The following is a 111,512-nucleotide window of genomic DNA, read 5'->3' as shown; positions in this document are numbered from 1 at the left end:
GCCGCGGTAACGCCGTGCTCAGCATCGGTTATCAGCAGGCCGATCCGGTCTATTTCGGCGGCGAGCGTCCGCGTTCCGACCTGACCGTCGATTCGTTCGACGGCTCGGGCGCAGGTGCTTCGGGCACCGCATCGCCGTCGCGCTTCTCGATTCCCGGAACGGGCAACCTCCAGATCGATCCGGCGACGGGCAATCTGGTGCCGCAGTTCGCGCTGTTCAACTTCAACCCGTACAACATCTTCCAGACGCCGTTCGAACGCTACAACATGTTCTCGTCGGCCCGGTATGAAGTCAGCGATTCGGTCGAAGTGTTCGCGCGCGGCCTGTTCTCGCAGAACACCGTCAAGACGATCATCGCACCGTCGGGTTCGTTCAGCGATCCGGTGTTCATTCCGCTCAGCAACCCCTATATGACGGCGGGCGCGCGGAACACCTTCTGCGCCAACAACGACTTCGACAATAACACGGCCGGTATCCAGACGCTGACCGCTGCGCAATGCGCCGCCGCGGCGACCGCGACCAATCCCAACGATCCGAACTATCGCGAAGTCTCCACCAACCTGGGCCGCCGCCTGATCGAGGCCGGTCCGCGTATCAGCAGCTACAAGACGCAGATTTTCGACGTCATGGCCGGTGTTCGTGGTGCGATCACCGACAGCCTGCGTTACGAAGTGTCGGGTAACTATGGCGAGAGCGAAAATACGCAGACCATCCTGAACTATATGTCGCTGTCGCGGGCGCAGCAGGCGTTGCGCGCGACGAACGCGACCACATGTATCGATCCGTCGGGCGGTTGTGTTCCCATGAACGTGTTCGGCGCGAGTGGTTCGATCACGCCCGACCAGCTCAAGTTCCTGCTCGTTCCGGCCACGTCGGGCAACCGCACGTCGCTGGCGCAGGTTCGCGGTATCATCTCGGGTGACCTCGTGGCGGTCTCCGAAAATGCCGAGCCGATCTCTTTCGCGGCCGGTGTCGAATATCGCAAATATACCGCCGAGGTTTTTGCCGATCAGCTCGCCCAGGATCCGGGCGAACTCGGCGGCGCGGGCGGTGCGACCACGCCGGTCAAGGGTGGCTATGACGTTCGTGAAGTTTTCGGCGAAATCATCGCGCCGCTCTTCGCGGGCCTGACGCTCGAAGCCGGCGTACGCTATTCGGACTACAAGGTCGACGATGCTACCAAGCAGAAATACAGCACTTGGACCTACAAGGCCGGTGCGACGTGGGAAGCGTTCGACGGCTTCAAGCTTCGCGGCAACTACCAGCGCGCAGTTCGCGCCCCGAACATCGGCGAAATTTTCCAGCCGAATGCAGTCGGTCTCGTCAACCTGAAGCGCGACCCCTGTCAGAGCAACGGTGCCACCATCCGCGCGAACTCGGACCTCGGTCGGATTTGTTCGGGGCAGGGTGCTCTGGTGAACGGAGCGGGCTTCATTGCCGCGTTCGACCCGCCGTCGGCCGGGCAGATCAACGCCTCGTTCAACTATGACGCGCCCCTGAAGCCCGAAAAGGCCGACACCTTCACCGTCGGTGCGATCTTCCAGCCCAGCTTCATTCCGAACCTGACGCTGTCGGTCGACTATTATAACATCATCATCAACGATGCGATTTCGTTCCCGACGGTCGGCGACATTCTCACCGACTGCTTCGGCAACATCACCGCATCGAGCGCGACCTCGGTGGCTTGTACGTCGATCCGCCGCGATCCGGCGATCGGTGGTCTCGACGGCTCGGCATCGACCGTTCCGGGCGTTCCGCTGGCGCTCACCAACAGTGGGCGTCTTGCAACCGACGGTATCGACGTTGCCGCGAACTGGAAGACCGGCCTCAGCGAAGACATCTCGCTGTCGCTGGGCATCACCGCTAACTACACCTTCAGTTCGAAGTTCCGTTCCAAGCCGGGCGGCCTGAACCGCGAATGCGTGGGCTATTACAGCATCAACTGCACGCCCACCGGTTCGGACCTTTCGGGTGGTTCGATCCTGCCGCAGTTCTCGTTCAACCAGCGCACCACGCTGTCGTTCGGCGACATCGACCTGTCGCTGCTGTGGCGCCACATCTCGGCCGTCAAGCAGGAACCCTATGATGCCAACGTAGCGAATTTCGGGACCAACGGCCCGGCGTTCCCGGCGTTCCGCAAGATCAAAGCCCACGACTGGTTCGATCTGACGGCGCGCGCCAGCGTCAGCGAGAATTTCGAACTGACGCTGTCGGTCATCAACCTGCTCGACAAGGATCCGCCGACGGTGGGTTCGAACATCGGTTCGACGACCTTCAACAGCGGCAACACCTATCCGTCGACCTACGACGCGATCGGTCGCCGCTATGCGGTCGGTGCACGTTTGAAGTTCTAATCGACGTTCTTCACGAAAAAAGGAAAGGCGGGCCGCGTGCCCGCCTTTTTTTTTGCGTCAAATTCCGGCGTCGGTTATCGCGGTGCGATGAGCAAATCGGATGTACTGAACCTTCTCACAGCTGCGGCGCAGGCACGGCGCGATGGCGATATCCGACGGGCGGCCGATCATTTGCAGGCGGCCCTTTCGCGCGCGCCGGCCGATCCGGTGGTGCTCAACAGTCTTGGGATGATGCGGTTGGACGAGGGGAAGCTACCCGAAGCCGTCGGTTATTTCGAACAAGCGATCACGGCAGACCCATCGGCGCCCGATCTCTGGATGAATCTGGCCAAGACGCACCGCCTCGCTGGCGACGACGGGTCGGAGGCCAGCAGCCTCGATCAGGCACTGGCGATCGACCAGCGCCACTTCATGGCGAATGTGCGCCGCGCGGAACTGCACGAGAAGCGCGGCGAGACGGCGAGCGCGATGCACCGTTGGTCGGGCGTCATCGCGCTGGCGGAAGCCAATGGTCCGGCGAACGAATCGCTCGATCAGGTGCTGGCGCACGCGCGGCGCTATATAGCGGACGTAGCTCAGGGTTTCGAAAAAAGCTTTTCACCGCGGTTGGCGACGTTTCGTGACGGCAAAACCAATCCGCTGGCGCTGCGGCGTTTTGAAGCCTGCGTTGACGGCGTGCTCGGTCGGCGGCGTGTCTATGCCAATGAGTGTCACGGGCTCCATTATCCCTTTCTCCCCGCCGACGAATATTTCGATCGGGATCATTTCCCTTGGATCGAACGGCTCGAGGCGCAGACGGATATCATCCGCGGCGAGCTGTTGGCCTTGCTCGCAAGCGATGGCGAACATTTGGAACCCTATGTTCGCCAGGAACCGGGGACGTCGCCGAACAAGTGGACCGCGCTGGACAATTCGCCCGACTGGAGCGCCTGGTTCCTTTGGAAGCACGGCGTGCGGCAGGACGAGGCCTGCGCGCGCTGCCCGCAAACCGCAGCGTTGCTCGAAACATTGCCCATGTCGGATATTCCGGGACGCTCGCCGAGTGTTTTCTTTTCGATTTTGCGTCCGGGTGCCCATATTCCACCGCACACCGGGGTCACCAATGTGCGCGGCATCGTCCATTTGCCCCTCGTCGTGCCGCCCGGGTGCGGATTCCGCGTCGGCGGCGAAACCCGTCAGTGGGAAGAGGGATGCGCGTTCGTTTTCGATGATACGATTGAGCATGAGGCCTGGAACAACAGCGACGCATTGCGCGCGGTTCTGATCTTTGATGTCTGGAATCCGCATCTTGGCGAATCGGAACACGACATGTTGCGCGGTCTATTTCAGGAAATGTCCGACTATGGTCTTGATGAGGGCGGCAGTGTCGATGATCGATAGACTGGACCGGCGCGATACTGTAGCTTCGGCCAACACTAACAAAGAGAGCTGATCGATGTCACATTTCATCATGGCATTTCTTCTTCTTGGTTCTGGCGCCGAGGCTCCTCCTCCGCCGCCCCCGGCTGCAGATCCGGTGATCTGCAAGCGCTACGAAGAAACGGGATCGCTGGTAAAAAAGCGCAAGGTTTGCCGGACCAAATCGGAGTGGGCCAAGTCGTCGTCTGAAATGCAAGAGACGTTAAATCGTTTTGTCGAAGACCGCCGCACCCGCCCAGCCGGAAACTGACGCAGGCCCACGCTTGGCTGCTTCGTAGCGGTCCGTCCGCACCACGCTCCTGATTGCGCGGTGCGGAACGCCAGCCAAGCGCGGAGAGGCGTTTACGCGGCGGTGAGAACGAGCGCCCCGTCGCCTTCGTCGACCCCGATCGTCGAGCCGTCCTTGACCTCGCCCTTCAGGATCAGGTCGGCGAGCGGATCCTGCAGATATTTCTGCACCGCGCGTTTCAGCGGCCGCGCGCCATAGACCGGATCATAGCCGACGCGGCCGAGCCAGGCCCGCGCCGCATCGGTGAGGTCGAGCGTGACCTTGCGATCGGCGAGCAGTTTCTGGACGCGCGCGACCTGGATGTCGACGATGCCGCCCATATGCTGCTGCGCCAGGCGGTTGAAGAGCACGATCTCGTCGAGCCGGTTGAGGAACTCGGGCCGGAAATGCGCGCGCACGACTTCCATGACAGCGGGTTCGGCCTGTTCGACCGGCGCGTCGTCGGGGAGCGCGGCGATCGCCTGGCTGCCGAGGTTCGACGTCAGGATGATCAGTGTGTTGGTGAAATCGACGGTGCGGCCCTGCCCGTCGGTGAGGCGCCCGTCGTCGAGCACCTGCAGCAGGATGTTGAAGACGTCGGGGTGCGCTTTCTCGACCTCGTCGAACAGCACGACCTGATAGGGCCGGCGGCGCACCGCTTCGGTCAGCGTGCCGCCCTCTTCATAGCCGACATAGCCCGGGGGGGCGCCGACGAGCCGCGCGACGCTGTGCTTTTCCATGAATTCGGACATGTCGATGCGGACCATCGCATTGTCGTCGTCGAACAGGAAGCGCGCGAGCGCCTTGGTGAGCTCGGTCTTGCCGACGCCCGTGGGGCCGAGGAAGAGGAAGCTGCCGAGCGGGCGGTTCGGGTCCTGCAGCCCGGCGCGGGCGCGGCGAACCGCGGTCGAGACGGCGCGGACGGCTTCGTCCTGGCCGATCACGCGCTGTGTCAGCGTGGCTTCCATGCCGAGCAATTTCTCGCGCTCACCCTCCATCATCCGGTCGACGGGGATGCCGGTCCATTTGCTGACGACCGCTGCGATATCGTCGGCGGTGACTTCCTCGCGCAGCATCGCGTTGCCCGCGGCGGCTTCGGCATCGGCGAGCTGCTTTTCGAGGCCGGGGATAGTGCCGTAAGATAGCTCGCCCGCTTTTGCGAGGTCGCCCGCGCGCTGTGCCTGATCGAGCGCCGAGCGCGCGGCGTCGAGCTCTTCCTTGATCTTCGCCTCGGCGTGGATCTTGTCCTTCTCGGCCTTCCACTTTTGCGTGAGGCCCGCCGACTGCTGTTCCTGATTGGCGAGTTCGGCGCGCAAGGCCGCCAGCCGGTCCTTCGACGCGGCGTCGGTTTCTTTCGACAGCGCCGATTCCTCGATCTTCATCTGGATGATGCGGCGGTCGAGCGTCTCGATCTCCTCGGGTTTCGATTCGACTTCCATGCGGATGCGGCTTGCGGCCTCGTCCATCAGGTCGATCGCCTTGTCGGGCAGGAAGCGGTCCGAGATATAGCGGTTCGACAGCGTCGCCGCGGCGACGATCGCGGCGTCGGTGATCCGCACGCCGTGGTGCAGCTCGTATTTCTCCTTGAGCCCGCGCAGGATCGAGATCGAATCCTCGACCGTCGGTTCGCCGACGAACACCGGCTGGAACCGCCGCTGGAGCGCGGGGTCCTTTTCGACATGCTTGCGATATTCGTCGAGCGTCGTCGCGCCAATGCAGTGGAGCTCGCCGCGCGCGAGCGCGGGTTTGAGCAGGTTCGACGCGTCCATCGCGCCCTCGCCCTTGCCCGCGCCGACCAGCGTGTGCATTTCGTCGATGAACAGGATGATCTCGCCCTCGGCCGCCTTCACATCGTCGAGCACGCCCTTGAGGCGTTCCTCGAACTCGCCGCGGTACTTGGCGCCCGCGATCAGCGCGCCCATGTCGAGCGATAACAGGCGGCGGTCCTTCAGGCTGTCGGGGACGTCGCCATTGGTGATGCGCAGCGCGAGCCCCTCGGCGATCGCGGTCTTGCCGACCCCGGGTTCGCCGATCAGCACCGGATTATTCTTGGTCCGGCGCGCGAGGATCTGGATCGTGCGGCGGATTTCCTCGTCGCGGCCGATGACCGGGTCGAGCTTGCCCTCGCGCGCGACTTCGGTGAGGTCACGGGCGAATTTCTTGAGCGCTTCGTAGCGGTCCTCGCTGCTCGCGGTGTCGGCGGTGCGCCCGCCGCGCAAGTCGTTGATCGCGCTGTTGAGCGCGTCGGCCTTGACCCCCGCATCGGCGAAGGCCTTGCCGACCGGCGTGGTGGTCGAAAGCACCATTGCGAGCAGCAGCCGCTCGACGGTGACATAGCCGTCGCCCGCCTTGGTCGCGAGCTGTTCGGCCTGATCGAGCAGCCGCACCGCATCATTGTCGAGCCCCGGCGTCGATTGCGCGCCCGAACCCGATACGGCAGGAACCTTGGCGAGCAGCGCGTCGATTCCGGCGACCGCGCGCTTCGCGTCGCCGCCGCTCTTCGCGATCAGGCCCGCGGCCATGCCTTCATTGTCTTCGAGCAGCGCCTTGGCGATATGCTCGGGGCCGATCCGCTGATGGTTCATGCGGATCGCAATTGTCTGCGCCGATTGCAGGAAGCCCTTGGCGCGGTCGGTAAATTTTTCGAGGTTCATTCTTGTTTCCCTGTCGACGTAGGGGAAAGATAGTGTTGCAAATGGGCAACACAAGAGCAAGCCTTTCCCCACCCCGATATTTGCGCCATGACGCGTCCAACGAGGCCCGAGCGGCCGCAGAGGACCAGCGACGATGCGCAAATTTCTGATCGGTTTGATAGTGGTTTTGGCGCTGATCACCACCGGGCTCGCGCTCTGGGAACCGCTGACCGCCGAAGCGCCTGCTGCACCCGTCTTCAAGCCCGCCGATGTCCGCATCGCGCGCGACAAGTTCGGGGTGCCGCATATTTTCGGCAAGACCGACGCCGACGTTGCCTATGGCGTCGCCTATGCACATGCCGAGGATGATTTTGCGACGCTGCAGGAAGTGCTCGCGATGACGCGCGGCCGCGCCGGCGCGATGCTGGGTCAGGATGGCGCGAAGATCGATTATGCCGAGGCGTTGCTCGATGTCCGCACGACGACCGAGCGCGACTGGCCGCGGCTGCCCGAGGATGTGAAAAAGCTCTTCACCGCCTATGCCGTGGGGCTCAACCATTATGCCGACAAGCATCCGGACGAGGTTCGGCTGTCGGGGCTGTTCCCGGTGACGGGCGAGGATGTCGTCGCGGGTTTCGTGCTGCGTTCGCCCTTTTTCTTCGGGCTCGATTCGGTGCTCGGCTCGCTGGTCGAGGACAAGCCGATCGGGCGTGAGGGCGGTCCGGCGCTCGATGCCACGGGCAAGATCATCCCGCGCCGCGATACGCCGCTCGGCAGCGACCCGGCGAGCAACGGATCGAACGGCATGGCGGTTGCGCCCGCGCGGTCGACCGACGGCGCGACGCGGCTGGTTTCCAATTCGCACCAGCCGTGGACCGGCGGCGTCGCCTGGTACGAACTGGTCGTCCATTCGGAAGAGGGTTGGGATTTCGCGGGCGCGAACTTCCCCGGATCGCCATACCCCTTCCTCGGTCACAACAAATATCTCGGCTGGACGAACACGGTGAACCGGCCCGACCTGATCGACGTCTACAAGCTGGTGCTCGACGACAGCGGCGAGAAATATCGCTTCGACGGCCAGTGGCGACCGCTCGAGGAAAAGCGCATCTGGTTGAAGGTCAAGGTCGGCCCGTTCGTGCTGCCGGTGCCGCGCACCATCTATCGTTCGGTCCACGGGCCGGTGGTGAAGAATGACAAGGGCGCCTTCGCGATCCGCTATGCCGGGATCGACCAGGCGAATATGGTCACCCAATATTACCGGCTGAACAAGGCGAAGAATTTCGCCGAATGGCGCGCCGCGATGGCGGCGCAGGGCGTGCCCGCGACCAATTTCATCTACGCCGATGCCAAGGGCAACATCGGCATGTTCTATAATGCGATGTTCCCCGACCGGCAGCCGGGGTTCAACTGGCGCGGCATCCTGCCCGGCGACACGTCGGCCGACCTGTGGACGAAGACGCTGCCGTTCGATCGCGTGCCGACTTTGGTCAATCCGCGCTCGGGCTATGTGATGAACGCCAACAACACGCCGTGGGTCGCGGCGGGGCCGGGCGACGAACTCGACGCGGCGGCTTTCTCGCCCTTGCTCGGGGTCGAGGACGATATGACCAACCGCGCGGTGCGGCTGATCGAGCTGTTCGAGGCGTCGGGGAAGATCGACGAGGCGCGGCTGAAGGCGATCAAATATGACACCGCCTATGCGAAGTCGGGATATGCCAAGGTGTGGATGAACCGCCTACTCGCGCTCGACACGAAGGACGATCCCGCGCTGGCGCAGGCACAGACATTACTCCGCGCGTGGGACTGGAACCTCGACGGCAAGGGGAAGGGCGATGCGCTGGCGCTGATGGTGCTCCGCCCCGCGAACGGCAGCCACTACCAGCGCCGCGCCGACCCCGATCCGCGCACCGTGTTGAAAGAGACGGTGACGCACCTGCAGGATCATTTCGGCGGGCTAGATCCGAAACTGGGCACGGTGCTGCGCCTGCGTCATGGCGAAGGCGCCTATCGTGTCGACCTGCCGCTCGATGGCGGCAACGACACCGTGCGCGCCTCGACTTTGTGGGACGCCGAACCCGACGGGCGGCTGAAGGTCCGCCATGGCGACAGCTTCATCATGTTCGTGACGTGGGACAGGGACGGGCGCGTGCGGTCGGAATCGATCCAGCCGTTCGGATCGGCGACGACGCGGCCGGCAAGCCCCCATTATAATGATCAGGCGCCACTGTTCGTGGCGCACAAGCTGAAGCCGGTGCTGTTCGATCCGGCGGCGCTGAAGGCGAGCGGGGCGCGATTCTATCGGCCTTGAAAGCCGCGAACCGCTGTCCTAAACCATTGATACAGCGCCGTACGGCACCCCGTCTTTGACAGGCGTTTCGCGCCTGTATCCGTTGTCCAAAAGGATGCTCATGCCCCGTTTCCATCGCTTCGCCCTTGCCCTGGCGGTTACCACGTCGTTTGTCGCCGCGGGCCCCGCGCTCGCCAAGGCCAAGGCGGTCAACCCGGCGCCGATCGCCGACCTCGTGAAAGCGGTCGATATTCCATACGAGGCCTTCACGCTCGACAACGGCCTGCGCGTGATCGTGCACGAGGATCGCAAGGCGCCCGTTGTTGCGGTGTCGGTGTGGTACCGTGTCGGGTCGAAGCATGAACCCAAGGGCAAGACGGGCTTCGCCCATTTGTTCGAGCATCTGATGTTCAACGGGTCGGAAAATTCGCCCGGCGATTTCTTCGAGCCGCTGCAGCAGGTCGGCGCGACCGACAGCAATGGCACGACCAATGTCGACCGCACCAATTATTTCGAGACCGTCCCGACCGGCGCGCTCGACCGCGCGCTGTTCCTCGAAAGCGACCGCATGGGGCATCTGCTCGGCGCGGTGACGCAGGAAAAGCTCGATAACCAGCGCGGCGTCGTCCAGAATGAAAAGCGGCAGGGCGACAACAATCCCTATGGCTTGCTGCGCTACGAGATTTTCGAGAATCTCTTCCCCACCGGGCATCCGTATCACCACAGCACGATCGGTTCGATGGGCGACCTGAATTCGGCGAGCCTGGGCGATGTGAAGAAATGGTTCACCGACAATTATGGCCCGAATAATGCGGTGCTGGTGCTCGCAGGCGATATCGATGCCGCGACCGCTAAGGCCAAGGTGCAGTCATGGTTCGGCGACATCCCGCGCGGCCCGGAAATCGCTGCCCCCAAAACGTCGGTCCCGACGCTGCCTGCACCGCTGGCGAAAGAGGTCAAGGACCTCGTTCCCACCACGCGCATCTATCGCATGTGGGCGATTCCCGGTCTCAACGATGCCGACGCGGTGCCGCTGCAGATGGCGGCGACGGTGCTCGGCGGACTGTCATCGTCGCGACTCGACAATGCCTTGGTGCGCAAGGATCCGATTGCGGTGAGTGTTTCGGCCGGCGCGCAGCCCTTCGAGGATGCCGGTTTCCTGATCGTGCAGGCGGATGTGAAGCCGGGTGTCGAACCGTCGCAGGTCGCGAGGCGGCTCGACGAAGAAATCGCAAGCTTCCTCGCAAGCGGCCCGACGGCGGACGAGTTGCAGCGTACCGCCGCCAGCTATCTGGCGGGGACGATCGCGGGGCTGGAATCGGTTGGCGGCTTTGGCGGCAAGGCGGTGACACTGGCCGAGGGCGCGCTCTATTCGAACAATCCCGCCTATTATAAAGTCGAGCTCGACCGGATGGCGCAAGCGACCCCCGAGCAGGTGAAGGCCGTTGCCCAAAAGTGGATGTCACGCCCGGCCTTCTCGCTGACCTATATCCCCGGCGAGCGTACCGAAGGCGGCGAGAACCGCGGCGGCGCCATGACCATGGACAAGGGCGCCGAGTTCGTCGCGCCCGACCGCTACTGGAATCCGGCGCTCGGCGATGTCGGGCCCGACAGCGGAATCGGCGGTGCGTCGTCGATCGCCGACCGCTCGCAGCTGCCTGCGGTCGCCGACCTGACCGCGCTCGACTTCCCCGCGATCGAACGGACCAAGCTGAAGAACGGTGTCGAGGTCGTGTTCGCGCGCCGCACGACGGTGCCGACGGTCAATGTCGCGGTCAGCTTCGATGCCGGCTACGCCGCCGACCCGCACAGCGCGCTCGGCACGCAGTCGCTGATGCTCAGCCTGATGGACGAAGGCACGACGAGCCTCGATTCGATCGCCTTTGCCGAAGCGAAGGAGCGTCTGGGCGCGCAGATCGACGCGACCGCCAATGCCGACGAGACGGTGTTCAGCCTGTTCGCGCTGAAGCTCAACCTCGGCGCCTCGCTCGGGCTGCTGGCAGACTATGTCCGCAACCCCGCGTTCGACGGCAAAGAGTTGGAGCGCGTGCGCGCGCAGCAGCTCAACCGGCTCAAGGCCGAGCTCAACAATCCCAACGCCATCGCTTCGCGGGTATTGATGCCCGTGCTTTACGGCGCCGATCATCCCTATGGTATTCCGCCGTCGGGTCTGGGCGATGCGAAATCGGTGGCTGCGGTGACGCGTGACCAGCTCGCGGCGTTCCACAGCGCGTGGATCCGGCCCGACAATGCCCGTATCTTCGTCGTTGGCGATACGACGCTGGCCGAAGTGAAAAGGCAGCTCGACGCGACGCTGGGCCAGTGGAAGGCACCCGCCACGGCAAAACCGGTCAAGCATTTCGACATCGCGGTCCCAGCGCCGAAGCCGCGTATCCTGCTGTTCGACCGGCCCAAGTCGCCGCAGTCGGTGATCCTGGCCGGCAAGGTGCTCGACGCCAAAGGCGGCGACGAACTCGAAGTGCTGCGATCGGCCAACGATATTTTCGGCGGCAATTTCCTGTCGCGCTTCAACACCAATCTGCGCGAGACCAAGGGCTGGTCCTACGGTGTGCGCAGCCGTATTTCGGGCGACAAGGACCGCCTGACGTGGGTCGTTGCGGCGCCGGTGCAGGCCGATCGGACGGGCGATTCGATCAAGGAGCTGCAGAGCGACCTCAAAAGCTTTCTTGGCGACAAGGGCGTGACGAAGGATGAACTGGAGCGCACGATCAACGGCAGCGTCCGCGAATTGCCCGGCAGTTTCGAAACCTCGGACGATGTGCTCGGCGGGCTCAGGCAAATCGTGAAGTTCGGCCGCCCCGACAATTATTACGAGACGCTGCCCGCGACCTATGAAGCGATGACCGCAACCGAAATTGACGCTGCGGCGCGCAAGGCGCTCAGCACCGGCGACCTTGTCTATGTCATCGTCGGCGATGCCGCGGTGGTAAAACCGCAGCTTGACGGATTGGGTTTGCCGGTGGAAACGGTGTCCGTCACTAACTAACACAAGTTTCAGTAAGGAGAGCCCAAATGTCACAAGTCGATGGCAATTATGATTGCGTAACCAAATCGCCGATGGGCGACCAGAAGTCGGTTTTCACCGTCAGCAGCGACGGCGGCAGCTTCACCGGCCAGAATGCCGGGGCGATGGGTTCGCTCGATGTTGAAAATGGCAAGGTCGATGGCAACAAGCTGACCTGGACCATGAACATGAAGGTGCCGATGCCGATGACGCTCGAATGCGAAGCGACGATCGACGGCGACGCGCTGACCGGCACGATCAAGGCCGGTGCGTTCGGTTCGATGGCGATGACCGGTACCCGTCAGGGCTGATCGCCGTCTCCGCGAGAAGGAAAGGGTCGTTCCTCCCGGGAGCGGCCCTTTTTCTTTGCATAGCATTGCGGGCGCTTTTCGACGCCCGGGGACTATTCAAACCAGCGCCGGCGGCGCATAGCCTGATGCAATGCACAATATCTCCCAATCTTCTCAGCGGTCGGGTCTTCCGGGCGAACGCGAAATGGTGGTCATGATGGCCATGGTGATGGCGCTCAATGCGCTCGCCATCGACGCGATGCTGCCGGCGCTACCCGCGATCGGCAGGGGATTGGGCGTCGCGGTCGCGAACGATCGCCAATATGTGATTTCCATCTATCTGCTCGGGATCGGTTTCGGCTCGCTGCTCTATGGCCCGCTGGCCGACCGGTTCGGGCGCAAGGGCGTGCTGGTGCCGGCGCTGCTTGCCTATGTGGTCTTTTCGATCGGCTGCGGCCTCGCGACAAGTTTCCCGATGCTGCTCGCGCTCCGTTTCGGACACGGCCTGGTCAGCGCGGCGCTGGGCGTTATCGTTGTCGCCGTCATCCGCGATCTGTTTGCGGGCGATGCGATGGCGAAGCGTCTGTCGCTCATCTTCCTTGTCTTCATGATCGTGCCGATCATCGCGCCGACGATTGGCGCGGGGGTTGCGGCGATCGCAGGCTGGCGCGCGATTTTCATCGTTCTTGCCGTGATGGGCCTCGTCATGCTGCTCTGGCTTCGGCGCCTTCCGGAAACGCTCGATCCCGGCGACGTGCGCCCGCTCGACTGGCGGACGATGCTGGCGGGTTGGGCGACGGTTACGCGCCATCGCCGCGCCGCGGGCTATATGATCGCTTCGGGCATGATGCAGGGCTCGCTTTACGGCTATCTCAACAGCAGCGAGCAGATCATCGCCGAGGTGTTTGGCGCGCAAAAGCTTTTCCCGCTGATCTTTGCCTGCGTCGCCATCGGCATCGCCATCGCCAATTTTTCCAACGCGGCGATCGTCGAACGCTTCGGCGCGCGGCGTGTTTCGCAAACGGCGGTGTTCGCATTCATGGTGACATCGATCCTGCAAATTGTCGCGGCGCTGAGCGGCGCCGAGACGCTGTGGATGTTCACCGCGCTGATGATGGTGAATGTCGGCCTGATCGGCTTTATCGGCAGCAACTTCGGATCGATCGCGATGGAGGATTTCGGCCATATGGCCGGCGTTGCATCCTCCTATCAAAGCTTTGCCAAGACATTGCTCGCGGCGGTTGTCGGTGCGTTGATCGGCCAGCAATATAACGGGACCACTCTGCCGCTTGCCTATGCGTTTCTTGTCAGTGCCGCTGTGGGCCTGACGCTGGTCTTCTGGGCCGAGCGTGGCAAGCTGTTCACCCGGCCGGGAACGGCGCCCAAATCGCCTTATTGAGAAGATCTCCCGGGCGAGGGGCAAAAAGAAAGGGGGCCGAAGCCCCCTTTCCCTTTATGGCTCGAACCGTCAGTTGAACGACGGTGCCGGCGGGACCGGCGGCGGCGGTGCGTCGGCATCGTCTTCATGCACTTCGATATGGCCCTGACCCACATGGCTGCGTTTGCGGCTGTAGGCGAAATAGACAACCAGGCCGATCGCAGCCCAGATCAGGAAGAGGTTGATGCTCTTCTGGTCGAGGTTGAAGAACAGGTAGAGGCAGCCTGCAATCGCGATCGGCGCCGTGATATAGATCAGCGGCGTCTTGAACGGGCGATGGCGGCCGGGATCGGTCTTGCGGATGACCATCACCGCGATCGACACCGCGGCAAAGGCGAACAATGTCCCCGAGTTCGAGATGTTCGCCAGCTGCCCGACAGGGAAGAAGGCGGCGAACAGCGCGACCGCGATGCCGGTGATGATCGTGATCACGTGCGGCGTGTTGAACTTCGGGTGGATCTTCGAGAAGGCTTTCGGCAGCAGTCCGTCGCGGCTCATGACGAAGAAGATGCGGGTCTGGCCGAACATCATCATCAGGATGACTGAGGGCAGCGCCAGGCCGGCGGCGAGGCCGATCAGATTGCCGACCTGTGGCCAGCCGATTTCACGCATCGTCCAGGCGAGGGCTTCCTTCGAACAGACCACGGCCTGATCGCCGATTGCGCTACAGGCAGCGGCGAGTTCGCGGCTACCGGGTTCGAGCGCATGCTTGGCGGCGGCATCGATGCCGACCGGCTGCGCGCCGACCGAGCCGATGACGCCAGCGGCGACGAGCAGGTAGAAGATGGTGCAGATGGCAAGGCTGCCGATCAGGCCGATCGGCATGTTGCGCTGCGGATTCTTGGTTTCCTCGGCGGCGGTCGAAACCGCGTCGAAGCCGACATAGGCGAAGAAGATCGACGCGGCGGCGGCGCCGATGCCCGCAAAACCGAGCGGTGCGAACGGCTCGAAATTCTCCATATTCATCACCGGAACGGCGAGGACGATGAAGAGCGTCAGCGCGGCAACCTTGATGACGACGAGAAAGGCGTTGATCGTTGCGGATTCGCGCGTGCCGATCACGAGGAGCATGGTGACCAGCCCGGCGATGAACATCGCGGGCAGGTTGATCAGGCCGCCGTCGAACGGCCCGAGCACGAATTTGGCAGGTATGTCTATGCCGAAACTATGCTCGATCAAACCCACGACATAACCCGACCAGCCGACCGACACCGCGCCCGCGGCGACAGCATATTCGAGGATCAAGGCCCAGCCGACCATCCAGGCGATCAGTTCGCCCATCACGGCATAGCTATAGGTGTAGGCCGAGCCCGACACGGGGACCATCGAGGCCATTTCGGCATAGCAGAGCGCCGCAAAGGCGCAGACGAAGCCGGCGATAACGAAGCTGATCATCATGCCGGGGCCCGCTTTTTGTGCGGCTTCGGCGGTCAGCACGAAAATTCCGGTCCCGATCACGGCGCCGATCCCCAGCATTGTCAGCTGGAAAGCCCCGAGCGTGCGCGTAAGCGACTTTTTTTCCGCTGTCGCCAAAATGGCATCCAACGACTTTACGCGGTCAAATAGCATAATCTTCCCCTTGGGAGCGGCTGAACTGCCGCCCGTCTCATGGCGGGGCAGACTAGCCGCTCCGCTCGTCAGCGCAACTTAATTTCAGGGGCCAAGGCGGCTTACCGTACGGTAAAGCGCACGCGGTCAATCATTCGGCCGCCTGGATCAACAAGCGCGAGCATATGGCTGCCCGGCCGCGGCAATATCTGTTGCCCCGCGTCGGCATCGCCGAGCGGCTTTTTGTCGAGGATCAGGCGATAGCCGGCGACCGCGCCGCTGACGGTCACCGCCAGCCGCTGGCGGTCGATCGGGATGTCGGGGTCGAGCGCATAGACGCTGCCGCTGACCGGGCTGGTGATGCGCGGACGGCGCGCGGCTTGGGGCGCTGCCGCCATTTCGGTTTGCGCCGTGCCGCGCAGGAAATATTCGCGCCGCGGGGGTTCGCGGGTGCCGGGGAGCGCGATCTGGCGTGCCTCGACGCCATCGGGCATCACCGGCGGCTTGCCGGGGCTGCCGGCGTGGAGCGCGAGCATCACGTCGCGCCATACGGGCGCGGCGCCCGAGGTGCCCGAGACGGCGCGCATCGAATCGCCCTCGAGATTGCCGACCCACACGGCGACGGTGAAGCGGTCGGACCAGCCGATGCACCAATTGTCGCGCATGCCTTTGGACGTTCCAGTCTTTGCCGCCGCCCAGAAGGGGAGACGGAGGGCGCTGTCGGCGCCGAAGGCGTCGGTGCGGGCGGAGGCGTCGGCGAGGATGTCGCCGACGATGAAGGCGGCGGCGGGGTTGACGATCTGGCGCAGCGGATGTTGGCGAAGGTGCCGCGTAGCGATGTAGGTGACGGGCGACCACTTCCCCATATTCGCGAATGTTCTGAAGGCGTTGGCTTGTTCGACGAGTGAAACTTCGGCGGAACCAAGGGCAAGGCTGAAGCCGTAATATTCGCCGTCCTCGACAAGGCCGTGGTAGCCGAGCGCCCACAGGCGGTCGCGGAACTGCTGGACGTCGTCGATGACGAGCGCGCGGACCGCGGGGACATTGAGCGACGAAGCGAGCGCGTGGCGGACGCTGACCGGCCCCTTGAAGCTGTGATCGTAATTCTTCGGGACATACAGGCCCGACGCGGTGTCGAGCTGGACCGGGCTGTCGTCGAGGATCGACGCGGCGGTGAGCCAGCCATGTTCGATCACCTGCGCGTAAAGATGCGGCTTGAGCGTCGAGCCCGCCTGCCGGCGCGCGTTGGCGCCGTCGACCGACGCGGCGGTCGATTTGAGGCCGACGCCGCCGACATAGGCGAGCACCTCGCCGGTCGCATTGTCGAGCACGACGACCGCGCCGTCGCGCACGCGGTCGGAGCCGAGCCCCGCAAGCTGGCGGCGCAAGGCGACGATCGCCGCGGTCTGGATGCGGCGGTCGATGGTCGTGGTGACGCGCTTGCCGGGTTTGTCGAGCAGGCGGACGGCGAGATGCGGCGCGAGCGCGGGGTCGAGCTGCGCGGCGCGCTCGCCCGAGACGAGGGTCGCGGCGGCGGCGCGGATCGCGGTGCAGTCTTTGGTTTGCGCCACGCGGCAGGCGCGGCGGCCGAGCATTTCGGCGCTGGCGGTGGGGTTGGGGAGAAGCCCGGCGAAGAGTGCCGCGTCGGTAGCGGTCATGTCGGCGGCGCGCTTGCCGAACAGGCTGCGCGATCCCGCACCGATGCCCTGCGCTTCGCCGCGCAAGGGCACGAGGTTGAAATAGGCCTCGAGCATTTGCTCGTGCGACCAATGTGCCGCGAGCGCCTGCCCGGCGCGCATCTGGCGGATCTTGGTGCGCCAGTCGCGCTTGCCCGGCTGCGCGAGGCCGGGGTCGAGAAAGGCGGCGAGCTGCATCGGCAGCGTCGAGGCGCCGCGCGAGCGGTCGCCGGTCCCCCCGAATATTGTCAGGCGGGCGCGGATCGCGCTGGCGATCGCGAGCCAGTCGACCCCGCCGTGCGACCAGAAACGCCGGTCCTCGCTTTGCACCACCGCCTTGCGGACCGCGGGGCTGATGTCTTTCAGCGGCACCCACGCGAGGCGGCGGCGCTCGAAATTGACGCGCTCGCTGTCGAGGAGATGGCCGTCGCGGTCGTAGAGCCACGCTTCGCTCGGCTGCCAGTCGGCGCGCACGGCGGCATAATCGGGCATCGCGGGCGGACGCGTCGCGAGATGCGCGGCGGTCGTGAGGATGAGGAGGGCGAGCGCAAGCCAGGCCAGCGCGTCACGCCAGCGGGGTTTGTGTCGGTTGATCTCGGCCTTCTCCGGCAAACTCGTCATGCTGAACTTGTTTCAGCATCCATGGCCTGAGCGTGCCTTCAACGCAGCGCGGACGGCGAAGGCAGGCCATGGACCCTGAAACAAGTTCAGGGTGACGAAATGTGGATATTGGCTGCATCCCTCAATTCCCGTTCGCATCGAGCGCAGTCGAGATGCCCATCGGTCTTGCGTGCCATTGGGGTGTCTCGACTTCGCTCGACACGAACGGATGAAGGAAGGGCGGGGCTGCATCACTGCCCGACGCTCGCCACCGTCATCGGGGCGTTCGGCCACTGGCCGCGGATCGCGGGCGAATACATCGCCTCGACGCGCGTCGGCGGCAGGGTGAATTTACCCGAGCCGTTCAATCGCACGACATATTCGACCGCGTGGGTGCCCGCGGGCATCCAGCCGAAATAACCGCGCCAGCTGTCCTTGCCGCGCTCGACATAGCTCGGCTGTGCGCCCGATCCGCCCGCCTGATCGGCAAGCATTTCGGACTGGCCGCCGAGGTTGCCGACGATCGTCGCGCCGGGCGCGATCGGATCGTTGATGACGACCCACGTCCGGCCCGCGGCCGCAACGACCTCGATCCGCACCTTGATCACATCGCCGCGCGTCAGCCGGTCCTTGTTCGCCGCCTTGACGATGCTGACCGAGCGCTTGATCCGGTAGCCCGCGTTGAGCGGTTCCTTGAGCGGGACCGCGGCCTTGACGCTGACGGTCGCCCATGGGGTGCCGGTGCCTTCATGCTTGAGGCTCATCGTCGCAGCGTTCAGCGCGACACGCAGCGGCGAGACGGGCTCGGCAGGCAGCGGCCAGCTTTGCGAGGCGGTGCCGCCGGCAAGGCTGATGCTGGTGATGCCGGTGATCGCATTCGCCGGATAGAGTTCGGCGAAGCGGCGGACGGTCACCGCGCCCCATGCGTTGGCGGGGGTGGTGTCCCAATGGCCCTTGCGCTGGCGCTGCGCGACACCGACCATCAGCTTGCCTGCGTCATCTTCCCAGCCCTTGCGGCCCAGCACGGCTTCCAATGCCTTGATCGCCATTTCGTCGCCGCTGGTCATCATCCACCAGGGTGCCTTGGCATCGTCGACGAGGTCGAGACGCGTGCCTTCATAGACGAGGCGCTTGCGCAGCTCGGCCTCGGCCGCGGTGCGGAGGCCCGCGGCGTTGCGGACGCCGGGGGTGCGTTCGATGGCGACGAGCCAGTCGGCGAGCGTACCCGTCGCCATGTCGATCGGCGCGACGTCGATGGCCGACACCAATTGCGCGCTCGATGCGTTGTTGCGTGCGAGCGCGGCCAGCGCCGCGATGCGGACCGGGCGGATGTCGTAAGGGCCGTAACCCTTGCGCGTGAGCCGCCCGTCGACGACCGCCTGCAACGCCTTGACCATCTTGGCCTTGGACGCCTCGGGGATCGCGAAGCCGTTCGCCGCGGTGACGCTGAGCACATAGGCGGTGAGTTCGATCGACCCTTCGAGGCGCTCGTTCGGCCAGTAGCGGAGCAGCCCGTCGTCATCGAGATAGGTCGGCATCGCGCCCGCCAGCGCCTGCCAGCGCCCGAGGTCGCCGAGCGCAATCGCGCGCGAGGTCGACTGTTCGAAGCAGTTGTACGGATAGGCGCTCATATAGTCGCGCACCCCCGACAAGGGCGGCGCGAGCGTGCCCGCGAGCGCGACATCGACATAGCCGCCGGGCAGCGCGCCCATCGGGATCGCGATCGGCAGCGTCGTGTTCGGGCCGACGCGGAACAGGCTGGCGGCCCAGGTTTCGACCGGGATTGCCGGGTCGACCTGCTGTGCGAAGACGAGCCTGTCGCGCTGCTTGCCGCCCTTGGCCACCGCCTCGACCGTCCATTCGATCGGGCCGGTCGCCTCGGGCGCGGTCATCGACCAGCTGATCGGCACCGCGCCGCCCGCGGGGATGGTGACGGTCAGCGGCGGCGCGGTGGCGACGGCGGGCGACAGCGTCGGGGTCGCGGTGACCTCCATCGGCTTGTCGGTGCCGTTGCGCAGCGTGAAGCGCGCGTCATAGGTGTCGCCGGTGCGCACCAGTTCGGGCATGCCGGCAAAGATGCCGAGATCCTGCACGGTGCGGACACTGGTTTCGCCGGTGCCGAAATATTGCGATCCGTCGGTCGCGATGGCGACGAGGCGGAAGCCCGACAGATTGTCGGAGAGCGGCACGTCGACCGTCGCGCGGCCCTTGCTGTCGAGCGGGACATTGCCCTTCCACAGCAGCACCGGGCGGAAATCCTCGCGGGTCAGCCCCGAAAGATCGCCGCCACCGCCGCCGCCGGGTTCGAGCGCCTTGCGGCCGTAGTGGCGCTTGCCGACGACCTGCATCTGCGCGGTCGAGGTCAGCACGTCGAGCGTGCGTTCGCCCATCATCGCGGGGAGGACATCCCAGCTTTCATTGGGGGCGAGCTGGAGCAAGGCTTCGTCGACTGCCGCGAACGCGACATCGGCGTTCTTCGGCGCCTTGCCGTCCGGAGTCTTGACCTCGATCGCGACTTTCGCGGTTTCGCGGACCGAATATTTCTCCTTGTCGGCCTTGACCTTGACGCCGAGCTGATGGCCTTCCCAGCCGACCTTGATGCGCGCGATGCCCATGCGATAGCTCGGCTTGGCGAGGTCGACCAAGGCGGTGGGCGGCGCGCCCTCGCTATTCTCGATCTTGAAACCGACCGCGCGTTTCATCGTGCGGAACCAGCTTTCGCCGCCGGTCACGCGTCCGCGCACCGCCATGACCGAGACATAGACGTCGGGGGCATAGGTCGCGGGCAGCTTGACCTTCACGACCGGGTTGGTGCCCTTGAGCGGCACGACGAAGCTGGAGAGCACGCCCTCGCGTTCGACGGTGACGAGTGCGGTCGCCTCGCGGAAGGGCATGCGGACCTGGAAGCTGGCGGTGTCGCCCGCGGCATAGCGCGGCTTTTCGGCGATCACGTCCATGCGGTCGCCATTGTCGCCGCCGAACCACCATTCATTATCGCCCGCGAGCCAGACCGAGCGGACCGCGCGGGCTTCGTTGCCGTCGGCGTCTTGCGTTGTCGCAACGACGGTGACTTCGCCCGAGATGCCGGGCGCCATCGCGCAGCTCGCGCGGCCGAGCTTGTCGGTGGTCGCGGTGCACGTCGTGTCGAGGCGCGTCGTGCGCATCTGGTTATCGTAAGCGTAGAAGCCGCCGATCAGGCGGCGCCGCGCGGTGATGACCTCGCGGTTGTAGAGCGCGACCTGCACGCGCTGGCCCGCAATCGGCTTGCCGCCCAAGTCGAGCGCGATGAAATTGAGGCGCAGGTCCTTGTCGCGCATCAGCCAGCCGTCGGTCTTGAGCCCGAGGCGGACGGCCGAGGGATAGAGGGTGATGCGGCGGCTGGAGGTCAGCGTCTCGCCATTGGCATCCTCATAATCCATTTCGACCGCCATCAGCGTCGGTTCGGTGATCGGCTGGTCGACCGCGACGCTGGTCGTCGCGGCGCCATTGGCGTCGAGCTTGAGCGGCACCGAGCGCGCGAGCGGCAGCTCGGCCGACGGTTCGTCGCCGCTGTCGTCGAGCTGGACGACGCCTTCCTTCACCGGCTGGCCGTCGAAATCCCAATCCTTGTAATCTTGCGGCGGCGACCAGCTCGACTGGAAATTGGTGCGCAGTTCGACGGGGAGATTGGGGGCGGGGCCGCCCGAGAGATAGCCGACGAACAGCGACAGCGGCACCGCGGTGGGGCGCACGGGCGATGTCTTGGGCCCGCTGACGGTCGCCTTCATCGTCGGCAGCCGATATTCGTCGACCTTGACCGACTGGCCCGACCAGATCGTCTTGTCCTCGCCATCCTTGTCCTTGGTGACGAAGACGAGCTCGTAATCGCCCATCGGCGCCGAGGCGGGGACGTTCCATGTCGTTTCGCCGCTGCCGTTCGTCGCGATGCTGAACGGCATTTCGAATTCGGTGTCCGAGCCGCGGTGGACGAGGCGCAATTTGCCCGCCAGCGGCTGCGGCGTCATGAAGCCGGTGCCGACCGGGCGGCGGAGCAGATGTTTCATGTGAACCGTTTCGCCCGCTTTCACGAGCGCGCGGTCGAAGACGGTGTGGAGGATGTCGCTGCGTTCCGACCAGCCATAGGGGAGATCGAAGTCATAGGGGCGAATGCCATTGCCCCAATCGGTGAGGGTGAAGCTGAAATCGTCGCCAGCGCGCGCCGAGACCATCAGCGCATGGCCCTCGCTGGTCGCGGGATCGGGCTTTTCCTCGCAGCTCGAATAGGTTTCGGGCTGGGGCAATCCGCCCGCAAAGGCGAGGCGCCCCGCCTTGTCGGCTTTGCCGCGCGCGAGCACGCGCCCGGTGCAGCTGTCCGAAACGCGGATATCGGCGCCCGCGACGGGGAGGCCGGTATCGAGCGCGGTCACCCATGCGAGCGAGCCCTCGCGGCCCCATTTGAAATGCACCGCCATATTGGTGACGAGCGCGGCGGTCGCGACATAGCGCGTCGTTTTGCGGCCGAGCAGCGCGGCGCCGAGTTCGGGACTCGCGATTTCGACGACGTGGAAGCCCTTTTCGGTGAGCGGGATGCCGACGACTTCGAATTCCTTGCCGCCGCCCGGAGGCGACAGCTGCATGTCGCGGCGCTCGCCGCCCGACGGCGCGTCGGCAAAGACCGATCTGGTGCCGGTGTAATTGACCGTGACCTCCTTGCCGGTGCGGTCCTTTTCTTCGCGATAATCGGTGTCGTCGGCGTCATCGACGCGCTTCAGCCAGCGCGCGATCGCGGCATCGTCGTCGCCGACTTTCAGCGCGGTCGCGGGCATTTTGAGGTTCGCCTGAACCATCGTCCCCTCGACGCCGCGCACGGTGACGGGCAGCACGCCGCCTTCGCCGGCTTCGAGGATGCCGAATTCGGCGGCGAATTTGACCAGCGGCGGGGCGCGGTCGATGTGGAATTTCAGCGGGAAATTCGACTGATTCTGCAGCTTGCGGCCGCTCTGGTCGGTGACGTCGGCGGGCAGGACCAGCGTTGCGTCGACATTCTGCGGCAGCGGGCCGGTGAAGCGGACGGTCGTCAGCCAGGCGTCATTCTTGTCGTCGTCGTCGATCTTCGGCGTCAGCTTCTTGCCGTCGGCGGTGTTGAGCGTCGCGGCGAGGATCGTCTCGCGCGAGACGGGCGAGGCGAAGCTGAGCGTCACATCCTTGATCGGGTTGCAACCCGCCTGCGGGTTGATGCGGCTGCACGACATTTTGGCGGTGAAGGCGGGGCGCACGTCATGGTCGAAGCGCTGGTCGCGCCCGGCGGTGCGGCCGGGGACGCCGGCCTGACTGATGCGCGCATCCCAGACGAGCGCCATTTCGCGGCCGGGGGGCAGCGGACGGCGGCATTTGACGGGAACGATGCGGTCGAGCGCGGCCTCGCGCTCGGCGCCCGCGGCGGGGAAGCGTTGCGGCAGGCCGGCGTCGGAGGTGAAGGACTGGCGCGACCAGTTATTCTCGCCGAGCCCGGTGAGGATCTCGGTCGCGGTCGCGCGCGGCAGGACGTCGAGCGGGATTTTCTCGCCGATGCCATCGACGGCGCAATAGCCGTAGCGACCGACCGAGGCGCGGTCGGCGGCGACATTGGTCGCGACGAGGAAGATCTGGTTCTCCTCGATATCCCCGTACATTCCGCCCGCCAGCACGGCGCGCGCCGAAGGGCCGCCGGTGTCGAGCGCAAAGCGGCTGTTGCCGGCGACCGAGACGCCGCGCGCGGTTTTCAGGCCCTCGCGCAGATCGACGTGGCAGGCGAGCCCGCCGGGAAGCGGTTTGTCGAATTCGAGCACCCAGGTGCGCGTGTCGACCCAGCGGCCGGTCGCGGGAAGTTTGCAGTCGTTGGTCGCGGGCGCCGGGGCGCGGGGATCGCCGAGCGGAACCATGTCTTCGGAAAAGCGCAAGGTGAAGCGGGTGATCGTGCCGTCGCCGGTGCCCGAGCTGCCCGGCGTCGCAAGCGTCACCTGCGGCACGGTGTCGGCCGCGGTCGCCGCCATCGCGAGCCCGAGCGGGATGATCAGCGCCAGTTTCGCCTTGCCCGCCAAGCGTGTAGCCAGCGCGCGCCATCCCTTACCCATGATCAACTCCCCGTTCGGTCCGAACTTCTATCCTGCTGGAAACAGGGAACAGAGTCCACCCGCCGCCGCATATCACACACGGTTAATCGTGGTTCGCGAAAATGCTGTGACCGCCGTCATAGACAGCGGGGAAACTCAGCGTGCGAGCATCGGTCCGAGCGGCTGGCCTGCGAAAATATGGACGTGGAGGTGCGGGACTTCCTGATGGCTGTCGAGGCCGACGTTCGCGAGCAGGCGGTATCCGGGGGCGACGAGGCCCTGATCGCGCGCGACGTTGCCCACCGCGCGGATGAAGCCCGCGATTTCGGCGTCGCTGCCGCGCTCCGAAAAATCGTCCCAGCTGACATAGGGGCCCTTGGGGATCACGAGGATGTGCAGCGGCGCCTGCGGATTGATGTCGTGGAAGGCGAGCGCATATTCGTCTTCATAAACCGTCTTCGACGGCAGTTCGCCGCGCAGGATGCGCGCGAAGATGTTGCTGTCGTCATAGGGGAGAGTCGCGTCGATCGGCATGGGAGAAAGTCCTTACTGGCGGCTGGCTTTTTCGGCGTGGCCCGAGGTGCCGTGGCGGCGACCCAGTTCGGCGGCGATCGCGTCCCATGTGAGGCCGCGCTCGGCGAGCAGGATCGCGAGGTGGAAGATCAGGTCGGTCGCCTCGCCGGTCAACGCGGCGTCATCTTCGCTGACCGCGGCAATGACGGTTTCGACGGCTTCTTCGCCGAGCTTCTGCGCGATCTTGCGGCGGCCTTTCGCCGCGAGACTTGCCACATAAGACGCTTCGCCTTCGCCCGCCGCGAGCCGGTCGTGGATGACGGCTTCAAGCTGCCCCAGCGCGTCGCCCATTGCCTTGCTCATCGCTCGATCCTTTCACGAGCGTGCCTAGCCGCGCCGCGCCTTCCCGACAAGCGGGCGACGCGACCGTAAAAACTTACCGCGGCGTAAACCATATCGAAACGCCTTTTCGCGTAATTTCCGCCGCGCCGGGGGGCGAGATCAACTTTGTGTATCGGACGAAAAACATGAAAACGGGCACCAACTCCTCGGTGTTTCTGGCAGCAACAGCCTCGCTGATCGCGCTCGCCGCATCGCCCGCGGCGGCGCAGACGAGCGGCGACGACATCATCGTCACCGGCTCGCGCATCGCGAAGAGCGAATTCACCAGCGCCGATCCGATCCAGGTCCTCGACCCCGAAACGGCGAAGCTGCAGGGGCAGCTCCAGCTTGCCGATATCTTGCAGTCGACCCCCGCGGCGCAGGGATCGATCCAGATCACCTCGGCGATTTCGAACCACTTTGTCGCCAATGGCGGCAACGATGTGCAGAGCGTGTCGCTGCGCGGGCTTGGCGCCGAGCGGACGCTCGTGCTGATCAACGGCCGCCGCGCGGGGCCGGCGGGGATCCGCGGCTCGGTCGCGCCGTTCGACCTCAATGTGCTGCCGCTGTCGGTGGTGCGGCAGGTCGAAGTGCTGAAGACCGGCGCCTCGTCGATCTATGGTTCCGATGCCGTGGCAGGCGTGGTCAACATATTGACCCGCGACGATCTCGACGGCTTCGAGGGGGGCGGTTTCTCGTCGATCACCGAACATGGCGGCGGCGAAAGCTATGGCGTCGATGCCAGCTTCGGCAAAAAATTCGATCGCGGCCATATTTTCGCGACGGTCGATTATTTCCGCCAGCAGAATCTGACCCGCCGCGACCGCGGTTTCCTTTTCTGCTCCGAAGAATATCTGAAGCGCGAGGCCGATGGCAGCCGCGCCGACATCGTCGATTTCCGTACCGGCCGCCCGGCGTGCAACAGCACGCAGGCCAACCAGATCGTCTTCAGCGATTTTTCGGGGGTCGACCGGAATGGCTTCCCGACCTTTGGTCCCGGACTGATCGCGCCGAACGGGCAGGCGATCCTGTCGGGCCAATATGGCGCCCAGTTCGCAGGGGTCGGTATCCCGATCAACGCCTTCAATCCGATCGGCGTGTTCGGCCCGGCCAATTTCTTCGGGGTCAATTTCGACGGGCCGTCGACCGGCGCGCTCAACCAGTTCGAACCCGCCGAGCAGGATTCGGACGTCTTTTCGGGCGTGAGCCGGATCAGCGCCTTCGTCGAGGGTGCCTATGACGTAACCGACGGCATCACCGCTTATGGCGAGTTTCTGTTCAGCAACCGCAAGTCGCACAATAATGGTTTCCAGCGGATCGAGCTCCAGCAGTTCACCGGCGCGTCGATGCTGCCCTTTTTCCTCTGCGACCCCACGGCGTATAATTGCAATCCCAATGACATGGGCGATCCGTTCAACGCCGAGTTCGGCGGCAACATCATCCTGCGCCCGCGCGTGCTGGTGAAGTCCGAAAGCCGGGCCGATGTCGATTATTACCGCGGGGTATTCGGCTTGCGCGGCGAGATCGGCGGCGGGTGGAAGTGGGACGTCCACGGCCAGCACAGCCGGTCTGACGCCAGCTATACGCAGGATGTCATCTATCAGGATGCGATCGCGTCGCAGACGTTGCGCACCCGCTCGTGCGTCGGCACCACGACCGCGATCCGCGGCGTGCCGTGCATCGATATCGATTTCACCGACCCGCGCGTGCTGCGCGGCGACTTCACCCCCGCCGAGCGTGCGTTCCTGATGGGCCGCGAAACCGGTCGCACCTTGTTCAAGCAGACCTCGGCCGAGGCGTTGCTCACGGGCAAGCTGTTCGACCTGCCGGCAGGATCGGTCGGGGTGGCACTGGGCGCCAACATCCGCCGCGACGAGATCAACGATACGCCGGGCGAAGCGACGCGGGCGGGCAATGTCGCGAACTTCACGACCTCGGGAATCACCGCGGGCCGCACCGTCTCGAAGGAGCTTTTCGGCGAAGTCGAAGTGCCGGTGCTTGCAGACGTGCCGCTGATCGAGCGGCTGACGCTGTCGGGCGCCGCGCGCTATACGCATGTCGAGGCGACGCGCGGCGACGGGGTGCAGGACAATTTCAGCGACACGACGTGGAAGGTCGGCGCCGACTGGGCGGTGACCGACTGGCTGCGTTTCCGCGGCACATGGGGAACCTCGTTCCGCGCGCCCGCGCTGTTCGAGCTGTTCCTCAACGACCAGACCGGCTTCCTCGGCCAGCAGACGATCGATCCGTGCGTCCAGGCCGCGGCGCGGCTTGCCTCGGGCGCGATCAGCCAGCGCATCTTCGACAATTGCGCCGCCGACGGCATCGCTCCCAATTTTGCCGGCGGGATCGGCCCCGCGACGATCGTATCGGGCGGCGGCATCGGCCGGCTTCGCCCGGAAACCTCGACCGCGAAGACGGTGTCGGTGATCCTGACCCCCGATTTGTCGGGCGCGCTGTGGGGCGGGCTGCGCACACGGCTTGCGGTCGATTATTTCGACATCAAGGTGAAGGACGAGATCACCCTGCTCGGCGCCGGGAACATCCTGCGCGGCTGCTATGATTCCGACGTCGCCGACGAGCCGCTGTGCGGCCTGTTTACCCGCGTGACGTCCGGCCCCGACGCGCGGAGCGTCGCGACGGTGACCGACCGCTATGTCAACATCAGCCGCCAGCGGAACCGCGGCGTCGATCTGTCGGTCGCGATCGACCAGGATCTCGGCAATCTCGGCTCTCTGGCGTTCCGCGCGCAGATGACCTGGCAGATCGAGGACAAGGTCGCGCTCTTCCCCGGCACCGAGATCGACGACAATGGCAAGATCGGCAACCCGAAGTGGGTCGGCGATTTCAACCTCGGCTGGATGAAGGACGGCTGGACGCTCTTCTACGGGCTCGACGTCACGGGCGGCGCGTCGAACATGAAAGACTTGCTGCGCGCACAGGGCGGCGATGCATGCCGCACCTCGGGCTTCCGCCCCGGCGGACGCTTCTGCCCCGACGTCAGCGTGCCCGCGACCTTCTATCACTCGCTGTCGCTGAGCCGCGATGTCGCCGAGCGGTTCCGCATCACTTTGGGGGTCGCGAATCTGTTCGACACGCCGCCGCCGCGGGTGTCGACCGTCGTGACCGCAACACCGCCGGTGACCGGACAGGCGCCCGCGTTCGGGACGCAATATGACTATCTGGGGCGGCGGGTGTTTTTGAGCGTGCGGGGGAAGATTTAGCGGCGGGGTTCGGCGGTTCCCCGATGCGCGCTTTCTGCTGCGAATGACAGTTGTCGTCCGAAGGTCTAGGCCGAGTTTGCTCGGCGAATAATTCTCGCGGAGCATCATGATGGGCTGAGGGACTGAAGGCAGCGAGCGCCGTTGTCGAAGCTTCCATGCAGCTTTTCCCTTGCCAAAAACCGTGGCTCCGAGGCATTAAGTACGCGGTTCTATGGGGATTTTCTGGATGAGGGTTGTTCGGCACTTCGGGCCGCTTTTCGTGCTTGGCCTGCTCGGCGCCTGCGGCGGGGGCGGCTCTTCAGGCGGAGGAAGCCCGCCCGTTGTGGTCACGCCGACCCCAACCCCAACCCCAACCCCGACGCCGACGCCCGCGAGTGTGACCTATCTGCATATATTTAGCGTTACGGAAACGGACGGGGCCCAGCCCAACGGACCTCCGTTGCAGGCCCGCGACGGGAATTTCTATGGAACGACCCGAAACGGCGGCGTCAATAGATGCCGACCAGTCGATCCTATCCCGTGCGGGGTTATCTATCGCGTTACGCCAAATGGTGAACAATCAGTGGTGTATCAGTTCGGTACCACCAAAAATGACGGATATACTGCGCTTAGCGCGCTGATTGAGGGGCCGGATGGTGCGCTCTACGGAACGACAGCGAATGGTGGGTCTTATGGTAGCGGAGGAACTGTCTTCCGTCTGGCACTCGACGGATCTTATCGAATTTTGCATTCATTCAGCGGTGCGGCCGGCGAAGGTGACACATTTGCGAGCGCGCTGGTGCTGGGCAAGGATGGAAATTTCTATGGCGTGACCTCGGCCGGTGGTGCCAACCATTGCGTCCAGATTCCACGGGACGGCGGGAATTGCGGCACGATTTTCAAAATGACACCTTCTGGCGCTCTCACAACGCTTCACTCGTTTGGTGGCGCTCCCGCCGGTGGCGTCCAACCCAATGGGCCCTTGGTTGAGGCGTCTGACGGCGCCTTCTATGGCACGACGAGCATGGGTGGGGCATATGAGCGAGGTACGATCTTTAAACTTGGCGCCGACGGCAGGCTGACGATTATCCATTCCTTCGGTGCGACCTCTAACGATCCTTCATCTCCCCAGGGATCCCTCGTTCAGGGGAGCGACGGAGCGCTGTATGGAACAACGCCGTCCGGCGGAGCGGGGTTTGGTACGGTGTTTCGGTTAGACTCCGCGGGAAGAGTCGCCGTGGTTCACGCATTCGGCAAAGATCGGCGAGACGACGGCCAAGGACCTTCTGCCTTTCTCGCGGTTGGGCGAGACGGCAATTTGTACGGCACGGCTCGCAATGGCGGAGTCAATGGCGGGGGTACTGTCTTTCGCCTGACTTATGCCGGAAATTTCACCACAATCTTCTCATTCGGGTCAGGCCAGAACCAGCCTCATGACCCCGAGATGGGTTTGGTCGAGGGGCGCGATGGAGCCTTGTACGGGACGACGTTTTACAACGAGGGCCTTGGCGGCGTCGGTGCCCGGTTTGGATTCGGTGCGATGTATAGGATCACATTCAGATGACGTGCTCCCGTAACTATCGGGTCAGGCCAAAAGAAAGCTTCAAATCGGCAACATGTCAAAGCAGGGTTTCGGATCGCTCTGCCCGCTTTCTCAGGCTCTTCCTTTGACAATTGCCTGCAAGGTAACAGCACTGGACAAGCCTGCGCAGCTCTGGTGAAGCGCGCAGCATGACCGAGGTCAAATTGCATCCCGACTGGCTCGCGCGTATCGGCGGCGAGTTTGCGCAGCCCTATATGGCGGCGCTCAAGGCGTTTCTTGGCGATGAGCGCGCGAAGGGCAAGGCGATCTATCCGCGGCCGCGCGACTGGTTCGCGGCGCTCGATGCGACCCCGCCGCAGGATGTGCGCGTCGTGATCCTCGGGCAGGATCCCTATCACGGACCGGGACAGGCGCATGGCCTCTGCTTTTCGGTCCAGCCGGGGGTGCGTACCCCGCCGAGCCTCGTCAACATCTATAAGGAAATGCAGAGCGATCTGGGAATCGCGCGCGCGGCGCACGGGTATCTGAAGCATTGGGCGCAGCAGGGCGTGCTGCTGCTCAACAATTGTCTGACGGTCGAGGCGGGGCAGGCGGCGTCGCATCAGGGCAAGGGGTGGGAGAAGTTCACCGATGCGGTGGTCGCCACGGTCGCGGCCGATCCGGCGCCCAAGGTGTTCATCCTGTGGGGCAGCCATGCGCAGAAGAAGGCGGCGAATGTCGCGGGGCTGGGCGCGGGCAGCCCGCACCTGATCCTGCGCGCGCCGCATCCCTCGCCTTTGTCGGCGCACAACGGCTTTTTCGGGTCGCGGCCGTTCAGCCAGACGAACGCGTTTCTGGAGACGCACGGCCGCGGCGCGATCGACTGGCAATTGCCCGAAACGCCCGACACCGCTGCCGGATGAGCCTGCTTGCCGACCCGCTGACGCTGCTGGTGCTGGCCATCGCGGTGGTCCTGCTCGGGCTGGCGAAGGGCGGCTTGTCCGGCGTCGGCGCGCTCGCGACCCCGCTCGTCGCGCTGGTGCTGCCGCCGACGATGGCCGCCGCGCTGCTGCTGCCGATCCTGATCGTGCAGGACGTCGTCAGCGTCTGGTCGTTCCGGAAAACGTGGGATGGCTGGGTCATCGGCTGGATGCTTCCCGGCGCCGCCGTCGGCATTGCGGCGGGCTATTTCTATGCCGAGCGCGTCGACGAGGCGAAGCTGATGGCGGCATTGGGCGCGATCACGCTGGCGTTCGGTGTCTATCGGCTGTGGGTCGAACGCGGCGGGCGCGTCGTCGCGGCGTCGACATCGCCCGGCTGGGTCGGCAGCCTGTTCGGGGTGGCGACGGGTTTCACCAGCCAGATTGCGCATGCCGGCGGTCCGCCGTTCCAGATGTGGGTGACGCCGCGCCGCCTGCCGCACCTTGTTTTCGTCGGCACGAGTTCGATCCTGTTTGCAGGCATCAACTGGATGAAGGTGCCCGCCTATATCGCGCTCGGCGCCTTCCCGCACGAGGTGCTTGTCGCCGCCGGGCTGTTGATGCCGCTCGCGATCGTCTCGACCCTGCTCACCGTGCGCTGGCTGAAGCGGATCGACGGCGCGCGTTTCTATGTCCTCATCTATGTGTTGATGATCCTGCTCGGCGCGAAACTGGTCTGGGACGGGCTCGCGGGATAAGAGGCGACGTGGCCGGGTAAAGCGCCTAGGCTGGGCCGCGACGGGCACAGGCGTCCGTCCCCTTTCAAGGTATTGACCATGGCCAAGAGCCAGAAGAAATCGAGCCGCGAAGTCCGCAAGCCCAAGGCCGAAAAGCCGAAGAAGCAAAATGCGAGCAACCCATCGACCAAGACCGGCGTGGTCGCCGGGCTCGACAATATGAAGAAATAATCCGCCGGGCGCGGGAGAATGAGTGAAGCGATCATGGTTCAGGCACGGTGGAACGGCGCGGTGATCGCCGACAGCGACGATACGGTGATCGTCGAGGGCAATCATTATTTCCCGCGCGCCGCGGTCGACGCATCGCTGCTGTCGGACAGCGCGACGACGAGCTTTTGCCCGTGGAAGGGCGTCGCGCATTATCATCATGTGACGGTCGCCGGACAGGTGAACGAAGACGCCGCCTGGTATTATGCCGACCCCAAGGAGGCCGCCGCCGAAATCATGGGTCGCATCGCCTTCTGGAAGGGCGTCGAGGTCGGCTGACCGCGCGTGCCCATGTCCCTGTCTTCCGCACCCGAAATCCTCGTCGATGCCGACGCCTGCCCGGTGAAGGACGAGATCTATCGCGTCGCCTGGCGGCACGAGGTCGCGGTGAAGGTCGTGAGCAACAGCCGGCTGCGCGTGCCCGACCACCCGCTGATCGAACGGATTACCGTCTCCGACGGCTTCGACGCCGCCGACGACTGGATCGCCGAGGCGGCGACGGCGCGCAGCATCGTCATCACCGCCGACATATTGCTCGCCGACCGCGCGCTGAAAGCCGGCGCGACGGTGCTCGGTCCCAATGGCAAGCCCTTCACCATGGCGTCGATCGGCCCCGCGATCGCGACGCGGGCGATCATGGCCGACCTGCGCGCCGGGGGCGACCAGATCGGTGGCCCGCCGCCCTTTTCGAAAGCCGATCGTTCGCAATTCTTGCAGGCGCTCGACACGGCTTTGGTGCGCCTGAAGCGCGGATAGCGCTTTTTCGCCCGGTCATTTCAAACGGCCGCGACATTTTTTCGGGCGAGTGACGGCGATCACCGCCGGGCGGCTTTCGGCGCGCCATAGGCAGGGCACCGGGACGGCCCACCACGCCGCTCCGGGACCAGCCCTTCCGCCCTGCGACCCGGGCGGGAGGGCTGACGATTCCGGGCGATCAGTTCCCCGCGCGCCGATGCATGACGAAGGCGAGCAGCAGGACGGCCGAGATCACGCCGACGATCATGCCCGCGGTCGTCGTGACCATCGAGATCGATCCGGCCGGGTCGTTCGAATTCCACGCCCCGCTCCGGGTGCGGTCGATCATCCACCAGGCCCCGAGGATGACGATCAGGTCGAGTGCGACCAGTCCAACGAGCGCGCGCGTCGATTTTTTCATGGAAATTCCCCCTCCCGAAATCCCGTCGACTTTCTTCGCTGTCGGGGATCGGTCCGGCATGTTAGCTTTGCGCCTATTCAAATACTACAGGAGTCGGACCCATGGCAGAGCTTCCCACGATCATCCTCGTTCACGGTTTCTGGGGCGGCGCGGCGCACTGGGCGAAAGCGATCGTCGAGCTCGACCGGTTGGGTCACAAGGGCCTTCGCGCGGTCGAACTGCCGCTGACTTCGCTCGCCGACGATGCCGGGCGGACGCGCCAGATGGTGGCGCAGGTGGAGGGGCCGGTGCTGCTCGTCGGGCATAGCTATGGCGGCGCGGTGATTACCGAGGCGGGGACGGCGCCGAATGTCGTCGGACTGGTCTATATCGCGGCCTTCGCCCCCGACGCGGGCGAGAGCCCGGGCGCGCTCACCCAGCAGCATCCGCCGGCCGGCGCTGCGAACCTTGCGCCCGACAGCGACGGCTATCTGTGGGTCAAGCCCGACAAGTTCCACGAGAGCTTTTGCCAGGACGTCGGCGCCGGTGACGCGCTGGTGATGGCGGTGACGCAAAAGGCGCCGCTGGCGTCGACCTTTGGCGATGCGATCGGCGATCCGGCGTGGAAGGTAAAGCCGAGCTGGTACCAGATTTCGAGCGAAGACCATATGATCCACCCGGACAACCAGAAAGCGATGTCGGACCGGCTGGGCGCGCGCAAGGTGATCACGCTCGATGCGGGGCACGCGTCGCTCGCCTCGCGCCCGGTCGAGGTCGCGGCGCTGATCGACGAGGCGGCGCGCAGCGTCTAGCCAGCTTGACCGGCGCGGCATCGGCAGGCAGCATCGGGCGATGGCGCGCCAATATACGACCTTCGCCGAATTCTGGCCCTTTTACCTGCGCGAGCATAGCAAGGTCCGCACGCGGGCCTTGCACTATGTCGGGACCAGCCTCGTCGTCCTGATTGCCGCCGCGGCGGTGCTGAGCGGGCGCTGGGGCTGGCTGGCCGCACTTCCGCTCGCGGGCTATTTCTTTGCGTGGGTCGCGCATTTCGGGGTCGAGAAGAACCGGCCCGCGACCTTTACCTATCCGCTGTGGAGCCTCGCCGCCGATTTCAAAATGTGGGCGCTGTGGTTGACCGGGCGGCTGGGGCCCGAACTCGACAAGGCGGGCGTGGCGTGGATTTCGCGCTGACGGCCTATCTCCCTTGAATCGCGGATGATCTTGCGGATGCACCGCTTTGCGCGCATCGTCGCGGCGGGTCGCGCCATATCGATGGGAGAATCATATGCGTAAGGGTGCGATCGTTGCCGGATTGGGTGCGTTGCTGCTGACCGGGTGCGGGGGCGGGGCCAAGGATAGCACGGCCGCCGACGGTGAAGCGAAAACGGCCGCAGCGAGCGGCTGGGACGCGAGCGACGCGTGCGCGCTGCTCGACAGGACGGCGGTCGGCGCGGCGCTCGGCGACAAGGTGACCGAAACCAGCCTCGCCTTTGTGAGCAAGGCCGAGGGCGCCAATGCCGCGACATCCGAATGCACCTATCGCCTCGCAGGCGGCAGCACCGCGACGCTGATGGCGCGCCTCTCGCCGATCGGCGACAACAGCGATGCCGCGATCAGGCAGACGCGCGAGACGACCGAAAAGACGATGGCGGCCTTTTCGGACAAGAAGATCGAGGATGTTGCGGGGCTGGGCAAGGCGGCCTTCTTTGTCCCCGGAATCAACCAGATGAACGTCTTTCTCGACGATAGCCGCTTCGTCATCCTGACCATCGGCAGCGCGCCGGCGGCGACCGCGAAGGACACCGCGGCGGCGCTGGTCGGGAAGATCAGGAAATAGGCCGGAGGCAGATCGCGCGGGAAAATCGATCAGACTGACCCAAAGGTCTCTCTGGTATTTATTGCGAATCATTCTTAACTAGGCGCTTCGTCCCTGCGGAGATGCGCCATGCCCACCGATCTGATCAAGACCTTCACCTACCTCACGATCCACCTGACCATCGGGTTCAGCGTCGCCTATGTGATGACCGGGTCGGTCGCGCTGGCGGGCGGGATCGCGATCGTCGAGCCCTGTATCAATGCCGTCGCCTTCTTCTTCCATGAAAAGGCGTGGAAGCGCGTGGGCGCCAAGCCTAAGCTGCTCCTCGCCTGAGGACCCGAGTCCCCGCGCCGCCATTTCGTTTTCGACCCCTCGCTCGAAGGAGATATTGCATGACCGTCAATCGCGCATCCGCCCGCTACGAAGGCTTTGGCAAGGAAGGCAAAGGATCGATCACGACCAAATCGGGCGTGCTCGACAAGCAGCCTTACGGGTTCGGGACCCGCTTCGAGGGGCTTCCGGGGACGAACCCGGAGGAGTTGATCGCCGCGGCGCATGCGGCGTGCTTCACCATGGCGCTGTCGTTCGGGCTCGCGCGCGCCGGCTATTCGGGCGACACGCTCGAGACCAGCGCGGCGGTGACGCTGGAGCAGCAGGATGGCGGCTTTGCGATCACCAAATCGGCGCTGACGCTGACCGGCAAGGTGCCGGGGATTTCGGCCGATGAATTTGCGAAGATCGCCGAGGAGGCCGAGAAGAATTGCCCGGTGTCGAAGCTGCTCGATTGCGAGATCACGCTCGAGCACAGCCTGGAGGGCTAGGCGGCGCGGAGCAGCGGTGCAGGCAGTTCGTCGGCCATGAAGCCGAAGCTGCCCTGCGCCGGTGGTTCCAATGTCCAGCTTTGCAGCACGCGGTGGCGTCGATGGCCGATATGGCTTTCGATGAGCACGAGGTCGCGCGGCGTCCACCGCCAGGCCGTCGACACCGCCTCGAAATCGCAGGTTCCGTAGCCGAGAGTGATGTGCGGCCGCAGCCCGGACTTTCGATGGAGCGGTTCGATGGCCTGCGTTTCCAACAGGGTGATGATCCCATCATAAAGCTGCCGAATATCGGCGACGCTCCCGATGGTCGTCAGTTCTGCCCCCATTCCGCGGCTCATGATGCGACCGAAGGGAATAGGACTTGCCGCAGGGAGGCCCGATGCGAAGGCGCTGGCAACGCGCTGACGCAGAAATGGCTGCTGAGCCTGCGTTTCGGCGATTGTGCAGAGCGTGAGATGATAGTTCTGCGGCTTCAGCCCCGCGAACAAATCGCCCGAAACGGGCGGCAATTGGCGCGCGAGCCAGCCCGCGCGGTCGGCGGCCACCTGAAACCCCAGGAAATAGCGGAACATCGGGTCCATCATCCATCCTCCGAATCGGACTAATGTTCCTATTATGTTCTCATTTGCTGTGGGAGTCGAATCGTCAGGGATCTGCCTTGCACGGCGCCACCCGCACCCGGTGCGCCGGATCGCCGTCGAGCGTCGCGACCTGCGGCTTTTGCGCCGCGGTGCGCCAGGCAATTTTCGGCCACCAGCGGGTCGGCGGCGGAGCGGTCGCCGGGTCGATGCTTTCGCCGGGGCGCGGCATCGCGAGGCGGACGCCGGCGCAGCGCGCGGCGGCGAGGATGCGCTTGGGCGGTTCGGTCCACGCGTGCGGCGCGAGATTGAACAGCGCCCAATGGATCGGGATCAGCGTCTTGCCGCCAACGAGCCGGTGCGCCTCGACCGCAAGTTCGGGGCCGAGATGATTGTCGGGCCAGGCGGGATTATACTGGCCGGTGTCGAGCAAGGTCGCATCGAACGGCCCGAGCCGCTTGCCGATCTCGGCAAATTCGGGGGCGAAGCTGGTGTCGCCCGAATACCAGACGCGATGCTTTGGCCCAATCAGCGCATAGCCGGCCCAGAGGGTCTGGTCGCTCTGGCTGCCGAGGCGGCCCGAGGCGTGGCGCGCGGGGGTCGCGACGACGGTGATGTCGCCGATCTGTTTCTCACCCCACCAGTCGAGCTCGACGATAAATTTTTCGTCGACCCCCCAATAGGCGAGGTGCGAGCCGATGCCGAGCGGGACGATGAATATCGTGCCGCGGCGGTCGAGTGCGCGGACCGTGTCGCGGTCGAGATGGTCATAATGATCGTGCGAGATCACCACCGCGTCGATCGGCGGCAGGTCGGCAATCGCGATCGGCGGCGCATACCAGCGCGCGGGGCCGAGCCAGCCGACCGGCGAGGCGCGTGTCCCCCACATCGGGTCGACGAGGATGCGCTTGCCGTCGATCTCGACGAGCGTCGAGCTATGCCCGAACCAGGTGATGCGCAGGCCGCTGGCGGGGAGGCGGGCGAGGGCGGCGGCGTCGGTGCGCCGCACCGGTACCGGCGCGCCGGGCTCGGGCTCGGTGACCGCCGATGCGGTGAGCAGCCCGCGATATGCTGCCCGCCGGTCGATCCAGCCCCCGCGGCCGTTGGAAAAGGCGCCGTCCTTCCAATGCGGCGAGCGTTCGAGTTTTTCGAGCCGCGGCCCCGACGGCGCCTGCCCGAAGGCGTTCCACCCGTTCACCGCGAGGATCAGAGCGAAAAGCAGGAGCAGAAACAGCAGCAGCCCGATCACGCGGACCGTCCAGCGGACCACGCGGCGCGCGCGCGTCATGGTTTCGATGCGTCTTCCAGCGCCATTCGCGTCACATGGATATAGGTCGCCTGCCAGCTGCTGCCGTGGCGCCGGAAAATATCGGTGAAGCGAATGCGGACGCGGAAGGGCTTGCCCGCCGAGCGGCCCGACAGGATCGTCTCGGCGCTCGCGAGGCCCACGTCCTTGCCGAGCGGCAGGATGACGCGATCGGTCAGCGTGACCGGGTCGTAATCATCGTCGGCGCCGGTCCAGCCCTCGATGAAAAAGGCCTTCCCGTACCGGTTGCCGCTGCCGTCGATGAAGACGAGATCGTCGGCGACCATGCGGTCGAGCGCGGCGCGATCCTGCGCGATCTGCGCCGCGTCGAAGGCATCGGCAAAGGTACGGAGTTCCGCGCTCTCTGTCGCGAGGGCATCGGTTGCGAAGGCAGGCGGCGCCATGCCGAATGCCAGCATCGCAGCTATCATTGCCCGCATGGCTTTGCCCCCATTTTTGCGCGCCGCGTTACTGTGCGCCGCGGCAGTCCTTCAGCCAGATCACATGCTTATATTCGTCGAAGTCCTCAACCGTGCCGGTCAGTTTGATGCTCTTGCCGGGTTTGAGCTGAAGCGAAAATGCGGCCTGCCCCGGCGCCATATAGCAGACGATGTCGGTTTTGAACGGCGCCTGATTGGGCAGCCGGATCGCCTGTTCATAGGGTTCGGGAATCTTGTAACCGACGCGGAAATCCTTGCCGTCCTTGGTCACATAATCGACCAGACCGTCGATCGTGAACTGCTTGCCCTTGTAACGGGTGAGGATGCCCGCCGCATTGCGTTCGGTATCCTTCGACACCTGCTGCGAGAAGCTCAGCGAATTCATCTTGACCGGCGCGGCGGCGACGGTCGTTGCGGTCGCACCCCTCTTTGCCGCGGCGGCGCCGGCCTTGCCGCCCTTGACCTGGTTCAGGATGCCGCACATTTCGGCCATTGCGGCCTCGCTCTTGACCGTCTGGCCGGCGCGCAGTTTCGATTCCATCACCAATGTGCCGATCCCGCCGGTCTGTGTCGCGGTGATCTGGATCGGGAAAGCGCGCACATTGCCGGTCATCGGCTGTTCGATCAGCATCGATCCATATTCGGCTTCGTCGGCCATGATGTCATAGCCTTTGGCGGCGACCAGTCCGCGCATCTGCCCGATGGCGACCGCGGGCGGCAGGTCGGCGACCGTCACCGCGGCGGTAAAACGGAGCCCGGTGATCGGATTGCCTTTTTTGACGAATGCCTCTTCGCAGGTCGCGGCATTGGCGGTTCCTGCGGCGAAAAGCAGGGCGGCCGGCGCGATTGCGGCGGCGAGACGGGAATAAGATAGGGTGCGCATGGGAGCTCCTGAACGGGTTTATGATATGCGACTTATATTGTGCGACCGGTCTGCCGCAGCAGGGGGCCGCCCGCAATGGCTAAGTTACCAAGATGATGGCCCTTTGCGGGAAGGAAAACCTCCTTCCATATCCGCGCTTGATCTCAACTGTGGTTGAGCTTTCATAAGCGGTGCAGAGATGATTCGCGAACGGAGCCTTGTCCATGCTGCACTATCCCGCTGCCACGCCTTCCGACCCGGCGGATTCCGGTGCCGACACGCCCGCGGTGGCTTTCCTGCCGCGCTATCTGGCACGGATCGGCTATGCGGGCCCGGTGGCCCCGACGCTCGAGGTGCTCGCCGCGCTGCAGGCGGCGCACATCGCGGCCATTCCCTTCGAGGCGATCGACGCACTGACCGGTGCGGGAATCGATATCGGTGCCGATGCCGTCGATGCCAAGCTGATCGGCCAGCGGCGCGGCGGATATTGCTTCGAACAAAATGGCCTGTTCCTGCGCGTGCTGCAGACGATCGGTTTTGCGGCCGAAGGGCTGTTTGGCCGGGTGCGCTGGATGTTGCCTGACGATGCGCCGGACACGCCGCGCACACATATGGTGGTCCGCGTGACGATCGACGGGCGGCCGTGGCTCGCCGATGTCGGTTTCGGCGCGGCGGTGCCGCCCGCGCCGCTGGCGATGGACAGCGAGGATACCCAGCCGACGCGGCACGAAAGCTATCGCGTCGTGCGGCACGGCGATGTGTGGCAGGTCGCGGCGCTGATCGAGGGCGAATGGCGCACGCTGTACCGGCTCGACACCGTGCCGCCGCCCGCGATCGATTACGAGATCGGCAATTGGTACACGTCGACGCATCCGGACTCGCATTTCCGCCACCAGTTGATCGCGGCGCGGACGACCGCCGAGGCGCGCTATGGCCTGCGCGACAACCGGCTGACGACGCGGCTGACCGACGGGCGTATCGACCGGCGCTATCTGACCGCCGACGAGATCGAGCGCGCGCTGTCCGAGATTTTCCTGTTGCCGGTGCGGCGCCACTGGCGCCAGGCGATCGAACGCGCGGCGACGGCGGAGATTGCGGGCTAAGCTTGACTCGCCTTGGCCAGCACGGTCTTTTGGTGGCGAGAGGAGCCGATTCCATGGCCGACAAAGCGCCCGTCCTGCTGTCGGGCGGCAATCCGCAGATCCCGAAGGGATATGGCGACGCGCCGGTGCAGGCCTATATCGCCGCGATGCCGGGGTGGAAGTCGGACGTGTGGCGGCGGATCGACGCGCTGATCGACCGAATCGTTCCGGGCGCCGCGAAGGCGGTCAAATGGAACTCGCCGCTCTATGGTCCGCCGGGACAGGGTGCGGAGCCGGCGCACTGGTTCCTGAGCGTCCATTGCTTCGACAAATATATCAAGGTCGCTTTCTTTCGCGGCCAGTCGCTCGATCCGGTGCCGCCCGTCGCGTCGAAGAGCGGCGACACGCGCTATTTCCATATCCACGAAGACGAACCGGTCGACGAGGCGGCGTTCGCCGATTGGGTGAAGCAGGCGGCGGCGCTGCCCGGCGAGAAGATGTGATGGGAGCGGTGCGATGACGGCGGAGCTGATCGACGCGAAGATTGCCGGGCTGGGCGGCTGGCGCGGCGACACGCTGGCGATGCTACGCGCGCTGATCCATGCCGCCGATCCGGACGTCGAGGAAACGGTCAAGTGGCAGAAGCCGTCGAACCCGGCGGGGGTGCCGGTATGGGAACATGCGGGCATTTTGTGCACGGGCGAGACGTATAAGGACAAGGTCAAGCTGACCTTTGCCAGGGGCGCGGCGCTTGCCGATCCGAAGAAGCTGTTCAACTCCAGCCTCGACGGCAATGTCCGGCGCGCGATCGACCTGTTCGAGGGCGATGACATCGACGAGGCAGCGTTCAAGGCGTTGATCCGCGCGGCGGTCGAGGCGAATCTCGAAAAGCCGGCAAAAGCGAAAAAATAGCGCGAAACAGCGCGGGCTAGGCCGCCCTGCAGAATCCGGGTTCGCCATCGGGCAATGGCCAGCGGCCGTGCACGATATGGCGCGCCTGGCCGACCACGCTTTCGACAAGCAATATCTCCCTGGCGGTCCATTCGAGCGGATCGATCGCTTCGGCGCCAAGCCCGTCGCCGTGATAGTCGATTGTGACGTGAAGCTCGGGCGGCAGGTTGAAGTATTTGAAATCATGCTGGTGAAAATATTCGGCAAGTTGCCGCTGAAATTCCCATGCGGCGGCAAGCGGCGCCGAACTGCGCAGCGCCGTCGCCTTGCGGCATTCGATCCGGTCGAGCCGCACCGGAAAAGCGCTGGCGCCGAAATCGTCCAGCCCGCGGATCACAAGTTCGAGGAAGCCGGCGGGGGCTTTGGCCAGGTCGACGAATGTTGCGAGCGTCATATGCAGCAGGTCGGCCGCGCGGCGCCGGTCGTTTCGCGGCAGGGCATCGATGCGCGCCGCGATATCGGCCGGTGGCTTGGCCATCAGATAGAGGGGGCGTCTGGCGAAAATTCTTCCGGGCATGATCTGTCCTCCTGATGGCGAATCAGCGGGGTGGAGAAGGACCATGCACTAGAACAAATAGCGAACAAATACTAGCGCATCGATCGCGGATCCGCCGCGGCCTGTCGCGTCATTGCGCCGCCGCGCGCGGCTTCATGTGCCAGAGCGCGTTGACGATGACCCAGCGCTCGCCGAACTTGCCCATGTGGAAATAGTCGACGAACCACGGGGTTTCGACGCGCACCGCGGCGGCATGGCCCGCGACGTCGAGGATCTTGCACGCGCGGTTCCACGCGTCGCGCGGGGTCTTGAGCGCGCCGCGCTTCGTCAGGTCGACGAGCTCCTCGCGGCTCATCCGTTGCAGGCCGAGGCGTTCGTCGGGCGTGTCGCCGAGCACGCGGCGTTTCGCGAGGTCGGGGTGGAGCGCGCGCTTGACGCGTTCGGCATCGCCCTCGAGCTGGCCGTCGACATAATCGAAGCAGGTCGCCTCGATCGCGGCGAGATCGGCGGGCGATGCGGCCGGAACGGGCGCGGAGGTTGCGGCGGCGAGGGTGAGCAGGGTCGTCAGCATGGCGGCTCCCGGGCGTGCGGTGGGACGGTCGGCGTAGCGCGGTCGGCGTCGACAGGATGAAATGCCTCGCGCGCTACATTTGTAGCGTGCTACATATGTAGCGCGTGCCTGGCAAGCCGCTAGTCGATGATCGGCGCGCCCTCGGCCTGGAGCCGCACGAGATTGTCCTTCATCGCCTGCAATATTTCGGGCGCGTGCGGTTCCCAGCTTTCGACCTCGCCGACGATGCGCAGCGGGAAACGCGAGCGATAGCTGCGCGTCGGGTTGCCGGGGAATTTCTTGTCGGTGAGATTGGGATCGTCGAACCAGTCGCCGGTCGGTTCGACGATATAGATGCGCTCGCGCCCCGCGCCGGCCGCCAGCTCGCAGCCCCAGATCGCCGACTCGAGCGCGGCGGAGAAATAGATCCACGACATCGGCGCGGCCTGATAATTGCTGCCCCAGCCGACCGCGAGCAGGTCGCCGGTTTTGAGGTCGGCGCGGGTGCCGTGGTAAAAGGTCGCGCCCGCGTCGGGGCCGGTGGGGGCGGGTGTGTCGGTCATCGGGGCGTGTCTCGCTTGGTCAGGATCGGGTCACTCGACATCGTCGGAGGGATCGAGGCGCACGACCCAGACCGGGCGCCCGTCGGGCGACAGCGCGATGTCGTGGCTGGGGACCATGTCGGCGCCGGTCTCGATCCAGCCGCGCCCGTCGCATTTGGGACAGGGGACGCGGATCGAGCGGTGGCTGACAAGGTCGATCTGGCTGTTCCACTGGCCATGCCCCGCGCACACCGGGCAACGCAGGTCGAGGTCGCCGGTGCGGTGGCGCACCGAAATGCCGTCGAGCGCATGCGGGTCGTGCGGGCCGGTGCAATATACGATGTTCGCGGCGTGGGACATGGCGGTGCCTTCGAGGGGGCGGGCCTTTCGATCGTTGCCAGCCAAAGTTCAGGAAAGTTCAGCCCAATGGCGATGCGGTGGTGGCGGTATCAGGCGGGATGACAGGAGCGGCGGCGGAGACGGAGCGGAAGCCGGAGGCGATGCTGCCACAGCGGCCGATAGAGTGGAGCAGATGTGCAGATTGTAGGAAAGGGGTTTCTGGCCCGCGCGGTGCAAAATAGGATAATGAAAGCCCGCTCTGCATCGCTGGCCTGCCGGCATCGCTCAGGCGGCGTCCGCGCGGAGCGGCCAGCGGCCATGTTCGACATGGGTGGTCTTGCCGACGATGCTTTCCATCAGGATGATTTCGCCCACCGTCCAGCCGATCGGCGGCATTTTCTGCGCGTTGAGGCGGTCGCCGCGATAGTTGATCGTGATGTGCGGTTCGGGGGTGGTGCCGTCCATGATCGGGGCCTTTTCGCGCAGCAGATGGTTGACCAGCGCCTTCTGGAACCCCCGCGCCTCGGCCAGCGGCTCGCGCGTGCGCAGCGTCACCGCCTTGCGGTTCTCGATCCGGTCGAAGCGGAGCGGGAAAGGCGCCGCGGCGAAGCCGTCCAGCGCGGCGATGGTCGCGGGCAGCCACTCGGGCGGCGCATAGTGGAGGTCGTAGAGCGAAATGAGCGTGACATGGAGGAGGTCGGGGCCGCGCGAAGGATCGTTGCGCGGCAGCGCGGCGATCTGCGCCTGCACCTCCGGCGGCGGCTTGGCCATGACGTAGAGGGGGTTTCGGGCGCGCATGGGTGGGAAGTGTAGCATGGTGTGGTGGTAGGGCCGAATGGTGGTCGTTCCGTTCGGACCGGGATTTGGGTATTTAGTAAACTGTCACCGTGATCCTTGAAGGCGATCGCGCTAGACAAGATGTTGTTGGCACTGCGGGTGGACAGAGTTTGGAGGTTTAGTAGAGCGTTACTTTGATCACGACGTACTCCTGCGAAAAATTTTCGAACGACGGGGATCAAGGATTGACGAACAAAAAAAGAACACCGAGAATGGTGGGCTTGGAAAGGATCAGGGATGGCTAGGGACGAACCCACTATAACGCGAAAGGTCTATTTTTTCCGCATAGCGCATTTCGATCAAGTGCGTGACGGGCTGCCGGCTGCTTGCAAGCGTATCAGTGATTTAGATTTCGACGATAATGGGCGTTATCGTACCGATGGCGCGTCCAGCTATCGATACTCTCTGTATCCCGATACCTTGACGTACCCGATACGGCTCCGATTTGGAAAAATCAGAAGGGATGGCCTTCCTCAGATTGAGCAAGTGGGCAAACTAGAGACCCTTGCACTGGATGAGGATGCAGGACTGGTCGATATTTCGCACATCGTCATATTTAAAGACGGATTTGTTGCTGCGGAATGGAATTCAGATGGCCCCAAACTTTCTCAGATGACACCTTATTTTCTTGAGAAGGGCAGACTCAACGACCCGCCCGCTTTCTTGCCACTTCTCGAGCGCGATATTGTCGAGAGCCTTGCTAAATTAAACTCGGTTCGTGTTCTCGAAGTTGAGGTGCCTCCCGATACGGCGGAGCTTGCTAAAGAAGCAGATAAGAGTCTCTATGACGCTATTAAAGCTATGGAGGCTTTGGGAGCGTCAAAGAGGGTTGGATTAAAACTTACGTCGGAAAGCGGGAGTAGCAAACTTCTAAATCTGGCGCGAAAGCTAGCGGCGATGATTAAAGAGCGCCCGCACCAACGGGACCAGTTTAAAAGTATTATGGTAAGTGGTCGTGACGAAGAAGCGCGTGCTACTAGATACATCGACATCTTGGAAAGCAAGATGGTAACTGCGGAAGAGTTTATTCGAAGCGGAAATCGATCGCGGGGCATAGACACTGAAAGCGCATATCAAGTTCTGGAACAAGCATATTCGCAGAATATAGGTCGCCTTCGCTTGTCAGCAGTTTCTACTGAATTCTGATGGAGAAATACTTTCGCCACCGTGTCAAGATTGACTGGACGGTAGCGGTGCTTGCCGGGATTGCGTTCGTGGTGTCGGAAAAGATCGGATTCTACTCGGCTACAGCAAGTCCGGTTGATGACCGGATTTTTCTCACGACGGCGACAATCGCTGCCACGCTTCTTGGCTTTAGTTTGACCTCGGCAAGCTTTTTGATCAGCCACACAAACTCACAAGGCATGGAATTTTTGCGGCGCTCAAAGAGTTTTTCACAACTGATCTCGCTGCTTTCGTCCGCTCTTTGGCGATTTTTTGCGTTAGCGATTATCTCCATGCTAGGTTTCCTGACTCATAGCGTGCTGCCGACGCTGTCACTCGGAGTCTACGTAGCCGTTTGCTCCGCTGCGGTTTTCTCCGCCACGGCTTTGATTTGGTCCGTTGCTGCAATCGTGCGTCTCACGCAGTAGAGCGCGGTCGAGTTACGATGACAGGGGCAATAAACCCCAAATCCGTATTAGGCACGCCTTGGCATCGGCCCACTTTCGGGGTCGATCTGATCACCCAAGCCTTCCCTTTGCAACCGTTCGATCCAGTCAGGCTTGCAGGCATGGACGCGGATGCAGTCGACTTCGCCGATCTGCATCGCTTCCATCATCCGTTCGAACTCCTCGTCGGTTTCGGGCTGGCGCTGGACGTAGCAATGCGGAACATCGTCGTCCTCCAACCATGCGAGCAGGTCGGGGGCGACGTCTTCCCAGACGCCGCAACTGATGCAGCAGCCGTCCTCGACGTAGAAGGGGCCGGGGACGTTCGCCGGGTGCGGGGGGAGGCGGCTGGCGGTCGGCATCACGCTACTCCCGAGCAGCGCCTCCCATAGATCCCGCACCCAGCGAAACATCAGTCGTGCTCGCGCCCACCCGAACCCATATAAAGCTCGCTCCCCGTTTCCTTGAACAGCTCGCTCATCTCGGCCATGCCCTTTTCGGCTTCCTCCGCCGCAATGAAGTTTTCGGCGGGTTGGTTCTGCTTGGCCGCGAATTCGCGCACTTCCTGGCTGATCTTCATCGAACAGAATTTCGGGCCGCACATGCTGCAGAAATGCGCGGTCTTGGCGCCCTCGGCCGGCAAGGTCTGGTCGTGATATTGCTCGGCGGTGTCGGGGTCGAGCGACAGGTTGAACTGGTCGCGCCAGCGGAATTCGAAGCGCGCTTTCGATAGCGCGTCGTCGCGGACTTGGGCTGCGGGGTGGCCCTTGGCGAGGTCGGCGGCGTGGGCGGCGAGCTTGTAGGTGACGACGCCGACCTTCACATCGTCGCGGTCGGGCAGGCCCAGATGCTCCTTGGGGGTGACGTAGCAAAGCATCGCGGTGCCGTACCAGCCGATCTGCGCGGCGCCGATGCCGCTGGTGATATGGTCGTAGCCCGGCGCGATGTCGGTGGTGAGCGGCCCCAATGTGTAGAAGGGCGCCTCGCCGCACGCTTCGAGCTGCTTTTCCATATTCTCCTTGATCTTGTGCATCGGGACGTGGCCCGGGCCCTCGATCATCACCTGCACATCCTGCGCCCAGGCGCGCTTGGTGAGCTCGCCCAGCGTGTAGAGCTCGGCGAACTGCGCCTCGTCGTTCGCGTCATAGATGCTGCCGGGGCGGAGGCCATCGCCGAGGCTGTAGGCGACGTCATAGGCCTTCATGATCTCGGTAATCTCGTCGAAGCGTTCGTAGAGGAAGCTTTCCTTGTGATGCGCGAGGCACCATTTTGCCATGATGCTGCCGCCGCGCGACACGATGCCGGTCATGCGCTTGGCCGCGAGGGGGACGTAGGGCAGGCGGACCCCGGCGTGGATGGTGAAATAGTCGACGCCCTGTTCGGCCTGCTCGATCAAAGTGTCGGCGAAGATTTCCCAGGTCAGGTCCTCGGCGACGCCGCCGACCTTTTCGAGCGCCTGATAGATGGGGACGGTGCCGATCGGGACGGGCGAGTTGCGGATGATCCATTCGCGCGTGTCGTGGATGTTGCGGCCGGTCGACAGGTCCATGACGGTGTCGGCGCCCCAGCGGATCGACCAGACCATCTTGTCGACCTCGGCCGCGACGTCGGATGCGACTGCGCTGTTGCCGATATTGGCGTTGATCTTGACGAGGAAGTTGCGGCCGATCGCCATCGGCTCGCTTTCGGGGTGGTTGATGTTGCTGGGGATGATCGCGCGGCCGCGCGCGACCTCGTCGCGGACGAATTCGGGGGTGACGTAATCGGGGATGCTGGCGCCGAAGCTTTCGCCGTCGCGCTTATATTCGGCGAGGCGCGCGCGGCCGAGATTTTCGCGCTCGGCGACATATTCCATCTCGGGGGTGATGATGCCGCGGCGGGCGTAGTGCATCTGGCTGACATTCTGGCCAGGCTTGGCGCGCAGCACCTTGCGGCGGACGTTGGGGAAGGCGGGGACGCCGCCGCTGCGGTCGGGGCCGAGCTGGCCGTTATCCTCGGGCTTCACCTCGCGCTGGGTGACGTCCTGAACGTCGCCGCGGCCGCGGATCCAGTCGGCGCGGATTTCGGGGAGGCCGGCGTTGATGTCGATGATGGCGTTGGCGTCGGTGTAGGGACCGCTGGTGTCATAGACGCGGACGGGGAGCTCGCCCGAATGCGGGTCGAGGTCGATCTCGCGCATCGCGACGCGGATACCGCTGCCGGTTTGGGTCGCGACGTGGATCTTGCGGCTGCCTCTTATGGGTCCGGTGGTGACGCCGATCGGCGTTGCGGCGCTCTTGTCGAGGCGGGAATCGATGTCGGCCATGTGCAGTCGCTCCATTTGTTCGGAGCGAGAATGGGGATTCCGGATGTGGAATACCGACCCTCCCTCCGCCGGTATTAGCCGGATCAGGTTCAACGGGTCGCGGTCTATTCCGCTCTCAACCGGCCATCACAGACGCGGCTCCCCGGGGATGGAGGGGTTATAGGCGGCGGGCGATGCGCTGTCCATTGATGATGGGGATGGGGCGGTGGTAAAGAGCGGCGAGGGAGAGATTTATGCGGATGATGGCGGCGGTTCTTTCGCTCTTGCTCGTGGCTGCTGCGAGCCCGGCGGCGACGGTTGACGATCTCGGCTGGCTCGCGGGCGACTGGGTGAGCGAGGCGGACGGGCGCTGGACCGAGGAGAGCTGGGCGCCGCCGCGCGGGGCGATGATGATCGGGTATAGCCGGTCGGGGCGCGGCGATAGCTTGCGCGAGTTCGAGTTTTTGCGGATCGCGCGCGGCGAGGATGGCGGGCTCGCTTATCTGGCGCAGCCGCAAGGCCGCGCGCCGGTCGCGTTTGCGCTGGCGAAGCATGATGCGACGAGCGCGACGTTCGAGAATGCCGCGCATGATTATCCGCAGCGCATCGCCTATGCCCGCAGCGGCGACACGCTGACCGCGACGATTTCGGCGATCGACGGGGCGAAGGCGCGCAGCTGGACCTATCGGCGCCGCTGAGAGGAAAGAGGAACGGCAAGTGGACAAGACGGGGCGGTTGTTCGCGATCATCGACAGCCTGCGTCGGCGTCGGCGGCCGGTGACCGCCGAAATCCTTGCCGAGGAACAGGGTGTGTCGGTGCGCACGCTCTATCGCGATATCCAGGCGCTGATCGCCCTGGGCGCGCCGGTCGAGGGCGAGGCGGGGGTCGGCTATGTGCTGCGCCCCGGATTTTTCCTGCCGCCCTTGATGTTCACCGCCGACGAGCTGGAAGCGCTGGTGCTCGGCGCGCGCTGGGTCGAGGGGCGGCAGGACGGGGCGTTGTCGCGCGCCGCCGGGCTGGCGCTCGCGAAGATCGCGGCGGCGAGTCCCGACGAACTCAAGCGCCGGATCGACGAGGCGGGGCTGTGGCCGGTGAGCAGCGGCTGGCGCGAGGTCAACGCGCCGCTGCTCGCGACGGTGCGTGCGGCGATGCGCGGCGAAAAGACGCTGCACATCGAATATGCCGACGCGAGCGGCACCGCGACCGCTCGCGCGATCTGGCCCGCAGCGCTCGCCTATTTCGAGGAAAAGCACATCATCGCGGCCTGGTGCCTGCTGCGGCAGGATTTTCGCAGTTTCCGCATCGACCGGGTGACCTCGGCGCGGATCGGCGACGAGGGCTTTGGGCGGCGGCGCGCGGTGCTGATGGCCGATTTCTGGCGCCACCGGGATTTTGCCGAACAGCCTCCTGACATGATCTGTCAGGAGGCCGCGCTAAATCCTTCGGGGTGAAGGGTGGCCGGCAACCGGCGCCCGCGACGGCCAAGGATTTATGCGATGATCAAGACCTATCATGGTTCGTGCCACTGCGGCGCGGTCAAGTTCGAAGCCGATATCGACCTGTCGGCGGGGACCGGCAAATGCAATTGCTCGATCTGCACCAAGAAGCGGAACTGGAGCGCGCAGATCAAGCCCGACGCCTTTCGCCTGCTCAGCGATCCCGCGGCGCTGTCCGACTATCAGTTCGCCTCGAACAGCGCGCATCATGTCTTTTGCAAGACGTGCGGCGTGGCGTCGTTCGGGCATGGCTATGTCGAGGAGATCGGCGGCGCCTATTATTCGGTGTCGATCGCGAGCATCGACGACCTGACCCCCGCCGAAATGGCGGCGCTGCCGGTGCAATATATGGACGGCGCGGGCAACAATTGGTGGAACCCGCCCGAAGTCACCGCGCATATGTGATCAGGTGCGGCGGGCGAGCCAGACCCCCGCGACCATCAGCGCGATCCCGGCGAGGCGCTTGGCGTCGACGGGGAAGCGCAGCGCGCCGAACAGGCCGAAATGATCGATCGTCGCGGCGCTGATCAGCTGGCCGACGAGGACGAAGAAGATCGCGTTGCCGACCCCGAAGCGCGGCGCGATGAAGGTCACCGCGATGACATAGAAAGCGACGAACAGCCCGCCGAAGTAGAACTGGAACGGGATGTCCGACGAAAAGCGGATCTGGCCGATCGACCCCGTCATCAACGCGCCCGCGGTGGCGATGAGGAAGGCGAGCCCGAACAGGATCATCGACGCCGCCATCGGACTGCCGAGCCGCCCGCCGAGGCCGCCGTTGAGCGCGGCGAGGATCGGAATGCCGACCCCGGTGAGCAGCATGATCGTGGCAAAGGCGGGGGCGGCGTTGTTGACGGTCATCGTGGAGGCTCCTTGGCGGCTTGCGCGGCACGATAGTCGAGGACGGGCAACCCGCCGATCCCCCAATTTTCGAAATCGACCTCGTCGATCGTGACGACGGTGGTCGCGGGATTTTTGCCCAGCACGCGCTGGAGCAGATCGGTGACGCCGGCGATCAGTTCGGCCTTCTGCCCGGGTGTCGCGCCTTCGCGGGTGATGCGGATATTGACGTAAGGCATCATGCAGCTCCTTCGGCCGGCCAGCCCGGCATGGCGGGAAAGCCCGGCAGCGCGGCGATCCGGCGGGTCCAGTCGTGAATCGCCGGCCAGTCGGCGAGGGCGATGCCCGCATCCTCCATCAACGCCAGATAGGGACTCGCCGCCAGGTCGGCGATGGTCAGCCGGCCGCCGGCGAGCCAGTCGCGGCGTTCGAGATGCGCCTCGACCACCGGCAGGATACGCGCGGTGGTCGCGGCGGCATGGTCTTCGGCGATCGCGGTGCCGAACTTGCGCGCAAGGCGAAGCGCCGCGGGACCGTTGGCGATCTCGTTCGCGGCGTGCGACAGCCAGACGGCGATTTCGCCGCGCTCCCCGGGGGTGTGGCCATCCCAGTCGCCCGGCCGATGGCGTGCCGCGAGCAGGGCTAGGATTGCCTGGCTGTCGCGCAGTATAAGGCCGTCTGCGACGAATAGGGGAATCTGGCGCATCGGGGTCAGCGCAGCGAACGCGTCGGACCGGCGCACTGGGGCATCCGTGAGCGACTCGTCCCAGGGCAGCCCGAGGAAGGCGAGCGCCATGCGCACCTTGTGCGTGTTGCCCGACAGCGGGGTGCCGTAGAGGCGGATCATCATGCTTCTCCTGACAGTTGGGCGTGGAGCGCGGCGACTTCGGCGCGCAGCTGGCCCAGTTCGTCGGCCATCGGGCGGATCGCGGCGGAGATTTCGGCTTCGGAGAAGCGCGGGGTGATGTGCTGCGAACAATTCCATTCCCAGCCGATCACGTCGATGAAGAAGGCGCGCTCCGGCGTCGCGCGATACCCCTCGGGCATCAGCGCGGTGACCGCAGCGGGATCGTCGGCGAGTTCGACGCTATGCGCATGACCGACCAGCTTCAGCCGATCTCTGTTCGGATAATCCATCAGGAACAGCGAGACGCGGTCGTTGCCCATCAGGTTCGCGGTGCTGATATATTGCTTGTTGCCGCGATAGTCGGCGAAACCGAGGCGATTGCCCGCGATATGTTTGAGGAAGCCCGCGGGGCCGCCGCGATGCTGCATATAGGGCCAGCCATCGGCGGTGACGCTCGCCATGTAGAAGCTGTCGCGCTGCGCGATATAGCCGAGTTCCTTGTCGGTCAGCCGGTCGGGGGTGCCGTCGGCGCCCGCGTCCATTTTGAGATAGGCGGCGCGCGAGCCATGCTCTTCCTGCAAGGCCTTCACCGCATCGTTGAACAATATGTGCCGGTAATTCTGCGCCATCGGGCCGGACCTCTTGCGAAGGGAAGCGAACGAAGGCCCGGGAGGGGCAAGCCTTCGCTCGCCCCCGGGATGTAGGTCGTTGCGTTGTTCGTGATAATGGAGGAAGATCGAACAAGTTAATTCCGGTAAGTGGAATAATCATGGATCGGTTGCTGACGCTGGAAATGTTCGTCGCGGTCGCGAGCGAAGGCGGCTTTGCCGCGGCGGCGCGCAAGCTTGGCAGTTCGCCGCCCGCTGTGACGCGCGGGATCGCGGCGCTCGAAGCGCGGCTGGGGACCAGCCTGTTCCACCGTTCGACGCGCGCGGTGGCGCTGACCGATGCCGGGGCGGCGTTTCTGGGGCAGGCGCGGCGCATCCTCGCCGACCTGGCGGGCGCCGAGCGCGAATTGCGCGGCGCCGAGGCCGAGCCGCGCGGGCAGCTTCACCTGACCGCGCCGGTGATGTTCGGGCGGTTGCACGTCCTGCCCGTGGCCAGCGCATTGATGGCGCAGCATCGCGACCTTGCGGTGCGGATGATGCTGATCGACCGCAATGTGCGGATCGTCGAGGAAGGCATCGACGTCGCGGTGCGAATCGGCCCGCTCGCCGATTCGAACCTGAAAGCGGCGCGGATCGGCCGGGTGCAGCAGATGCTCGTTGCGAGCCCCGCCTATCTGGCACGGCGCGGGGCGCCGGCGCGCGTCGCCGATCTGGCGGGGCATGAGCTGATCGGCGCGATGGGGCCGCGCGCCACGACCGAATGGCAGCTTGCCTCGACGCGGTGGCGGCTCGATCCGCGGCCGCGGCTGGTGATGAACACGGTCGACGGTATCCTGGCGGCGGCCGAGGCCGGACAGGGGATCGCCAATCTGCTGAGCTATCAGGTCGCCGAAGCCCTCGATGCGGGGCGGCTGATCGCGCTGTTGCGCGCGGAACAGCCGCCCGCGCTGCCGGTCAACCTGCTGTTCGAACCGTCGCGTGCGGGTTTGCCCGCGGTGCGGCTGTTCGTCGCCGCGATGACACAGCGCGCGCGGATGGCGGGGCTGGCTTGAGGTCTGGAGATATGGGGAGGCGGGCGAAGGGCGGCTTTGGGGTGGTGAGCGGGCGTTAGGTCCCACTCATGTTCCCCGGCGAAGGCCGGGGCCCAGGGCGTTGGAGAGCCGGTGTTGCGCGATTGCGCTCTGGACCCCGGCCTTCGCCGGGGAACAGCTTCTTTCGGTAGAATACGGCCGCTTCCGCCCTGCGTCGTTTCGTTCAGAACTGGTAGGCGAGGCCGCCGCCGAACAGCCACTGGTCGGCGCTGCCGGCTTGCGAGACGATCGGCGAATCGGCGAAGCGCGAGAGGAGGCGGCCATATTGGGCACCGCCGATCAGGACGAAGCCTTTGCGAAGGTCGCCCGACAGGCCGTAGGCGCCTGCAATACCCAGCGTATATTTGCCCGCAGTCGTCTTGCGCCCGGCGCCGGTGTAGACGGGCAGGCCGCTCGCCGCGCTGCCGATCGGGTCGATGTCGTAATAATAGCGGCCGAAGCCCTTGCCATAGACATTCACCGACGCCGACACGCCGATATAAGCGCGTTTCGACAGCGGGGTGCCGTAATCGATCGTGGGCGAGGCGGTCCAGCTGCCGTGTTTGCCCGACACATCTTTGGTCGCGACGAGGCGGAAGCCGATCTGGTCATAGGCGCTGGTGATGACGCCGGTGTGGGTGACGCCGGTAAAGAAGCCGGCCTCGACCGCCATCTTTCTGTCGGGCAGCAGGTCGACCTGCGGGTCCTTGACGCTGCCGGTGCGGTCGCCGCGCAGGCTGATGATCGGGCCGAATTTGAAGTCGGTCTTTTGCCCGCGGCGCTGGCGGAGCAGGTCGACCTGGAAATTGGTGCCGCGGGTCGAGAAGGAAAAGCCGCTGATTCGCCCGCGCAGGTAAAAGGCGGGCAGAAAGCGGCGATCGTCCGAACCGTTGTAATCGGGCGTGTTAAGGACGCCCGCGGCGATCGCGATATAGTCGCGCGACCATTTCCGGTCGCCGTCATTGTCGTCGGAACGCGCGCCGGGCAGCAGGATATTCTCGTCGATGTCGGTGTTCTGCAGATAGCGTGCCGGCGCTTCGTCGATGCCGGGAGCCAGCGCGGTGTCCGCGGGTAGGGGCAATTCGTAAGGGAGTGAGGTGTCTTCGGCGGCGGCGGGCAAAGCCGCCAGCCCGGCAAGGACGAACGCGGCAAGGAGCGGGATTGAACGCATCGGAAAGGCCATTCGAAAGGGCCGCGTCAAATCGGACATGGGCATCCGCGTCAATATCCTCTGTTTTTACCCCTCGCGCGGGAGGGTAAGTGATTGACCCGTCAATGCAACGCCTGCGTCTTGCCGAAGGATGCTTTTGGCTTCATGTGCGCTGCATGCATCCATGCCCTTTCGCCGCTTTCAAATTCCCCCGCACCGCCTTTGGTTCCCCGGCATGAGCCGCGCCCCGCGTTTCCTCGGCTATGCGTTGATGGCGGCCGCGGCGCTGGTGGCGGTCCTGATGAAGAAGGACGGCGTCGAAAGCATCGGTCCGCTTCCCGCCGTCGCGGTCGCGCTGTTCCTCGGCATGATCGGGGTTATGCTCGTGTTCACAGACCTGATGGTTCGCGGCCTTTATGCACAGGTCGGGGCAGCCAGTCAGGCGCAGCCCGTTCAGGAGAAAAGTGACGATGATGAAGATTGATGTGCGTCGGGGCTTTGCGATGGCCGCGGCGCTGTGCGTGATGGCGCCGGTGGGCGCGGCGGCGGCCGACGAGACGCTGAGCGAGAGCGACCGTTTCTTTATGGACGAGGCCGAAAGCGCGTGCCGCAACGGCGACTTCTCCGCTTTCCTGTGGCCTTTTGCCAATAGCCGCCCGGTGCGCGAACGCTATAGCGCCGCCACGATCCGGTCGGGCATCGCGGGCAGCGCGCGTGACGTGGCCGCTGCGCGTTATCTGGACGCCGACGATTTTCCGGTGGTGATGATCGATTACAGCTATGTCACCGGTGCATCGGCGCGGCAGTTCGAGGCGTCGGACGGCGGCGCCAGCCAGCTCGTCTATGTGCAGGTCGATTTCGCCACGCCGTCGCCGGGGACCGAGCGCGTCGACTGGGTGCCGGGGCGTTTCGAACCCGGCGAAGGCGACGGGCCGGGAACGCTGATCGAAAAGACCGGGCCGGGCGGGTCTCTGACATTCCGCCGCGCCGGCGATTGCTGGCAATTGACCGGGGATATACGGAATCCGGGGCGTGCGCGCTGACGGGCGCGCTCCCCCTTTTCGTTCGACAGTATCACGGGTTATCTTTATGACCGCGACATGACCGATCGTCCGTCAACGCCGCTGCTCGACACGGTGGATGTCCCCGCCGACCTCCGCAAGCTGAAGCCCGAAGACCTCCGCCAGTTCGCCGACGAACTGCGCGCCGAGATGATTTCGGCCGTGGGAACCACCGGCGGGCATCTGGGGTCGGGGCTGGGCGTCGTCGAGCTGACGACCGCGCTGCATTATGTGTTCGACACCCCGCGCGACAAGATTGTGTGGGATGTCGGGCACCAATGCTATCCGCACAAGATCATCACCGGGCGCCGCGACCGCATCCGCACCTTGCGTACCGGTGGGGGCCTTTCGGGCTTCACCAAGCGCAGCGAGAGCGAATATGATCCGTTCGGGGCGGCGCACTCGTCGACCTCGATCAGCGCCGCGCTGGGCTTTGCGATCGCGAACAAGCTGAAGGACGAACCCGGCCGTGCGATTGCGGTGATCGGCGACGGGTCGATGTCGGCGGGCATGGCCTATGAGGCGATGAACAACGCCGCCGCGGCGGGCAACCGGCTGATCGTCATTCTCAACGACAATGATATGTCGATCGCTCCCCCCGTGGGCGGGCTGTCGGCCTATCTGGCGAAGCTCGTGTCGTCGCGGCCGTTTATCGAGCTGCGCGAGATCGCACGGCGCTTCGCGCGCAAGCTGCCCGAGCCGCTCCACAAGGCGGCGAAGAAGACCGACGAGTTCGCGCGCGGCATGGCGATGGGCGGGACCTTGTTCGAGGAACTCGGTTTCTATTATGTCGGGCCGATCGACGGGCATAATCTCGAGCATCTGATCCCGGTGCTGGAGAATGTGCGCGACAGCGACCATGGCCCGGTGCTGATCCATGCGGTGACGATGAAGGGCAAGGGCTACGCCCCCGCCGAAGCCGCCGCCGACAAATATCATGGCGTGCAGAAATTCGACGTGATCACCGGCGTGCAGGCGAAAGCGCCGCCGGGACCGCCGCAGTATCAGAATGTGTTCGGCGAAACGCTCGCGAAACTTGCCGACACCGACAAGCGCATCGTTGCGATCACCGCGGCGATGCCGTCGGGGACCGGGGTCGACAAATTCGCCAAGGCGCACCCCGAGCGCACCTTCGACGTCGGCATCGCCGAACAGCATGCGGTGACCTTTGCGGCCGGATTGGCGGCGCAGGGGATGCGGCCGTTCGCGGCGATCTATTCGACCTTTCTTCAGCGCGCCTATGATCAGGTCGTGCACGATGTCGCGATCCAGAACCTGCCGGTGCGCTTTGCGATCGATCGCGCGGGGCTGGTCGGCGCCGACGGATCGACGCATGCGGGCTCGTTCGATGTCACTTATCTGGCGACATTGCCCAATTTCGTCGTGATGGCGGCCGCCGACGAGGCCGAACTCGTCCATATGACCTATACCGCCGCCGAATATGACGACGGCCCGATCGCCTTTCGCTATCCGCGCGGCAACGGCACCGGCGTGGCGCTGCCCGCGGTTCCGCAGAAGCTCGAAATCGGCAAGGGGCGCATTGTGCGCAGCGGCAAGACCGTCGCGATCCTGTCATTGGGCACGCGTCTGGCCGAGGCCTTGAAGGCCGCCGACACGCTGGAAGCGCGAGGCCTGTCGACGAGCGTGATCGACCTGCGCTTCGCCAAGCCGCTCGACGAGGAACTGATTCGCAAGACGCTCGCTTCCCACGAAGTCTGCGTCACGATCGAGGAAAATAGCGTCGGCGGCCTCGGCGCGCATGTGCTGACGCTCGCGAGCGACGAGGGGCTGATCGACGCGGGGCTGAAACTGCGCACGATGCGCCTGCCCGATGCCTTTCAGGATCAGGACAAGCCCGAGCTGCAATATGACGAAGCGGGGCTCAATGCGCCGCAGATCGTCGATACCGTGCTGAAGGCGCTGCGCCACAATAGCGCAGGCGTCGAGGAAGCGGGCGTGCGGGCTTGATCGGCGGCGCCGTGCTCGCTGCGATGCTGTTGTCGGCTTCGGCGGCGACCGGCGATATGGTCGCAAAAGAAGCCCGGTTGGACGAAGCGATCGAATGCCGGGCGTACAGCGAGTTTGCGACCGCGGCGGTGCCGTCGCCCGTCGGCGACAAATTTGCCCGTTACTGGGTTGTCGAAAGCGAACGACGCGGAGCGGAGCTGGGACTCGACAAGGACAGCGTCTATATCCGGCATCTGATAATCAAGATCGATCCCGACAAGGCGAAACCGATGTGGAAGAAGTGCCTGGACCTGACGCCGAAGCGGGTCTTCAAATAGAGGCTGATCCTTCCTCCGCGTTTCGCGGATGAATGCGCAGGGGAGCAGACGGGTGAACTTCTTCAACCTCCTGCAATCGCTCGACGAACTGCTCTACGAGGTCATGTCGTGGCTGGTCTTTTATCCGATCACGCTGTGGCGGACGCTCGTCCATCCGCTGAAGATGATGGATTATTCGGACCTCGAGCAGGGCGATGCGCAGGACGAGCAATATACCGACACGCTGTCGCCGCCGCTGTTCCTGCTCTTGTCGCTGGTGCTGGTCCATGCCGCCGAACTGGCGCTGGTCGGCACGGACGCGGTCGTGACGAGCAAGATCGGTCTGTCGGCGCTGGTCAAGACCAACACCGACCTGATCATGCTGCGGATCGTTTCCTACAGCCTGTTCGCGGTGATGATGGCGACGCGGCTGGTCCGGGCGCGCAAGATCGAGGTCAGCCGCGCGACGCTGCGCGCGCCCTTTTACAGCCAATGCTATGTCGTTGCGCTGCTCGCGATCCTGTTCGGCGCCAGCGAGATATTGATCCGGCTGGCGCACCAATGGTCGATCCTCGCGGGCGGTGCGCTGGGGCTGGCGGCACTGCTGTGGTTCGGCACCCTGCAGACCGTCTGGTTCACCCAGCATCTGCAGTGCAGCCGCCTGCGCGCCTTTGGCCACGCGTCGCGCGCGATGGTCGAAAGCCTGATCGCCGTCCTGCTGCTATCGACCCTGTTCAGCTGAGCCCGAAAAGAAAACGGCCCGGGATTGCCGGGCCGTCGTCTCGATATCGTGAGCGCGGGTTCAGGCGCCGGGGATCGCCGCCTGCGCGTCGCGGCCGTCGCCTTCGGGTGCGGCAAGGATGTCACGGGTGACGAGGCCCTTGTCGACGACCTGCGTGCCGGGGCTGCCGACCTGGCTGCGGATGCCGGGGTCGGCACGCTGGCCATCGGCGCTGCCGATGATCGCGGTTTCGCCGGTGCTGCGGGCCGAGGGGCCACCGAAGAGCGCGCGCAGCGTCTGTTCGGCGGTCGATTCGCCGCCGGGGCGCGCGGTGCCGGGCGCCGGCGGGGTCAGCGAATAATCGGGCGGCACGACGAGCGGCGCCTGACGCGACACCATCATCTCGTCGGGCCGGTCGCGGCTGAACAGGCTGTTCGACCCGCAGGCCGACAGGGTCGTGGCTAAAATCGAGGCTGCCAGGATGGCGGTGGTCCGGTTCACTTTACAAATACTCCCAATGCGCCCCGTTAATCGGCGGACGGCTGACCGTCCGTGGTTGCGGCCTTTTCGCCCAAGAGGAGCGCGCGCGCAACCAGCAAAAGCACGCCGAGCGTGATGCACGCATCGGCGACGTTGAAGATCATGAAGGGACGGAAATCGCCGATATGCAGGTCGGCGAAATCGACGACATAGCCAAAGCGGACGCGGTCGACGATATTGCCGAGCGCGCCGCCGAGGATCGCCGCGAGCGCGATCACGTCACCACGCGCCTTTTCGCGCGTCATCCAGAAGGCGACGGCAAAGGCGACGGCGGCGGTGACCGCAACAAGCGTCCAGCGCGTCGTGTCGGTGCAGCTTGCGAACATCGACAGCGAGATGCCGCAGTTCATCGCCCAGCGCAGGTCGAAGAAGGAGACGATCTCGATCACCCCCTTCGCTTCGAGCGACAAGGGTATGGTGACGACCCATTTGACGAGCTGGTCGAGAAGGAAGGCGGCGGCCGCGATCAACAGGCCGAAGCGCAGGTGCGGTGAACGGGTGCTGCTCATGCTGCGTCCAATACCGTGTCGCAGCGATTGCACAAGCTGCCGTCCTCGGTGACTTCGGGCAGGTGGCGCCAGCAGCGGCCGCATTTGTGGTTTTCGGTGCGGGTGACGGCGAGCGCGTTACCGGCGCGTGCGACCGACACGATGAAAATTTCCTCGAGCGCCGCGGGATCGAGCGTCGGATCGGGAATCGTGACCTCGGCCTCGAGGCTCGAGCGGATCGTCTTTTCGCGGCGATAGGGTTCGATCGCCTCGGTCACCGCCTCGCGCTGGGTACGGACGCCCGCCCATTTGCTCGCGAGCGCGGCGTCGTTCCATGCGGCGTCGACCGTCGGCCATTCGAGCAAATGCACGCTGCCCGCATCGGGATAGCGCGTCCCCCACACCTCTTCGCTGGTGAACACCAGCACCGGCGCGGCGTAGCGGACGAGGGCGTGGAACAGCGTGTCGAGCACGCTGCGGTAGGCGCGGCGGGTGTCGGTGCCGAGCGGCGCAGCGGGGCCGAGGTCGCAGTAGAGGACGTCCTTCCGGATGTCGAAATAGAAGGCCGACAGATCCTCGTTGCAGAAATCGGCGAGCAGGCGCGTGTAGCTGTTATAGTCGAAGTCATCGACCGCGCGGGCCATCTTCCTGTCGAGGTCGGCGAGCAGGCTGAGCATATACCGCTCAAGCTCGGGCATTGCCGCGACGTCGATGACGCGCTCCTCGTCCGTAAACCCGTCGAGCGCGCCGAGGAGGTAGCGGAAGGTGTTGCGCAGCTTGCGATACTGGTCGGCGACGCCTTTGAGGATTTCGTCGCCGATGCGGTGATCCTCGGTAAAGTCGACGCTCAGCGCCCACAGGCGGATGATGTCGGCGCCGTTGGTTTGCATCACCTTGACGGGATCGGTGGTGTTGCCGACCGACTTGGACTGTTTGAGCCCCTTGCTGTCCATCGTGAAGCCGTGGGTCAGCACTGCCTTGTACGGCGCCTGTCCGCGGGTGCCGCAGCTTTCGAGCAAGCTCGACTGGAACCAGCCGCGATGCTGGTCACTGCCCTCCAGATAGAGGTCGGCGCTGTGGGTGCCGCCGTCGTGGCGGACGAGCGCGGGCCAGCGGCCGCTTTCGAGGACGAAGGCGTGGGTGCAGCCCGAATCGAACCAGACGTCGAGAATGTCGACGATGCGCTCGTAGTCGGCGGCGTCATATTGATCGCCGAGATATTCCTGCGCGCGCGCGTCGCTCCACGCGTCGACGCCGCCCGCCTTCACCGCCGCGACGATGCGGTCGTTGACGATGGGGTCGTTCAGATATTGCCCGGTCTTGCGGTCGACGAAGAGCGTGATCGGCACGCCCCACGCGCGCTGGCGGCTGAGCACCCAGTCGGGGCGGTCCTTGACCATGCTACCGATGCGGTTGCGGCCCTTTTCGGGGACGAAGCGCGTGTCGTCGATCGCCTGCATCGCGGCCTCGCGCAGCGTCGGCGCGGCGCAGAGATCTTCCTCGGCGGGGTTGATTGCGCCGCCCTCATTCTCCCAGCGCTTTTCGCGCGGGGTCTTGGGCTCGATATGCGTCATCACCTTGTCCATCGGCACGAACCATTGCGGGGTGCAGCGATAGATGACCTTCGCCTTCGAGCGCCAGCTGTGCGGATAGCTGTGCTTGTAATCGGCCGAGGCCGCGAGAAGTCCACCGGTTTCGCGCAGGTCCGAACAGATCGGGCCGTCGGGGGCGTTGAATTTGGGGTTGATGACGCTGCCTTGGCCGCCGAGCCAGCCCCAATCCTCGCGATATTTGCCGTCGCCCTCGACCGCGAACACGGGGTCGATGCCGTTCGCCTTGCACAGGTCGAAATCATCCTCGCCATGGTCGGGCGACATATGGACGAGGCCTGTGCCGCTGTCGGTGGTGACGAAATCGCCCGCGAGGAAGGGCCGCGGGCGCGCGAAGAAGCCGCCGAGCGCGTGCATCGGATGGCGGGCGATGGTGCCGGCGAGGTCGGAGCCTTTGAAGAGCGAGCGGGCGGGCGACCTTTCCATCGCACCAACGGAACCCTCCCAAGTCCAAGGTTCAATCGGCTCTAAGACAATGCGGCGAGCGCCAAGATCGGAAACATCGATTCCGCTCAGGGTGGCGTTCATCCGCTGCAAGAGGGTTGGCAGGAGTTGGCGAGCGACTAGGAAGCGGTCTTCCGCCATGAAGGGCAGAAGCTCCCCCCCGCGGTGCCATGCTTCTTTGTGACGTTTGTCATTAGGATCGTCGACCCCATCCGCACGGAATGCGAAGCCGGTCAGGACATATTCGACCTCCGGCCCATAGGCCAAAGCCTGGTTGACCGGGATCGTCCACGGCGTCGTCGTCCAGATGACCGCATGCGCGCCGACCAGTTCGGCGATCGGGCTTTCGACGATCTCGAACGCGACATCGATCTGAGTCGAGACGATATCCTCATATTCGATCTCGGCCTCGGCGAGTGCGGTCTTTTCGACCGGCGACCACATCACGGGCTTGGCGCCGCGATAGAGCATGTCGTTGGCGGCGAATTTGAGCAGCTCGCGGACGATGGTGGCTTCGGCCTCATAATCCATCGTGAGGTACGGATGGTCCCAGTCGCCGCCGATGCCGAGGCGCTTGAGCTGCTCGCGCTGGGTGTCGACCCAATGCTGCGCATAGGCGCGGCATTCGGCGCGGAATTCCTCGACCGGAACCTCGTCCTTGTTGAGCTTTTTCTTGCGATATTGCTCCTCGACCTTCCACTCGATCGGCAGGCCGTGGCAGTCCCAGCCGGGCACGTACGGCGCGTCCTTGCCCTTCAGCGTCTGGGTGCGGACGACCATGTCCTTGAGGATATGGTTGAGCGCATGGCCGATGTGCATGTCGCCATTGGCATAGGGCGGGCCGTCGTGGAGGATGAACTGCTCGCGCCCGCGGCGCGCTTCGCGAATCTGCCCTTCCAGATTGCCCTCGATCCATTTGGCGAGAATCAGCGGTTCCTTCTGCGGCAGGCCGGCTTTCATCGGAAAGTCGGTCTTGGGCAGGAAGACGGTGTCGCGATAATCGCGCTGTTCGGCGGCGGACGTGCTTTCGGTCATGCGCGGCCGCTTAGCGCAGTTTTGTGCGGGAGCAAACCTTCACGATCATGTGTTGGCGCGCTGGGCCCCGGCTTTCGCCGGGGTTCACGAGGGGGGCTGGCAATTTGTGAACCCCGGCGAAAGCCGGGGCCCAGAAAGCTAGCGCAGAAGCTCGAAAGAAAGATCGTGCCATTCGGGGTTCGCCTTTTCAATCAGCTCGATCTTCCATGCCCGCTTCCATTCCTTCATCTGAACTTCGCGGCGACGCGCGTCGTGGAGACTATCGAAATGTTCGTACCAGACGACCATCTTGAGTCCGTATTTCTTGGCAAAGCCGCCGATCAGTCCTTCGCAGTGCTGCTCGATGCGCTGCGGCAGGTTGCTGGTGACGCCGATGTAGAGCGTCCCGTTGTGCCTGTTGGTGAGGATATAGATCCAGCCTTGCTTCATGACGCGGTGTTATATTGGGCCCCGGCTTTCGCCGGGGATCATATTTGTCCGCTATGGAGCAATCCTATCTCTGCCGCGGCCGCAGCGCGGGCCCCACCGCGCGAATATCCTCGACCCAGATATAGCCGTTGAAGCTGGCGGGGATTTTGGCGAGCTGGCGCGGGTCGGAGAGGCCTTCGGTCGACTTGCCGCGTTCATAGGGGCCGAAGACGATGACTTTCGCGCCGACGCTGTCCATCCGCGCGATCAGCCGGTCGGGCCAGCCCCAGAAGGCCCATTGATAATTGACCGGAATGCCGATGGCCCTGCCGCGGCAGCTTTCGGGTATGACGCCGCTCCAGCCATAGAGGACATAATCGCGGGTGCAGGGCTGGATTTCTTCCTTGATCGCGAAGGACCAATTGTCGGGCAGCAATTCGCGCATCCGCTTCACCGGGGCTTCGGCGCCGTAAAAGGCGTCGCCGAGTTTCTGGCTGTCGCGGCCCGACGCCTTCAGGATCGCATAGAGCTGGTCGGCTTCGCCCGCATCCTTCGATTTGAAGTTGAACAGGATCGGGTGGACGGGAAGCGCGGCGAGCCCTTCCTCGACGGTCGGTATCTGGCCGACGCCCTTGCCGCGCAGCGGGAAGGTCTTGCCGCCGTCGGCGGTATAGCCATAGCCGATGTCGAGCGCTTTCAGCTCGGCCAGCGTCAGGTCGCGCGTCTCGCCCTTGCCATTGGTGCGGCAGTTGACGGTCCAGTCGTGGAACAGGACCATGCGGCCGTCCTTCGTCGGCGCGACGTCGACCTCGACCATGTTCGCACCCAGCCCGACCGCCCAGCGCATCGATCCGGGGGTGTTTTCGAATATCTCGTGCTCGGGCGGATAGGCGAAGGCGGCGGTGCAGGTATCGCGGCCGGTCGCGGCGCGCTTGTCATAGAGATGATAGACGCCGCGGTGCGCGATGAGCTTTGGTTTTCCCGCCGGATCAGGGGCGAGGAAGCTGGCGTTGCTGAGCGTGAGCCAGCCGACGAGCGCGGCGAAGATCCAGAGCAGGATTTTGGTGCGCCGCTTCATCGGCTTTTTCGGCGGGCCTTCGAGCGCGGCGGCCCAGTCTTCGCTGTTGGTCATCATCCCCCCGTTCGTCACCCCGGACTTGATCCGGGGTCCATGGATGCCGGATCAGGTCCGGCATGACGATCATATTATTGGTCGGCCAACAACAGCCTGGCCTCGTCGCAATCCGCCGCGATCTGGGCCATCAGCGCATCCATGCCGTCGAACTTCGCCTCGGGGCGAATGAATGCGTGGAAGGCGACATCGATTTCCTGCCCGTACAGATCTTCGGAAAAGTCGAAGAAATGCGGTTCGAGCAATTCCTTCGGCGGATCGAAGCTGGGGCGGATGCCGAGGTTTGCCGCGCCCTTGAGGATGCGGCCGTCGGGCAGCTTTCCGGTGACCGCGTAGATGCCGTAACGCGGGCGCAGATATTGCCCCATTTCGAGGTTCGCGGTCGGGAAGCCGAGCAGGCGGCCGTTCCTGTCGCCGTGCTGGACCCGGTTGCGCACGGTGAACGGGCGGGTGAGCAGGCGCGCAGCGGCGGCGCAGTCGCCCGCCTGCAACGCTTCGCGGATGCGGCTCGACGAGATGACGTCCTCGGCATCGTCGACGGGGGCGACCATTTCGGTGAAGAAGCCGTGCGTGCGCGCGTGCTCGGCGAGGGTGACGACATCGCCGCCGCGGCCCTTGCCGAAGACGAAGTCGCTGCCGGTGACGACGCCTGCGGCGCCATAGCGATCGAGCAGCAGCCCGGTGATGAAATCCTCGGCGGTCGTGCTTGCGAGCGTGGCGTCGAAGGGAAGGACGAGCATCGCATCGGCGCCTGCCGCCGCGAACAGCTCCTGCCTCTGATCGAGCGTGGTGAGGCGGAAGGGCGGGACGTCGGGTTTGAAGAAGCGCACCGGATGCGGGTCGAAGGTCGCGACGATCGCGGGCCGGCCTTCGTCCCGTGCATGGCGGACGGCGCGGCCGACGACGGCCTGATGGCCCGCGTGGAACCCGTCGAAATTGCCGAGCGCGATCACGCCGCCGCGAAGCGGTTCTTCGATGCGGTTATGGCCGTCGAGACGGATCATGGGGTCGGCGGGGTGAGGGGCACGAGGCCCGCCTTGATCACGCGGATCGCATTGCCGCCCATCGCGGCGCGGATCTCGTCGTCGCTGAAGCCCGCGTCGATCAGCGCCTGCGTGACCTGCACCAGCTTCGACGTGTCGAAGCGTACGGTGGTCGCGCCGTCATAGTCGCTGCCGAGCGCGACGTGGCTAATACCGACGAGGTCGCGGACATGCTTCATTGCCTTCGCGATGCTCGCGGGCGACGTGTCGCAAACCGCCGCATCCCAATAACCGATGCCGACGAGGCCGCCGGTCGCGGCGACGCCGCGGATCTGTTCGTCGCTGAGGTTGCGGTTGACCTTGCACGTCGCCTGCACGCCGCCGTGGCTGGAGACGACGGGGCGGCGCGCGACCTTGAGGATGTCGGCGACGCAGGCGTTCGAGCAATGCGCGATGTCGACGACCATGCCCTTGGCCTCCATCGTTTCGACGACCTGCCGTCCGAGCGGGGTGAGCCCGCCCTTCTTCATCCCGTGCATCGATCCGGCGAGATCATTGTCGAAAAAATGGGTGAGCCCCGCCATCCGGAAGCCCGCGGCATAGAGTTTGTCGAGATTGGCGAGCTTGCCGTCGAGGCCGTGCAATCCCTCGATGCTGAGCATCGTGCCGACCGGCGGTACTTTGCCGCGGCGGGCGGCGAGCAACGTGTCGATATCCTCGGGCGCGGCGACAGCACGCAGTTTGCCATTCGATGCGGCGACCGCGCGATGCAGCTTCTCGGCGTGCCAGAGCGAGCGTTCGAGCAGCGAGTTCCACGTCCGGACCGGCTGGAGCTGTGCGATGACGAGCGCAGTGATATTGTCGGTGTCGCCGCTGTTGGCGTCGTAATTCTGGCCCTTGGGCGATTTGGTCGTGCTGGCGAGGATTTGCAGCGCGACATGGCCATCTTCGAGGCGCGGCAGGTCCATATGGCCGCGTTCGGCGCGATCGAGGAAGTTGCGGCTCCACAGCAGGCTGTCGCTGTGGAGATCGACGATCGTCAGCGTCTTGTGCAGCGCTTGCGCGCGCGCGCTCATTTCCGGCAGCGGTTTGCCGTCGACCTTGTTCATGCTGCGCTCGAGGATGCCCGGGGCGAGCGTGAAGAAGGCGAGCGCGGCAATCGCGACGACGAGCAGGATCCCGATCAGCCAACGGCGCATAGCTATTTCCTTGTCAGCGTGACGAAGCTGTAGGCCGGGCGGCCAGCGTCGTCGGCGGGATGGTCCTCGCGCGCCGCTTCGTGCCAGTCGGTGGCGGCCGGATAGTCGATGATCGCGTCGCCCTTCGGATCGATCGCGACCATGGTCAGCTCGATGCGGTCGGCGAGGGGAAGAAAGAGGCGATAGATTTCGGCGCCGCCGATCACCATGACGTGCGGCGCGTTGGCAAGTTTGAGCGCTTCCTCGATTGTCGACACCGGCTCGGCGCCTTCATCCTGCCATTCCGGATCGCGGGTGAGGACGATATGGCGGCGCCCTTCGAGCACCGCAGGAAGGCTGTCGAAGGTCTTGCGCCCCATGATCATCGGGCGCCCCATGGTGATCTGCTTGAAGCGACGGAGGTCGGCAGGCAAGTGCCAGGGCATCTTGCCATTGGCGCCGATCACGCCATTGGCGGCGCGCGCGAGAACCAAAGTGATTTCGGGACGATTCATGACGGCGAGGTTCCAACCCAGGTTGCGTGGCCGAGCTTGCGGCCGTCGCGGACCTCGGCTTTGCCATAATGATGAACGTGGCAGGCGGGATCGGCGAGCAGGGCGGGCACCGTCTCGATCCCGCCGCCGATCAGATTGTGCATGACGACCGGCAGCGCCGCGGTGTCGGTGCTGCCGAGCGGCAGCCCGGCAACGGCGCGGATATGGTTTTCGAACTGGCTCGTCACCGCGCCCTCGATCGTCCAATGGCCGCTGTTGTGGACGCGGGGCGCCATTTCGTTGAATATCGGACCATCATCGGTGGCGAAGAATTCGCCGGTAAGGACGCCGACATAGTCGAGCTCTTCGGCAATGCGCGCCATCAGCGTGCGCGCCTCGCCCTGCTGGTCGAGGACGATCTGCGGCGGCGGTAGGGTGGAGGTCGCGAGAATGCCGTCTTTGTGGACATTGACGGGCGAGTCCCAGAAGCGCGTCTCGCCGTCGATCCCGCGGACCATCAGCACCGAAAATTCGTGATCGAAACGGACGAAGCCCTCGAGCACCGCGGCGTGGCGGTCGATTGCATCCCATGCGGCATCGGCATCGTCGGCCGCCCCGAGGCGCGCTTGCCCCTTGCCGTCATAACCCATGCGCACCGTCTTGAGGATCGCGGGCGCGCCGATGCCGGCCAATGCTGTATCGAGCGCAGCGCGGCTTGGCACAGCCGCGAAAGGCGCGGGGCGGCCGCCGAGCCCGGCGACGAAATTCTTTTCGGTCAGCCGGTCCTGCGCGATCTCGAGTCCCGCGGCGCCGGGGCGGATCGCGACATGGCCCGACAGGAAGCGCACCGTGTCGACGGGCACATTTTCGAACTCGTAGGTGACGACGTCGCACGCCGCAGCAAAAGCGGCGAGGCGCGGTTCGTCATCCCACGCCGCCTGCACATGGTGCGCGGCGACGTCGGCGGCGACGCTTTCGCGGTCCGGCGCATAGATATGGACCTGATAGCCGAGCTGCGCGGCTGCGACGGCGAGCATGCGGCCGAGCTGGCCGCCGCCGAGAATGCCGATCGTCGAACCGGGTGGAAGCAAAAGATCAGCCCTCGCGCACAGGGATCGGGGCGACGCTGTTCGTCTGCGCATCGCGCCAGGCGTCGAGTTTTTGGGCGAGAATGGCATCATTGTTCGCGAGCAAGGCTGCAGCGAACAGGCCGGCGTTGGTCGCGCCCGCCTTGCCGATCGCAAAGGTCGCGACGGGCACGCCGCCGGGCATCTGGACGATCGAATAGAGGCTGTCGACGCCGCTGAGTGCTGCCGACTGGACGGGCACGCCGAGCACCGGAACCCGCGTCATCGATGCGACCATGCCGGGCAGGTGCGCAGCACCGCCGGCGCCGGCGATGATCGCCTTCAACCCGCGCCCGGCCGCGCTTTTGGCGTAAGCGACGAGGCGGTCGGGGGTGCGGTGCGCCGAGACGATCTGTACATCATGGGCAATGCCGAATGTTTCGAGGATCTGGACCGCGTGCGCCATCGTCGGCCAGTCCGACTGGCTGCCCATGATGACTCCGACCTGTGGGGCCGTTTCGCCCATTCCAATCCCTCCTGCCCCGGCCTTCATCGCGCGCTTCGTCGCGCGGTGAATCGCCGCCGCATCCCCCCTAGCGACTGCTTTGCGTGCGGGCAACGCCGCGCAATTCATACCGGCGCGTTTACCGATTGGTATCAAGTCGCGGCTAGGGTTGCCGTGTTATATCCGTCGGCGTTCGGCCGGGGGCGTGGGATCGTTTCGGGGACGTTGCATGGATAGCGTAGGGGGGGCACGGATCGCGGTCGACCAGTTCGGCACCGTTTCCGTTGACTCCATCGAGGACCAACTGCGTGACATACGCCGGGAACGCGACGCCTTGCGCCGCGAAAACCGCGTATTGAAGATCGCTGTCGCCGAACTCGAGCGCGTGTCCGAGCGCGACACGCTGACCCCGCTGTTCAACCGCCGTTATTTCCTGACCGCGATCCACCATCGCATGGCCCGCTTCGAACGCCACGCCGAACGCGCTGCCGTCGTGTTCGTCGACGTCAACCAGTTGAAATTCATCAACGACAGCTTTGGTCACGCCGCGGGCGATTTTGCACTGATGGAAATCGCCAAGCGGCTAGCCGGGGCGATCCGTGCGACCGACGTCGCCGCGCGGATCGGCGGCGACGAATTCGGCCTGATCCTCGACCAGTCGAGCGAAGCCGGCGCACGGGTACAGGTCACCCGATTGTGCGAAGTGCTCACCGCCGCGCCGACGCATTATGACGGGCACGAGATTGCGCTATCGGCGTGTTTCGGCGTCGCGATGCTGCAGACCGGAATGACCGAATCGGACATCCTCGCCGCGGCCGACCGCGACATGTACCGGTGCAAGCAGGCGCAGGGCGGCCTTCCGGGCCATCGCTAACGACCCGTTAACCAAAAGGGCGCATCCTGCCCTTTGAGGACAGGGGGTGAATGATGCGAACCCAAGCCGACCCATATCATGACATCCAGGACCGGATTACCGGTCAGATCGGCGCGCTCGCCGAAGCGTTGCCGCACTGTGCGCTGGCGCAGATCGTGCAGGGCATCGACGATATCCGTTGCCTGGCGCGCGACAATGGCTTTGCCGCGGTCGAAACGCTGGCGAGCCGCCTTGAATCGGCGGTCGCGGGCGGCGGGTACCGGGCTGCGATCCTGACCTATCTCGATGCGATGAGCGATGCGGCAGGGGCGCCGCAGGGCCCGCTCCCGGCGGCCGCGCAAGAGGCGTGGCTGGCGTCGGTCGCGGTGCGTTTGGGGCATTGACGCCAATCTGCTGACAATCCAGACAATATTCCATGGATGCAATCATGCTTGCGTTGGTGGCGGTGCTGCTCGCCAATGCCGACGGCCGCAGCGGGATCGCGCTTTCGCGCCTGCTGAGTACGCGCGCCGACCGGCGCGTCACGGTCGCCATCGCCTTCGCTGCCTTCATCCTCAATGCTGTTGTCGCCGCAACAGCCGGTGGACTCGCGAATGGCCTGATCGGGCAAGGTGTTGCCGCGCTGCTCGTTGCGTTCGCAATGCTGTCGGCAGTGATCGCGCTGCTGTGGCGCGACCGGCCGACACGGGCCGATACGGGCGTCAACGAAGCGTCGCGGGCCCTTCTTGCGGCGCGGATGCTGGCCTCGCAGTTCGGCGATCGCAGCCATTTCCTGATCGGTGCGCTCGCCGCGACGAGCGGCGCCGGGCAATGGGCGGCGGCGGGCGGACTGGTCGGCTGGACGCTTGCGATGCTCCCCTTCCTTGCCTTTGGCCCGGCACTGGCCGAGCGGCGCGCGGCGCGCGTCTTGCGCTGGGCGAGTGCCGCGATCCTTTTGCTATGGGGAATCCGCACCGGACTGGGAGCTTTCGGACTGATCGGGTAATCGATCTCGTTGGATGGCTGTCATCGCTTTTCTCGATGAAACTCACCCAAAGCTTCAATGGGAAAGCGCCGGGCGGCGTCGCTATATCCGGGGAACAACAGAAAGGATGTTCCCATGTCCGACAAAAACAACAACGCCCCCGCCGTCGCCGATGCGCTCAACGCGCTGCTCGCCGACAGTTTTGCGCTCTATCTGAAGACGAAAAATTATCACTGGCACGTTCAGGGCCCACGCTTTCGCGAGCTGCACCTGCTGTTCGACGAACAGGCGGCGCAGATTTTCGCGACGACCGACCTGATCGCCGAGCGCGTGCGCAAAAATGGTGCGCCGACGCTGCGCTCGATCGGCGACGTCAGTCGCCGCGCATCGATCCGCGACGATGACAGTGCGGGCGCAGACGCCGAAGCGATGATCCGCGCGCTGGCCGGCGACAACAAGACCCTGCTCGGACAGCTCAGGGAGGTGAAGGCTGCGGCCGAAGCTGACGGCGACATCGCCACGAGCGGATTGGTCGATGGCTGGGCCGACGAGACGCAGCAACGCATCTGGTTCCTGGAGGCGACGCTGGGGTATTGAGAGCGCCCCTCTCCCCGTACGGGAGGGGCAAACAAAAAGGGCGGCCCGAGGGCCGCCCTTTCCGTTTTACCTGTCCGGCCGATCAGTCCTGATGCGGCTGGATGTTTACCGCCGCGAACTTGCCGCGGTCGTCGACTTCGATGTCGAAAGCGACACGGTCGCCTTCGTCGAGGCCCGCCATGCCGGCGCGCTGTACCGCGCTGATGTGGACAAAGGCATCGGCCTGTCCGTCGTCGCGCGCGATAAAGCCGAAGCCCTTCGTCGTGTTGAAGAATTTGACGGTGCCCGAGGTGCGTTCGCCGGTGAGCTGACGACGGCCGCGGGCGCCGCCCGGAGCTGCGCCGCCGGGGGCGCCGCGATCGTCGCGCTGCCGCGGTGCGCTATCTTCGATCGGCATCGGTTCGCCTTCGATCTTCAGATCGATGGCCGACACCTTGCCGTTGCGTTCGACGAGCGTGAAGCCGAGCGGCTGGCCCGATGCGAGACCCTGAAGCCCTGCCTGTTCGACCGCGCTGATGTGCACGAACACGTCTTCGCCGCCATCGTCGCGGGCGACGAAACCAAAGCCCTTTGCCGGGTTGAAGAATTTTACCGTGCCATTGCCTTCGCCGACGACCTGCGCGGGCATGCCGCCGCCACGTCCGCCGCCGAAGCCGCCACCGCCGCCACGATCGCCACCGCCGAAGCCGCCGCCACCGCTGCGGTCGCCACCACCGAAGCCGCCACCACGATCACCACCGCCGAAGCCGCCGCGATCGCCGAAGCCGCCACCACGATTGCCACCGCCATAGCTGTCGCCGCCATAGGGTGCAGGTTCGAAGCTGTCGAAATTGCCGAAATCATCGCGCTTGCCGCGCCCCCGCTGGCCGCGGCGATCCTTGTTGAAACTCATTGTCTAATAGTCGCTTTCGGTTCGTCCATACCCCATTCGACCGGCGCCTTGCGCCGGACGGGGACGCAGTTCACCATGGACACAGACTCGCCCCGTGCCTCTAACGGCGCAATATATAACCTAAATGAACATGATCTGCGAACGGAAAATTCAAGCCCGCGATCATTGTAAAGCCCGCTTTGCCGCAGGCTCGCGGCGGACGGTCTGCGCCCGCGAAAACCAGTCATTGAGCGACACGGCCGCTTCGCCTAAGGCGGGCCTTATGACTGTCTATTTCCACGAAGAAGATTTGCCCGGGGGCGTGCTGGGTTCGGGCGCGGTCGCGATCGATACCGAGACGATGGGGCTGAACCCGCTGCGCGACCGGCTATGCCTCGTCCAGATCAGCGACGGGTCGGGCGACGAGCATCTCGTTCGCTTCAAGCCCGGCAGCGCCTATGATGCGCCGGTGCTGAAGGCGATATTGACCGACCCTAATCGGTTGAAATTGTTCCATTTTGCACGCTTCGACATCGCCGCGTTGCAGCAGGCGCTCGGCGTCGTGACGGCGCCGGTCTATTGCACCAAGATCGCATCGAAGCTGATCCGCACCTACACCGATCGCCACGGCCTCAAGGAACTGGTGCGCGAATTGCTGGGCCAGGAAGTGTCGAAGCAGCAGCAGTCGAGCGACTGGGGCGCCGCCGAACTGAGCGACGCGCAGCGCGATTATGCTGCGAGCGACGTCCGCTTTCTGCACGCGATGAAAGAAATCCTCGACGTCCGGCTGGCGCGCGAAGGTCGCACCGAATTGGCGCAGGCCTGTTTCGATTTCCTGCCGACGCGTGCGGCGCTCGACCTGGCCGGATGGCCCGAGGTCGATATCTTCGCGCACATGTGATGCCAGCGATTCGCCCAAGGGCTCGATGAATGTCCGAACGCGCCGACCTTGACCGCACGATGCGCCGGATGTGGGCGACCACCGGGTCGAGCCACGACCGCGTCGTGCGCATCTTGCGCTACGGTCTGCCGCTCGTGATCGGTGTTGTTGCGGCGGTGCTGGTCTTCTCGCCCTTTACCCAGCGTGCCGAGATCAGCTTCCTGCTCTCCAAGGACAAGGTCGAGATGGCGCAGGAACGGATGAAGGTGACGCGCGCCGAATATCGTGGTCAGGATGCGAAGGGGCAGCCCTTTGCCCTGCTCGCGGGCAGCGCGGTCCAGAAGAGCTCGGCCGAGCCGATCGTGCGGATGACCGACCTGTCGGGAGCGATCAAGCTTGCCGACGGCCCGGCGACGATCGTCGCCCGCGACAGCGCCTATAATATGGATACCGAAAAGGTCGCGGTGCCGGGGCTGGTGCAGGTCAAGAGCGCCGGCGGATACCGGATCGACGCGAGCAATGTGGCGATCGACCTCAAGACCCGCAGCCTGATCGGGCAGGGCGGCGTCGACGGAACTTTGAACATCGGCCATTTTTCGGCCAACCAGCTGACCGCCGATCTGGACCAGCGCATCGTGCGGCTGCAAGGCAATGCGCGGCTGCGGATCAATCAGGGAGTGCTCAAATGAACCGCGTATCGCCGATGAAGAGCGCGCTGCTTGCAGGCGCGGGCTTTGCGTTGACCAGCCTCGCACTGCTGTCGGCCGGCACCGGCGGCGACGCCGCGCAGGCGCAGGCTCTCGCCAACCATAACAGCGGTGCGCCGGTCGATTTCGCCGCAGGCAGCATCGAGGTGCAGGACCGCGCCGACCGTGTCGTGCTGGAGGGCAACGTCCGGGTGACGCAAGCGGGGCTGACTGTCACTGCACCGCGGATGACCGTCGCCTATACGCGATCGGGTGGAACCGACGTCAACCGGCTCGACGCGACCGGCGGCGTCGTGGTGACCAAGGGCGACGAGCGTGCGTCGGGCAATGTCGCGATCTACGACCTCGACCGGCGGCTGATCACGATGGTCGGCAATGTCCAGTTGACCCAGCGCGGCAATAATCTGCGCGGCGGGCGCATGGTGATTGACCTTAACACGGGGCGTGCGACGGTCGACGGGCGCGGCGCGGCGCGCGGTCCCGACGGCAATCCGGTGCAGGGCGGCACGGGCGGGCGCGTGACCGGCACCTTCACGGTACCGGAAAGAAAGCAGTAACCAGCGCTTTTTACGATTCTGCAACCACGCGCCTTCACCAAGGGTGCGGGACCAGATCATTGTGGCGCCGGGGGGCGAGCCGCGCAGTTGAAAGCAGCCCCCATGCGCTTTTCCTCCATTGTGCCGCCCCGGCGTCCGCTTTTCGGGCGTCGCCAGTTACCGCCTGTCGAGGTGGTGATCCCCAGCCCCACATCCGAAGAACGACGTCTGATCGATCGCATCATGCGCCATGCGGGGTATCGCGAGTCGCGTTGACGCGCTGACCATGCGCGTTCGGCGCTTGGCGGGACGGGCCCGCGCCCCTACATGGGGCGCGCATGCCGCCCGACACCTCCACTTCCGCCGACGCCTCGCGCGAACCGCCCATCCTTGCGACGCTGAAACGCTTTCTGCCCTATCTGTGGCCGGCGGGGCAGACCGAGCACAAGGTCCGCATCAGCCTTGCGGCGCTGATCGTGCTCGTGTCGAAGGGCGTCCAGCTGTCGATGGGTTTCCTTTATGGTGCCGCGATCGACAAGATGGCGCCGGGGATGGAGGAAGGCGTCGCGCTCGCGATCGGGCTGGTGCTCGCCTACGCCGGTGCGCGTTTTGCCGGCGTTCTGTTCGACAATCTGCGCAACGTCGTGTTCGAACGCGTCGGACAGGATGCGACCCGCGAACTCGCGATCACAACCTTCAGCCACCTCCATGCGCTGAGCCTGCGCTTCCATCTTGCGCGGCGGACGGGCGAGGTCACCAAGGTGATCGAGCGCGGGACGAAGAGCATCGACACGATGCTCTATTTCCTGCTGTTCAATATCGCGCCGACGATCATCGAACTCGCCGCGGTGCTGATCATCTTCTGGACCAAGTTCAGCTTCGGCCTCGCCAGCGCGACCGCGCTGATGGTCGTCGTCTATATCATCTTCACGCGCAAGGTGACCGACTGGCGCAACGCGCTGCGCACGCGGATGAACGACCTCGACACGCTGACGATCGGACGCAGCGTCGACAGCCTGCTCAATTACGAGACGGTCAAATATTTCGGCGCCGAAGAGCGCGAGGAAGCGCGCTACCGCGACGTTGCCGACCAATATGCACGCGCCGCGGTGAAGAGCGAAAACAGCCTTGCCTGGCTGAACATCGGGCAAAGCCTCGTCACCAATGCCGCGCTCGCGGGCGCGATGGCGTATACCGTGTGGGGCTGGTCGCAGGGCGAATATAAGGTCGGCGACGTGGTGCTGGTGAACACTTTGCTCGCGCAGCTGTTTCGACCGCTCGACATGCTCGGCATGGTCTATCGCGTGATCCGTCAGGGGCTGATCGACATGGAGGCGATGTTCCGCCTGATCGACACGCCGTCCGAGATCAGCGATGCGCCGGATGCATGGCCGCTGGTGGTGAACGGCGGCGCGGTGGCGTTCGAAAATGTGGTGTTCGGGTATGAGCCCAACCGCACGATTTTGAACGGGGTGAGCTTTGCGGTCGGCGCGGGCGAGACGCTGGCGATCGTCGGGCCGTCGGGGGCGGGCAAGTCGACGATCGCGCGGCTGCTGTTCCGCTTCTATGACCCGCAGGGCGGGCGGATCACGATCGACGATCAGGATATCGCCAGGGTGACGCAGAAAAGCCTGCGCGCCGAGATCGGCATCGTCCCGCAGGACACGGTGCTGTTCAACGATTCGATCGGCTATAATATCGCCTATGGCCGCGAAGGTGCGGGCGCCGACGACATTGCGGCGGCGGCCGAAGGCGCGGCGATCGACGGATTTATCGGTATCCTGCCGCAGGGCTATGATACCGAAGTCGGCGAGCGCGGCCTGAAACTGTCAGGGGGCGAGAAGCAGCGCGTCGCGATTGCGCGCACCTTGCTCAAAAACCCGCCGGTGCTGATCCTCGACGAAGCGACGAGCGCGCTCGACAGCCGCACCGAGGCGGCGATCCAGGACACGCTCGAGCGCATCGCGGCGCGGCGCACGACGCTGGTGATCGCGCACCGGCTGTCGACGGTGGTAAACGCTGACCGGATCATCGTGCTCGACAAGGGGCGCGTGGCCGAGACGGGAACGCACGATCAACTGCTGCAGATGCGCGGGCTGTACGCCGACATGTGGGCGCGGCAGCAGGCGGAGAAGGAGGAGGGGACGACCGACGCCTGACGGTCGTCCTCTTCGTTGCTTCCTGCAACGGGTTTACAATTTTGTAAGTCATTTCCGCCATTTGAGGTACCGGACCAGCTCGCCTGCAGGCGGCGCTTGCGGCGAAAGGTAGGAATTTTGATCAGGCTTGCCATGTGTATTGCGGTCGACCACGATCCGTGGCTCGTCGCACTTGCCGTTGCGATCTGCTGTGTCGGCGCATTTTCCATCGTGCAGATGTTCGAACGTGCGCGCAGCGCGCAGCGCGGACAGGGGGTCGCCTGGGCATTCCTGATTTCGGTCGCGGCGAGCGCGACGATCTGGTGTACGCATTTCGTGGCCATGCTTGCTTATGAAGCCAAGGCACCGGTGACGATCGACCCGGTGATGACGATCGTCTCGCTGATGGTGGCGACGATCGGTTCGTTCATCGGTTTTGCGGTGGCGGCGTGGGGCAAGGATGATTTTTACGGGGCGTTCGGCGGCGCGTTGTTCGGCTGTGCCATTGCCGCCATGCACTTTGTCGGAATGGACGCCTATCGCGTCGATGGCATCGTCAGTTGGGACCGCAATTATGTTCTGGCGGCCGTGGTGAGCGGAACGGTCCTTGCGTCTACTGCGCTCACCGTGCTGCGGACACGCAAGACGATGCGCCATCGCGTCGCGATCGGTACGTTGCTGATCGTGGCTGCGATCGCCAGCCTGCACTTCGTCGCGATGACCGCGATGCGTATTACGCCGATGGCCTTGAGCGATGCGCCGCTGCGCCCCGCCGAGTTCCACGCGCTCGCGCTCGCAACGGTGATTGTCGGTGGCATCGTGATCGCGGCCGGCGTGTTCGCGGCAATGCTCGATCGGCAGACACGATCGGAAGCGATGCGTGAATTGACCCACATGGCGATGAATGATTCGCTGACAGGGCTTCCCAACCGGATCGCGTTCCGCGCCGAGCTGGCGCGGCAGATTGGGGCGGCGATCGTGAACGGCGAACGCATCGGATTGTGCGCCATCGACCTCGATCGATTCAAGGAAATCAACGATGTTCACGGCCACAAAGCGGGCGATGAGGTGCTCGCGCGGCTCGCGCACCGCATGCGCGATACGCTTGGCCACCATGAATTTGTCGCCCGGCTGGGCGGCGACGAGTTTGTCGCGCTTACCCGTTTCACCGAGCGCGCCCAGCTGACGGCATTCGCCGACCGGCTCGATGCCGAACTGAAGACGCCGCTCGTCTTCTCCGATTTCGAAGCGCGGCTTGGGGCCAGCATCGGCGTTGCCGTCTTTCCCGACGATGCGGCGAACGCCGAGATGCTGTTGAACAATGCCGACCTTGCGATGTACCGGGCGAAAGCCGACGCGGCGACCGCGCCGTGCCATTATGACTGGCAGCTCGACGAGGCGATCCGCGACCAGCGCGAACTCGCCACCGACCTTCGCGGCGCGCTCGACCGGGGTGAACTCGACGTCCATTATCAGGTCCAGACGTCGGTCACGACGGGCAACGTGACCGGATATGAGGCGTTGCTGCGCTGGACGCATCCAGTCCGCGGAGCGATTTCGCCAACGATATTCATCCCGCTCGCCGAAGCGAATGGCTTCATCCTCACGCTTGGCGAATGGGTGATGCGGCGGGCCTGCACCGATGCGGCACGGTGGCCGCACGGGTCGAAGGTTGCGGTGAATGTGTCGCCTCTGCAACTGGCGCATGTCGATCTGCCGCGGCTTTTTCATCAGATATTGCTCGACACCGGGCTCCCGCCGCGGCGGCTGGAGATCGAATTGACCGAGACGGCGATTATCGCCGATCGCGAGCGCGCGCTGCACGTCCTGCGCCAGATCAAGGCGCTGGGCATCGGGGTCGCGCTCGACGATTTCGGCACCGGCTATTCGTCGCTCGAAACGCTGCGGGCCTTTCCGTTCGACAAGATCAAGCTCGACCGTTTCTTCGCTGCCGAGCTCGAAGGCAATATTCAGTCGACAGCGATTCTTCGCGCGGTGCTTGCGCTCGGCAAGAGCCTGTCTATCCCGATCCTCGCCGAGGGCATCGAGACCCCCGAACAGCTCGATGTGCTGCGTCGCGAGGGTTGCGACGAGGCGCAGGGGTTCCTGATCGGGCGCCCTGGACGCGCGGCGGCCGAGGGCGAGCAGGTCCGCGCCGCCTGACGGTCCAATCGCAACTAAATTACTTGCCTTGGGTTGACCCCTTGCGCCCGCGCCCTTTACGCAAGGGCTATGCCGCATGACACCAGCCTGATCGGAACCATCGTCGCCGGTCTGGGCGTGGCGTTCCTGATGGGCGCGCTGGCGCATCGGTTGCGCATTTCTCCGATTGCGGGCTATTTGCTTGCGGGCGTCCTCGTCGGACCGTTCACGCCGGGCTTTGTCGCCGATACCGGGCTCGCGCTCCAGCTCGCCGAGATCGGCGTGATCCTGCTGATGTTCGGGGTCGGGCTTCATTTTTCGCTGAAAGACCTGCTGTCGGTGCGCAGGATCGCGGTGCCGGGGGCGGTGGCGCAAATTGCCGTCGCGACGGCCTTGGGCATGATGCTTGGCTTGTGGCTAGGCTGGTCGATCGAGGGCAGCATGGTCTTCGGGCTCGCGCTGTCGGTCGCGAGTACCGTCGTCCTGCTGCGGGCCTTGCAGGCGCGCGACATGGTCGAGAGCGAAAAGGGACGGATCGCGGTCGGCTGGCTGATCGTCGAGGATCTGGTGATGGTGCTCGCACTCGTGTTGTTGCCCGCGATGTTCGGCGCGCGCGGCGATGAGGGCGGCAGCGCCGGGTTGCTGCAATCGGCGGCGATCGTGCTGCTCAAGGTTGTCGGTTTCGGTATTTTCATGTTCGTGGTCGCGCGGCGGGTGCTGCCGTGGGTGCTCCACTGGGTCGCACATTCGGGGTCGCGTGAGTTGTTCCGCCTCGCGGTGCTGGCGATCGCATTGGGGGTCGCGTTCGGCGCGGCGGTGATTTTCGATGTGTCCTTTGCGCTCGGCGCGTTTTTCGCGGGGATGATCCTCGGCGAGACGCAGCTCAGCCGCCGCGCGGCCGAAGAAACGCTACCGCTGCGCGACGCGTTCGCGGTCCTGTTTTTCGTGTCGGTCGGGATGCTGTTCGACCCGATGGTGCTGATCGAGCAGCCGGGGCCGGTGATCGCGACCGTGGCGATCATCGTTTTCGGCAAGTCGCTGGCCGCCTATGCGCTCGTCCGCGCCTTCGGCCATGATTCGGGGACCGCGCTGACGGTGTCGGTCAGCCTGGCGCAGATCGGCGAATTTTCGTTCATCCTTGCGGGGCTGGGCGTGGGGCTCAAGGTGCTGCCCGAAACGGGGCGCGACCTGATTCTTGCCGGGTCGTTGCTGTCGATCCTGTTCAACCCGATCCTTTTTTCGCTTGCGGTGAAATATATGCGCGGTGTCCAGACAGAGGATGAGCCGGAGGCGCGCGCTGAAGAGGCCCCCGCGCCGTGCAACGCCGGCGTCGTACTCATCGGCTATGGCCGCGTCGGCAGCCATATCGGCAGCCTGATCTGCGGGCGCGGCGAGGGGCTGACGGTGATCGAGGACCAGAAGGATATGGCCGCGGCGGCGCGCGCGGCCGGGGCGACGGTGATCGTCGGCGATGCGACGAAGGAAAGCATCCTGCGGCAGGCGGGGCTCGACACGGCGTCCACGCTGTTGATCGCGATCCCCGAGGGGGTCGAGGCGGGGGCGATCGTACGACGCGCGCGGGCGATCAACCCGAAGCTGGTGATCGTGGCGCGCGCGCATTCGGACGAAGAGGTCGACGATCTGGTGCGGCGCGGCGCCGACCATGTCGTGATGGCCGAACGCGTGACCGCATCGCGGATGGCCGAGCGGGCGATGCTGACGCTGGCCTAGCCGGGCAAGAATTCCGTTCGTACCGAGCGAAGTCGAGACACCCGTCGGCGGCGCGCAACATTGAGGGGCATCTCGACTTCGCTCGATGCGAACGGGAAAAGGGTTGAAATGGTTGAGGTCGGGGCTTCCCCCTTTCTCCTAAACTTCCTATCGCCCATCGCAATGTCCGCCGACGCGCTCCTCCCTTTGCTCAAATCCACCTTCGGTTTCGATGCCTTTCGCGGGCGTCAGTCGGAGGTTGTCGAGCGCGTGATGGCGGGCGAGCGGACGCTGGCGGTGATGCCGACGGGCGCCGGCAAGTCGCTGACCTATCAGTTGCCTGCGGTCGCGCTGAACGGCTGCGTCGTCGTCGTGTCGCCGCTGATCGCGCTGATGCACGACCAGTTGCGCGGCGCGCGCGCGGCGGGAATCCGTGCCGCGTCGCTGACGAGCGTCGATGCCGACTGGGCCGAAACGCGGCAGGCATATCGCGACGGCAATCTCGACCTGCTGTACGTCGCCCCCGAACGCGCGACGGGCGAGGGGTTCCGGACTTTGCTCGAAGCGCAGACGCCCGCGCTTTTCGCGATCGACGAAGCGCATTGCGTGTCCGAATGGGGGCATGATTTCCGGCCCGATTACCGGTTGCTGCGGCCGCTGCTCGATGCGTTTCCCGATGTGCCGCGCCTGGCGCTCACCGCCACCGCCGACAAGCACACACGCGAGGATATTCTCGTCCAGCTGGGAATTCCCGCCGACGGGCTGATCCTCGCGGGGTTCGACCGGCCAAACATTCGGTATGCGGTCCGGCCGCGGATCAGCCCGGCGAAGCAGCTCGTCGATTTCATCGCCGCCAATCCGGGGCCGGGGATCGTCTATTGTCCGACGCGAAGCGGCACCGAGCGGTTCGCCGAGCAGATTGCGGCGGCGACCGGGCGGAGCGTTGCCGCCTATCATGCTGGGCTCGACCCCGAAATCCGCGCGCGCGTCCAGCATGATTTCGTCGCGTCGGAGGACGGCATCGTCACCGCGACGGTCGCGTTCGGCATGGGGATCGACAAGCCCGATGTGCGCTTTGTGGCACATGCGGGCCTGCCGAAGTCGATCGAAAGCTATTATCAGGAAACCGGGCGCGCGGGGCGCGACGGCGATCCGGCCGAAGCGATGATGCTGTGGGGCGCCGACGATTTTGCGCGTGCGCGAATGCGATTGTCCGAACTGCCCGAGGCGCGCGTTGCGGGCGAGCGGACGCGGCTCAATGCACTTGGGGCGCTGGTCGAGACGGTCGAATGCCGCCGCGCGCTGCTGCTGCGGCATTTCGGCGAAAACCCGCCCGAACGGTGCGGAAACTGCGACAATTGCCTGGAGCCTGGACGCCAGGTCGATGCGACGGTGCTGGCGCAAAAGCTGCTCTCGGCGGTCTATCGCACCGGACAAAGCTATGGCGCGGGACATATCGAGGCGGTGCTGACGGGGCGGAGCGACGAACGGATCGTCGGCCGCGGCCACGACAAACTGTCGGTGTTCGGGATCGTCGCGGGCGAAGAAGCACGGTTGATCAAGCCGCTGGTGCGCAGCCTGATGGCACGCGAGGCGCTCGACACGACCGAGCATGGCGGACTGATGCTCGGCCCCGCGGCGCGCGCGATGATGAAGGGCGAGGCGCCGGTGCTGATGGCCGAGCCGCCGGTAAAGCGCACGCAGCGCGCCGCGCGCGGCGGTGCAAGCGCCACGCCGAACCCGGTCGGCGATCCGTTGTTCGATGCGCTGCGCGCGATGCGGCGCGAGCTCGCGGCCGAAGCCGGGGTGCCGCCCTATGTCATCTTTCACGATGCGGTGCTGCGCGCAATGGCGAGTCAGCGGCCGGCGACGCGGAGCGCGCTGGCGGACATCCCCGGCGTCGGGGGCAAGAAGCTCGAGGCGTGGGGCGACGCGTTCCTGAACGTGATCCGGCAATATTGAACCGGCCGGCCGGTCAGTCCGGCGAAATGACCGAGACGATGTCGCTGCGCAGCGACCAGCCGAGTCGTTCATAGAGGGCCTTGCCGTCCGCGGTGGCGACTAGCAGGCATTCGGTGACACCGCGGCGGACGGCGAGACGGCCGAGCTCGGCCATGATCGCGGAGCCGAGCCCGCGGCGGCCGAACTGGGGTTCGGTCACGATCTGGTCATAGACGGCGATGGCGTCGTGGATGCCGAGGACGCCGCGCGCGGCGAGCGAGCCGTTGGCATCCCGGGCAACCGCTTCGAAACGGTGGGCGCTTTCCTCGATCTCGATCGCAAAATCGGGCGTGGGCCGCGCCGCGGGCATGTCGGCCCCGGCCGCCATCAGCCACATGGCGTCGCGGGGCTGCCAGTGCGGCGGAATATGCGGGAGAATCGCGTCGCGCGGGGCTGCGATGTCGACATAGATATGCGGCGCATCGACTGCGGCGAATGCGGCTGCGGCGGCTTCGCCCGATGCGTCTCCTAGAACGAAGCGACCGGCCTGATCGGGTTTTCCGACATCGAACCATAATGCTGGGGGGATGGTGGCGGCGATGGGGTGGGCATATCCGCGCGCCGCGCAATAGCCGAATGCCCAGTTGAAATGATCGGTCATGGTTATCGACCATAAGCGAAGCGCGGGGCAAGGGAAGCGGCAACGCACCTTCACGCTTGTCAGCAAGTGGGCGGCGGGAGTAGATCGCTGGCATGAGCGATTTTCGAACCCTGTCCGCCGACTATAGCGTCGCCCCGCAAATCACCCTCGAGGATGTGGCCGAGGCCAAGGCCGCGGGCTTTGCGATGATCGTCAACAACCGCCCCGACGGCGAAGAGCCCGAAGCGCCGCAGGGCGACGAGATTGCGAACGCCGCCGCCGCCGAGGGGCTTGCCTATGCGGCGATTCCGGTGGGGCACGCGGGGTTCAGTCATCCGCAGCTCGATGCGCTTGACGCGGTGCTTTCGGGCGCGACCGGACCGGTTCTCGCTTATTGCCGGTCGGGAACGCGCTCGACGCACTTGTGGGCGCTGACGCGTGCGCGCGCCGGCGACGATATCGATGCGATCGTCGAGGCCGCGGCGAATGCGGGGTATGACCTGTCGGGGCTTCGTCCGATGCTTGACGCGCTGGCGGGGGAGCAATGACGGCGGCCGAACTGGTTCAGACCGGGGCATCGATCATTGCAGTGCTCTTCATTGTGTGGCTGGTGAGGGCGATGGGTCTGGGCGCCGATCCGCGAATTGCCGACGCCGACCACGCCATTCGCCTGGCCGAAGAGGCCGAGACGGGGTTTCGCGGCATAGACGTCGCGCGCGACCGGGCAGGTTTTGCCGCAATCGTGAAAAATGCCGAGGGGCGGATGATGCTGGTGCGCGCGCATGGCAATCATTTTGCGGCGCGCCCCGTCGATGCCAGCGTCGAAGGGCGGCTCGACAAGGATTTCCTGACGCTGACGACAGCCGAGAAAACGTTCGGATCGGTGACGCTGCAGCTGGGGAAAGACGCAGGAATGTGGGCCAGCCGGATGCGGGATCTGAACTGTGGATAAGCTGCCCGATCCGGTCACCTACGCGGTCCCCGCCTTCATCCTGCTGCTGATTGTCGAAATGATCGTCTCGCTCCGCCGCGACAAAAGCCGGTACGAAGCGCGCGATACGCTCAATTCGCTGATGCTCGGCACGGGGAGCCAGGTTGCGAGTGCACTCGTTGGCGGCATGGTGGTGGGATTGGCGGTATGGCTGCACCAGTACCGGCTGTTCGACATCGGCATCGAATTTCAAAGCTGGTGGTGGGCGTGGATCCTCTGCTTCTTCCTCGACGATCTGGCCTATTATGTCTTTCATCGCAGTGCGCACCGCGTCCGCTGGTTCTGGGCGAGCCATGTCATCCACCACAGCTCGCAGCATTATAATCTGTCGACGGCGCTGCGGCAGACGTGGACGGGCTTCATCAGCATCGCTTTCATCTTCCGTCTGCCGCTGTTCCTGATCGGTTTTCCGCCCGCGATGGTGTTCTTCTGCGCGGGACTGAACCTGATCTATCAATTCTGGATCCATACCGAGGCGATCAAGCGGCTGCCCAAATGGTTCGAGGCGGTGATGAACACCCCGTCGCACCACCGCGTCCATCACGGCGTGAACCCGCGCTATCTCGACGCGAACTATGCCGGCGTCTTCATCATCTGGGACAAGATGTTCGGCAGCTTCGTTCCCGAACGCGACGACGAGCCGGTGCGTTATGGCATCGTGAAACAGCTCGGCAGCTTCAACATCCTGTGGGCGGCTGTGCACGAATGGGTCGGGATCGCGAAGGATGTGTGGGCCGCGCCGTGGCGGCACAAGCTGTCCTATATCTGGCGCGAACCGGGTTGGAGCCACGATGGCAGCCGGTCGACGAGCGCGATGATCAAGGAACGCTGGGCCGCAGGGCGGCCGGCCGAAGAACCTGCGGAATGAGATTGCGTGCGGCCGCAAGCCGCGTCGCGCGCTGGAAATATTGGGATGTCGTGACGCTCGTCGCGGGCGGGGTTCCGTTGGTTCTCGTCCTCATCGGCGTCTATGCCGGTGAAGATTTTGGCCGGCTTTCGGCACCGCTTATTCTGGTCGCCCTGCTGGTCTGCCCGATCGCCGCAGCTTTCGCGTGGCGGAGGGGTAACGGACGACTGATCGCCGGCGGCTGTGCGATGATCGTCCTTCCGGCCGCTTTGTTGCTGCCGGTTCTTGTCATACCCATCCTGTTGTTGGCCGCGTGCTTCATGGGAAATTGCATCTGATCGAAAGACGCGATCTTCCCCTTGTCTCACCGCCTAATGACATTCATGTAAGCACCCGGGTGGCCGCCAGCGGGCGGCGCGAGGGAGAATCGCAAGCATGGATCAGTTCGACATCATCGTCATCGGCGGCGGCAGCGCGGGCAGCGCGGCGGCAGGGCGGCTGGCCGAGGACGGTTCGCGGACGGTCTGTCTGGTCGAGGCGGGCGGGCGCAACGACACGATCCGGGTGAAGACGCCGGGCTTCATGCCTTTCATCCCCAAAAGTTCCAACTATCAATATGAGACGGTGCCGCAGACGGGACTGAACGGGCGCTCCGGATACCAGCCGCGCGGACGCGGGCTCGGCGGGTCGAGCGCGATCAACGCGATGATCTATATCCGCGGCCACGCATTCGATTACGACCAGTGGGCATCGCTTGGCGCGGACGGATGGAGCTATGCCGACGTGCTGCCCTTCTTCAAGCGCAGCGAAGGCAATGAGCGCGGCGGTGACGAATTTCACGGCGCTGCGGGCCCGCTCAACGTCATGGACCAGCGCTGGCCCAATGTGACGAGCCGGCGGTTCCTCGAGAGCGCGGCGGCGCTGCAATTGCCGCGGACGTCCGATTTCAACGGACCGGACAATGAGGGGTTCGGGCTCTATCAGGTGACGCAGAAGGGCGGCGAGCGGTGGTCGGCGGCGCGCGCCTATGTCGAACCGCTGCGCGCGCATGGTAATTTCGCGGTGCGGACCGGGGCGCTCGTCGAAAAGATCCTGGTCGAGAACGGGCGCGCGACGGGGGTCGTCATCCGCCGTGGATCGGCACGCGAGACGCTGCGCGCACGCGGCGGGGTGATCCTGTCGGCGGGGGCTTTCAACAGCCCGCAGATCCTGATGCTGTCGGGGATCGGACCCGGCGCGCACCTCAGGGACCATGGCATCAACATCGTTGCCGATCGCGCCGGCGTCGGCGCAAATCTGCAAGACCATATCGACTATGTGTCGAGCTGGGAGACGCGCTCGACCGACGCTTTCGGCGACAGTCTTGGCGGCACCTGGCGAATGGTGAAGGCGATCTTCGAGCACCGCACGAAGCGCAGCGGCATCATGACGACCTGTTTCGCCGAGGCGGGCGGCTTCTGGAAATCGCGCCCCGACCTGCCCGCGCCCGACATCCAATATCATTTCGTTCCCGCGATGCTCGAGGATCATGGGCGGACCAAGGTGAAGGGGCACGGCTTTTCGTGCCATGCCTGCGTTCTGCGCCCCGAAAGCCGCGGGACGGTGCGGCTCGCGTCGGGCGATGCCGCGGCGGCGCCCGCGATCGACCCGGGTTTCCTGACCGACGACTGCGACATCGCGGCGCTGCGGGCCGGGGTGCGGATGATGCACCGCATCGCTGCCGCACCGCCGCTGTCGGACTATGCGGGCACCGACCGGCATCCGGTGAACCTCGACGATGACGCGGCGCTCGACGCGCTGATCCGCAGCCGCGCCGACACCGTCTATCATCCGGTCGGGACGTGCCGGATGGGGAGCGATGCCGACGCGGTGGTCGATCCGAAGCTGAAGTTGAACGGGATCGAGGGATTGTGGGTCGCCGACGCGAGCATCATGCCGCGGCTGGTGAGCGGCAACACCAATGCGCCGAGCATCATGATCGGCGAACGCGCGGCCGATTTCGTGAAGGCAGCGCTAGCCTAGCGGTTCCCCCGCTTTCGCCGGGATCAGCCACAAGCAGCGGCGAGTAGGAGGCCGCTTTTCGTGAGATCGTAGCGGCTCGCGGGCGGGCGCATGTCGAGCACCTCTCGCACGACCAATCCGTGGTTCCCGAGCGCTGTCAGTCCCTGCGACAAGGCTCGCGGGGTTGCAGGAGCGAGCAGGCGCGACAGCGCGTTGAAGCGATCGTGACCCGCCCCGATCCCAGCCACCAGCGGCAAGCCCCAGCGCGTTCCCGCCCCGGGCGAAAGGCCGATCGCTTGCTGCGCCCCGGCGATTGTCGCGGCGCGGGTTGCGGCGGCCGTCCCTGCTTCGGTCAATATATATTCGGGGCGGAGCGGATGGCCGTGGCCGGGGTTGCGCCGGATCCAGCCGACGGCGGCTGCCGCATCGAGCGTGCGCGACAGGCTGTCGCGTGAAAGCTCCAGCCGGTGGATCAGCTCGACGAATCGTGCGCCCTTGTGCACCGCGAGATCGGCGAGCAGCGGTACCAGCCAGCGGTGGCTGCCGAGCTGGACGAGCAAAGGATCGGGCTTGCTTGACGGCATTTGCGAGTAACTATACAAACCAGACCATTGACGCAAGTGCGTTGATGAAGGGAGACATGGTATGGCAATCGAATTTGGATCCGAACTCACCTGTTCGATGGGGGTCAAGGACATGACCGCGTCGATCGCCTGGTACGAGCGGGTGATGCAGTGCACGCTGCTCTACCGCGCCGACGAGATCGGCTGGTGCGAGCTGGCGACGCCGATGGCGGGGGTGAATATCGGGCTGAGCCAGGTCGAAAGCGTCGCGCAGGGCGGCGGCGCGACCAATGTGTTCGAGGTGGCCGACATCGACGCGGCAAAGGCGCATCTCGACAGCGAAGCTGTGCGGCAGGACGGCGATATCCAGCATATCCCGGGGCTGGTGAAGCTGATCACCTTTTACGATCCCGACGGCAACGCCTTCATGTTTTCGAAGTCCGAAGCGGCGGCATGACGTCGCTCTGGTGGGCCGCGGCGCTGATCGCCCCGCTGGCGTCCGCTGCCGAAACGCCGTCGCTGGACGCGTGGCACGGGCATTGGGCCGGCGAAGGCGAGGCATTCGGCAAGCCCGCGACCGCGACGCTCGATATCGCGCCGGGCAAGGCGGGCGCGACGACGCTCGCCTACCGGCTGTCCATCGCCGGGGCGCCGCCGGTGACCTATTCGGCCGAGGCCATTTATGCGTTCGATAACAAGCGTCGTTTGCACGGCACTTGGACCGACAGCTACGGCCAGAAGCGTGCCGTCGCGGGCGGTCTGGCCGGGGCCTCGTGGTGGACGCATTGGGGGAGTGCCGATGTCGAGATCGGCCGGTCGACCTATGCGCTCGAACGCGGTGGAACGCTGGTCGTCAGCGACTCGATTCTGCAAGATGATGGCAGCTGGCGGGTGTTTGCAATGTTGCGGTACCGGCGCAGCAAAGCCTGAAAAACTGCCGATTTTTTGGGTTGTCTGTGCTGCGCACAAAAAAAGAGGGCCGGGACTTGCGTCCCGGCCCAGCCTTTCAGGCTCTCCCCTCCTGAAACTGTTGACGCAATGAATGCCATATTAATGTCATGATGGGAAGGCCTAAATTTTCGCCAATGCTGCGCAAATTTTGTGCAGCATTTCAGCGTGAAAAAGCGCCTTGCCCAGCCGCCCTGACGGGCTTTGCCGCGGGCCGGAGCGGTGCACAAAAAATGGCCGGGGACAAGCCCCGGCCAGTGGTTCGCAGGAGGAACCTGGGTAGGATCCCGCCACCGCCGCTTGAAAGGAGAGAGACGTGCGGCGACGGGTATCCTGTCTCGTGATCAATAGTTGTAGGCGCGCTCCCCATGTTCGGCGAGGTCGAGCCCTTCCTGCTCGACGTCCTTCGACGGGCGCAGGCCGATGGTGTATTTGAGGCCGAGGAACAGCACTGCGCTGACGACGCCGGTCCACAGGACGGTGGTGCCGACGGCCCAGATCTGCGTCATCACCTGACCGGCCAGATCGAACTCGCCGGCTTTGGCGACGGGCGCGGTGTAATCGATCCAGCCTTGACCGCCCCATGCCGGATTGGCGACGAAGCCGGTGCCGATCGCGCCGACGATGCCGCCGACGGCATGGATGCCGAACACGTCGAGCGAGTCGTCATATTTGAGTTTCTTCTTCACGGTGGTGACGAAGAAGAAGCAGACCAGCGAGGCGACCGCGCCGAGGAGGATCGCGGTGCCGGGATGGGCGAAGCCCGCCGCCGGAGTGATGGCGACCAGACCGGCGACGACGCCGGACACACCGCCCAGCAGCGACGGCTTCTTGTGCACGATCTGCTCGATGATCGCCCAGGTCGCACCCGCGGCTGCCGTGGCGACGAGCGTGTTGATGAAGGCGAGCGCGCCGAAGGCGTTGGCTTCGAGACCCGAGCCGGCGTTGAAACCGAACCAGCCGATCCACAGCAACGAGGCACCGATCATCGTCATGACCAGATTGTGCGGGGGCATTGGTTCCGAATTATAGCCAAGGCGCGGGCCGATCACGAGGCAGCCGACCAAACCGGCGATACCTGCGTTGATATGGACGACGGTGCCGCCGGCAAAGTCGAGCGCACCCCAGCCCCACAGCAGGCCCATGTCATCCGGCGCAGCGTGCAGGAAGTCCGGGCCGGCCCAGTACCACACCATGTGCGCGATCGGGAAATAGGCGAGCGTCAGCCACAGCACCGTGAAGATGATCAGCGGCGTGAACTTCACGCGCTCCGCAAACGCCCCGACGATCAGCGCCGGCGTGATGCAGGCGAAGGTCATCTGGAAGATCACGAAAACATATTCGGGCAGATAGACCCCGTTCGAGAAGGTGGCGGCGAAGGTGTTCACATCGACGCCGGCGAGGAACGCCTTGTCGAGGCCGCCGAACAGCGTGGGGAATGGCGTACCGGTGGAGGTGAAGGCCATCGAATAGCCCCAGCTGAACCAGACCAGCGCGGAGACGCAAACGATGGTCAGCACCTGCATCAGCACCGACAGCATATTCTTGGCGCGGACAAGGCCGCCATAGAAGAGCGCCAGCGCCGGCACCGACATCATCAGGACCAACGCCGAGGCGACGAGCATCCAAGCCACGTCGCCCTTGTTGACCATATCGGCCGTTGGCGTGAAAGCGGCGGGAGCCGCCGTATCGGCGGCCGGCGCGGCCGCTTCCTGCGCCCAGGCGGGCAGCGCGGCGAACAGCGAGAGACCGACGGCCCCGGCGCTCGCCGCAAATTTATTTGCGAACGTCATGTTTTCCCCCTTCGTCATTACAGTGCCGCCTCGCCGGTCTCACCGGTGCGGATGCGCACGGCCTGACCCACGTCGAGGACGAAAATCTTGCCGTCGCCGATCGAACCGGTGCCGGCGCTTTGCTGCAGCGTTTCCACGACCCGCGGTGCGAGCGCATCGTCGCAGACGAGCTCGATCTTCACCTTCGGCACCATATTGGTGGCATATTCGGCGCCGCGATAGATTTCGGTCTGTCCCTTTTGCCGGCCGAACCCCTTGACCTCGGTCACGGTCATGCCGGCGATGCCCAGTCCGGTGAGCGCCTCGCGCACCTCGTCGAGCTTGAATGGTTTGATGATGGCCAAGATCAGCTTCATGACGCCCCCTTTTGCTAATGGCACCATGTTGCACTGCAACGGGCGTGCCAGATTAGGCAGTTGCTGAAATAATTGACATTTTGTGACGCTTTGGCCGGAGCCGGGGGAACAATCGTTCGTCCGATGGGCAGGTGAGGCAAGGATTTGCCTAAATTTTGGGCAATGGCCGTCGCCCCCGCGAAGGCGGGGGGCGCTAGAGATGTTGCGCAAGGCCGGCTGCGGCCCCCGCCTTCGCGGGGGCGACGGTTTCTAATCGACCGCCTTGAACCGCGCCCATATCGGCAGATGATCCGACGCGCGCGCCGCGAGCGCGCTCTGGTGCACCCCGGCGTCGACCGGCTGAAGGTCGGGGGTGGCAAAGATGCGGTCGAGCCTGGCGACCGGACGCCGGCTGTGGAAGCTGTGACCGGTGTCGACCATATGGTGGCGTTCGCCGAAATCGGCGAGGCAGCCGCCGCGATTGCGCCATTCGTTGCAGTCGCCCATCAGGATCGTTGGCAGATCCTCGCCGTCGGCGAGGTGCGACAGGATCGCGCGCGCCTGGTGGCGACGGCGCAGACCCGAAATGTCGAGATGCATGCCGACGACGCGCAGCCGCGTATCGCCGATGCGGATTGTCGCCGCGACGGCGCCGCGCGGTTCGAGGGTCGGCAGGTGGAGCGCGTGGCTTTCCTCGATCTCCGCGCCCTTGCGCACGAGCAGGGCGTTGCCGTGCCAACCGATGCTGTGCGGGCGATTGTCGAGGCTGACGGGAATATAGTCGCTATGGTCTTCGAACATATGCGGCGGGATCGCGCTCGCGCGCGTGCCGAACCGGCGGTCGGCCTCCTGCAGTGCGACGATATCGGCGTCGAGTTCGCCGAGCACCGACAGCACACGACCGGGGTCGCGGCGGCGGTCGAGCCCGATGCCCTTGCGCATATTGTAGCTGGCGACCTTGATCATGGGAGAGAGGAGCCTGTTTTCTTTCATTGTTTCAACATCAATGACGAGTGGCCGCGCTTGGAGTTCCGGTAAGGAGTTTCGTCATTGCGAGCGGAGCGAAGCAATCTCCAGCTATCGGCCTTGGCGTAAGGTCGATAGCTGGAGATTGCCGCGTCGCCTTCGGCTCCTCGCAATGACGCGAACATTAACCAGCCTCAAACTCGGCCAACAGCGCCTGCGCTTCGGTCAGATCCTCGTCGAGCACCATGATGCGGACCGGGATGAGCAGTCCGACGCTTTCGGCGATATTCATCCCCGCATCGAAGCACACCGCGTGAACCCCCGCACTTTCGAGTCGGCCGCGCAGCAATTCGGCTTCGGCGCCATTGGGCAGGCGTACCAGTTCGACGAGCGGCATCAGACTTCGCCCGTGATGAAACGATCGGTCGGGCGCGTCGGCAGGCCGTCGATGCTTTTCGTGCGGCCCTGGAATTTTTCGACCCACAGCACGGGGTCCGACTGACGGTGATATTTTTGCAGTGTCTCGCGTTCGTGCTGCAGTTCCATCATCGGCACGCCCCAGCCGCAGCTCGTCTGCACGCTTTCGATGTCGATGACGAAAATCTGGCGCGTGCCGGGGATCAGCGTGAAGTGCGCGGCGAGCGCGTCCCACTCCGCATCCTGCGGCAGCACCGCATGCCCGCGGCCATAGATACGCAGGATCAACGCGGTGCGGTCGAAAGCGCAGAACATGATCGTTATGCGGCCGTCGGCGGCGAGGTGCGCGTGAGTTTCGTTCCCCGATCCGCCCAAGTCGAGATAGGCGACCTGATTGTCCGACAGGATTTTGAAGCTGTCGGCATAGCCTTTGGGCGACAGGTTGATTCGCGCATCGGCGGCGGCGGTCGCGGTGAAATAGACCGGCTGCCTTTCGATGAAGGCGATATGCTTGTCGGTCAGCGTATCGGTGAATTCGGCCATGGCTGTTCTCCGGTTCGCGCCCGCCCTATCACCAATTCCTGCCTTCCTCTACCGCCGCTTCCTCTTCGGGGCGGGTGGTACGGCCGAGGACATGATTGCGGTGCGGGAAGCGGCCGAAGCGGTCGATGATGTCGAAATGCTTCTTCGCATAATCGGCGAAGACCGGATCGGCGAGCTGGCCCATCAGCCGCAGCGATTCGCGCTGGTCGGCGATATCCTCGCTATGCTCGAAGGGGAGGTACGCGAACTGGCGGCGGTCGTCGGACCAGTTTTGGTCCCAACCTTTGGCGACGATGCCGCGGGCTATCGCGCGCGCGAGGTCGTCGGTGGCAAAGGCGTCGGCGTGGCCGCGAAACAGGTTGCGCGGCACCTGATCGAACAGGATCGTCGCCGCGAGCGCGGTATCGGCGTCGGTCAGGAAGGCTTCGGCGGGTTGCGAACGCAACGCCTCGTGCCAGTCTTCGGCGATGGCGCGGAGTTCGGCATCGAACCTGGGACCGCCGCCATACCAGTCGTCGAAGCCATGCGCGTCGAACCAGAAGGCAAGCAATTGCGCAGCCCAGTCGGCGGGCGGGGCGGGAACATCCGATATTTCCATATTATCCGTCCTTGCGAGCCCTTCGACTGCCTTGCAGGCGCTCAGGATAACGCCCGTCTAACGGGAGCGAAGCAATCCAGGGCGGTGTTGCACCGCTCTGGATTGCCACGGGCCTTCGGCCCTCGCAATGACGAACAAGGCTATTCGCCCTTGGCGCGGCGATAGGGGACGAATTCGCCGAGCGAGACGAAGCCGCTGTACATGTGGCTCGAGCGGTCGCGCAGCTGGACGGTATCGATGCTGCACAGCTGGCTACCCGACGTCTTGGTCACGAGGATATCGTCGTCGTCGAGCGAGTCGGCGCCGCCCCTCGGACGGTTGACCCACAGTGTGCTGCCGACGCGATAGACGATGGCTGTCTTGTCGATGACCTGCGAGCTGGAGATGCTGGTCAGCGGGAGGCAGTCCTGCGGTTCGCCCGCGACGCGGCCTTCAAGCAGTTTTTCCAGCTTGGCTTCGGGGGTAAGCTTTTCCCGCGCCGACGAGGCGGCCGGAACGGCGGCCAGAGCGGCGGCGGCAAAAATCGCCGGGATTAGGTGACGCATGGTTCGACTCCTGTCTTCATCATACCCTACCCGGCGCCCTTTTATGCTCAAGCGCGTGAACAGGGGCTGACTCGCCGCTGTATCAGCACGCTCCGTCGGGCAGCGGGATACCGAGCGGACCTTTGCATTTCTTCTTCTTGGCGGGTTCCACGGGGGTGCTGCCGCCGGCCGACGACCCGTCCATGCCGCCAAAATCGGCGCCAATCAGCAGCATCGTGTGCGAGCGGAAGCGGACCTTCGCCGTCCAGTCGATATTCCACGCCGCATTGCCTGCCGGCTTGGGCGGATAGGAGAAATTCGCCTCGGGGCCGAAGGCGTTGAGATTGCCGATCATCATCTCGCCCGACGCTTTCTTGACCTCGGCGGGGATCTGGCAGCTCGTCTGGCTGGGCGGCATCACGATCTTCTTGGTGATGAGGTTCGCGACGACCGAGGGCGGTAACCAGTCCCAAAGCCCGCCGCCGAATTCCTTCGACGCGCTGCTCGTCCACCAGACGATGTCGCCGCCCTTGTCCTGCCGGTCCATGCCGCCGATCGTCCACGCGGCGTAACCCGTCGCGGTCGGCACCTGATTCCACCGCAGCATCACCGACTGGTCGCCCTGAATCGCGGTCGAAGCCGACAGGCGCTGCATATAGTCCTGCGCGAGAGTGAAATTGATGTCGGGGCCATAATTGCTCGCAACGCGGTGCGCACCGAGCAGTGACGAGCCGCCGCCAGGCTGCTTGCCATTCTTGCTGTTCGGCCAGTCGGTGTAGGAGCGGCTGTTCATCTGGCTGACTTCGCGAATCACCGGTACCGCGCTTGAAAACAGTCCCGGCGGAACCTGCCCCGCAGCGACCTTGGCAAAGTCGATGATCACGGGCTGGCCGGGCCCGGCCTTGGCGCCGCAACCCCAATAGAGGAGCAGGCGCCCCTTCGGCCGCTCGAATTCGGTCGGATAGGTGCCTTCCTTGCGCTCGACGCTGATCAGCGGCACCGATTTGCCGAGCTTCGCCTGCGGCAGGAAGAAATGATCACCCTTCGGCGGCGGCGCGGTCGGCGCGTCGTTCGAGCCGAGGCGGAGGTTGAGATTATAGGCGACCTTGCTCGACGGATCGCCGCCGAACATCATGCCCATCGCACCGCCCAGCCCGCCGCGTCCGCCGCCCGCCATGGCGGCAAAGCCGGACATCGTCGCGACGTCCATTTCATAACGTTCCTTGGGACCGGTCGATTTTTGCGCCGAGCCGGGAACGGCGGCGAGCATCGCGGCGACGGCGGCCACGGAAACGAAACGCAGACTCGAACGCATATTACCCTCCCTGTTGCGGAGGATGCCCCCGCGGATGATGCGACCCGATTCTTCTTTTGTTTGGGTATCTATATGCGCGCGAAGGGTGAACGCCAAGTGAGGGTGGTCACAGGGCCTTCTCCACAGGTCGTCGCCCCGGACTTGATCCGGGGTCCACGAAGGGAGGCCGCCATGGATGCCGGATCAAGTCCGGCATGACGAGAGGTCGGTACTAAGCCGTACCGCCCAAGGTCAGTCCGCTGACCAGCAAGGTTGGCTGGCCGACGCCCGCGGGGACGCTCTGGCCGCCCTTGCCGCAGATGCCGACGCCTTCGTCGATCGCCATGTCGTTGCCGATGCCGGTGACCTTGGTCAGCACGCTGGGACCGTCGCCGATCAGCGTCGCGCCCTTGATCGAATCGCCGAGCTTGCCATTCTCGATCTTGTACGCCTCGGTGCAGCTGAAGACGAACTTGCCCGACACGATGTCGACCTGTCCGCCGCCAAAGCTTTTGGCGAAAATGCCGTTCTTGACGCGGCTGAGCAACTCGGCGGGGTCGACGTTACCGCCCTTCATGAAGGTGTTGGTCATCCGCGGCATCGGCGCATGCGCAAAGCTTTCGCGGCGGCCGTTGCCGGTGGGCTCGACCCCCATCAGGCGCGCGTTGAGGCGGTCCTGCATATAGCCTTTGAGGATGCCGTCCTCGATCAGCACGGTTTCGCCCGTGGGTGTGCCTTCGTCGTCGATGCTGAGCGAGCCGCGACGGCCGCCGCCAACGGGGCTGTCCATCGCGCCGTCGTCGACCACCGTCACGCCGGGCGCGGCGACGCGCTGACCGATGCGGCCCGAAAAGGCACTGGTGCCCTTGCGGTTGAAGTCGCCCTCGAGCCCGTGGCCGACCGCTTCGTGGAGCAGCACGCCCGGCCAGCCGGGGCCGAGCAGCACGGTGAATTCGCCCGCGGGGGCGTCGACCGCGCGCAGATTGACGAGCGCCTGCGCCAGCGCTTCGTCGATCGCGCGGTTCCACTGGGCCGGTTCGAACAGATGATCGTACATGTAGCGACCACCGAGGCCGAAGTTGCCGGTTTCGCGGCGGCCATTCTCTTCGACCACGATGCTAACGTTGAGGCGGACGAGCGGCCGGATGTCGGTCGCGAGGAAGCCGTCGGCGCGGACGATCTCGACCACCGACCAGCTGCCCGCGAGCGAGACCGAAACCTGAACGATGCGCGGATCACGCTCGCGCGCTGCCGCGTCGATTTCCTGGCAGAGCGCGACCTTCTTCGCGAAGGGGATGAGGTCGAGCGGGTTCGCTTCGTCATAGAGATGGCGGTTGGTGCGCGGCGGCGGCGCGGCGTGCGGCTGGTTCGACGGGTCGAGCAGCGCGAGCGTCTCGGCGGCGCGGCGGATCGCGCTGGCGCTGATGTCGCTGGCGTGCGCAAAGCCCGTCATCTCGCCCGACACGGCGCGCAGGCCGAAACCCGCGTCGGTCGAATAGTCGGCGGTCTTCAATCGGCCGTCGTCGAAGCCGAAGCTCTCGGTCGCGCGATATTGCAGGTAGAGCTCGCCGTCGTCGGCCTTGGCGAGTGCTTCGCGCGCGAGCACCTGCGCCAGATCGGGGTCGAGCGCGTCGGCGCGATAGAGGAAGCGGCGGGGGTCGGTCGGGCTTGTCATGGTGCCGATATAGGCACGCCCGCGCGCCGACGCCAGCGGTCAGAGATAATTGACGTTGAGCGTGAAGGTGCCGCTGTAATCGCCCGCGAGCTGATTGGCCGGAACGGTCAGTGTCCCGCCGATATAGTAGGTCTGGACCCCGCTGGGGAGCAGCGTGGCGCCAAGCAGGGCGATGCCGCCGCCGCTGGTGCTGGCCGCGCGCACGAGACTGGCGGTCAGCGCAGGTGCTCCGCCGCCCGCGCGTGTCAGCGTGACGCTGGTGTCGCCCGAAACGGTGATGAGCAATATGCCGCCGGTGCCCTGAAAGATCGCACGCTGGGTACCCGCTCCGACCGGGGTCACGCCGCCGCTGGTCGTGCGTGCGCCGGTGACCGCATTGATCGTCACTGTGCCGCCGGTCGCGCCGCTGACCATCGTCCCGAAATCGAGATCGTCGGTCTTGATCAGCGTGTTCGGGCGAACGATCGCCGCATTCACGGTGACATTGGTGTCGGCGGCATAGGCCGGTGCGCATAGCCCGGCGCTCGCCGCTGTCGCGGCGATGGTCAGGGCGCGGCGTGCGCCCCGACAGTTTCTGGTCCCTTGAATCCCCACAGATTCTGCTCCTGTCTGGCACATTTATGCCGGATGGACCTTCATCGATGATGCACGGGCTTGGTAAAGCAGCTGTTTACTTTTGACCCCGCGGGTCAGGCTTTGTCGGTGACGCCGCCAATGAGGACAAAGCGCCGGTCGCAATAACCGCAGTCGGCGAAGCCTTCGTCGGTATCGATTTCGAGCCACACGCGCGGGTGGCCGAGGGCCGCGTCGGCAAGGCCGTCGCCGGTGCCGTCACAGGCGATGCGGGTCTTGGGCGTGCGGATGGTCTCGGGAGCGGGCTGGGTCATCGACCGCGCCCATAGCAAGCAGGACGGGCGCCCGCAATCGGGTCTGCATAATCTGCGTGGGGCTTTGACGGCACCGGTGCAGGCACCCGTTCAGGCGCAAGTGGTCCCCCGGTGCCGTCTTCCCCCCACGGAAGGCCTAAAGATAGTTGAGCGTGATCGTGAATGTGCCGCTGTAATCGCCCGGCATTTGGTTGGCGCCGACCTCGAGAGTCCCGCCGACCGGAAAATTATAATTGCCGAGCGCGCTGGCGATACTGAAGCGCGTCGGCGCCGTCGTCAGGATTGCGGTCGGCGTGCTGCCGATCTCGAAATCGCGCACGCGCATCCGCACACCCGGCCCGGTGATCCAGATCGTGTTCGATCCGAGCGAAATATTGACCTGGCGGTTCGGCGTGCCGAGCCCCGCGAACCGCGCGGGCTCGCCGCCATTGCCGGCGAGCGTCACGCCGCCGGTGCGGGTGCGCGAGCCGTCGGGGGCGAGCCGCACCGTGCCCGCGCTTCCCGAGGCGATGATGCTCCCGAAATCGAGGTCGTTGACCTTGAAGAAGCTGAGCGGGCGAAGCACGATGGCTTCGGCCTCGCTTTGCGCGCTATTCTGGGCCAGCGCCGGCGAAACGGCGGCGGCACCAAGAAAAAGCGCAAAGATGGCTAGGCCGCGCTGCGCAGGCAGCGGGCAAATGATGTGTCTGGTCCTCACATCATTGGTCCTAGCGGCGAGTTTCGAATTTAGCGTTAACGCCGCGCTGACGAAAAATTAGCGGGCTTTCGCCGGCCGAAGCGCGCGGCTATGGAAGCGGCCATGAGTGAAGCCGCTATCCGCATCGACGCCGTCTCCAAACTCTATGCCGGCGGCAAACAGGCGCTCGACAATGTCAGTTTCGACGTGCCGCGCGGCCAGATTTTCGGGCTGCTCGGGCCGAACGGCGCGGGCAAGTCGACGCTGATCAATATCCTGGCGGGGCTGGTCAACAAGACCGCCGGCAGCGCGAGCATCTGGGGTTTCGACATCGACGCCGATCCGCGCAACGCCAAATATTCGATCGGCATCGTGCCGCAGGAAATCGTCTTCGATCCCTTTTTCACGCCGTATGAGACGCTGGAGAATCAGGCGGGGCTGTACGGCGTGCCCAAGGCGAAGCGCATTTCGGACGAGCTGCTCGCCGCGGTCCATCTGTCGGACAAGCGCGACGCCTATGCGCGGACGCTGTCCGGGGGGATGAAGCGGCGGTTGCTGGTGGCGAAAGCGATGGTGCATTCGCCGCCGATCATCGTGCTCGACGAACCGACCGCGGGGGTCGACATCGAACTCCGCCAGCAGCTTTGGGACTATGTCCAGCGCCTCAACGATCGCGGCGTGACCGTGGTGCTGACGACGCATTATCTGGAAGAGGCCGAGGAGCTGTGCGACCGGATCGCGATCATCAACCATGGCAAACTCATCGCGAACAAGCCGACGCGCGAGCTGGTCGACATGGCGCGCGAGAAGATCGTCGTCGTGACGCTCGATGAAGATATCACCGATCTGCCGACGCACCCTGCTTTCGACAAGATCGAGCGCGAGGGGACGCGCGGGCTGGCGATCAGTTACAACAAGGACCGCATGAACGCGGGCGAAGTGCTCGCCGCGGTCAATGCGATGGGGCATGGCATCGTCGACGTGTCGACGCGCGAGGCCGATCTGGAAGATGTGTTCCTGAATTTGACGCGCGCGGCGAATGGGTAATCTCTCGTCTCCGTTCGTGTCGAGCGAAGTCGAGACACCCATGGGGACAGTGCGGGGTCGAGGGGCATCTCGACTTCGCTCGATGCGAACGGAAATTTGATGTCAGATAATATTTCCCACGACGTCATCATCGTCGGTTCCGGTGCCGCGGGTCTCACGGCCGCCATCGCGCTCGCCGATCATTGCCGCGTGCTGGTGCTCGCGAAGGGTGAGCTGACCGGCGGCTCGACCGCGTGGGCGCAGGGCGGGATCGCCGCGGTGCTCGATGCGGGCGACACGTTCGAAAATCATATCGAGGACACGATGGTCGCGGGCGCCGGATTGAACCGGCGCGAGACGGTCGAGTTCGTCGTCGAGAATGCCCCGCATGCGATCGAGCGGCTGGTCGAGATGGGCGTGCCGTTCAACAAGGATGCCGAGGCGCTGCACCTGACGCGCGAGGGCGGGCATTCGCACCGCCGTATCGTCCATGTCGACGACGCGACCGGCTGGGCGGTGCAGGCGGCGCTGCTCAAGACCGCCGAGGCGCATCCGAACATCACGCTGCTGCCGGGGCAGGCGTGCATCGACCTGATCACCGGCCGCCACGAGGCGCGCTATTCGGGATCGGGGCGCGTGTGGGGCGTCTATGCGCTCGATGAAAAGACCGGCAAGGTTCACGCGCATGTCGGCCGCGCGACGATCCTTGCCAGCGGCGGGGCGGGGCGCGTGTACCAATTCTCGACGGCGCCCAGAGGCGCGACCGGCGACGGCATCGCCATGGCGTGGCGCGCGGGCTGCCGCGTCTCGAACATGGAGATGATGCAGTTCCACCCCACTTGCCTCTATAATCTCGAGGTCAAGAATTTCCTGATCACCGAGGCGGTGCGCGGCGAGGGCGGGATATTGAAGCACCCCGTCACCGGCCACCGCTATATGCCCGATTATGACGAGCGCGCCGAACTTGCGCCGCGCGATATTGTGGCGCGCGCGAACGACGACCAGATCAAGCGCTCGGGGCTCGACTATGTCCATCTCGACATCAGCCATCTCGATCCCGATTTCGTCGCGGGGCATTTCCCGAATATCTATGAAAAGCTGCTGACGCTGGGCATCGACATGACCAAGCAGCCGATCCCGGTGGTGCCCGCGCAGCATTATACCTGCGGCGGGGTGCTGATCGACCTCGATGGGCGCACCGACCTTCCCGGCCTCTATGCGGCGGGCGAATGCACCGAGAGCGGGCTGCACGGCGCCAATCGTCTGGCGTCGAACTCGCTGCTCGAATGTTTCGTGTTCGGCGAGGCGGCGGCGAAGCATATCATCCAGTGCTGGGACACGCTCGACACGCCGCCGGCGATCCGGCCGTGGGACGCCAGCCGCGTCACTGACTCGGACGAAGAGGTGGTGATCAAGCAGAACTGGACCGAGATCCGCCGCTTCATGTGGAATTATGTCGGCATCGTGCGCACGACCAAAAGGCTGGAGCGCGCGCGGCATCGCATCGACATGATGACGCACGAGGTCGAGGATTATTACGGCCATTTCCGCGTCACCACCGACCTGATCGAGCTGCGCAACCTGCTCCAATGCGCCGAGCTGATCGTGCGCAGCGCGCTCCACCGCAAGGAAAGCCGCGGGCTACATTATACGCTCGATTATCCCGATCTGTTGCTGCAGGCGGTCGATACGGTGTTGGTGCCGTGAGCGGTGGCTAGAGGGCCGAGGACGAAGCTTCCGCCGCCCTATCTGCGGCGGGTGTGGATGCCGGAGCCCGTTGCCGACGCCGACAAGCCGGCCGTCGATCGCGAAACCTACCCCTTCAATATCCCGCTGTTCGGCGATCCGGCGTTTGAAGTCGGGTTCAAGAAACCCGTCACGATATTGGTGGGCGAGAATGGATCGGGCAAATCGACTTTGCTCGAAGCGATCGCGGTGCTCGCGGGTTTCAGCGAGGGTGGCGGCGGTTATGGCCATAGGGCCGTCGATCGGTCGGACATCTCGGGCAGCGATGGCGGCGTTTTGGCGGAGGCCCTGCGTGCGGCGTGGCTGCCCAAGGTCGGCAGGGGCTTCTTCTTCCGTGCCGAAACCTTTTTCTCGCTGGCCCGCTACATCGATCAGGCCGCCTTCGACTCGAATGCCGGGCGACCCGATTATCTGTCCTGGTCGCACGGCGAAGGCTTTCTCAATTTCTTTGAAGAACGCGCCGATCAGCAGGGCATCTATATTTTCGACGAACCCGAATCGGCGCTCTCGCCGTCACGGCAGTTCGAATTCCTCAAGCTGCTGCGCCGCATTCAGCGCGCGAACAACAGCCAGGTGATCATGGCGACGCATTCGCCGATCCTGATGGCGCTGCCCGATGCCGATCTGTGGCAGATCAGCCCGCTCGGGATCGAGCCGGTACAGCTCGAAGATACGGCGCATTACCGGCTCTATCGCGAATTCATGCTCTACCCGCACGAAACCGTCGAGGCGATGATCGAATAAGCGTTAGCCGCCGACGCCGAGCAGCCTGCCGACGAGGATCAGCACGATCGCTCCGATCACCGAGGCGAGGCAGCCCGCGCGGTGAAAATCGCCGCGGCCGCGCGATGTCGCGAGGCCGGCGAGGAGCGACCCGCCGATGCCGAGCAGGATCGTCGCAATCCACCCCATCTCGACCGCACCGGGATAGAAGAAGCGCGCGAGCGCGCCGATGATCAGGCCCGAAATGATGGCACCGATGATGTTGATCATGCGTTGAATCCTTCGTTCAGAAACCGTTCCGCCAGCGCGGCGTGCAATGCCGCGCCGCGCGCCATCACCGTCTCGTCAAGCACCATATGGTTCGAATGGAGCCCGCAGCATTGGCGCCAGTCGCTGCCCGCCTCGCTCGCGCCGAGCCAGAACATCGCGCCGGGGACCTTTTCGAGCACATAGGAGAAATCCTCGGCGCCCATCACCGGATTATCCATCGTCAGCCAGGCTTGCTCGCCGAAGGTCTCTTCGACGACCGACTGGCCGAAGCTGACCGCACGGCTGTCGCAGATGGTGACGGGAAAGCCTTCGTCGATCTGGACCTCGGCGGTGCACCCATGCGCTTCGGCGATCGCAGGGGCGAGGCGTTTCAACTCGCGCGCGGCCATCGCGCGGCGCTCGGGCGACAGGGTGCGGATCGTGCCGAGCATCTCGGCGGTTTCGGGGATGATATTGTTCGTTGTGCCCGCCGCGATCTTCGCAATGGTGACGACGGCGGGATCGAAGACCGAGATGCGGCGCGTGACCATCGTCTGGATCGCGGTGACGATCGAACAAGCAACCGGGATCGGGTCAATCGCATCCTGCGGCATCGAGGCATGGCCGCCCGCGCCCTTGACCGTGATTGAGAGCACGTCGGACGAGGCGAGCAACGGCCCCGCACGCCCGGCAAAAATGCCGTGCGGCGCGTTGGGCATGATGTGGAGCGCGAAGGCGGCGTCGGGCAGCGGATCGATGATCCCGTCGTCGAGCATGAAGCGCGCGCCATGATGGCCCTCCTCGCCCGGCTGGAACATGAACATCACGGTGCCGGGCAGGCGGTCGCGCGCCGCACACAGCAGCTTCGCGGCGCCGACGAGCATCGCGACATGCGTGTCGTGCCCGCACGCGTGCATCGCGCCGCTGATCTCGGAGGTGAAATCGAGCCCGGTATCTTCCATCAGCGGCAAGGCGTCCATGTCGCCGCGCAGAAGGACGGTGCGGCCATTCGCGGGTCCGCGCAGGATCGCGACCAGCCCTGTGGTCGACGGCCCCTCGCGAAATTCGAGCGGCAGGCCGGCGAGCGCATCCTTGATCTTCGCGAGCGTCTTCGGGTTCTGCAGCCCGAGTTCGGGTTCGCGATGAATTGCGCGGCGGAGATTGACGAGGTCGCCTAAAAGGGTTTCGGCCTCGACGGGCCAGCTATGTGATTGCGTGTCCATGCGGCGAATGTGCCGCGAAGCCGCGCCTGTGTCGAGGGACCTCGGAGAGACCAAGCACTAGCCTTTCAGCTCAGCCTACTCGCTCGACAAACGACGGTGGGACATGGCTGACAAGCCACACGCCATTGCTGGAAAGCCGAAACTCGGCGCCCTCGGCATGAAGGGTGCTGGCGGCAATTCGCAAGATCACCGGCTTGCCGCGCCGCGCGCCGACAATAGTCGCGGTGGCTTCGTCGGGCGACAGGTGGACGTGATGCCGCGCCATCGGACGCAGTCCTTCGACCAGAATCGCGGGCAGATATTTCTCGACCGTGCCGTGAAACAACGTTTCGGGTGGGGTGGTAACCGGCCAGCCTAGGTCGATCGGGATCGAATGCCCTTGGCGCGCTCGGACCAACTGTCCGTCGGACGAGACTTCGAAACGCTTCTTGTCGCTCTCGGCGACGACACGCTGCAGGTCTACGAGGGCATGCGGCAGCTTCGCGCGTTTCAAGGCGGCGAGTACTGCTTCGACCTCCGCCCAACCTGCCGGATCGATAGTGAGCCCGCCCTCGTCAGGGTTGTGCCGCAGCCAATAGGACAACGACTTCGAGATTGTCTTGTCGTCCATAGCGGTTAGCGCTTTCCCCCAAACAACTGCCGCCCCGCCAGATCGAGCATGATTTCCTCGCTGCCGCCGCCGATCGCGTTGACGCGGACTTCGCGGTAGATGCGTTCGACCTTGCTGCCGGTGATATAGGATGCGCCGCCGAGCACTTGCGCGGCCTCGCGTGCGACGGCCTCCAGCATCCGCGTTGCCTGCACTTTGAGCATCGCGAAGTCGGCGGGGCGCGCGCAGCCGGTTTTGACCTGCCATGCGGCGAGGTCGACCCACGCCTGCGTCGCCTCGATCTGGCGTTCCATGTCGGCAAGCTTGATGCGGATCGACTGGTGGCCGACGAGCGGCTTGCCAAAGGTTTCGCGCTGCTGCGCCCACTCCGCCGCCTCGGCCATCGCGACGCGGGCATAGGCGCAGCAGCCCATCGCCATGCCGAGGCGCTCGCTGTTGAAGTTGCGCATGATGCCGATGAAGCCGGCGTTCTCCTGGCCGATCAGATTTTCGGCGGGAATGCGGACGTCGCTGAAATGGATCGCGGCGGTGTCGCTGCAGCGCCAGCCCATCTTGTCGAGCCTTGTGCGTTCGACGCCGGGGGTGTCCATGTCGATCAGCAGTAGCGAGATGCCCGCGGCGCCGGGGCCGCCGGTGCGGACGGCGCAGGTCAGCCAGTCGGCGCGCATGCCGCTGGTGATGAACATCTTGCCGCCGTTGACGATATAGTCGTCGCCATCCTTCACCGCCGTCGTCTTGAGATTGGCGACGTCGCTGCCACCGCCCGCTTCGGTGATGCCGAGTGCGATGATCTTTTCGCCCGCGAGCACGGGCGGGGCGACGCGTTGCTTCAGCTCTTCGGACCCGAGCGCGAGGATCGGGGGCAGGCCGATGCCGTGCGTCATCAGCGACGCGCCGAGCCCGCCCGCGCCGACCGCGGCCAGCTCTTCGGTCAGCACAAGGCTGTGAAAATTGTCGAAGCCTTCACTGTGCCCGCCATAGGCTTCTGGATAGCGCAGCCCGAGGATGCCCGCGTCGGCCGCTTTTCTGTGCAGCTCGCGCGGCAATTCGCCCTCCGCCTCCCAGCGGTCGATGTGCGGCGCGATCTCGCGCGTGACGAAACGGCGGACGCTTTGCGCCAGTGCTTCGTGGGTTTCGTCATAATAGGGCGAGCGCGCGCGCCAGTCGTCAAAAGCTGTCATGCACGCGATGCTGCGCGGGCTTTACGCTCGCGTCAAGCAGGGCTTGCGCCGCTCGCTCAAGCACGTAAGGTCACGCTCCATGAACAAGCCCATCCTGCTCGCCGGCCTCGCCGCTTTCGCCCTCGTCTCCACTCCCGTCGCTGCACAGAAATCGCCCGAGGCGATTGCCGAAGCTGCGCTCAAGAAGGCACCGGTGTTCGACGGACATAATGACGTGCCGTGGGAATTGCGTGGAGAGGTCGGTAATGTGATCAACGACTTCGACTTTCGCGATACCACCCGGCCCAAGCCCGATGGAACGGTGATGCACACCGACATCCAGCGCCTGCGCAAGGGGCATGTCGGGGCGCAATTCTGGTCGGTCTATGTACCGTCGAACACGAATGAGCAGCAGGCGGTGCAGCAGACGATCGAGCAGATCGACGTCGCGAAGCGGCTGATCGCGCGTTACCCGAACGACCTTGGTTTCGCGTCGACCTCGGCCGAACTCGAACAGCAGATGAAGGCGGGCAAGGTCGCCGGCATGCTCGGGATGGAAGGCGGCCAGTCGATCGGATCGTCGCTCGCCGTGCTGCGCCAGCTTTATGGCATGGGCGCGCGCTACATGACGCTGACCCACGGCAAGACCACGCCGTGGGCCGACAGCGCGACCGATGCGCCGCAGCATGACGGGCTGACCGATTTCGGCCGGAAGGTCGTGCAGGAAATGAACCGCATCGGCATGATCGTCGATTTGAGCCATGTCAGCGAAGCGACGATGAAGGACGCGCTCGAGGTGTCGAAGGCCCCGGTCATGTTCAGCCATTCGGGCGTCCGCGCGGTCAACGACCATCCGCGCAACGTGCCCGACAGCGTGCTGCCCGCGGTGAAGGCCAATGGCGGTGTCGTGATGGTGGTGCTCTATGCCGCCTTCCTCGATCCCAAGCTGCGCGCGCATGGGCTTTCGCGGACGGCAGAAAAGGCGCGGCTCGAAGCGCTGTACGTCGGCAACCCCGATGCCGTCGCCCCCGCGCTGAAGGCGTGGGACGCGGCGAACCCGGCGCCGCAAACGCCGATCGGCATCGCGGCGGACCATATCGACCATATCAAGGCGACGATCGGCGTCGATCATATCGGGATCGGCGGCGATTATGACGGGATGGATGCGACCCCGGTCGGGCTGGAGGATGTTACGGGCTATCCGCGGCTGTTCGCCGAACTCGCGCGACGCGGCTATACGCAGGCCGAGCTCGAGAAGATTTCGAGCGGCAACATGCTGCGCGTGCTGAAGGCGGTCGAGGTCTATGCGGCGAGCCAGAAGGGCCAGTCGCCGATCGAGACGCCGGTCGCGAAATAGCCAATTTCTTTCCGTTCGTGCTGAGCTTGTCGAAGCACTGTTCTTCTCTTCAACGCTGCAAAGAAGAACGGCCCTTCGATAGGCTCAGGGCGAACGGGTTTGAGGTTGATTGTCTTTCCCAAACGGCCAGTCGGTCGCGCCGCTCGCCCACAGGGCCCACCAGATGATCAGCGGCTGCGCGGCGAGGCGCGGGCCGTGGTACCACCAGCTCAAGGTCGCGCCGCCGATCGCGACATTGGCGAGCGCGTGGTGGATGTTCGCGGGCCAGACGCACAGCGCATAGAGCGCGAGGCCCCAGCCGGCCGCCTTGCGTGTCGCCGGGATCATCAGCCCGATGGCGCCCGCAATTTCTGCGATGCCGGTTGCGGCGACGACCAGTTCGGGCGCCGGCACCCAGGGCGGAGTTATCGCGAGGAAGGGTGCAGGCCGCGCGAGATGCGCCCAGCCCGCATAGCCATAAGCGAGCGTGAGCAACCAGCGCAGCGCAGCGCGAATCCTTTCCTTCACCGTCCGATCGCTTCGAGCATCGCCTCGATGCTGGTGAATTTCTCGCGCGGGTTGCCGTCGAGCGCGGCTGCCACTTCGGCCTCTTCGATCCGGCGCCAGTCGCGGAAGGTCACCGGGGTGACCCCCCGGCTGGCGAGCAAGGTGTCGAGTCCGGGACGGCCTCCCTTGCCTGCGCCGCGGCCGATATCCTCCAGCACCATTTCGCCGATGCGTGCGCCGTCGGGCTTGTTGGTGCCGATCGTCCCCGACGGCCCGCGCCGCGCCCAGCCGACGCAATAGAGGCCGGGCAGGATGCGCCCGTCGTCGTTGGCAAAGCGGCCGCGGCCATGTTCATAGGGGACGCCGGGGATCGGCGGCGTCTGATAACCGATGCAACTGACCACCAGCCCCGCCTCGATCGCATAGGTTTCGCCAGTGCCATGGCTGCGCAGCTCGGCGTCGAGCGTTGTGCGTTCGACGATCACGCGCTGCGCCCGGCCGTTCTCGTCGCCTTCGATTCCAACGGGCATGGCGAAAAAGTCGAAATCGATCGTCACCGGCTTGGCGACGGGATTGGCGGTGAAGCTGCGCAAATGAGTGACCGACTTGCGCATCCCGGGTTCGAGCAGCGCGTCGTCGCCTTCGAGGGGCAGGTCGGCGGGGTCGACGCGCGGGCTCGCGCGCTCGAGATGGCCGAGCTCGCCCAGCTCCTTGGGGGTCATCGCGATCTGGTGCGGGCCGCGGCGACCGAGGATATGGATGTGGCGAACCGCGCTCAATCCCAGCGCCTCGCGGGCATGGGCGACAATGTCGCTGCCAGCGAATTCGGTGGGTGTCTTGGCGAGAATGCGCGCGACGTCGAGTGCGACATTGCCATTGCCGATCACTGCGACGCCGGGGGCATCGAGCGGCGGGTTGAGGTCGGCGAAATCGGGATGGCCGTTGTACCAGCCGACGAAGGCGGCGCTGCCGATCACGCCGTGCAGGCCCGCGCCGGGAATGTCGAGCGGCCGGTCGTTGGGGGCGCCGGTCGCCAGGATGACCGCGTCGTACAGGTCGACCAGTTCGTCGATCGTGACGTCGGTTCCGACCGCGACATGGCCAACGAAACGGACGTTTTCGGCCAGTGCGACGCCTTCGTAGCGGCGCGACACGGCCTTGATCGACTGATGATCGGGTGCGACTCCGGTACGGATCAGGCCGTAGGGAACGGGCAGGCGGTCGATGACGTCGACTGCGATATCGTCGGCTTTCTGTAAAGTTTCGGCGGTATAATAGCCCGCGGGGCCCGACCCGACGATCGCGACATGACGCATCAACCCACTCCTTCGGGTGTCCGCGCGGGCGCGCGGCCCCCTCTCTTGTTATGCAGACGATGCTAGCGGCGAAATGCGTCAGGGCAAGCGGCCTTATTCGGGCGGGCACGGCGGCCTTGACAGCGCGGCCATGGAATCATATTGCGCCCGCCTCTGGTGCCCTGTCGTCTAATGGTAAGACTGCGGTTTCTGATACCGCCTATCGAGGTTCGAATCCTCGCGGGGCATCCAGACTTTCCCGACATCCGCAACAATGCCGGCGTGGCCGGACCCGCGACATGGTTCGCGGCGTCCCCCGTTGCGCCCTTGGCCATGCTCGTCGCGGCGCATTAAACCGCGTATTTCCAAGCCGGAACGGACGGCGAATAAGCCGCGGCTTGTCGCCCGAAAGATTTTCTTCGCCGCAAAAAGCGGCCGTCATCATTGACGAAACCAAAATCAATCGATTAAGTTGACATTGTCATTCGGGACTGGTCGAGACGAATGACGGGCTCTCCCCTTCGACCCGCGGCTTTTGACCGGGAAGCAGCTTGCTCCGCGTTACCAACAGCTAAAGCGCGTGATGCTCGGGCGACATCGCCAGGCATTGCGTTCCCCCCAGAAGGGGTATTGCGATGCGTATGTGTAGCACCAGTTTTTAGATCATCGCCGCCGCGTGCGGGGATAGCGGACTGACCGCGTCCTTTCCGCTCGGCGGCCCTCCATAATCTCCAGCCGCGCCTCCTCACGCGAGACGTTTGCGGCCTGATGTCCGGTGCCCGAGCGCCGGCACGGGGACATATCATGCCTTTGCTGACCCAATCCGACCTGTCGGATCTGGCTCGCTATCCTGCGTCTCTGCGCAGCGCCGCCCGGGCGCTGTGGGGGGAGCAGCTGGCGGCGTCCCGATCCGGCGCGGCGCACCGCGCCAATATCCATCACATTAAAAAGGGGGCGGACACCCCGCCCGGGGACCATATCTAATGAAGCGTTTCTCTCCCGATCATCGTTTGAAGTTCTTGCTCGGCGCCGCGTTGCTGCTGCCGGCCACCCCTGCATGGGGGGCCGAAGTAGAGGCCGCCGCCGCCACGACCACCGAAGCGGCCGACGCCGCCGCCGAAGCCGCGGGCGAATATGACGGCGGCGCGATCATCGTGTCGGCGCGTCGCCGCGACGAAAGCGCGCAGGATGTGCCGATCGCGCTGTCAGTCGTCGGCGCCTCGCAGCTCGAGGCGACGGGCAATTATTCGCTGACCCAGATCCAGCAGATCGTGCCGAGCCTGCAGGTGTTCAGCTTCAACCCGCGCAACACCAATATCAACATCCGCGGGCTCGGCAGCAATGTCGCGCTGACCAACGACGGGCTGGAAAACGGCGTCGGCTTCTATGTCGACAATGTCTATTACGGGCGTCCGGGCCAGTCGCAGTTCGACCTGGTCGACTTGCAGCAGATCGAGGTGCTGCGCGGACCGCAAGGCACGCTGTTCGGCAAGAATACGACCTCGGGCGCGATCAACATCACGTCGCGCAAGCCGAGCTTCAACCCCGAATTTTCGGGCGAGGCGAGCGTCGGCGATTACGGCTATTACCAGCTGCGCGCTTCGGCGTCGGGGGCAATCATCGACGATCTGCTCGCCATCCGCATCAGCGGCTCGTCCACCGAGCGCCGCGGCTTCCTCTACAATGATACGCAGAAGGAACGCGCGCAGGATTATTCGAACTGGAGCGTGCGCGGGCAATTGCTGTTTACCCCGACCACCGATCTCGAGGTACGGATCATCGGCGATTTTTCGCGCCAGAAGCAGAATCATGTCCTCAATGTCTTCGCCGGCTATTTCGGCACCTATGACAATGGCGCGGCGATCGCGAACAGCTTTGCCGAGCGCGCCGCGCGCTTCCCCGGCTACAGCTTCCCGACGATCGATCCCTTCGCGCGGCGCGGCGAGGCCGACAGCCATTATCAGTCGAACATGGACGGTTATGGCGTGTCGGGGCAGGTCGATTGGGACGTCGGAGCGGCCAAGCTGACTTCGATCACCGCCTATCGCTGGTGGGACTGGAACCCCTCCAACGACGGCGATTCGACCTCGCTGCCGATTGTCGTCAAGGCGCAACAGGCCAACCGCCAGCGCCAGTTCAGCCAGGAACTCCGGCTGGCGTCCGACACCGACGGGCCGATCGACTATGTCGTCGGCGCCTATTATTTCTGGCAGGTCATCCGTGGCAAGGGCGCGACCGCTTACGGCCCTGCCGCCGGGCTGTGGAACCGTCCCGCGACCTCGCCGATCCCGCTTGCTGCGTGGGATGCCGCGCTCAACGGCTTCGAAGCGAATTCGACCTCGGACCCGCGCACCAAAAGCTATGCGCTGTTCGGCCAACTCGACTGGAAATTCACCGACCGGCTGACGCTGACCGCTGGCCTTCGCTACACGCATGAGAAGAAGAGCGGTTCGTTCACGCAAATCCATGTCGCGGGGGTCAATCTGGCGACGCTGCCGGCGGGCATTGCCGCGCAGGCAGCCGCGCTCCGTACGCAGTTCAACCCGGTCACCAATTACTCGACCGGTTTCACCGACAATAGCGTGTCGGGGCTGGCGACGCTGTCGTGGCAGTTCAGCGACGATGCGCTCGCCTATGCGACCTATTCGCGTGGCAACAAGTCGGGCGGGCTCAACCTGACCAACCTGCCCGCCGGGATCGACCCCGACGTCGCGCCCGAAAAGGTCGACAGCTATGAATTGGGCATCAAGTCGCAATGGTTCGATCGCAAGGTTACGCTGAACGTCGCGGGCTATTGGACCGAAATCAGCGACTACCAGACCGCGATCACCGAGCAGATCGCGAGTTCGATCAACGTCCGCCAATATATCGCCAATATACCGGGCGTGCGTTCGCGCGGCGTCGAAGGCGATCTCAGTTTCGCGCCGAGCGATCGGGCAAGCTTCTACGCCTCGGCCGCCTATGCCGACACGACCTATAGCGATTATCCCAACGCACCTCAGGCGCCCGAACTCCAGATTCCGGGCACGGTCGCAGTGCAGGATCTGTCCGGCAAGCAACTGCCGGGCGTGCCGAAATTCACCTACACGCTCGGCGGCGATCTGTCGGCACCGCTCGGTAACCTGGGTGGGCGCGATCTGTCGGCCTATGTCCACGCCGATTTTTCGCATCGCTCGTCGTTCAACACGTCGTCGAACAATAGTCGCTATGCCGATGTTCCCGCTTACGGGATCGCGAACGCGCGGATCGGATTCAAGACCGATGACGGCTTGTTCGACCTGTCGCTCTGGGCGCGCAACCTGTTCGACAAGAATTATTTCCAGACCCTGTCGCCGGCCGCCACCGGCATCGTCACTGCGCTGATCGGCGAACCGCGCACGATCGGCGCAACGTTGCGGACGAAGCTGTGACGGCTGCGCTCTTCCCACTCGCGCCGGCAAGCGGCGCCCACCCGATTCGACGACCGCCCGCAGAGGGTCTTGCCGGATACCCCCGCCGTCCTACCCCCAAAGGAGATTGACATGACGGACCTTCACAACAGCTATGCCAATGCGCGCGACAAGAACATCGACCTCGACGTTACTCCGGTGACCGGCACGATCGGCGCGATCGTGAACGGCGTCCAGCTGTCGGGCGACCTGCCCGCGGCGACGGTGCAGGCGATCGAGGCAGCGCTCGTGCGGCACAAGGTGCTCTTCTTTCGCGACCAGCAGCATCTGACCGATCGGGAACATGAGGATTTCGCGGCTCTGCTCGGCGATCCGGTCGCGCATCCGACGGTGCCGGTCGCCGAAGGCTCGCGCTATCTGCTCGAGCTCGACAGCAAGGAAGGCTATGCGGCGTCGAGCTGGCACACCGACGTGACTTTTGTCGACGCCTATCCCAAGGCCTCGATCCTGCGTGCGCTGACCATTCCCGAAGCCGGCGGCGACACCCAGTGGGCGAATGGCGAGACGGCGTATGAAGGTCTGCCCGAAGTGCTGCGCCAGCTGGTCAACACTCTGTGGGCGACGCACACGAACCTCTATGATTATGCGTCGATCCTGCAATCGGCACCCGATGGCGAAAGCGCGGCGCAGCGGATCAAGGAGCATCGCAATGTCTTTGCTTCGACGGTCTATGAGACCGAGCATCCGGTCGTCCGCGTCCACCCGGTCAGCGGCCAGCGCAGCCTGCTGCTCGGTCATTTCGTCAAGCAGTTCGTCGGACTGAACGCCGCCGACAGTGCACGCCTGTTCCAGACGCTGCAGGATCATATCACCAAGCCCGAAAACGTCGTGCGCTGGCGCTGGCGAGAGGGCGACGTCGCCATCTGGGACAATCAGTCGACCCAGCACCGCGCGACGGCCGACTTCGGGCTGCAGCGCCGGACGCTCCGCCGCGCGACGATTTCGGGCGAAGTGCCGGTCGGAATCGACGGACGCCGCAGCCGCACTGTCCGCAAGGAAAAGGCGGTTCAGTACGAACCTGCCTGACGAAATCGGCCGGCGTTTATGGCTCTCCCTTTCCTTCCTGTGACTGCGCCGGTCCTGTCTGCGGCGCGCCCGGGTTTCATTCGCCCGGGCGCGCCGACCTTTTGTCTTTGAAAGACCACCCGATGACCCATGGTTCGCGTTTTTCCCGCCTCCTTTTTGCTGCGCTGATCGGCGCCGCCGCGACCATCGGGTCCGCGCAGGCGAAGGAGCGGCGGCCGAACCTGCTCGTCATCGTTGCCGACGATCTCGGCTATTCGGACCTCGGCGCGTTCGGGGGCGAAATTCGCACGCCAAATCTCGACAAGCTGGCGCTGAACGGCATCCGGCTCGCGGGCTTTCATACCGCGTCAACCTGTTCGCCGACTCGATCGATGCTGCTCTCGGGCACCGATAATCACCGCGCCGGGCTTGGCACGATGGCCGAACTCATCCGCCCGAACCAGCAGGGCAAGCCGGGGTATGAGGGCTATTTGCGCAGCGATGTCGCGACGCTCGCCGAGCGGCTCGGCGCCAGCGGTTACCGCACCTTGCTGTCGGGCAAATGGCACCTTGGTCTGACCCCCGGGCAGGACCCGCACGCGCGCGGGTTCGAGCGCAGCTTTGCGCTGCTGCAGGGCGGGCACAATCATTACGGCACCGACATCAAACCCGAAGCGAGCCCCGGCACGCGCGGGATCGCGACCTATCGCGAGGATGGCAAGGTGGTCGCGCATTTGCCCACGGATTTCTATTCGAGCGACTATTTCACGACGCGCCTGATCGATTTTCTCGGCGAACGGCCGGCAAAGGGGAAAGCCGGGCGGCCCTTCTTCGGCTATCTGGCTTTCACCGCGCCGCATTGGCCGCTGCAAGCGCCGGGGGCGGACATTGCGCGCTACAAGGGGCGCTATGACGAAGGCTTCGACGTGCTGCGCGAACGCCGCATTGCACGACAGCGCGAACTGGGTATCCTCGCGCCCGATGTTGCCGCGCACACACCGCGCAACCGCGATGGAAGCTGGGATTCGCTGACCGCCGACCAGCAGCGGCTCGCCGCGCGCAACATGGAAATCTATGCCGCGATGGTGGACCGGCTCGACCAGAATGTCGGCCGCGTGATCGAGACGCTGCGCGCATCGGGCGAACTCGACAACACGGTAATCGTCTTCCTTGCCGACAATGGCGCCGAGGCGCTCGACGCCGAGACCACCGGGGCGCAGATGCTCGCCGGCTCGCTCAAGGACGCCGACAACAGCTTTGTCAATCGCGGCGCAGCGTCGTCCTATCTAACCTATGGCGCGGGTTGGGCGCAGGCGGCGACCGCGCCGTCGTGGCTGACCAAGGGCTATAACAGCGAAGGCGGCACGCGCGCGGTCGCG

General features: G+C 64.9%; 112 protein-coding genes, 1 tRNA gene and 1 riboswitch (2 of these 114 cut by a window edge). Of the genes, 59 read left to right on the top strand and 54 right to left on the bottom strand.

Translation table 11 applies throughout. The features are described 5' to 3' along the window. From AC07NV_RS06060 to AC07NV_RS06050, 3 genes are all read left to right on the top strand, one after another. Positions 1-2,354, top strand: partial view of a TonB-dependent receptor domain-containing protein gene (locus tag AC07NV_RS06060; RefSeq protein WP_495165443.1) — the 3' portion only. It extends 619 nt beyond the left edge of the window; the window shows 2,354 of its 2,973 coding nt (coding positions 620-2,973); its start codon lies off the left edge, out of view; the stop codon is at positions 2,352-2,354. A gap of 87 nt (positions 2,355-2,441) precedes the next feature. Beyond that, complete coding sequence (locus AC07NV_RS06055; RefSeq protein ID WP_495165442.1) at positions 2,442-3,734, top strand: aspartyl/asparaginyl beta-hydroxylase domain-containing protein; 1,293 nt, start codon at positions 2,442-2,444, stop codon at positions 3,732-3,734. 55 nt (positions 3,735-3,789) lie between these two features. Then, positions 3,790-4,023 carry a hypothetical protein gene (locus tag AC07NV_RS06050; RefSeq protein WP_495165441.1) on the top strand — a complete coding sequence of 78 codons (234 nt, stop codon included), beginning with the start codon at positions 3,790-3,792 and terminating at the stop codon, positions 4,021-4,023. Between the two features lie 92 nt (positions 4,024-4,115). Here AC07NV_RS06050 and clpB read toward each other — a convergent pair whose 3' ends face one another. Continuing rightward, positions 4,116-6,695, bottom strand: coding sequence for an ATP-dependent chaperone ClpB (gene clpB, locus AC07NV_RS06045; RefSeq protein ID WP_495165440.1), 2,580 nt, complete (start codon positions 6,693-6,695; stop codon positions 4,116-4,118). A gap of 133 nt (positions 6,696-6,828) precedes the next feature. Between clpB and AC07NV_RS06040 the strand changes: the two genes are divergently transcribed. The 4 genes from AC07NV_RS06040 to AC07NV_RS06025 all read left to right on the top strand — a co-directional run bounded on the left by AC07NV_RS06040 (position 6,829) and on the right by AC07NV_RS06025 (position 13,675). Further along, positions 6,829-8,982 carry an acylase gene (locus AC07NV_RS06040; protein WP_495165439.1) on the top strand — a complete coding sequence of 718 codons (2,154 nt, stop codon included), beginning with the start codon at positions 6,829-6,831 and terminating at the stop codon, positions 8,980-8,982. Positions 8,983-9,082: 100 nt separating this feature from the next. Then, the gene (locus AC07NV_RS06035; protein ID WP_495165438.1) at positions 9,083-11,968 is read left to right on the top strand and encodes a M16 family metallopeptidase; all 2,886 of its coding nucleotides are present in this window, start codon (positions 9,083-9,085) and stop codon (positions 11,966-11,968) included. A gap of 26 nt (positions 11,969-11,994) precedes the next feature. After that, positions 11,995-12,297, top strand: coding sequence for a hypothetical protein (locus AC07NV_RS06030; RefSeq protein ID WP_495165437.1), 303 nt, complete (start codon positions 11,995-11,997; stop codon positions 12,295-12,297). Between the two features lie 184 nt (positions 12,298-12,481). Continuing rightward, positions 12,482-13,675, top strand: a complete 1,194-nt coding sequence (locus AC07NV_RS06025) for a multidrug effflux MFS transporter (RefSeq protein ID WP_495165436.1) — start codon at positions 12,482-12,484, stop codon at positions 13,673-13,675. A 69-nt stretch (positions 13,676-13,744) separates the two neighbouring features. Here AC07NV_RS06025 and AC07NV_RS06020 read toward each other — a convergent pair whose 3' ends face one another. The 5 genes from AC07NV_RS06020 to AC07NV_RS06000 form a co-directional block, all read right to left on the bottom strand. Beyond that, positions 13,745-15,283 carry an amino acid permease gene (locus AC07NV_RS06020; protein ID WP_495165435.1) on the bottom strand — a complete coding sequence of 513 codons (1,539 nt, stop codon included), beginning with the start codon at positions 15,281-15,283 and terminating at the stop codon, positions 13,745-13,747. Between the two features lie 101 nt (positions 15,284-15,384). Continuing rightward, positions 15,385-17,559, bottom strand: coding sequence for a penicillin-binding protein 1C (gene pbpC, locus AC07NV_RS06015; protein WP_495165434.1), 2,175 nt, complete (start codon positions 17,557-17,559; stop codon positions 15,385-15,387). Positions 17,560-17,789: 230 nt separating this feature from the next. Further along, positions 17,790-23,630, bottom strand: coding sequence for an alpha-2-macroglobulin family protein (locus AC07NV_RS06010; RefSeq protein WP_495165433.1), 5,841 nt, complete (start codon positions 23,628-23,630; stop codon positions 17,790-17,792). 135 nt (positions 23,631-23,765) lie between these two features. After that, the gene (locus tag AC07NV_RS06005) at positions 23,766-24,143 is read right to left on the bottom strand and encodes a histidine triad nucleotide-binding protein (protein ID WP_495165432.1); all 378 of its coding nucleotides are present in this window, start codon (positions 24,141-24,143) and stop codon (positions 23,766-23,768) included. Between the two features lie 12 nt (positions 24,144-24,155). Further along, on the bottom strand, positions 24,156-24,473 hold the full coding sequence (locus tag AC07NV_RS06000) for a phosphoribosyl-ATP diphosphatase (protein ID WP_495165992.1): 318 nt from the start codon (positions 24,471-24,473) through the stop codon (positions 24,156-24,158). Between the two features lie 176 nt (positions 24,474-24,649). Between AC07NV_RS06000 and AC07NV_RS05995 the strand changes: the two genes are divergently transcribed. The 7 genes from AC07NV_RS05995 to AC07NV_RS05965 all read left to right on the top strand — a co-directional run bounded on the left by AC07NV_RS05995 (position 24,650) and on the right by AC07NV_RS05965 (position 31,908). Further along, entirely contained in the window at positions 24,650-27,727 is a 3,078-nt protein-coding gene (locus AC07NV_RS05995; RefSeq protein ID WP_495165431.1) for a TonB-dependent receptor domain-containing protein, read from the top strand. A 211-nt stretch (positions 27,728-27,938) separates the two neighbouring features. Further along, positions 27,939-29,270: a choice-of-anchor tandem repeat GloVer-containing protein gene (locus AC07NV_RS05990; RefSeq protein ID WP_495165430.1), complete on the top strand. Its 1,332-nt coding sequence runs from the start codon at positions 27,939-27,941 to the stop codon at positions 29,268-29,270. A 167-nt stretch (positions 29,271-29,437) separates the two neighbouring features. Then, positions 29,438-30,151 carry a uracil-DNA glycosylase gene (gene ung / locus AC07NV_RS05985; protein ID WP_495165429.1) on the top strand — a complete coding sequence of 238 codons (714 nt, stop codon included), beginning with the start codon at positions 29,438-29,440 and terminating at the stop codon, positions 30,149-30,151. Continuing rightward, a complete protein-coding gene (locus AC07NV_RS05980) occupies positions 30,148-30,906 on the top strand; it encodes a sulfite exporter TauE/SafE family protein (protein WP_495165428.1) in 759 nt (252 codons plus the stop codon). The genes ung and AC07NV_RS05980 overlap by 4 nt, the downstream gene beginning before the upstream one ends. Positions 30,907-30,984: 78 nt before the next feature. After that, positions 30,985-31,116, top strand: a complete 132-nt coding sequence (locus AC07NV_RS05975) for a hypothetical protein (RefSeq protein ID WP_487794153.1) — start codon at positions 30,985-30,987, stop codon at positions 31,114-31,116. 33 nt (positions 31,117-31,149) lie between these two features. After that, positions 31,150-31,431 (top strand): DUF427 domain-containing protein, encoded by a 282-nt coding sequence (locus AC07NV_RS05970; RefSeq protein ID WP_495165991.1) that lies wholly within the window; start codon positions 31,150-31,152, stop codon positions 31,429-31,431. Between the two features lie 12 nt (positions 31,432-31,443). Continuing rightward, a complete protein-coding gene (locus AC07NV_RS05965) occupies positions 31,444-31,908 on the top strand; it encodes a YaiI/YqxD family protein (RefSeq protein ID WP_495165427.1) in 465 nt (154 codons plus the stop codon). A 178-nt stretch (positions 31,909-32,086) separates the two neighbouring features. On the opposite strand, the gene AC07NV_RS05960 is transcribed toward AC07NV_RS05965, so the two are convergent. Then, entirely contained in the window at positions 32,087-32,308 is a 222-nt protein-coding gene (locus AC07NV_RS05960; RefSeq protein ID WP_495165426.1) for a hypothetical protein, read from the bottom strand. Between the two features lie 101 nt (positions 32,309-32,409). On the opposite strand from AC07NV_RS05960, the gene AC07NV_RS05955 reads away from it, so the two are divergent. The 5 genes from AC07NV_RS05955 (at position 32,410) to AC07NV_RS05935 (ending at position 34,927) form a co-directional block, all read left to right on the top strand. After that, positions 32,410-33,099: an alpha/beta hydrolase gene (locus AC07NV_RS05955; RefSeq protein ID WP_495165425.1), complete on the top strand. Its 690-nt coding sequence runs from the start codon at positions 32,410-32,412 to the stop codon at positions 33,097-33,099. A gap of 40 nt (positions 33,100-33,139) precedes the next feature. Then, on the top strand, positions 33,140-33,481 hold the full coding sequence (locus AC07NV_RS05950) for an Mpo1-like protein (protein WP_495165424.1): 342 nt from the start codon (positions 33,140-33,142) through the stop codon (positions 33,479-33,481). A gap of 94 nt (positions 33,482-33,575) precedes the next feature. Beyond that, positions 33,576-34,127, top strand: coding sequence for a hypothetical protein (locus tag AC07NV_RS05945; RefSeq protein ID WP_495165423.1), 552 nt, complete (start codon positions 33,576-33,578; stop codon positions 34,125-34,127). 108 nt (positions 34,128-34,235) lie between these two features. Further along, positions 34,236-34,439 (top strand): DUF2061 domain-containing protein, encoded by a 204-nt coding sequence (locus AC07NV_RS05940; RefSeq protein ID WP_495165422.1) that lies wholly within the window; start codon positions 34,236-34,238, stop codon positions 34,437-34,439. Positions 34,440-34,498: 59 nt separating this feature from the next. Next, positions 34,499-34,927: an OsmC family protein gene (locus AC07NV_RS05935; protein WP_495165421.1), complete on the top strand. Its 429-nt coding sequence runs from the start codon at positions 34,499-34,501 to the stop codon at positions 34,925-34,927. Here the strand turns inward: AC07NV_RS05935 and AC07NV_RS05930 are convergent. From AC07NV_RS05930 to AC07NV_RS05915, 4 genes are all read right to left on the bottom strand, one after another. Further along, positions 34,924-35,511: a 2'-5' RNA ligase family protein gene (locus AC07NV_RS05930; RefSeq protein WP_495165420.1), complete on the bottom strand. Its 588-nt coding sequence runs from the start codon at positions 35,509-35,511 to the stop codon at positions 34,924-34,926. The genes AC07NV_RS05935 and AC07NV_RS05930 overlap by 4 nt on opposite strands. Positions 35,512-35,572: 61 nt before the next feature. Further along, positions 35,573-36,793, bottom strand: coding sequence for an MBL fold metallo-hydrolase (locus AC07NV_RS05925; protein ID WP_495165419.1), 1,221 nt, complete (start codon positions 36,791-36,793; stop codon positions 35,573-35,575). Further along, positions 36,790-37,251 (bottom strand): nuclear transport factor 2 family protein, encoded by a 462-nt coding sequence (locus AC07NV_RS05920; RefSeq protein WP_495165418.1) that lies wholly within the window; start codon positions 37,249-37,251, stop codon positions 36,790-36,792. Before AC07NV_RS05920 ends, AC07NV_RS05925 begins: the two co-directional genes overlap by 4 nt. Positions 37,252-37,279: 28 nt before the next feature. After that, the gene (locus AC07NV_RS05915) at positions 37,280-38,134 is read right to left on the bottom strand and encodes a hypothetical protein (protein ID WP_495165417.1); all 855 of its coding nucleotides are present in this window, start codon (positions 38,132-38,134) and stop codon (positions 37,280-37,282) included. A gap of 203 nt (positions 38,135-38,337) precedes the next feature. On the opposite strand from AC07NV_RS05915, the gene AC07NV_RS05910 reads away from it, so the two are divergent. Genes AC07NV_RS05910 through AC07NV_RS05900 form a run of 3 tightly spaced genes read left to right on the top strand, consistent with a single transcriptional unit; the run spans position 38,338 to position 40,107 of the window. Then, complete coding sequence (locus AC07NV_RS05910) at positions 38,338-39,216, top strand: arylamine N-acetyltransferase family protein (protein ID WP_495165416.1); 879 nt, start codon at positions 38,338-38,340, stop codon at positions 39,214-39,216. Between the two features lie 53 nt (positions 39,217-39,269). Beyond that, on the top strand, positions 39,270-39,698 hold the full coding sequence (locus AC07NV_RS05905; RefSeq protein ID WP_495165415.1) for a DUF1801 domain-containing protein: 429 nt from the start codon (positions 39,270-39,272) through the stop codon (positions 39,696-39,698). A gap of 13 nt (positions 39,699-39,711) precedes the next feature. Beyond that, positions 39,712-40,107, top strand: coding sequence for a DUF1801 domain-containing protein (locus AC07NV_RS05900; RefSeq protein ID WP_495165414.1), 396 nt, complete (start codon positions 39,712-39,714; stop codon positions 40,105-40,107). 16 nt (positions 40,108-40,123) lie between these two features. Here AC07NV_RS05900 and AC07NV_RS05895 read toward each other — a convergent pair whose 3' ends face one another. The 5 genes from AC07NV_RS05895 to AC07NV_RS05875 form a co-directional block, all read right to left on the bottom strand. After that, positions 40,124-40,663, bottom strand: a complete 540-nt coding sequence (locus AC07NV_RS05895) for a 2'-5' RNA ligase family protein (protein WP_495165413.1) — start codon at positions 40,661-40,663, stop codon at positions 40,124-40,126. Between the two features lie 109 nt (positions 40,664-40,772). Beyond that, a complete protein-coding gene (locus AC07NV_RS05890; RefSeq protein WP_495165412.1) occupies positions 40,773-41,213 on the bottom strand; it encodes a nuclear transport factor 2 family protein in 441 nt (146 codons plus the stop codon). Between the two features lie 119 nt (positions 41,214-41,332). Continuing rightward, entirely contained in the window at positions 41,333-41,755 is a 423-nt protein-coding gene (gene arr / locus AC07NV_RS05885) for an NAD(+)--rifampin ADP-ribosyltransferase (RefSeq protein ID WP_495165411.1), read from the bottom strand. A gap of 30 nt (positions 41,756-41,785) precedes the next feature. Continuing rightward, the gene (locus AC07NV_RS05880) at positions 41,786-42,094 is read right to left on the bottom strand and encodes a hypothetical protein (RefSeq protein ID WP_495165410.1); all 309 of its coding nucleotides are present in this window, start codon (positions 42,092-42,094) and stop codon (positions 41,786-41,788) included. Positions 42,095-42,358: 264 nt separating this feature from the next. After that, the gene (locus AC07NV_RS05875) at positions 42,359-42,844 is read right to left on the bottom strand and encodes a 2'-5' RNA ligase family protein (protein ID WP_495165409.1); all 486 of its coding nucleotides are present in this window, start codon (positions 42,842-42,844) and stop codon (positions 42,359-42,361) included. A gap of 303 nt (positions 42,845-43,147) precedes the next feature. Here AC07NV_RS05875 and AC07NV_RS05870 point away from each other — a divergent pair, with 303 nt between their 5' ends. After that, a complete protein-coding gene (locus tag AC07NV_RS05870) occupies positions 43,148-44,056 on the top strand; it encodes a hypothetical protein (protein ID WP_495165408.1) in 909 nt (302 codons plus the stop codon). After that, the gene (locus AC07NV_RS05865; RefSeq protein ID WP_495165407.1) at positions 44,056-44,502 is read left to right on the top strand and encodes a hypothetical protein; all 447 of its coding nucleotides are present in this window, start codon (positions 44,056-44,058) and stop codon (positions 44,500-44,502) included. Before AC07NV_RS05870 ends, AC07NV_RS05865 begins: the two co-directional genes overlap by 1 nt. 47 nt (positions 44,503-44,549) lie before the next feature. On the opposite strand, the gene AC07NV_RS05860 is transcribed toward AC07NV_RS05865, so the two are convergent. Next, a complete protein-coding gene (locus tag AC07NV_RS05860) occupies positions 44,550-44,882 on the bottom strand; it encodes a ferredoxin (protein WP_495165406.1) in 333 nt (110 codons plus the stop codon). Positions 44,883-44,932: 50 nt separating this feature from the next. Further along, positions 44,933-46,825, bottom strand: coding sequence for a phosphomethylpyrimidine synthase ThiC (thiC, locus tag AC07NV_RS05855; RefSeq protein ID WP_495165405.1), 1,893 nt, complete (start codon positions 46,823-46,825; stop codon positions 44,933-44,935). 43 nt (positions 46,826-46,868) lie between these two features. After that, positions 46,869-46,980, bottom strand: a riboswitch (TPP riboswitch). A gap of 78 nt (positions 46,981-47,058) precedes the next feature. Between thiC and AC07NV_RS05850 the strand changes: the two genes are divergently transcribed. Genes AC07NV_RS05850 through AC07NV_RS05840 form a run of 3 tightly spaced genes read left to right on the top strand, consistent with a single transcriptional unit; the run spans position 47,059 to position 48,706 of the window. Next, the gene (locus AC07NV_RS05850) at positions 47,059-47,502 is read left to right on the top strand and encodes a DUF6265 family protein (RefSeq protein WP_495165404.1); all 444 of its coding nucleotides are present in this window, start codon (positions 47,059-47,061) and stop codon (positions 47,500-47,502) included. Positions 47,503-47,521: 19 nt separating this feature from the next. Beyond that, positions 47,522-48,256 carry a helix-turn-helix transcriptional regulator gene (locus tag AC07NV_RS05845; protein WP_495165403.1) on the top strand — a complete coding sequence of 245 codons (735 nt, stop codon included), beginning with the start codon at positions 47,522-47,524 and terminating at the stop codon, positions 48,254-48,256. A 45-nt stretch (positions 48,257-48,301) separates the two neighbouring features. Next, positions 48,302-48,706 carry a GFA family protein gene (locus AC07NV_RS05840; RefSeq protein WP_495165402.1) on the top strand — a complete coding sequence of 135 codons (405 nt, stop codon included), beginning with the start codon at positions 48,302-48,304 and terminating at the stop codon, positions 48,704-48,706. Here AC07NV_RS05840 and AC07NV_RS05835 read toward each other — a convergent pair whose 3' ends face one another. Genes AC07NV_RS05835 through AC07NV_RS05820 form a run of 4 tightly spaced genes read right to left on the bottom strand, consistent with a single transcriptional unit; the run spans position 48,707 to position 50,617 of the window. Beyond that, positions 48,707-49,162 (bottom strand): DMT family transporter, encoded by a 456-nt coding sequence (locus AC07NV_RS05835; protein ID WP_495165401.1) that lies wholly within the window; start codon positions 49,160-49,162, stop codon positions 48,707-48,709. It lies immediately after the preceding gene. Beyond that, positions 49,159-49,383, bottom strand: coding sequence for a tautomerase family protein (locus AC07NV_RS05830; protein WP_495165400.1), 225 nt, complete (start codon positions 49,381-49,383; stop codon positions 49,159-49,161). Before AC07NV_RS05830 ends, AC07NV_RS05835 begins: the two co-directional genes overlap by 4 nt. Then, complete coding sequence (locus tag AC07NV_RS05825; RefSeq protein WP_495165399.1) at positions 49,380-49,991, bottom strand: glutathione S-transferase family protein; 612 nt, start codon at positions 49,989-49,991, stop codon at positions 49,380-49,382. Before AC07NV_RS05825 ends, AC07NV_RS05830 begins: the two co-directional genes overlap by 4 nt. Beyond that, positions 49,988-50,617 (bottom strand): pyridoxamine 5'-phosphate oxidase family protein, encoded by a 630-nt coding sequence (locus tag AC07NV_RS05820; RefSeq protein WP_495165398.1) that lies wholly within the window; start codon positions 50,615-50,617, stop codon positions 49,988-49,990. Before AC07NV_RS05820 ends, AC07NV_RS05825 begins: the two co-directional genes overlap by 4 nt. A 140-nt stretch (positions 50,618-50,757) precedes the next feature. Between AC07NV_RS05820 and AC07NV_RS05815 the strand changes: the two genes are divergently transcribed. Beyond that, the gene (locus AC07NV_RS05815; RefSeq protein WP_495165397.1) at positions 50,758-51,648 is read left to right on the top strand and encodes a LysR family transcriptional regulator; all 891 of its coding nucleotides are present in this window, start codon (positions 50,758-50,760) and stop codon (positions 51,646-51,648) included. 202 nt (positions 51,649-51,850) lie between these two features. Here AC07NV_RS05815 and AC07NV_RS05810 read toward each other — a convergent pair whose 3' ends face one another. Continuing rightward, positions 51,851-52,837 (bottom strand): MipA/OmpV family protein, encoded by a 987-nt coding sequence (locus AC07NV_RS05810; RefSeq protein ID WP_495165396.1) that lies wholly within the window; start codon positions 52,835-52,837, stop codon positions 51,851-51,853. 214 nt (positions 52,838-53,051) lie between these two features. Here AC07NV_RS05810 and AC07NV_RS05805 point away from each other — a divergent pair, with 214 nt between their 5' ends. The 5 genes from AC07NV_RS05805 to AC07NV_RS05785 are packed head-to-tail and all read left to right on the top strand — an operon-like array spanning position 53,052 to position 56,883. Further along, complete coding sequence (locus AC07NV_RS05805) at positions 53,052-53,300, top strand: hypothetical protein (RefSeq protein WP_495165395.1); 249 nt, start codon at positions 53,052-53,054, stop codon at positions 53,298-53,300. Beyond that, entirely contained in the window at positions 53,287-53,859 is a 573-nt protein-coding gene (locus AC07NV_RS05800) for a hypothetical protein (protein ID WP_495165394.1), read from the top strand. The genes AC07NV_RS05805 and AC07NV_RS05800 overlap by 14 nt, the downstream gene beginning before the upstream one ends. A 57-nt stretch (positions 53,860-53,916) precedes the next feature. Beyond that, positions 53,917-55,845, top strand: coding sequence for a 1-deoxy-D-xylulose-5-phosphate synthase (dxs, locus tag AC07NV_RS05795; RefSeq protein ID WP_495165393.1), 1,929 nt, complete (start codon positions 53,917-53,919; stop codon positions 55,843-55,845). After that, the gene (locus AC07NV_RS05790; RefSeq protein ID WP_495165392.1) at positions 55,842-56,162 is read left to right on the top strand and encodes a hypothetical protein; all 321 of its coding nucleotides are present in this window, start codon (positions 55,842-55,844) and stop codon (positions 56,160-56,162) included. The genes dxs and AC07NV_RS05790 overlap by 4 nt, the downstream gene beginning before the upstream one ends. 52 nt (positions 56,163-56,214) lie before the next feature. Beyond that, positions 56,215-56,883, top strand: a complete 669-nt coding sequence (locus tag AC07NV_RS05785) for a hypothetical protein (protein ID WP_495165391.1) — start codon at positions 56,215-56,217, stop codon at positions 56,881-56,883. A gap of 60 nt (positions 56,884-56,943) precedes the next feature. Here the strand turns inward: AC07NV_RS05785 and AC07NV_RS05780 are convergent, their stop codons facing one another. The 10 genes from AC07NV_RS05780 to purE all read right to left on the bottom strand — a co-directional run bounded on the left by AC07NV_RS05780 (position 56,944) and on the right by purE (position 66,767). After that, a complete protein-coding gene (locus tag AC07NV_RS05780; RefSeq protein ID WP_495165390.1) occupies positions 56,944-57,363 on the bottom strand; it encodes a DUF3035 domain-containing protein in 420 nt (139 codons plus the stop codon). 26 nt (positions 57,364-57,389) lie between these two features. Further along, positions 57,390-57,911 (bottom strand): signal peptidase II, encoded by a 522-nt coding sequence (gene lspA, locus AC07NV_RS05775; RefSeq protein WP_495165389.1) that lies wholly within the window; start codon positions 57,909-57,911, stop codon positions 57,390-57,392. Continuing rightward, positions 57,908-60,979 (bottom strand): isoleucine--tRNA ligase, encoded by a 3,072-nt coding sequence (locus AC07NV_RS05770; RefSeq protein ID WP_495165388.1) that lies wholly within the window; start codon positions 60,977-60,979, stop codon positions 57,908-57,910. The genes lspA and AC07NV_RS05770 overlap by 4 nt, the downstream gene beginning before the upstream one ends. A 138-nt stretch (positions 60,980-61,117) precedes the next feature. Beyond that, positions 61,118-61,408, bottom strand: coding sequence for a GIY-YIG nuclease family protein (locus tag AC07NV_RS05765; RefSeq protein WP_495165387.1), 291 nt, complete (start codon positions 61,406-61,408; stop codon positions 61,118-61,120). Positions 61,409-61,472: 64 nt separating this feature from the next. Beyond that, complete coding sequence (locus AC07NV_RS05760) at positions 61,473-62,522, bottom strand: glycerophosphodiester phosphodiesterase family protein (RefSeq protein WP_495165386.1); 1,050 nt, start codon at positions 62,520-62,522, stop codon at positions 61,473-61,475. A 71-nt stretch (positions 62,523-62,593) separates the two neighbouring features. Further along, positions 62,594-63,523 (bottom strand): bifunctional riboflavin kinase/FAD synthetase, encoded by a 930-nt coding sequence (locus tag AC07NV_RS05755; RefSeq protein WP_495165385.1) that lies wholly within the window; start codon positions 63,521-63,523, stop codon positions 62,594-62,596. Beyond that, positions 63,520-64,701 carry a dipeptidase gene (locus AC07NV_RS05750; RefSeq protein WP_495165384.1) on the bottom strand — a complete coding sequence of 394 codons (1,182 nt, stop codon included), beginning with the start codon at positions 64,699-64,701 and terminating at the stop codon, positions 63,520-63,522. The genes AC07NV_RS05755 and AC07NV_RS05750 overlap by 4 nt, the downstream gene beginning before the upstream one ends. Before the next feature lie 2 nt (positions 64,702-64,703). After that, the gene (locus tag AC07NV_RS05745) at positions 64,704-65,195 is read right to left on the bottom strand and encodes a dihydrofolate reductase (RefSeq protein WP_495165383.1); all 492 of its coding nucleotides are present in this window, start codon (positions 65,193-65,195) and stop codon (positions 64,704-64,706) included. Next, positions 65,192-66,265: a 5-(carboxyamino)imidazole ribonucleotide synthase gene (locus tag AC07NV_RS05740; protein ID WP_495165382.1), complete on the bottom strand. Its 1,074-nt coding sequence runs from the start codon at positions 66,263-66,265 to the stop codon at positions 65,192-65,194. Before AC07NV_RS05740 ends, AC07NV_RS05745 begins: the two co-directional genes overlap by 4 nt. A 4-nt stretch (positions 66,266-66,269) precedes the next feature. Beyond that, entirely contained in the window at positions 66,270-66,767 is a 498-nt protein-coding gene (purE, locus tag AC07NV_RS05735; RefSeq protein ID WP_495165381.1) for a 5-(carboxyamino)imidazole ribonucleotide mutase, read from the bottom strand. Positions 66,768-66,975: 208 nt separating this feature from the next. On the opposite strand from purE, the gene AC07NV_RS05730 reads away from it, so the two are divergent. The 4 genes from AC07NV_RS05730 to AC07NV_RS05715 all read left to right on the top strand — a co-directional run bounded on the left by AC07NV_RS05730 (position 66,976) and on the right by AC07NV_RS05715 (position 69,181). Next, the gene (locus AC07NV_RS05730) at positions 66,976-67,620 is read left to right on the top strand and encodes a GGDEF domain-containing protein (protein ID WP_495165380.1); all 645 of its coding nucleotides are present in this window, start codon (positions 66,976-66,978) and stop codon (positions 67,618-67,620) included. Between the two features lie 50 nt (positions 67,621-67,670). Further along, positions 67,671-68,003 (top strand): hypothetical protein, encoded by a 333-nt coding sequence (locus AC07NV_RS05725; RefSeq protein WP_495165379.1) that lies wholly within the window; start codon positions 67,671-67,673, stop codon positions 68,001-68,003. A gap of 32 nt (positions 68,004-68,035) precedes the next feature. Continuing rightward, positions 68,036-68,605 carry a TMEM165/GDT1 family protein gene (locus AC07NV_RS05720; RefSeq protein WP_495165378.1) on the top strand — a complete coding sequence of 190 codons (570 nt, stop codon included), beginning with the start codon at positions 68,036-68,038 and terminating at the stop codon, positions 68,603-68,605. A gap of 114 nt (positions 68,606-68,719) precedes the next feature. Next, positions 68,720-69,181, top strand: a complete 462-nt coding sequence (locus AC07NV_RS05715) for a Dps family protein (RefSeq protein ID WP_495165377.1) — start codon at positions 68,720-68,722, stop codon at positions 69,179-69,181. Positions 69,182-69,263: 82 nt separating this feature from the next. On the opposite strand, the gene AC07NV_RS05710 is transcribed toward AC07NV_RS05715, so the two are convergent. Further along, positions 69,264-70,073 carry a cold-shock protein gene (locus AC07NV_RS05710; RefSeq protein ID WP_495165376.1) on the bottom strand — a complete coding sequence of 270 codons (810 nt, stop codon included), beginning with the start codon at positions 70,071-70,073 and terminating at the stop codon, positions 69,264-69,266. Between the two features lie 262 nt (positions 70,074-70,335). Between AC07NV_RS05710 and AC07NV_RS05705 the strand changes: the two genes are divergently transcribed. The 7 genes from AC07NV_RS05705 (at position 70,336) to recQ (ending at position 80,127) form a co-directional block, all read left to right on the top strand. After that, positions 70,336-70,953, top strand: a complete 618-nt coding sequence (locus AC07NV_RS05705; RefSeq protein WP_495165375.1) for a ribonuclease D — start codon at positions 70,336-70,338, stop codon at positions 70,951-70,953. 29 nt (positions 70,954-70,982) lie between these two features. Then, positions 70,983-71,621, top strand: a complete 639-nt coding sequence (gene lptC, locus AC07NV_RS05700) for an LPS export ABC transporter periplasmic protein LptC (protein ID WP_495165374.1) — start codon at positions 70,983-70,985, stop codon at positions 71,619-71,621. 14 nt (positions 71,622-71,635) lie between these two features. Next, on the top strand, positions 71,636-72,196 hold the full coding sequence (locus tag AC07NV_RS05695) for an LptA/OstA family protein (RefSeq protein ID WP_495165990.1): 561 nt from the start codon (positions 71,636-71,638) through the stop codon (positions 72,194-72,196). 317 nt (positions 72,197-72,513) lie between these two features. Then, on the top strand, positions 72,514-74,334 hold the full coding sequence (locus tag AC07NV_RS05690) for an ABCB family ABC transporter ATP-binding protein/permease (protein WP_495165373.1): 1,821 nt from the start codon (positions 72,514-72,516) through the stop codon (positions 74,332-74,334). A 132-nt stretch (positions 74,335-74,466) separates the two neighbouring features. Continuing rightward, entirely contained in the window at positions 74,467-76,476 is a 2,010-nt protein-coding gene (locus AC07NV_RS05685) for a putative bifunctional diguanylate cyclase/phosphodiesterase (protein WP_495165372.1), read from the top strand. Between the two features lie 69 nt (positions 76,477-76,545). Next, a complete protein-coding gene (locus tag AC07NV_RS05680) occupies positions 76,546-78,186 on the top strand; it encodes a cation:proton antiporter domain-containing protein (RefSeq protein WP_495165371.1) in 1,641 nt (546 codons plus the stop codon). Between the two features lie 162 nt (positions 78,187-78,348). After that, positions 78,349-80,127, top strand: coding sequence for a DNA helicase RecQ (recQ, locus tag AC07NV_RS05675; protein WP_495165370.1), 1,779 nt, complete (start codon positions 78,349-78,351; stop codon positions 80,125-80,127). Between the two features lie 13 nt (positions 80,128-80,140). Here the strand turns inward: recQ and AC07NV_RS05670 are convergent, their stop codons facing one another. Further along, positions 80,141-80,767: a GNAT family N-acetyltransferase gene (locus AC07NV_RS05670; RefSeq protein WP_495165369.1), complete on the bottom strand. Its 627-nt coding sequence runs from the start codon at positions 80,765-80,767 to the stop codon at positions 80,141-80,143. Positions 80,768-80,859: 92 nt separating this feature from the next. Between AC07NV_RS05670 and AC07NV_RS05665 the strand changes: the two genes are divergently transcribed. The 5 genes from AC07NV_RS05665 (at position 80,860) to AC07NV_RS05645 (ending at position 84,606) form a co-directional block, all read left to right on the top strand. Continuing rightward, positions 80,860-81,294 carry a TIGR01244 family sulfur transferase gene (locus AC07NV_RS05665; protein ID WP_495165368.1) on the top strand — a complete coding sequence of 145 codons (435 nt, stop codon included), beginning with the start codon at positions 80,860-80,862 and terminating at the stop codon, positions 81,292-81,294. Beyond that, on the top strand, positions 81,291-81,698 hold the full coding sequence (locus tag AC07NV_RS05660; protein ID WP_495165367.1) for a hypothetical protein: 408 nt from the start codon (positions 81,291-81,293) through the stop codon (positions 81,696-81,698). Before AC07NV_RS05665 ends, AC07NV_RS05660 begins: the two co-directional genes overlap by 4 nt. After that, the gene (locus AC07NV_RS05655) at positions 81,691-82,605 is read left to right on the top strand and encodes a sterol desaturase family protein (protein WP_495165366.1); all 915 of its coding nucleotides are present in this window, start codon (positions 81,691-81,693) and stop codon (positions 82,603-82,605) included. Before AC07NV_RS05660 ends, AC07NV_RS05655 begins: the two co-directional genes overlap by 8 nt. Continuing rightward, on the top strand, positions 82,602-82,922 hold the full coding sequence (locus AC07NV_RS05650; RefSeq protein ID WP_495165365.1) for a hypothetical protein: 321 nt from the start codon (positions 82,602-82,604) through the stop codon (positions 82,920-82,922). Before AC07NV_RS05655 ends, AC07NV_RS05650 begins: the two co-directional genes overlap by 4 nt. 97 nt (positions 82,923-83,019) lie before the next feature. Beyond that, complete coding sequence (locus tag AC07NV_RS05645) at positions 83,020-84,606, top strand: GMC family oxidoreductase (RefSeq protein WP_495165364.1); 1,587 nt, start codon at positions 83,020-83,022, stop codon at positions 84,604-84,606. A gap of 23 nt (positions 84,607-84,629) precedes the next feature. On the opposite strand, the gene AC07NV_RS05640 is transcribed toward AC07NV_RS05645, so the two are convergent. Beyond that, a complete protein-coding gene (locus AC07NV_RS05640) occupies positions 84,630-85,169 on the bottom strand; it encodes a winged helix-turn-helix transcriptional regulator (RefSeq protein WP_495165363.1) in 540 nt (179 codons plus the stop codon). Positions 85,170-85,230: 61 nt separating this feature from the next. On the opposite strand from AC07NV_RS05640, the gene AC07NV_RS05635 reads away from it, so the two are divergent. Both AC07NV_RS05635 and AC07NV_RS05630 read left to right on the top strand, forming a co-directional pair. Then, on the top strand, positions 85,231-85,605 hold the full coding sequence (locus AC07NV_RS05635; protein WP_495165362.1) for a VOC family protein: 375 nt from the start codon (positions 85,231-85,233) through the stop codon (positions 85,603-85,605). Next, positions 85,602-86,078 carry a hypothetical protein gene (locus AC07NV_RS05630; RefSeq protein ID WP_495165361.1) on the top strand — a complete coding sequence of 159 codons (477 nt, stop codon included), beginning with the start codon at positions 85,602-85,604 and terminating at the stop codon, positions 86,076-86,078. The genes AC07NV_RS05635 and AC07NV_RS05630 overlap by 4 nt, the downstream gene beginning before the upstream one ends. Positions 86,079-86,440: 362 nt before the next feature. Here AC07NV_RS05630 and AC07NV_RS05625 read toward each other — a convergent pair whose 3' ends face one another. The 12 genes from AC07NV_RS05625 to AC07NV_RS05570 all read right to left on the bottom strand — a co-directional run bounded on the left by AC07NV_RS05625 (position 86,441) and on the right by AC07NV_RS05570 (position 95,825). Continuing rightward, positions 86,441-87,889 (bottom strand): ammonium transporter, encoded by a 1,449-nt coding sequence (locus AC07NV_RS05625; protein WP_495165360.1) that lies wholly within the window; start codon positions 87,887-87,889, stop codon positions 86,441-86,443. A 17-nt stretch (positions 87,890-87,906) separates the two neighbouring features. Further along, a complete protein-coding gene (locus AC07NV_RS05620) occupies positions 87,907-88,245 on the bottom strand; it encodes a P-II family nitrogen regulator (protein WP_003043080.1) in 339 nt (112 codons plus the stop codon). A 249-nt stretch (positions 88,246-88,494) separates the two neighbouring features. After that, positions 88,495-89,190, bottom strand: coding sequence for an endonuclease/exonuclease/phosphatase family protein (locus AC07NV_RS05615; RefSeq protein WP_495165359.1), 696 nt, complete (start codon positions 89,188-89,190; stop codon positions 88,495-88,497). A 184-nt stretch (positions 89,191-89,374) separates the two neighbouring features. After that, positions 89,375-89,587 (bottom strand): putative signal transducing protein, encoded by a 213-nt coding sequence (locus tag AC07NV_RS05610; RefSeq protein ID WP_495165358.1) that lies wholly within the window; start codon positions 89,585-89,587, stop codon positions 89,375-89,377. After that, positions 89,587-90,150 (bottom strand): pyridoxamine 5'-phosphate oxidase family protein, encoded by a 564-nt coding sequence (locus AC07NV_RS05605; RefSeq protein WP_495165357.1) that lies wholly within the window; start codon positions 90,148-90,150, stop codon positions 89,587-89,589. The genes AC07NV_RS05610 and AC07NV_RS05605 overlap by 1 nt, the downstream gene beginning before the upstream one ends. A 28-nt stretch (positions 90,151-90,178) precedes the next feature. Beyond that, positions 90,179-90,748, bottom strand: coding sequence for a DUF924 family protein (locus AC07NV_RS05600; RefSeq protein WP_495165356.1), 570 nt, complete (start codon positions 90,746-90,748; stop codon positions 90,179-90,181). A gap of 140 nt (positions 90,749-90,888) precedes the next feature. Then, the gene (locus tag AC07NV_RS05595; RefSeq protein ID WP_495165355.1) at positions 90,889-91,293 is read right to left on the bottom strand and encodes a hypothetical protein; all 405 of its coding nucleotides are present in this window, start codon (positions 91,291-91,293) and stop codon (positions 90,889-90,891) included. Between the two features lie 82 nt (positions 91,294-91,375). Next, the gene (locus AC07NV_RS05590) at positions 91,376-92,587 is read right to left on the bottom strand and encodes a hypothetical protein (RefSeq protein ID WP_495165354.1); all 1,212 of its coding nucleotides are present in this window, start codon (positions 92,585-92,587) and stop codon (positions 91,376-91,378) included. Between the two features lie 211 nt (positions 92,588-92,798). Next, positions 92,799-94,241 carry a metalloprotease TldD gene (gene tldD, locus AC07NV_RS05585; RefSeq protein WP_495165353.1) on the bottom strand — a complete coding sequence of 481 codons (1,443 nt, stop codon included), beginning with the start codon at positions 94,239-94,241 and terminating at the stop codon, positions 92,799-92,801. Positions 94,242-94,280: 39 nt separating this feature from the next. Continuing rightward, complete coding sequence (locus AC07NV_RS05580) at positions 94,281-94,835, bottom strand: DUF4402 domain-containing protein (protein ID WP_495165352.1); 555 nt, start codon at positions 94,833-94,835, stop codon at positions 94,281-94,283. A gap of 95 nt (positions 94,836-94,930) precedes the next feature. Further along, positions 94,931-95,128 carry a zinc-finger domain-containing protein gene (locus AC07NV_RS05575; protein WP_495165351.1) on the bottom strand — a complete coding sequence of 66 codons (198 nt, stop codon included), beginning with the start codon at positions 95,126-95,128 and terminating at the stop codon, positions 94,931-94,933. A 136-nt stretch (positions 95,129-95,264) separates the two neighbouring features. Further along, a complete protein-coding gene (locus AC07NV_RS05570; protein ID WP_495165350.1) occupies positions 95,265-95,825 on the bottom strand; it encodes a DUF4402 domain-containing protein in 561 nt (186 codons plus the stop codon). A 102-nt stretch (positions 95,826-95,927) separates the two neighbouring features. Between AC07NV_RS05570 and AC07NV_RS05565 the strand changes: the two genes are divergently transcribed. The 3 genes from AC07NV_RS05565 (at position 95,928) to AC07NV_RS05555 (ending at position 99,320) form a co-directional block, all read left to right on the top strand. Then, positions 95,928-96,851, top strand: coding sequence for an ABC transporter ATP-binding protein (locus AC07NV_RS05565; RefSeq protein ID WP_495165349.1), 924 nt, complete (start codon positions 95,928-95,930; stop codon positions 96,849-96,851). A 99-nt stretch (positions 96,852-96,950) separates the two neighbouring features. After that, a complete protein-coding gene (nadB, locus tag AC07NV_RS05560) occupies positions 96,951-98,537 on the top strand; it encodes an L-aspartate oxidase (RefSeq protein ID WP_495165348.1) in 1,587 nt (528 codons plus the stop codon). Between the two features lie 57 nt (positions 98,538-98,594). After that, the gene (locus AC07NV_RS05555) at positions 98,595-99,320 is read left to right on the top strand and encodes an AAA family ATPase (RefSeq protein WP_495165347.1); all 726 of its coding nucleotides are present in this window, start codon (positions 98,595-98,597) and stop codon (positions 99,318-99,320) included. A 3-nt stretch (positions 99,321-99,323) separates the two neighbouring features. Here AC07NV_RS05555 and AC07NV_RS05550 read toward each other — a convergent pair whose 3' ends face one another. The 4 genes from AC07NV_RS05550 to AC07NV_RS05535 form a co-directional block, all read right to left on the bottom strand. Next, positions 99,324-99,569: a GlsB/YeaQ/YmgE family stress response membrane protein gene (locus tag AC07NV_RS05550; RefSeq protein ID WP_495165346.1), complete on the bottom strand. Its 246-nt coding sequence runs from the start codon at positions 99,567-99,569 to the stop codon at positions 99,324-99,326. After that, on the bottom strand, positions 99,566-100,771 hold the full coding sequence (locus AC07NV_RS05545; RefSeq protein WP_495165345.1) for a M20 metallopeptidase family protein: 1,206 nt from the start codon (positions 100,769-100,771) through the stop codon (positions 99,566-99,568). The genes AC07NV_RS05550 and AC07NV_RS05545 overlap by 4 nt, the downstream gene beginning before the upstream one ends. Before the next feature lie 70 nt (positions 100,772-100,841). Continuing rightward, on the bottom strand, positions 100,842-101,381 hold the full coding sequence (locus AC07NV_RS05540) for an RNA 2'-phosphotransferase (protein WP_495165344.1): 540 nt from the start codon (positions 101,379-101,381) through the stop codon (positions 100,842-100,844). 5 nt (positions 101,382-101,386) lie between these two features. After that, complete coding sequence (locus AC07NV_RS05535; RefSeq protein ID WP_495165343.1) at positions 101,387-102,562, bottom strand: acyl-CoA dehydrogenase family protein; 1,176 nt, start codon at positions 102,560-102,562, stop codon at positions 101,387-101,389. Between the two features lie 79 nt (positions 102,563-102,641). Here AC07NV_RS05535 and AC07NV_RS05530 point away from each other — a divergent pair, with 79 nt between their 5' ends. Further along, complete coding sequence (locus AC07NV_RS05530) at positions 102,642-103,898, top strand: dipeptidase (protein WP_495165342.1); 1,257 nt, start codon at positions 102,642-102,644, stop codon at positions 103,896-103,898. An 84-nt stretch (positions 103,899-103,982) separates the two neighbouring features. Here AC07NV_RS05530 and AC07NV_RS05525 read toward each other — a convergent pair whose 3' ends face one another. Next, positions 103,983-104,405 (bottom strand): DoxX family protein, encoded by a 423-nt coding sequence (locus AC07NV_RS05525; RefSeq protein WP_495165341.1) that lies wholly within the window; start codon positions 104,403-104,405, stop codon positions 103,983-103,985. Further along, positions 104,402-105,700 (bottom strand): FAD-dependent oxidoreductase, encoded by a 1,299-nt coding sequence (locus AC07NV_RS05520; protein ID WP_495165340.1) that lies wholly within the window; start codon positions 105,698-105,700, stop codon positions 104,402-104,404. Before AC07NV_RS05520 ends, AC07NV_RS05525 begins: the two co-directional genes overlap by 4 nt. A gap of 157 nt (positions 105,701-105,857) precedes the next feature. Here AC07NV_RS05520 and AC07NV_RS05515 point away from each other — a divergent pair. From AC07NV_RS05515 to AC07NV_RS05500, 4 genes are all read left to right on the top strand, one after another. Further along, a tRNA-Gln gene (locus AC07NV_RS05515) sits at positions 105,858-105,931 on the top strand. A gap of 731 nt (positions 105,932-106,662) precedes the next feature. Further along, positions 106,663-109,089 carry a TonB-dependent receptor gene (locus AC07NV_RS05510; protein WP_495165339.1) on the top strand — a complete coding sequence of 809 codons (2,427 nt, stop codon included), beginning with the start codon at positions 106,663-106,665 and terminating at the stop codon, positions 109,087-109,089. A 111-nt stretch (positions 109,090-109,200) separates the two neighbouring features. Then, entirely contained in the window at positions 109,201-110,154 is a 954-nt protein-coding gene (locus AC07NV_RS05505; protein ID WP_495165338.1) for a TauD/TfdA dioxygenase family protein, read from the top strand. Positions 110,155-110,276: 122 nt separating this feature from the next. Continuing rightward, on the top strand, positions 110,277-111,512 hold the 5' portion of the coding sequence (locus AC07NV_RS05500) for an arylsulfatase (protein ID WP_495165337.1). It continues 438 nt past the right edge of the window; the window shows 1,236 of its 1,674 coding nt (coding positions 1-1,236); it begins with the start codon at positions 110,277-110,279; its stop codon lies beyond the right edge, outside the window.

The sequence above is a fragment of the Sphingopyxis sp. GW821-FHT10B01 genome (assembly GCF_059415685.1).
Note: the sequence above shows the minus strand (reverse complement) of the source record. Positions and strands in the feature narration are given on the sequence as shown.

Bases quoted from the DNA above. Each gene is read 5' to 3' on its own strand.
- AC07NV_RS06055 (WP_495165442.1), top strand. From the start codon at position 2,442: ATGAGCAAATCGGATGTACTGAACCTTCTCACAGCTGCGGCGCAGGCA.
- AC07NV_RS06050 (WP_495165441.1), top strand. From the start codon at position 3,790: ATGTCACATTTCATCATGGCATTTCTTCTTCTTGGTTCTGGCGCCGAG.
- clpB (WP_495165440.1), bottom strand. From the start codon at position 6,695: ATGAACCTCGAAAAATTTACCGACCGCGCCAAGGGCTTCCTGCAATCG.
- AC07NV_RS06040 (WP_495165439.1), top strand. From the start codon at position 6,829: ATGCGCAAATTTCTGATCGGTTTGATAGTGGTTTTGGCGCTGATCACC.
- AC07NV_RS06035 (WP_495165438.1), top strand. From the start codon at position 9,083: ATGCCCCGTTTCCATCGCTTCGCCCTTGCCCTGGCGGTTACCACGTCG.
- AC07NV_RS06030 (WP_495165437.1), top strand. From the start codon at position 11,995: ATGTCACAAGTCGATGGCAATTATGATTGCGTAACCAAATCGCCGATG.
- AC07NV_RS06025 (WP_495165436.1), top strand. From the start codon at position 12,482: ATGGTGGTCATGATGGCCATGGTGATGGCGCTCAATGCGCTCGCCATC.
- AC07NV_RS06020 (WP_495165435.1), bottom strand. From the start codon at position 15,283: ATGCTATTTGACCGCGTAAAGTCGTTGGATGCCATTTTGGCGACAGCG.
- pbpC (WP_495165434.1), bottom strand. From the start codon at position 17,559: ATGACGAGTTTGCCGGAGAAGGCCGAGATCAACCGACACAAACCCCGC.
- AC07NV_RS06010 (WP_495165433.1), bottom strand. From the start codon at position 23,630: ATGGGTAAGGGATGGCGCGCGCTGGCTACACGCTTGGCGGGCAAGGCG.
- AC07NV_RS06005 (WP_495165432.1), bottom strand. From the start codon at position 24,143: ATGCCGATCGACGCGACTCTCCCCTATGACGACAGCAACATCTTCGCG.
- AC07NV_RS06000 (WP_495165992.1), bottom strand. From the start codon at position 24,473: ATGGGCGACGCGCTGGGGCAGCTTGAAGCCGTCATCCACGACCGGCTC.
- AC07NV_RS05995 (WP_495165431.1), top strand. From the start codon at position 24,650: ATGAAAACGGGCACCAACTCCTCGGTGTTTCTGGCAGCAACAGCCTCG.
- AC07NV_RS05990 (WP_495165430.1), top strand. From the start codon at position 27,939: ATGGGGATTTTCTGGATGAGGGTTGTTCGGCACTTCGGGCCGCTTTTC.
- ung (WP_495165429.1), top strand. From the start codon at position 29,438: ATGACCGAGGTCAAATTGCATCCCGACTGGCTCGCGCGTATCGGCGGC.
- AC07NV_RS05980 (WP_495165428.1), top strand. From the start codon at position 30,148: ATGAGCCTGCTTGCCGACCCGCTGACGCTGCTGGTGCTGGCCATCGCG.
- AC07NV_RS05975 (WP_487794153.1), top strand. From the start codon at position 30,985: ATGGCCAAGAGCCAGAAGAAATCGAGCCGCGAAGTCCGCAAGCCCAAG.
- AC07NV_RS05970 (WP_495165991.1), top strand. From the start codon at position 31,150: ATGGTTCAGGCACGGTGGAACGGCGCGGTGATCGCCGACAGCGACGAT.
- AC07NV_RS05965 (WP_495165427.1), top strand. From the start codon at position 31,444: ATGTCCCTGTCTTCCGCACCCGAAATCCTCGTCGATGCCGACGCCTGC.
- AC07NV_RS05960 (WP_495165426.1), bottom strand. From the start codon at position 32,308: ATGAAAAAATCGACGCGCGCGCTCGTTGGACTGGTCGCACTCGACCTG.
- AC07NV_RS05955 (WP_495165425.1), top strand. From the start codon at position 32,410: ATGGCAGAGCTTCCCACGATCATCCTCGTTCACGGTTTCTGGGGCGGC.
- AC07NV_RS05950 (WP_495165424.1), top strand. From the start codon at position 33,140: ATGGCGCGCCAATATACGACCTTCGCCGAATTCTGGCCCTTTTACCTG.
- AC07NV_RS05945 (WP_495165423.1), top strand. From the start codon at position 33,576: ATGCGTAAGGGTGCGATCGTTGCCGGATTGGGTGCGTTGCTGCTGACC.
- AC07NV_RS05940 (WP_495165422.1), top strand. From the start codon at position 34,236: ATGCCCACCGATCTGATCAAGACCTTCACCTACCTCACGATCCACCTG.
- AC07NV_RS05935 (WP_495165421.1), top strand. From the start codon at position 34,499: ATGACCGTCAATCGCGCATCCGCCCGCTACGAAGGCTTTGGCAAGGAA.
- AC07NV_RS05930 (WP_495165420.1), bottom strand. From the start codon at position 35,511: ATGATGGACCCGATGTTCCGCTATTTCCTGGGGTTTCAGGTGGCCGCC.
- AC07NV_RS05925 (WP_495165419.1), bottom strand. From the start codon at position 36,793: ATGACGCGCGCGCGCCGCGTGGTCCGCTGGACGGTCCGCGTGATCGGG.
- AC07NV_RS05920 (WP_495165418.1), bottom strand. From the start codon at position 37,251: ATGCGGGCAATGATAGCTGCGATGCTGGCATTCGGCATGGCGCCGCCT.
- AC07NV_RS05915 (WP_495165417.1), bottom strand. From the start codon at position 38,134: ATGCGCACCCTATCTTATTCCCGTCTCGCCGCCGCAATCGCGCCGGCC.
- AC07NV_RS05910 (WP_495165416.1), top strand. From the start codon at position 38,338: ATGCTGCACTATCCCGCTGCCACGCCTTCCGACCCGGCGGATTCCGGT.
- AC07NV_RS05905 (WP_495165415.1), top strand. From the start codon at position 39,270: ATGGCCGACAAAGCGCCCGTCCTGCTGTCGGGCGGCAATCCGCAGATC.
- AC07NV_RS05900 (WP_495165414.1), top strand. From the start codon at position 39,712: ATGACGGCGGAGCTGATCGACGCGAAGATTGCCGGGCTGGGCGGCTGG.
- AC07NV_RS05895 (WP_495165413.1), bottom strand. From the start codon at position 40,663: ATGCCCGGAAGAATTTTCGCCAGACGCCCCCTCTATCTGATGGCCAAG.
- AC07NV_RS05890 (WP_495165412.1), bottom strand. From the start codon at position 41,213: ATGCTGACGACCCTGCTCACCCTCGCCGCCGCAACCTCCGCGCCCGTT.
- arr (WP_495165411.1), bottom strand. From the start codon at position 41,755: ATGACCGACACACCCGCCCCCACCGGCCCCGACGCGGGCGCGACCTTT.
- AC07NV_RS05880 (WP_495165410.1), bottom strand. From the start codon at position 42,094: ATGTCCCACGCCGCGAACATCGTATATTGCACCGGCCCGCACGACCCG.
- AC07NV_RS05875 (WP_495165409.1), bottom strand. From the start codon at position 42,844: ATGGCCAAGCCGCCGCCGGAGGTGCAGGCGCAGATCGCCGCGCTGCCG.
- AC07NV_RS05870 (WP_495165408.1), top strand. From the start codon at position 43,148: ATGGCTAGGGACGAACCCACTATAACGCGAAAGGTCTATTTTTTCCGC.
- AC07NV_RS05865 (WP_495165407.1), top strand. From the start codon at position 44,056: ATGGAGAAATACTTTCGCCACCGTGTCAAGATTGACTGGACGGTAGCG.
- AC07NV_RS05860 (WP_495165406.1), bottom strand. From the start codon at position 44,882: ATGCCGACCGCCAGCCGCCTCCCCCCGCACCCGGCGAACGTCCCCGGC.
- thiC (WP_495165405.1), bottom strand. From the start codon at position 46,825: ATGGCCGACATCGATTCCCGCCTCGACAAGAGCGCCGCAACGCCGATC.
- AC07NV_RS05850 (WP_495165404.1), top strand. From the start codon at position 47,059: ATGCGGATGATGGCGGCGGTTCTTTCGCTCTTGCTCGTGGCTGCTGCG.
- AC07NV_RS05840 (WP_495165402.1), top strand. From the start codon at position 48,302: ATGATCAAGACCTATCATGGTTCGTGCCACTGCGGCGCGGTCAAGTTC.
- AC07NV_RS05835 (WP_495165401.1), bottom strand. From the start codon at position 49,162: ATGACCGTCAACAACGCCGCCCCCGCCTTTGCCACGATCATGCTGCTC.
- AC07NV_RS05830 (WP_495165400.1), bottom strand. From the start codon at position 49,383: ATGATGCCTTACGTCAATATCCGCATCACCCGCGAAGGCGCGACACCC.
- AC07NV_RS05825 (WP_495165399.1), bottom strand. From the start codon at position 49,991: ATGATGATCCGCCTCTACGGCACCCCGCTGTCGGGCAACACGCACAAG.
- AC07NV_RS05820 (WP_495165398.1), bottom strand. From the start codon at position 50,617: ATGGCGCAGAATTACCGGCACATATTGTTCAACGATGCGGTGAAGGCC.
- AC07NV_RS05815 (WP_495165397.1), top strand. From the start codon at position 50,758: ATGGATCGGTTGCTGACGCTGGAAATGTTCGTCGCGGTCGCGAGCGAA.
- AC07NV_RS05810 (WP_495165396.1), bottom strand. From the start codon at position 52,837: ATGCGTTCAATCCCGCTCCTTGCCGCGTTCGTCCTTGCCGGGCTGGCG.
- AC07NV_RS05805 (WP_495165395.1), top strand. From the start codon at position 53,052: ATGAGCCGCGCCCCGCGTTTCCTCGGCTATGCGTTGATGGCGGCCGCG.
- AC07NV_RS05800 (WP_495165394.1), top strand. From the start codon at position 53,287: ATGATGAAGATTGATGTGCGTCGGGGCTTTGCGATGGCCGCGGCGCTG.
- dxs (WP_495165393.1), top strand. From the start codon at position 53,917: ATGACCGATCGTCCGTCAACGCCGCTGCTCGACACGGTGGATGTCCCC.
- lspA (WP_495165389.1), bottom strand. From the start codon at position 57,911: ATGAGCAGCACCCGTTCACCGCACCTGCGCTTCGGCCTGTTGATCGCG.
- AC07NV_RS05770 (WP_495165388.1), bottom strand. From the start codon at position 60,979: ATGACCGAAAGCACGTCCGCCGCCGAACAGCGCGATTATCGCGACACC.
- AC07NV_RS05765 (WP_495165387.1), bottom strand. From the start codon at position 61,408: ATGAAGCAAGGCTGGATCTATATCCTCACCAACAGGCACAACGGGACG.
- AC07NV_RS05760 (WP_495165386.1), bottom strand. From the start codon at position 62,522: ATGATGACCAACAGCGAAGACTGGGCCGCCGCGCTCGAAGGCCCGCCG.
- AC07NV_RS05755 (WP_495165385.1), bottom strand. From the start codon at position 63,523: ATGATCCGTCTCGACGGCCATAACCGCATCGAAGAACCGCTTCGCGGC.
- AC07NV_RS05750 (WP_495165384.1), bottom strand. From the start codon at position 64,701: ATGCGCCGTTGGCTGATCGGGATCCTGCTCGTCGTCGCGATTGCCGCG.
- AC07NV_RS05745 (WP_495165383.1), bottom strand. From the start codon at position 65,195: ATGAATCGTCCCGAAATCACTTTGGTTCTCGCGCGCGCCGCCAATGGC.
- purE (WP_495165381.1), bottom strand. From the start codon at position 66,767: ATGGGCGAAACGGCCCCACAGGTCGGAGTCATCATGGGCAGCCAGTCG.
- AC07NV_RS05730 (WP_495165380.1), top strand. From the start codon at position 66,976: ATGGATAGCGTAGGGGGGGCACGGATCGCGGTCGACCAGTTCGGCACC.
- AC07NV_RS05725 (WP_495165379.1), top strand. From the start codon at position 67,671: ATGATGCGAACCCAAGCCGACCCATATCATGACATCCAGGACCGGATT.
- AC07NV_RS05720 (WP_495165378.1), top strand. From the start codon at position 68,036: ATGGATGCAATCATGCTTGCGTTGGTGGCGGTGCTGCTCGCCAATGCC.
- AC07NV_RS05715 (WP_495165377.1), top strand. From the start codon at position 68,720: ATGTCCGACAAAAACAACAACGCCCCCGCCGTCGCCGATGCGCTCAAC.
- AC07NV_RS05710 (WP_495165376.1), bottom strand. From the start codon at position 70,073: ATGAGTTTCAACAAGGATCGCCGCGGCCAGCGGGGGCGCGGCAAGCGC.
- AC07NV_RS05705 (WP_495165375.1), top strand. From the start codon at position 70,336: ATGACTGTCTATTTCCACGAAGAAGATTTGCCCGGGGGCGTGCTGGGT.
- lptC (WP_495165374.1), top strand. From the start codon at position 70,983: ATGTCCGAACGCGCCGACCTTGACCGCACGATGCGCCGGATGTGGGCG.
- AC07NV_RS05695 (WP_495165990.1), top strand. From the start codon at position 71,636: ATGAAGAGCGCGCTGCTTGCAGGCGCGGGCTTTGCGTTGACCAGCCTC.
- AC07NV_RS05690 (WP_495165373.1), top strand. From the start codon at position 72,514: ATGCCGCCCGACACCTCCACTTCCGCCGACGCCTCGCGCGAACCGCCC.
- AC07NV_RS05685 (WP_495165372.1), top strand. From the start codon at position 74,467: ATGTGTATTGCGGTCGACCACGATCCGTGGCTCGTCGCACTTGCCGTT.
- AC07NV_RS05680 (WP_495165371.1), top strand. From the start codon at position 76,546: ATGCCGCATGACACCAGCCTGATCGGAACCATCGTCGCCGGTCTGGGC.
- recQ (WP_495165370.1), top strand. From the start codon at position 78,349: ATGTCCGCCGACGCGCTCCTCCCTTTGCTCAAATCCACCTTCGGTTTC.
- AC07NV_RS05670 (WP_495165369.1), bottom strand. From the start codon at position 80,767: ATGACCGATCATTTCAACTGGGCATTCGGCTATTGCGCGGCGCGCGGA.
- AC07NV_RS05665 (WP_495165368.1), top strand. From the start codon at position 80,860: ATGAGCGATTTTCGAACCCTGTCCGCCGACTATAGCGTCGCCCCGCAA.
- AC07NV_RS05660 (WP_495165367.1), top strand. From the start codon at position 81,291: ATGACGGCGGCCGAACTGGTTCAGACCGGGGCATCGATCATTGCAGTG.
- AC07NV_RS05650 (WP_495165365.1), top strand. From the start codon at position 82,602: ATGAGATTGCGTGCGGCCGCAAGCCGCGTCGCGCGCTGGAAATATTGG.
- AC07NV_RS05645 (WP_495165364.1), top strand. From the start codon at position 83,020: ATGGATCAGTTCGACATCATCGTCATCGGCGGCGGCAGCGCGGGCAGC.
- AC07NV_RS05640 (WP_495165363.1), bottom strand. From the start codon at position 85,169: ATGCCGTCAAGCAAGCCCGATCCTTTGCTCGTCCAGCTCGGCAGCCAC.
- AC07NV_RS05635 (WP_495165362.1), top strand. From the start codon at position 85,231: ATGGCAATCGAATTTGGATCCGAACTCACCTGTTCGATGGGGGTCAAG.
- AC07NV_RS05630 (WP_495165361.1), top strand. From the start codon at position 85,602: ATGACGTCGCTCTGGTGGGCCGCGGCGCTGATCGCCCCGCTGGCGTCC.
- AC07NV_RS05625 (WP_495165360.1), bottom strand. From the start codon at position 87,889: ATGACGTTCGCAAATAAATTTGCGGCGAGCGCCGGGGCCGTCGGTCTC.
- AC07NV_RS05620 (WP_003043080.1), bottom strand. From the start codon at position 88,245: ATGAAGCTGATCTTGGCCATCATCAAACCATTCAAGCTCGACGAGGTG.
- AC07NV_RS05615 (WP_495165359.1), bottom strand. From the start codon at position 89,190: ATGATCAAGGTCGCCAGCTACAATATGCGCAAGGGCATCGGGCTCGAC.
- AC07NV_RS05610 (WP_495165358.1), bottom strand. From the start codon at position 89,587: ATGCCGCTCGTCGAACTGGTACGCCTGCCCAATGGCGCCGAAGCCGAA.
- AC07NV_RS05605 (WP_495165357.1), bottom strand. From the start codon at position 90,150: ATGGCCGAATTCACCGATACGCTGACCGACAAGCATATCGCCTTCATC.
- AC07NV_RS05600 (WP_495165356.1), bottom strand. From the start codon at position 90,748: ATGGAAATATCGGATGTTCCCGCCCCGCCCGCCGACTGGGCTGCGCAA.
- AC07NV_RS05595 (WP_495165355.1), bottom strand. From the start codon at position 91,293: ATGCGTCACCTAATCCCGGCGATTTTTGCCGCCGCCGCTCTGGCCGCC.
- AC07NV_RS05590 (WP_495165354.1), bottom strand. From the start codon at position 92,587: ATGCGTTCGAGTCTGCGTTTCGTTTCCGTGGCCGCCGTCGCCGCGATG.
- tldD (WP_495165353.1), bottom strand. From the start codon at position 94,241: ATGACAAGCCCGACCGACCCCCGCCGCTTCCTCTATCGCGCCGACGCG.
- AC07NV_RS05575 (WP_495165351.1), bottom strand. From the start codon at position 95,128: ATGACCCAGCCCGCTCCCGAGACCATCCGCACGCCCAAGACCCGCATC.
- AC07NV_RS05565 (WP_495165349.1), top strand. From the start codon at position 95,928: ATGAGTGAAGCCGCTATCCGCATCGACGCCGTCTCCAAACTCTATGCC.
- nadB (WP_495165348.1), top strand. From the start codon at position 96,951: ATGTCAGATAATATTTCCCACGACGTCATCATCGTCGGTTCCGGTGCC.
- AC07NV_RS05555 (WP_495165347.1), top strand. From the start codon at position 98,595: ATGCCGGAGCCCGTTGCCGACGCCGACAAGCCGGCCGTCGATCGCGAA.
- AC07NV_RS05550 (WP_495165346.1), bottom strand. From the start codon at position 99,569: ATGATCAACATCATCGGTGCCATCATTTCGGGCCTGATCATCGGCGCG.
- AC07NV_RS05545 (WP_495165345.1), bottom strand. From the start codon at position 100,771: ATGGACACGCAATCACATAGCTGGCCCGTCGAGGCCGAAACCCTTTTA.
- AC07NV_RS05540 (WP_495165344.1), bottom strand. From the start codon at position 101,381: ATGGACGACAAGACAATCTCGAAGTCGTTGTCCTATTGGCTGCGGCAC.
- AC07NV_RS05535 (WP_495165343.1), bottom strand. From the start codon at position 102,562: ATGACAGCTTTTGACGACTGGCGCGCGCGCTCGCCCTATTATGACGAA.
- AC07NV_RS05530 (WP_495165342.1), top strand. From the start codon at position 102,642: ATGAACAAGCCCATCCTGCTCGCCGGCCTCGCCGCTTTCGCCCTCGTC.
- AC07NV_RS05520 (WP_495165340.1), bottom strand. From the start codon at position 105,700: ATGCGTCATGTCGCGATCGTCGGGTCGGGCCCCGCGGGCTATTATACC.
- AC07NV_RS05510 (WP_495165339.1), top strand. From the start codon at position 106,663: ATGAAGCGTTTCTCTCCCGATCATCGTTTGAAGTTCTTGCTCGGCGCC.
- AC07NV_RS05505 (WP_495165338.1), top strand. From the start codon at position 109,201: ATGACGGACCTTCACAACAGCTATGCCAATGCGCGCGACAAGAACATC.